Source organism: Bifidobacterium castoris, assembly GCF_003952025.1.
In the GTDB taxonomy this organism is placed as follows: Bacteria; Actinomycetota; Actinomycetes; order Actinomycetales; family Bifidobacteriaceae; genus Bifidobacterium; species Bifidobacterium castoris.
Genome location: NZ_QXGI01000001.1, coordinates 1 through 115,343, shown reverse-complemented (window position 1 = coordinate 115,343; position 115,343 = coordinate 1). Strand labels below are relative to the sequence as shown.

The 115,343-nt window shown below is 69.2% G+C and carries 93 protein-coding genes, 3 tRNA genes and 1 pseudogene (1 of these 97 running past the window's edge); 39 read left to right on the top strand and 58 right to left on the bottom strand.

Features of this window, described 5'->3' with window-relative positions:
- Positions 1–123: the 3' end of a metal ABC transporter permease gene (locus tag D2E22_RS00480; RefSeq protein WP_126031174.1), read on the top strand. The gene continues 711 nt to the left of window position 1, outside the view; 123 of the gene's 834 nt are visible here — the last part of the coding sequence; its start codon lies beyond the left edge, outside the window; it ends in the stop codon at positions 121–123.
- A 101-nt stretch (positions 124–224) separates the two neighbouring features.
- Here D2E22_RS00480 and D2E22_RS00475 read toward each other — a convergent pair whose 3' ends face one another.
- Positions 225–716 (bottom strand): 2-C-methyl-D-erythritol 2,4-cyclodiphosphate synthase, encoded by a 492-nt coding sequence (locus D2E22_RS00475; protein WP_241218098.1) that lies wholly within the window; start codon positions 714–716, stop codon positions 225–227.
- The gene (locus tag D2E22_RS00470) at positions 713–1,309 is read right to left on the bottom strand and encodes a CarD family transcriptional regulator (protein WP_126031173.1); all 597 of its coding nucleotides are present in this window, start codon (positions 1,307–1,309) and stop codon (positions 713–715) included. The genes D2E22_RS00475 and D2E22_RS00470 overlap by 4 nt, the downstream gene beginning before the upstream one ends.
- A gap of 136 nt (positions 1,310–1,445) precedes the next feature.
- Here D2E22_RS00470 and glgB point away from each other — a divergent pair, with 136 nt between their 5' ends.
- The 3 genes from glgB to D2E22_RS00455 are packed head-to-tail and all read left to right on the top strand — an operon-like array spanning position 1,446 to position 5,571.
- Positions 1,446–3,698 carry a 1,4-alpha-glucan branching protein GlgB gene (gene glgB / locus D2E22_RS00465; RefSeq protein ID WP_126031172.1) on the top strand — a complete coding sequence of 751 codons (2,253 nt, stop codon included), beginning with the start codon at positions 1,446–1,448 and terminating at the stop codon, positions 3,696–3,698.
- A gap of 26 nt (positions 3,699–3,724) precedes the next feature.
- Positions 3,725–4,441 carry a response regulator transcription factor gene (locus tag D2E22_RS00460; RefSeq protein WP_126031171.1) on the top strand — a complete coding sequence of 239 codons (717 nt, stop codon included), beginning with the start codon at positions 3,725–3,727 and terminating at the stop codon, positions 4,439–4,441.
- Complete coding sequence (locus D2E22_RS00455; RefSeq protein ID WP_164518379.1) at positions 4,441–5,571, top strand: sensor histidine kinase; 1,131 nt, start codon at positions 4,441–4,443, stop codon at positions 5,569–5,571. Before D2E22_RS00460 ends, D2E22_RS00455 begins: the two co-directional genes overlap by 1 nt.
- Positions 5,572–5,631: 60 nt before the next feature.
- Here the strand turns inward: D2E22_RS00455 and D2E22_RS00450 are convergent, their stop codons facing one another.
- A complete protein-coding gene (locus D2E22_RS00450; protein ID WP_206431314.1) occupies positions 5,632–6,423 on the bottom strand; it encodes a ComF family protein in 792 nt (263 codons plus the stop codon).
- Positions 6,424–6,440: 17 nt separating this feature from the next.
- On the bottom strand, positions 6,441–7,247 hold the full coding sequence (locus D2E22_RS00445) for an HAD-IIB family hydrolase (RefSeq protein ID WP_241218097.1): 807 nt from the start codon (positions 7,245–7,247) through the stop codon (positions 6,441–6,443).
- A gap of 111 nt (positions 7,248–7,358) precedes the next feature.
- Here D2E22_RS00445 and D2E22_RS00440 point away from each other — a divergent pair, with 111 nt between their 5' ends.
- Positions 7,359–7,787: a metallopeptidase family protein gene (locus tag D2E22_RS00440; protein ID WP_126031170.1), complete on the top strand. Its 429-nt coding sequence runs from the start codon at positions 7,359–7,361 to the stop codon at positions 7,785–7,787.
- Between the two features lie 9 nt (positions 7,788–7,796).
- Here the strand turns inward: D2E22_RS00440 and D2E22_RS00435 are convergent, their stop codons facing one another.
- Positions 7,797–9,338, bottom strand: a complete 1,542-nt coding sequence (locus D2E22_RS00435) for a DUF5719 family protein (RefSeq protein ID WP_126031169.1) — start codon at positions 9,336–9,338, stop codon at positions 7,797–7,799.
- A complete protein-coding gene (locus D2E22_RS00430) occupies positions 9,335–12,433 on the bottom strand; it encodes a glycosyltransferase family 2 protein (protein ID WP_126031168.1) in 3,099 nt (1,032 codons plus the stop codon). Before D2E22_RS00430 ends, D2E22_RS00435 begins: the two co-directional genes overlap by 4 nt.
- A 180-nt stretch (positions 12,434–12,613) precedes the next feature.
- On the opposite strand from D2E22_RS00430, the gene D2E22_RS00425 reads away from it, so the two are divergent.
- The 4 genes from D2E22_RS00425 (at position 12,614) to D2E22_RS00410 (ending at position 17,578) form a co-directional block, all read left to right on the top strand.
- Entirely contained in the window at positions 12,614–14,059 is a 1,446-nt protein-coding gene (locus D2E22_RS00425; protein WP_126031167.1) for an LCP family protein, read from the top strand.
- 67 nt (positions 14,060–14,126) lie between these two features.
- Positions 14,127–15,434, top strand: coding sequence for an LCP family protein (locus D2E22_RS00420; RefSeq protein ID WP_126031166.1), 1,308 nt, complete (start codon positions 14,127–14,129; stop codon positions 15,432–15,434).
- 100 nt (positions 15,435–15,534) lie between these two features.
- Positions 15,535–17,187 carry an FtsK/SpoIIIE domain-containing protein gene (locus D2E22_RS00415; RefSeq protein ID WP_126031165.1) on the top strand — a complete coding sequence of 551 codons (1,653 nt, stop codon included), beginning with the start codon at positions 15,535–15,537 and terminating at the stop codon, positions 17,185–17,187.
- Positions 17,188–17,302: 115 nt separating this feature from the next.
- Complete coding sequence (locus D2E22_RS00410) at positions 17,303–17,578, top strand: WhiB family transcriptional regulator (protein ID WP_024541252.1); 276 nt, start codon at positions 17,303–17,305, stop codon at positions 17,576–17,578.
- A gap of 67 nt (positions 17,579–17,645) precedes the next feature.
- Here the strand turns inward: D2E22_RS00410 and D2E22_RS00405 are convergent, their stop codons facing one another.
- Complete coding sequence (locus D2E22_RS00405; protein ID WP_126031164.1) at positions 17,646–19,124, bottom strand: sensor histidine kinase; 1,479 nt, start codon at positions 19,122–19,124, stop codon at positions 17,646–17,648.
- A 157-nt stretch (positions 19,125–19,281) separates the two neighbouring features.
- On the opposite strand from D2E22_RS00405, the gene trhA reads away from it, so the two are divergent.
- The gene (trhA, locus tag D2E22_RS00400; protein ID WP_126031163.1) at positions 19,282–20,196 is read left to right on the top strand and encodes a PAQR family membrane homeostasis protein TrhA; all 915 of its coding nucleotides are present in this window, start codon (positions 19,282–19,284) and stop codon (positions 20,194–20,196) included.
- Positions 20,197–20,280: 84 nt separating this feature from the next.
- On the opposite strand, the gene D2E22_RS00395 is transcribed toward trhA, so the two are convergent.
- The 8 genes from D2E22_RS00395 to eno form a co-directional block, all read right to left on the bottom strand.
- Positions 20,281–20,763 (bottom strand): GreA/GreB family elongation factor, encoded by a 483-nt coding sequence (locus tag D2E22_RS00395; protein ID WP_126031162.1) that lies wholly within the window; start codon positions 20,761–20,763, stop codon positions 20,281–20,283.
- A gap of 102 nt (positions 20,764–20,865) precedes the next feature.
- Positions 20,866–21,273, bottom strand: a complete 408-nt coding sequence (locus D2E22_RS00390; protein ID WP_126031161.1) for an FKBP-type peptidyl-prolyl cis-trans isomerase — start codon at positions 21,271–21,273, stop codon at positions 20,866–20,868.
- Between the two features lie 65 nt (positions 21,274–21,338).
- Complete coding sequence (locus tag D2E22_RS00385; RefSeq protein ID WP_126031160.1) at positions 21,339–22,808, bottom strand: L-serine ammonia-lyase; 1,470 nt, start codon at positions 22,806–22,808, stop codon at positions 21,339–21,341.
- A 43-nt stretch (positions 22,809–22,851) separates the two neighbouring features.
- Positions 22,852–23,487, bottom strand: a complete 636-nt coding sequence (locus D2E22_RS00380) for a cadmium transporter (protein WP_241218096.1) — start codon at positions 23,485–23,487, stop codon at positions 22,852–22,854.
- A gap of 200 nt (positions 23,488–23,687) precedes the next feature.
- Positions 23,688–23,767 (bottom strand) — tRNA-Leu (locus tag D2E22_RS00375).
- A gap of 46 nt (positions 23,768–23,813) precedes the next feature.
- Positions 23,814–25,442, bottom strand: a complete 1,629-nt coding sequence (locus D2E22_RS00370; RefSeq protein ID WP_126031490.1) for a DUF501 domain-containing protein — start codon at positions 25,440–25,442, stop codon at positions 23,814–23,816.
- 20 nt (positions 25,443–25,462) lie between these two features.
- Positions 25,463–25,990 (bottom strand): FtsB family cell division protein, encoded by a 528-nt coding sequence (locus D2E22_RS00365; protein WP_126031159.1) that lies wholly within the window; start codon positions 25,988–25,990, stop codon positions 25,463–25,465.
- Positions 25,991–26,089: 99 nt separating this feature from the next.
- Complete coding sequence (gene eno, locus D2E22_RS00360) at positions 26,090–27,382, bottom strand: phosphopyruvate hydratase (RefSeq protein ID WP_126031158.1); 1,293 nt, start codon at positions 27,380–27,382, stop codon at positions 26,090–26,092.
- 354 nt (positions 27,383–27,736) lie between these two features.
- Here eno and D2E22_RS00355 point away from each other — a divergent pair, with 354 nt between their 5' ends.
- From D2E22_RS00355 to D2E22_RS00345, 3 genes are all read left to right on the top strand, one after another.
- On the top strand, positions 27,737–28,600 hold the full coding sequence (locus D2E22_RS00355) for an ABC transporter permease (protein ID WP_126031157.1): 864 nt from the start codon (positions 27,737–27,739) through the stop codon (positions 28,598–28,600).
- A 112-nt stretch (positions 28,601–28,712) separates the two neighbouring features.
- Entirely contained in the window at positions 28,713–29,693 is a 981-nt protein-coding gene (locus tag D2E22_RS00350; protein ID WP_126031156.1) for an ABC transporter substrate-binding protein, read from the top strand.
- Positions 29,690–30,415: an ABC transporter ATP-binding protein gene (locus tag D2E22_RS00345; RefSeq protein ID WP_241218095.1), complete on the top strand. Its 726-nt coding sequence runs from the start codon at positions 29,690–29,692 to the stop codon at positions 30,413–30,415. Before D2E22_RS00350 ends, D2E22_RS00345 begins: the two co-directional genes overlap by 4 nt.
- A gap of 114 nt (positions 30,416–30,529) precedes the next feature.
- On the opposite strand, the gene mfd is transcribed toward D2E22_RS00345, so the two are convergent.
- The 4 genes from mfd to D2E22_RS00325 form a co-directional block, all read right to left on the bottom strand.
- Complete coding sequence (gene mfd, locus D2E22_RS00340) at positions 30,530–34,102, bottom strand: transcription-repair coupling factor (RefSeq protein ID WP_126031155.1); 3,573 nt, start codon at positions 34,100–34,102, stop codon at positions 30,530–30,532.
- Entirely contained in the window at positions 34,092–34,691 is a 600-nt protein-coding gene (gene pth, locus D2E22_RS00335; protein WP_126031154.1) for an aminoacyl-tRNA hydrolase, read from the bottom strand. The genes mfd and pth overlap by 11 nt, the downstream gene beginning before the upstream one ends.
- A gap of 76 nt (positions 34,692–34,767) precedes the next feature.
- On the bottom strand, positions 34,768–35,286 hold the full coding sequence (locus D2E22_RS00330; RefSeq protein ID WP_126031153.1) for a GNAT family N-acetyltransferase: 519 nt from the start codon (positions 35,284–35,286) through the stop codon (positions 34,768–34,770).
- Between the two features lie 112 nt (positions 35,287–35,398).
- A complete protein-coding gene (locus D2E22_RS00325) occupies positions 35,399–38,569 on the bottom strand; it encodes a UPF0182 family membrane protein (protein WP_126031152.1) in 3,171 nt (1,056 codons plus the stop codon).
- 207 nt (positions 38,570–38,776) lie between these two features.
- Between D2E22_RS00325 and D2E22_RS00320 the strand changes: the two genes are divergently transcribed.
- Positions 38,777–40,099 (top strand): glycoside hydrolase family 3 N-terminal domain-containing protein, encoded by a 1,323-nt coding sequence (locus tag D2E22_RS00320; protein ID WP_126031151.1) that lies wholly within the window; start codon positions 38,777–38,779, stop codon positions 40,097–40,099.
- 64 nt (positions 40,100–40,163) lie between these two features.
- Here the strand turns inward: D2E22_RS00320 and D2E22_RS00315 are convergent.
- Positions 40,164–40,649, bottom strand: a pseudogene (locus D2E22_RS00315) (ATP-binding cassette domain-containing protein); the annotation flags it as partial.
- Here D2E22_RS00315 and D2E22_RS10410 point away from each other — a divergent pair.
- A complete protein-coding gene (locus D2E22_RS10410; protein WP_164518349.1) occupies positions 40,630–40,797 on the top strand; it encodes a hypothetical protein in 168 nt (55 codons plus the stop codon). The pseudogene D2E22_RS00315 and the gene D2E22_RS10410 overlap by 20 nt on opposite strands.
- Positions 40,798–40,810: 13 nt before the next feature.
- Here the strand turns inward: D2E22_RS10410 and D2E22_RS00310 are convergent, their stop codons facing one another.
- Together D2E22_RS00310 and D2E22_RS00305 are read right to left on the bottom strand one after the other, a co-directional pair.
- On the bottom strand, positions 40,811–41,323 hold the full coding sequence (locus tag D2E22_RS00310) for a MarR family winged helix-turn-helix transcriptional regulator (protein ID WP_126031150.1): 513 nt from the start codon (positions 41,321–41,323) through the stop codon (positions 40,811–40,813).
- 44 nt (positions 41,324–41,367) lie between these two features.
- Complete coding sequence (locus tag D2E22_RS00305; RefSeq protein WP_126031149.1) at positions 41,368–41,832, bottom strand: nucleoside 2-deoxyribosyltransferase; 465 nt, start codon at positions 41,830–41,832, stop codon at positions 41,368–41,370.
- A 282-nt stretch (positions 41,833–42,114) separates the two neighbouring features.
- Between D2E22_RS00305 and D2E22_RS00300 the strand changes: the two genes are divergently transcribed.
- The 7 genes from D2E22_RS00300 (at position 42,115) to pgl (ending at position 49,766) form a co-directional block, all read left to right on the top strand.
- Positions 42,115–43,530 carry an aspartate ammonia-lyase gene (locus tag D2E22_RS00300; protein WP_164518378.1) on the top strand — a complete coding sequence of 472 codons (1,416 nt, stop codon included), beginning with the start codon at positions 42,115–42,117 and terminating at the stop codon, positions 43,528–43,530.
- 108 nt (positions 43,531–43,638) lie between these two features.
- On the top strand, positions 43,639–43,884 hold the full coding sequence (locus tag D2E22_RS00295; RefSeq protein WP_126031147.1) for a FeoA family protein: 246 nt from the start codon (positions 43,639–43,641) through the stop codon (positions 43,882–43,884).
- A 68-nt stretch (positions 43,885–43,952) separates the two neighbouring features.
- Positions 43,953–46,010: a ferrous iron transport protein B gene (gene feoB / locus D2E22_RS00290; protein ID WP_126031146.1), complete on the top strand. Its 2,058-nt coding sequence runs from the start codon at positions 43,953–43,955 to the stop codon at positions 46,008–46,010.
- Entirely contained in the window at positions 45,998–46,342 is a 345-nt protein-coding gene (locus D2E22_RS00285; protein WP_126031145.1) for a hypothetical protein, read from the top strand. The genes feoB and D2E22_RS00285 overlap by 13 nt, the downstream gene beginning before the upstream one ends.
- A gap of 68 nt (positions 46,343–46,410) precedes the next feature.
- Entirely contained in the window at positions 46,411–47,979 is a 1,569-nt protein-coding gene (gene zwf / locus D2E22_RS00280; RefSeq protein ID WP_420897223.1) for a glucose-6-phosphate dehydrogenase, read from the top strand.
- Positions 47,976–48,941, top strand: a complete 966-nt coding sequence (locus tag D2E22_RS00275; protein ID WP_126031143.1) for a glucose-6-phosphate dehydrogenase assembly protein OpcA — start codon at positions 47,976–47,978, stop codon at positions 48,939–48,941. The genes zwf and D2E22_RS00275 overlap by 4 nt, the downstream gene beginning before the upstream one ends.
- A gap of 24 nt (positions 48,942–48,965) precedes the next feature.
- Positions 48,966–49,766 carry a 6-phosphogluconolactonase gene (pgl, locus tag D2E22_RS00270; protein ID WP_126031142.1) on the top strand — a complete coding sequence of 267 codons (801 nt, stop codon included), beginning with the start codon at positions 48,966–48,968 and terminating at the stop codon, positions 49,764–49,766.
- A gap of 89 nt (positions 49,767–49,855) precedes the next feature.
- On the opposite strand, the gene gndA is transcribed toward pgl, so the two are convergent.
- Both gndA and D2E22_RS00260 read right to left on the bottom strand, forming a co-directional pair.
- Positions 49,856–51,313, bottom strand: coding sequence for an NADP-dependent phosphogluconate dehydrogenase (gndA, locus tag D2E22_RS00265; RefSeq protein ID WP_126031141.1), 1,458 nt, complete (start codon positions 51,311–51,313; stop codon positions 49,856–49,858).
- A gap of 131 nt (positions 51,314–51,444) precedes the next feature.
- Positions 51,445–52,164, bottom strand: a complete 720-nt coding sequence (locus D2E22_RS00260; protein ID WP_241218094.1) for a Type 1 glutamine amidotransferase-like domain-containing protein — start codon at positions 52,162–52,164, stop codon at positions 51,445–51,447.
- A 233-nt stretch (positions 52,165–52,397) separates the two neighbouring features.
- Here D2E22_RS00260 and brnQ point away from each other — a divergent pair, with 233 nt between their 5' ends.
- A complete protein-coding gene (gene brnQ / locus D2E22_RS00255; protein WP_126031140.1) occupies positions 52,398–53,855 on the top strand; it encodes a branched-chain amino acid transport system II carrier protein in 1,458 nt (485 codons plus the stop codon).
- An 87-nt stretch (positions 53,856–53,942) separates the two neighbouring features.
- Here the strand turns inward: brnQ and D2E22_RS00250 are convergent, their stop codons facing one another.
- Positions 53,943–56,780: a heavy metal translocating P-type ATPase gene (locus D2E22_RS00250; protein ID WP_126031139.1), complete on the bottom strand. Its 2,838-nt coding sequence runs from the start codon at positions 56,778–56,780 to the stop codon at positions 53,943–53,945.
- A gap of 281 nt (positions 56,781–57,061) precedes the next feature.
- On the opposite strand from D2E22_RS00250, the gene D2E22_RS00245 reads away from it, so the two are divergent.
- Positions 57,062–57,874, top strand: a complete 813-nt coding sequence (locus D2E22_RS00245; protein WP_126031138.1) for an SDR family NAD(P)-dependent oxidoreductase — start codon at positions 57,062–57,064, stop codon at positions 57,872–57,874.
- Positions 57,875–57,942: 68 nt separating this feature from the next.
- On the opposite strand, the gene D2E22_RS00240 is transcribed toward D2E22_RS00245, so the two are convergent.
- From D2E22_RS00240 to D2E22_RS00230, 3 genes are all read right to left on the bottom strand, one after another.
- Positions 57,943–59,652 (bottom strand): DEAD/DEAH box helicase, encoded by a 1,710-nt coding sequence (locus D2E22_RS00240; RefSeq protein ID WP_126031487.1) that lies wholly within the window; start codon positions 59,650–59,652, stop codon positions 57,943–57,945.
- A gap of 312 nt (positions 59,653–59,964) precedes the next feature.
- Positions 59,965–61,359, bottom strand: a complete 1,395-nt coding sequence (locus D2E22_RS00235; RefSeq protein WP_126031486.1) for a uracil-xanthine permease family protein — start codon at positions 61,357–61,359, stop codon at positions 59,965–59,967.
- A gap of 244 nt (positions 61,360–61,603) precedes the next feature.
- Positions 61,604–62,728 (bottom strand): YeiH family protein, encoded by a 1,125-nt coding sequence (locus D2E22_RS00230; protein ID WP_164518348.1) that lies wholly within the window; start codon positions 62,726–62,728, stop codon positions 61,604–61,606.
- A gap of 165 nt (positions 62,729–62,893) precedes the next feature.
- Here D2E22_RS00230 and D2E22_RS00225 point away from each other — a divergent pair, with 165 nt between their 5' ends.
- The 3 genes from D2E22_RS00225 to D2E22_RS00215 all read left to right on the top strand — a co-directional run bounded on the left by D2E22_RS00225 (position 62,894) and on the right by D2E22_RS00215 (position 64,887).
- The gene (locus D2E22_RS00225; RefSeq protein ID WP_420897222.1) at positions 62,894–63,973 is read left to right on the top strand and encodes an alpha/beta hydrolase; all 1,080 of its coding nucleotides are present in this window, start codon (positions 62,894–62,896) and stop codon (positions 63,971–63,973) included.
- Between the two features lie 172 nt (positions 63,974–64,145).
- Entirely contained in the window at positions 64,146–64,337 is a 192-nt protein-coding gene (locus D2E22_RS00220) for a hypothetical protein (RefSeq protein WP_126031137.1), read from the top strand.
- Between the two features lie 193 nt (positions 64,338–64,530).
- On the top strand, positions 64,531–64,887 hold the full coding sequence (locus D2E22_RS00215; RefSeq protein ID WP_126031136.1) for a cupin domain-containing protein: 357 nt from the start codon (positions 64,531–64,533) through the stop codon (positions 64,885–64,887).
- 92 nt (positions 64,888–64,979) lie between these two features.
- On the opposite strand, the gene ychF is transcribed toward D2E22_RS00215, so the two are convergent.
- From ychF to D2E22_RS00200, 3 genes are all read right to left on the bottom strand, one after another.
- Complete coding sequence (ychF, locus tag D2E22_RS00210) at positions 64,980–66,068, bottom strand: redox-regulated ATPase YchF (RefSeq protein ID WP_126031135.1); 1,089 nt, start codon at positions 66,066–66,068, stop codon at positions 64,980–64,982.
- 55 nt (positions 66,069–66,123) lie between these two features.
- A complete protein-coding gene (proC, locus tag D2E22_RS00205; RefSeq protein ID WP_126031134.1) occupies positions 66,124–66,930 on the bottom strand; it encodes a pyrroline-5-carboxylate reductase in 807 nt (268 codons plus the stop codon).
- A 116-nt stretch (positions 66,931–67,046) separates the two neighbouring features.
- Entirely contained in the window at positions 67,047–68,384 is a 1,338-nt protein-coding gene (locus tag D2E22_RS00200) for an alpha/beta fold hydrolase (protein ID WP_126031133.1), read from the bottom strand.
- A 157-nt stretch (positions 68,385–68,541) separates the two neighbouring features.
- Between D2E22_RS00200 and D2E22_RS00195 the strand changes: the two genes are divergently transcribed.
- Both D2E22_RS00195 and D2E22_RS00190 read left to right on the top strand, forming a co-directional pair.
- A complete protein-coding gene (locus tag D2E22_RS00195; protein WP_126031132.1) occupies positions 68,542–71,133 on the top strand; it encodes a sensor histidine kinase in 2,592 nt (863 codons plus the stop codon).
- A gap of 32 nt (positions 71,134–71,165) precedes the next feature.
- Entirely contained in the window at positions 71,166–71,870 is a 705-nt protein-coding gene (locus tag D2E22_RS00190; protein ID WP_126031131.1) for a response regulator, read from the top strand.
- A gap of 145 nt (positions 71,871–72,015) precedes the next feature.
- Here the strand turns inward: D2E22_RS00190 and D2E22_RS00185 are convergent, their stop codons facing one another.
- The 5 genes from D2E22_RS00185 to D2E22_RS00165 form a co-directional block, all read right to left on the bottom strand.
- On the bottom strand, positions 72,016–74,619 hold the full coding sequence (locus D2E22_RS00185) for an ABC transporter permease (protein ID WP_126031130.1): 2,604 nt from the start codon (positions 74,617–74,619) through the stop codon (positions 72,016–72,018).
- Between the two features lie 40 nt (positions 74,620–74,659).
- Positions 74,660–75,514, bottom strand: coding sequence for an ABC transporter ATP-binding protein (locus D2E22_RS00180; RefSeq protein WP_126031483.1), 855 nt, complete (start codon positions 75,512–75,514; stop codon positions 74,660–74,662).
- A 195-nt stretch (positions 75,515–75,709) separates the two neighbouring features.
- Complete coding sequence (locus tag D2E22_RS00175) at positions 75,710–76,477, bottom strand: energy-coupling factor transporter transmembrane component T family protein (protein ID WP_126031129.1); 768 nt, start codon at positions 76,475–76,477, stop codon at positions 75,710–75,712.
- Positions 76,474–78,009 (bottom strand): ABC transporter ATP-binding protein, encoded by a 1,536-nt coding sequence (locus D2E22_RS00170; RefSeq protein WP_241218092.1) that lies wholly within the window; start codon positions 78,007–78,009, stop codon positions 76,474–76,476. Before D2E22_RS00170 ends, D2E22_RS00175 begins: the two co-directional genes overlap by 4 nt.
- A gap of 178 nt (positions 78,010–78,187) precedes the next feature.
- Positions 78,188–79,504 carry an O-acetylhomoserine aminocarboxypropyltransferase/cysteine synthase family protein gene (locus D2E22_RS00165; RefSeq protein WP_126031127.1) on the bottom strand — a complete coding sequence of 439 codons (1,317 nt, stop codon included), beginning with the start codon at positions 79,502–79,504 and terminating at the stop codon, positions 78,188–78,190.
- A 318-nt stretch (positions 79,505–79,822) separates the two neighbouring features.
- Between D2E22_RS00165 and D2E22_RS00160 the strand changes: the two genes are divergently transcribed.
- From D2E22_RS00160 to D2E22_RS00130, 7 genes are all read left to right on the top strand, one after another.
- Positions 79,823–80,695, top strand: a complete 873-nt coding sequence (locus tag D2E22_RS00160) for a pyridoxamine kinase (protein WP_126031126.1) — start codon at positions 79,823–79,825, stop codon at positions 80,693–80,695.
- Positions 80,696–80,994: 299 nt separating this feature from the next.
- Positions 80,995–81,594 carry a YraN family protein gene (locus D2E22_RS00155; RefSeq protein WP_126031125.1) on the top strand — a complete coding sequence of 200 codons (600 nt, stop codon included), beginning with the start codon at positions 80,995–80,997 and terminating at the stop codon, positions 81,592–81,594.
- Positions 81,594–83,129 carry a YifB family Mg chelatase-like AAA ATPase gene (locus D2E22_RS00150; RefSeq protein WP_126031124.1) on the top strand — a complete coding sequence of 512 codons (1,536 nt, stop codon included), beginning with the start codon at positions 81,594–81,596 and terminating at the stop codon, positions 83,127–83,129. Before D2E22_RS00155 ends, D2E22_RS00150 begins: the two co-directional genes overlap by 1 nt.
- Positions 83,126–84,220 (top strand): DNA-processing protein DprA, encoded by a 1,095-nt coding sequence (locus tag D2E22_RS00145; protein ID WP_126031123.1) that lies wholly within the window; start codon positions 83,126–83,128, stop codon positions 84,218–84,220. The genes D2E22_RS00150 and D2E22_RS00145 overlap by 4 nt, the downstream gene beginning before the upstream one ends.
- Positions 84,221–84,267: 47 nt before the next feature.
- On the top strand, positions 84,268–86,118 hold the full coding sequence (locus D2E22_RS00140) for an FAD-binding protein (protein ID WP_126031122.1): 1,851 nt from the start codon (positions 84,268–84,270) through the stop codon (positions 86,116–86,118).
- A gap of 44 nt (positions 86,119–86,162) precedes the next feature.
- On the top strand, positions 86,163–87,095 hold the full coding sequence (locus D2E22_RS00135; RefSeq protein ID WP_126031121.1) for a succinate dehydrogenase/fumarate reductase iron-sulfur subunit: 933 nt from the start codon (positions 86,163–86,165) through the stop codon (positions 87,093–87,095).
- A gap of 10 nt (positions 87,096–87,105) precedes the next feature.
- A complete protein-coding gene (locus tag D2E22_RS00130) occupies positions 87,106–87,777 on the top strand; it encodes an O-methyltransferase (RefSeq protein ID WP_126031482.1) in 672 nt (223 codons plus the stop codon).
- Between the two features lie 80 nt (positions 87,778–87,857).
- On the opposite strand, the gene D2E22_RS00125 is transcribed toward D2E22_RS00130, so the two are convergent.
- From D2E22_RS00125 to D2E22_RS00035, 19 genes are all read right to left on the bottom strand, one after another.
- Positions 87,858–88,652 carry an LOG family protein gene (locus D2E22_RS00125; protein ID WP_420897230.1) on the bottom strand — a complete coding sequence of 265 codons (795 nt, stop codon included), beginning with the start codon at positions 88,650–88,652 and terminating at the stop codon, positions 87,858–87,860.
- On the bottom strand, positions 88,609–90,042 hold the full coding sequence (gene nhaA / locus D2E22_RS00120) for a Na+/H+ antiporter NhaA (RefSeq protein ID WP_126031119.1): 1,434 nt from the start codon (positions 90,040–90,042) through the stop codon (positions 88,609–88,611). The genes D2E22_RS00125 and nhaA overlap by 44 nt, the downstream gene beginning before the upstream one ends.
- Positions 90,043–90,199: 157 nt before the next feature.
- On the bottom strand, positions 90,200–91,384 hold the full coding sequence (locus tag D2E22_RS00115; protein WP_126031118.1) for a MalY/PatB family protein: 1,185 nt from the start codon (positions 91,382–91,384) through the stop codon (positions 90,200–90,202).
- Positions 91,385–91,763: 379 nt separating this feature from the next.
- Positions 91,764–91,837, bottom strand: a tRNA-Arg gene (locus D2E22_RS00110).
- A gap of 56 nt (positions 91,838–91,893) precedes the next feature.
- Positions 91,894–91,967 (bottom strand) — tRNA-Arg (locus tag D2E22_RS00105).
- A gap of 111 nt (positions 91,968–92,078) precedes the next feature.
- A complete protein-coding gene (gene clpX, locus D2E22_RS00100; protein WP_126031117.1) occupies positions 92,079–93,422 on the bottom strand; it encodes an ATP-dependent Clp protease ATP-binding subunit ClpX in 1,344 nt (447 codons plus the stop codon).
- Positions 93,423–93,637: 215 nt separating this feature from the next.
- Entirely contained in the window at positions 93,638–94,321 is a 684-nt protein-coding gene (locus D2E22_RS00095) for an ATP-dependent Clp protease proteolytic subunit (RefSeq protein WP_126031116.1), read from the bottom strand.
- Between the two features lie 2 nt (positions 94,322–94,323).
- Positions 94,324–94,911 (bottom strand): ATP-dependent Clp protease proteolytic subunit, encoded by a 588-nt coding sequence (locus D2E22_RS00090; protein WP_126031481.1) that lies wholly within the window; start codon positions 94,909–94,911, stop codon positions 94,324–94,326.
- 90 nt (positions 94,912–95,001) lie between these two features.
- A complete protein-coding gene (locus D2E22_RS00085; RefSeq protein WP_241218091.1) occupies positions 95,002–96,345 on the bottom strand; it encodes a chloride channel protein in 1,344 nt (447 codons plus the stop codon).
- 124 nt (positions 96,346–96,469) lie between these two features.
- Positions 96,470–97,852, bottom strand: coding sequence for a trigger factor (gene tig / locus D2E22_RS00080; RefSeq protein WP_126031115.1), 1,383 nt, complete (start codon positions 97,850–97,852; stop codon positions 96,470–96,472).
- Positions 97,853–97,901: 49 nt separating this feature from the next.
- Complete coding sequence (locus D2E22_RS00075) at positions 97,902–99,188, bottom strand: HRDC domain-containing protein (RefSeq protein WP_126031114.1); 1,287 nt, start codon at positions 99,186–99,188, stop codon at positions 97,902–97,904.
- 89 nt (positions 99,189–99,277) lie between these two features.
- Positions 99,278–100,159, bottom strand: coding sequence for a pyruvate formate-lyase-activating protein (gene pflA, locus D2E22_RS00070; protein ID WP_126031479.1), 882 nt, complete (start codon positions 100,157–100,159; stop codon positions 99,278–99,280).
- Between the two features lie 146 nt (positions 100,160–100,305).
- A complete protein-coding gene (pflB, locus tag D2E22_RS00065) occupies positions 100,306–102,681 on the bottom strand; it encodes a formate C-acetyltransferase (protein ID WP_126031113.1) in 2,376 nt (791 codons plus the stop codon).
- A 251-nt stretch (positions 102,682–102,932) separates the two neighbouring features.
- Positions 102,933–103,130, bottom strand: a complete 198-nt coding sequence (locus tag D2E22_RS00060) for a hypothetical protein (protein ID WP_126031112.1) — start codon at positions 103,128–103,130, stop codon at positions 102,933–102,935.
- An 81-nt stretch (positions 103,131–103,211) separates the two neighbouring features.
- Positions 103,212–104,909 carry an NAD+ synthase gene (locus tag D2E22_RS00055; RefSeq protein WP_126031111.1) on the bottom strand — a complete coding sequence of 566 codons (1,698 nt, stop codon included), beginning with the start codon at positions 104,907–104,909 and terminating at the stop codon, positions 103,212–103,214.
- 29 nt (positions 104,910–104,938) lie between these two features.
- Entirely contained in the window at positions 104,939–106,093 is a 1,155-nt protein-coding gene (locus D2E22_RS00050; RefSeq protein ID WP_126031110.1) for a M20 metallopeptidase family protein, read from the bottom strand.
- Between the two features lie 62 nt (positions 106,094–106,155).
- The gene (locus D2E22_RS00045; RefSeq protein WP_126031109.1) at positions 106,156–106,869 is read right to left on the bottom strand and encodes a methionine ABC transporter permease; all 714 of its coding nucleotides are present in this window, start codon (positions 106,867–106,869) and stop codon (positions 106,156–106,158) included.
- Positions 106,869–108,134 carry a methionine ABC transporter ATP-binding protein gene (locus D2E22_RS00040; protein ID WP_126031108.1) on the bottom strand — a complete coding sequence of 422 codons (1,266 nt, stop codon included), beginning with the start codon at positions 108,132–108,134 and terminating at the stop codon, positions 106,869–106,871. Before D2E22_RS00040 ends, D2E22_RS00045 begins: the two co-directional genes overlap by 1 nt.
- A 137-nt stretch (positions 108,135–108,271) precedes the next feature.
- Positions 108,272–109,303 (bottom strand): MetQ/NlpA family ABC transporter substrate-binding protein, encoded by a 1,032-nt coding sequence (locus tag D2E22_RS00035; protein ID WP_126031107.1) that lies wholly within the window; start codon positions 109,301–109,303, stop codon positions 108,272–108,274.
- Positions 109,304–109,538: 235 nt separating this feature from the next.
- Here D2E22_RS00035 and D2E22_RS00030 point away from each other — a divergent pair, with 235 nt between their 5' ends.
- Positions 109,539–110,384, top strand: a complete 846-nt coding sequence (locus tag D2E22_RS00030; RefSeq protein WP_126031106.1) for a Cof-type HAD-IIB family hydrolase — start codon at positions 109,539–109,541, stop codon at positions 110,382–110,384.
- A 68-nt stretch (positions 110,385–110,452) separates the two neighbouring features.
- Positions 110,453–110,992 carry a peptidylprolyl isomerase gene (locus D2E22_RS00025; RefSeq protein ID WP_126031105.1) on the top strand — a complete coding sequence of 180 codons (540 nt, stop codon included), beginning with the start codon at positions 110,453–110,455 and terminating at the stop codon, positions 110,990–110,992.
- Positions 110,993–111,103: 111 nt separating this feature from the next.
- On the opposite strand, the gene D2E22_RS00020 is transcribed toward D2E22_RS00025, so the two are convergent.
- From D2E22_RS00020 to D2E22_RS00010, 3 genes are all read right to left on the bottom strand, one after another.
- Positions 111,104–113,443: a RelA/SpoT family protein gene (locus tag D2E22_RS00020; protein ID WP_126031104.1), complete on the bottom strand. Its 2,340-nt coding sequence runs from the start codon at positions 113,441–113,443 to the stop codon at positions 111,104–111,106.
- A gap of 86 nt (positions 113,444–113,529) precedes the next feature.
- Positions 113,530–114,000, bottom strand: a complete 471-nt coding sequence (dut, locus tag D2E22_RS00015; RefSeq protein WP_126031103.1) for a dUTP diphosphatase — start codon at positions 113,998–114,000, stop codon at positions 113,530–113,532.
- A complete protein-coding gene (locus tag D2E22_RS00010; protein ID WP_126031102.1) occupies positions 114,000–114,293 on the bottom strand; it encodes a DUF4193 domain-containing protein in 294 nt (97 codons plus the stop codon). Before D2E22_RS00010 ends, dut begins: the two co-directional genes overlap by 1 nt.
- A 159-nt stretch (positions 114,294–114,452) precedes the next feature.
- On the opposite strand from D2E22_RS00010, the gene sepH reads away from it, so the two are divergent.
- On the top strand, positions 114,453–115,343 hold an 891-nt coding region (sepH, locus tag D2E22_RS00005; protein WP_126031101.1), incomplete at its 3' end, for a septation protein SepH.

Sequence of the window (115,343 nt, the reverse complement as noted above, 5' to 3'; positions counted from 1 at the left end):
ATCTGGGGCGGGCTCGTCCTCGCGGCGATGTTCCCCGCTCCCCCGAGCTTCGTCATCGTGACGCTGTCGACGCTGTTCTGGGGCGTCGCCAAAGGCGTCGAGGCGCTGCGGCGCCGTGGATGAACGTCCTCACGGCGCCGGGAACACGACGCCAGGCATACGCAAGGCCGTCCCTCCGATCGTCTTTCGCAGGGACGGCCTTCATCATATCGGGATGGGACTTTTCACGCCATGTCGCCGACATCCACGAGCGCCGTCGCGATGGCGGCGACGCCTTCGCCCCGGCCGGTGAACCCCATGCCGTCCGTCGTCGTCGCCGTCAGCGCGACCGGGCATCCGCAGATCGCCGACATCGCCGCCGCTGCCTCGTCCCGGCGCGGACCTATCTTCGGCCGGTTGCCGATGAGCGCCACCGACGCGCTTCGCGGGAAGCAGCCGTTCGCTTGCAGATGCCGCACCGTGTCCGCGAGCATCGCGCCGCCGCGCATGCCGGCCCCCCGGGATTTGGCGCCCACGCCGAACAACGCGCCGATGTCGCCCAGACCCGCCGCGGCGAGCAGCGCGTCGATGAGCGCATGCACCGCCACGTCGCCGTCCGAGTCCCCTTCGACGCCGGCGCCGTCCCAGCGCAGCGTCGCGAGGAACAGCGGCCGGTCGGCGTCGGCGGAGAACCGATGCGCGTCGAAGCCCAGTCCGCAGCGCAGGTCGGGCGTCACTTCTTCTTCGGCTTCTTGTTCTCGGACTCGATGCGCGCGAGCGTATCGGAGGCCGGCTCATCGGGGGCCTGCGTGTGGTGCCCGTCGTCGCCGGGCCGCGGCTCGCTGTAGCCGAGGTTGACGTCGAGCAGGCGCTGAGCCTCCCCCTCCTCGATCTTCTCCGACAGCGCGATCTCCGAAGTCAGGATGCTGCGCGCCTTCGTCAGCATGCGCTTCTCGCCGGCGGACAGGCCGTGCTCGTCGACGTCGCGTTGCGCCAGGTCGCGCACGACCTCGGCGATCTTGTTGACGTCGCCGGTCGAGATCTTCTCAACGTTGAGCTTGTACCGGCGCGACCAGTTCATCTCCTTTTCGATGATCGGGGTGCGCAGGATCGCGAACACCTTCGCCACCTCGTCGCCGTCCACGATGTCGCGCACGCCGACCTTCTTCACGTTGTCGACGGGCACGAAGATCTCAAGGTCATCGGAGGAAAGCACCGAAAGCTTGAGATACTCACGCGTCACGCCCTTAACAGTCCGTTCGGTAATGGCCTCGATCTTCGCCGCGCCGTGACGCGGGTACACGACCATATCGCCGACCTTGTAGCCCATGAATCCTCCGTGAGAAAAATCAGAAACGCATGCAATTATGTCATTTTGCGTGGACTTGGTGGAAGATTGGAAAAAAAGATAGAGAAAACCGCGAATCCGCTCGTGCCGCCGGGAAAACATGCGTATTCTCGGATACATGACAAACTTCACATTCAATGAGAAAGCCCTCGTCCCCGTCAACGGCGATCAGCTGGACGAGGTCAGCAAGGGCGCGTTCTACAACCCCCACGAGATCCTCGGCGCCCATCTGGGCGCCGCCGAGTTCCCCGACACCTGCACGATCCGCGTGCTGCGCCCCGGCGCGCGGTCCGTCACGATCGTCACCGCCGACGGCGAATACGCGATGAAGCACGAGCACAACGGCGTCTTCGTCGCGCTCGTGCCGGCCGTGAAGACGAAGGACGGCCGCGGCGTCCCCGACTACCGCATCCGCACCGTGCGCGCCGACGGCACAACCGTCGTCGAGAACGACCCCTACCGCTATCTGCCGACGATCGGCGACATGGACCTCTACCTGTTCGGCGAGGGACGCCACGAACGCCTGTGGGAGGCCATGGGCGCCCACGTGCGCCGCTACGACGACCCGCTCGGCGGCAACGACGGCACGAAGGGCGAGCGCGTCGTCGGAACCGCGTTCACCGTATGGGCGCCGAACGCGCACGCCGTGCAGGTCGTCGGCGACTTCAACGGCTGGGACGGCACGTGCCATGCGATGCGAGAGCTCGGCTCATCGGGCGTCTGGGAGCTCTTCGTCCCAGACGTCGAGGCCGGCGAGATCTACAAGTTCCACATCCTCAACGCCTACAACAACTGGGAGATGAAGGCCGACCCGATGGAGCGCTCGCACGAGGTGCCGCCGCGCACCGGTTCGATCGTCGTCGAGTCCACGCACGAATGGCATGATGGCGGCTGGATGAAGCGGCGCGCCGAGTCCGATCCCCATCAGGGTCCGGTGAGCATCTACGAGGTGCACGCCAACAGCTGGCGCAAGGACGTGCACGACTACCGCGAGCTGGCAGACAAGCTCGTGCCCTACGTCCAGAAGCTCGGATTCACGCATGTGGAGTTCATGCCGCTCGAGGAGTATCCCTTCGCCGGTTCGTGGGGCTATCAGGTCACCGGCTACTACGCCGTGGATTCGCGCCTCGGCGGTCCGGACGACTTCAAGTACCTCGTCGAACGCCTCCATGAGGCCGGCATCGGCGTCATCATGGACTGGGTCCCGGCGCATTTCCCGAAGGACGCGTTCGCGCTGGGCCGCTTCGACGGCACGCCGCTGTACGAGGATCCCGACCCGACGCGCGGCGAGCATCCGGACTGGGGAACCTACATCTTCAACTTCGGCCGTCGCGAGGTGCGCAACTTCCTCGTCGCCGACGCATGCTTCTGGCTCGACGAATACCATATGGACGGCCTGCGCGTCGACGCGGTCTCCTCGATGCTCTACCTCGACTACAGCCGCGAGCCGGGCCAGTGGCATCCGAACAAGTTCGGCGGCCGCGAGAACCTCGAGGCGATCGACTTCATCAAGGAGGCGAACGCCACGGCGTACAAGAACAACCCGGGCATCATGATGATCGCCGAGGAGTCGACCGCGTATCCGGGCGTCACGGCGCCGACCGACCAGGGAGGCCTCGGCTACGGCCTCAAGTGGAACATGGGCTGGATGCACGACACGCTCGAGTACCTGCACGAGCAGCCGATCAACCGCAAGTGGCACCACAACGAGATCACGTTCTCGATGGTCTACGCGTATTCGGAGCATTACGTGCTGCCGATCAGCCATGACGAGGTCGTCTACGGCAAGGGCTCGCTGTTCGGCAAGATGCCGGGCGACGACTGGCAGCGTTACGCGGGCGTCCGCTCGCTGTTCGCCTACCAGTGGGCTCATCCGGGCAAGAACCTGACCTTCATGGGCAACGAACTCGCGCAGTACGGCGAATGGGACTACAACAGCCAGCTCGACTGGGACTGCCTCAACTGGCCGGACCACAGCGGCGTGCAGGCGCTCGTCGCCGACCTCAACAAGCTGTACAAGGATTCGCCGGCGCTGTGGAGCCAGGACTTCACGCCCGACGGCTTCCAATGGCTGACGAGCGACGACGCCGACCACAACACGCTGAGCTTCGAACGCATCGGCGCCCATGGCGAACGCATGGTCGTCGTCGTCAACTTCTCGGGCACCGCGTGGGCCGACTATCAGGTCGCGCTGCCCCTCGGCGGCCGCTGGAAGGAGGTCCTGACGACCGACGACAAGAAGTACGGCGGCTCGGACATCCACAACACGGACATCGAGGCGAACGCCGGCGCGTACCATTCGCGTGAATGGTCGACGCGCATCACGGTGCCGGCGCTCGGCGTCGTGTTCCTCGTCCCTGAGAACAACTGAACCGACAAGACCAAGGACTGGTGATTATGGTCGCACACGCACAGATGCCGTCTGCCTACACGATTCTCGTCGTGGAGGACGAGCCGACGCTCGCCACCGCCATCGCGCAACGACTCACCGCCGAAGGCTGGAGGGTCCGCATCGCTTCGGACGGCATCAGCGCCGTGAAGGCGGCCGCCCAGCTGCGTCCCGATCTGGTCGTCATGGACGTCATGCTTCCGGGCATGGACGGCATCGAGGCGACGAAGCACATCGTCGCGCAGCGTCCGGTGCCGGTGCTCATGCTCACGGCGCGCGACGACGAGTCCGACGTCATCATCGGGCTCGGCGCCGGCGCCGACGACTACATGACCAAGCCGTTCTCGATGCGCGAGCTCGTCGCCCGCGTCAAGGCGCTGCTGCGCCGGGTCGAGCGCGCGAAGGTCATCGCGAGCAAATCGGAGCATGAGAAGATCCTCGACTTCGGCTCGCTCGTCATCGACCCGGCGACACGCCGCGTGACGCTCGACGGCGAGACCGTGCATCTGACGCCGACCGAGTTCGATCTGCTGACGACGCTCGCGCGCAAGCCGAAGTCGGTGCTCACGCGCGAGCAGCTGCTCGAGGAGGTGTGGGACTGGGTGGACGCCTCCGGCACGCGGACCGTCGACTCACATGTCAAGGCGCTGCGGCACAAGCTCGGCGCCGCGACGATCCGGACCGTGCACGGCGTGGGCTACGCATTCGAACCTCCGCAACAGTGATGAAGCACGAAAAACCCACAACATCGATGGGGCGCGCGCGGTCCGCGAAGGACGGCAAGCGCCCCCGCTTGTTCTCATCCCTGCGTGCCGAACTGAGCGTGCTGATCGCGATCACGACCGTCCTCGCCTTCCTCATCGCATGGATGCTCGACATCATCGGCATCAACGGTTGGATGGCGATGCCGCTGACGATCACCATCACGCTGATCTTCATGTACTGCACGTCGCGCAGCTTCACACGCCCGCTTCGGCAGATGCGCGACGTCGCCGAATCGATGGCCCAGGGAGACTACTCCGCGCGCGTGCGCCTGCGCAAGAGCACGAACGACGAGATCGGCCAGCTCGCCAGATCCTTCAATGTGATGGCCGAGGAGCTCGAGCACGCCGACCAGATGCGCCGCGACATGATCGCGAACGTGAGCCATGAGCTGCGCACGCCGGTCTCGGCGCTGCAGGCGATGGTCGAGAACATGGCCGACGGCGTCGTCGAACCCACCCCGGCGAACATGGAGAACATCCTCAAGCAGACGCATCGCCTGTCCGACCTCATCTCCTTCCTGCTGGACATGTCGCGTGTCGAGGCCGGCGCCTCGAGCCTCGAGCTCGAACGCCTCAACGTCGCCGAGCTCATCGACGAGACCGTCGGCCCGCTCGAATACGCCGACGCCGGCCATGGGCACACGATCGAGCAGCGCATCCCCGACGACCTCGTCGTCGAAGGCGACGAGGCGCGGCTGCGCCAGCTGCTGACGAACATCATCGCGAACGCGCTCAAACATTCTCGCGACGACACGGCCGTGCTCATCGAGGCGCACGCCGGCGAACGCGGCGACACGGTGATCATCAACGTCGTCAACTTCGGCTCGGACATCCCCAAGGAGGTGCGCGACGACATCTTCCGCCGTTTCGTCAAGGGGACGTCCGGCCCCGGCACCGAGTCCGGTGGCACCGGCCTCGGCCTGTCGATCGCGCGGTGGGCGGCGAAGCTGCACGGCGGCACCGTCCAGGTCGTCGACGACCCCCGCGGCGTCGACTTCGAGATCACGTTGCCGGTGAGGCCCCCCGAGCCGCAGGCGCGGCAGGAGGCGGGGCCGGGAAGGGACGACGAGGCCGCCTATGCCGGCCAGTGAATCAGCCCCGTCGTGACGATGCATGCGTCGGATGCATCCGCCCATAGCCGACGCCGTTGCTCACCGGCGTCGCTCCCCCGTCCCCGGCCTACCCGTGTCGCCGGCCGCGCCGTCGCCGCGCACGGCGTCCTTCGGCGGCGTGTGGGCGAGCGCGAAAGCCGTGAGCACGCTGTGTCCGGCGCCGGCGAGCGCGGCGGCGCACACGCCGATCGTCGCCCCGGTCGTGACGATGTCGTCAAGCAGGATGAGAGGCGTCGTCGGGTCCGGGGGCCGTATGGCGTCGTCAATGGTGATGTGGCCGTGGATGCGGCGCATGCGGTCACGGGCGCCGCGCGTCTGCACCGATTTGCCCCGTACGGCGCGCACCTGCAGCATCGGCAGCACCTGCGTGTCGGGCATGCCGAGGTCACGGCAGTGCGCGGCGAGCGCGGCGGCGAGCGGGTCAAGATGGCGCCGTCCGCGGTGCCGGATGGAGTGAGGCGATGAGGGTGCGGGCACGATGCCGATTCCGGTCGGCGCGGGGTCGAGGGTTTGGATGAGGCGTCGTCCTATGTCGTCGAAGAGGTCGGTGAGCGCGGCGGCGAGGGGCGCGTCGGCTTCGGCGTCGCCGTGGTCCTTCCATGAGAGGATGGCGCGTCTGGCGGCGCCGTGGTAACTGCCGCAGGCGATGCCGTGGCCGGCGTATGAGAGCGGCAGCGGGAAGGCGGTGGGCCGGTGCAGGGCCTGTGCGCACTCGTCGCACAGGACGGCGTCGGGTCGTTCGCATCCGGCGCAGCCGCGTGGCAGTAGGATGTCGCGCAGCTGTCGCCATGCCGCCGCGAGCGCGTCGGTGCCTGTTTGCCGCGCGGTCATGGTGTCGCTCCCCGTCGTTATCGGCGCAGTCGCGCGTTGATGGCGTCGATGAGCCGGAGGGTGGCTTCGGGGCCGGTGACGCGGATGGCGATCGTGCCGGCCGCCGCGGCCGGGTAGTCGTTGCCGTCGGGGTCCATGCGGTCGCCGATGAAGGCGATCGATCCGACGTCGACTCCGGTGGCGTGGGCGAGTTCGCGCACGGCGTAGGCCTTGTCGATGTCGCGTGCGGAGATGTCGACGCTGGTGGAGCCTCCGGAGCGTACTTTGAGGTTGGGCAGGTCATGTTGGACGGCTTCGGCGAGCCGGTTCTTCTTGGCGTTGTCGGGGTCCCAGCGTTCCTTGGCGTCGACGGGCGCCTGCTGGCCGAGCGCGGAGTAGGTGATCTGGCTGCCGCGGTCCTCGATGATCGGGCCCCAGCTGTCGTCGGTCCAGATGCCTTGTTCGCGTGCGCGGCGTTCGAGGGATGCGACGGCGGCTCGGCGGTCGGCCGCGGACAGGTCGCGTTCGTAGACCTTGGACCATTCGGCGCCGTCCCAGCGGTAGTAGCGCGTGCCGGTCGTGGGCATGAGGTGCAGGTTGGCGCGGTCGGCGTCGGGGGTGAGCATGTCGGTGACCTGGCTTTCGATGAGCGGCATGACGCCGCCGGAGACGATGGCGACCGGGATCAGCGTCGTCAATTCGCTCAGGGCCCGGGCGATGTCGTCGTGCATGGGCTTCTTCGAGCGTGCGAGCGTGCCGTCGAGGTCGAACGCGGCGACGCGCATGCGCCGACACAGCGCGTCGACGTCCACTTCGGTGCTGTTGGCGATGTTGGGTTCGTTCATCGTTCACCACTTCCCCGTTTTGTTGCTGGCGGTCCTTGTATCCTACGTATCCTACCGTGTCTGCGCGATGGGCGGCGCCGGCGCGGGATGCGGTCGGCTACAGTGGAGGCCATGACCCAGCCTCCTTGGAACGCCGCAGTGTATCGCAACCGTCATGGCCGCGGGATGCGCACGCCGATGTTCGGCACGCGTCTGCCGCGCTATCGCACGCGCGCCGGCCTCTTCGACGATCTCGTCGTCGCGCAGATCCGTCGTCTGTCGGCCGCGTGGCCGGATCTCGTGCGCCCGCTGCAGTTCGCGGTAGAGGACGTGCCGCCGTCGTCGCCGGCGCCGTGGGAGCATGAGCCGCGTCTGTTCTCGCAGGCCTTCCCCGCCGAGCATGGCAGTCCCGCGCGCATCGTGCTGTACCGGCTGCCGATCCAGACGCATGCGGCGAACCGCACCGACCTGCAGCTGACGATCCGTGACGAGATCGTCGAGTCGATCGCCGAACTGTACGGGCGTCGCCCCGATGAGATCGACCCCGACTTCGGACTGTGACGGCGCGTCTCAGCGCACGATGCCCGGATCGTTGAACGCGTGCACGAGCTGCCGCGGCACGTCGAGGCTCGTCGCCGGCACGTAGGCGAGCGCCGCGGTCTTCGCGTCGCGCAGCGTCGCGTTCGTCGGGAACGCTCCCCAGACGATCGTCGCGTCGGCGTCGTCGACGCGGATCGCGGCGACGACGCCGCCCAGGTCGGCGGCGTCGAGGGTCGTCGACGAGTCGGCGTCGACCTTGACGCGTTTGGTTCCGCTTTGCTCGCCCTTCCCGTCGTAGCCGGTGAAGGTGATCGTCGCGCCCTTCTCGCCCATGTTGGCGAGTGCGATCGTCGCGTCCGTGCCGTTCGGCAGCGCGAGCGCGGACTGCGCGTATGCGGCGTGCGCGCCGATGACGGCGTAGTCGCGTTGGCCGTCGGCGCCTTCGACCGTGCTTTGGGCGGCGAGCGTGCATGGGGTGTCGCTTTGCGCGAGGATCGCGTGGGCGTCCTTGGGCCGGTCCTTGAGTTCCTTGAGCGTGACCTTGCCGGCGTGCGCGTCGAGACGGCCGATGTCGACCAGGCCGTGGTCGCTCATCCAGGACAGCGTGATCGTGGCGTCCTTGTCCGCGTACGCGCTCAGCGTCGTCGTGGCATCGCCGTCGGGCAGCATGATCGTCTGCGTAGTGGCGGCCGCGTCGAGCGGCGCCACGTAGTCGTTGCCGTGCGGCGTCAGTCCGTCGATCGCGACGGAGCGGACGATGGCGCCGACGGCCGCGTCGCGGCTGGTCACGCTCACGTAGAGGCCCTGCTCGTCGGGGGCGGCGGCGTTGAGCAGCATGTCGGCGCTCCCGTCGGCGCCGACGGTGAGGACGGACGATGTGGCCGGCGTGATCCTGCCGTGTTCCGTCCCCCATATCGCGATGTCGACGCTGGTGGGTTTGTCGGAGGGGTTGACGACGACGAGCTGCTGCGTGTTGCCGGTCGTCGTGCTCGGAACGAGGAAGCGTTGGACCAGGGCCGGCGTCACGCAGGACGCGGCGGCGATGCCGGGGATGTCGCCTGTCGTCGCCCATGAGGCGACGGCGCCGGTCGATCCGGTGCCGTCGGCCGCGGACAGCAGCCGCGTGTCGAGGATCGCGGCGTCGGCGGCCTTGTCCTGACCGGCGATGAAGACGTCGGATCCCTCCGCGTCGCGTGCGCCTTCGAGGACGAGCCCGTCGGACGAGCCGTCGGCGCCGAGCCGGTCGACCTGGGCGTGGAACACCGATCCGAAGGCCGCGTAGCGGCGGGCCGAGGCGAGGTCGCCGGTCGATGTGCGGAACTCCTCGTCGCCGTAGGACGCCGTGTCGGCGATCGTCATCGCGGCCGGGCAGTAGCTCAGCGTCTGCCGGGCGCTGGCCTGCTCGGATGTCGTCGCGTCGGCGACGGCCGGCGTGTCGTGCGCGCCGGAACGCGGCGGCACGACCGTCAGCGCGGCGAACAGCGCGATGACGGCGACGCCCGTGACGGCCGTGGTCGCGACGGCGCGCGTCCTGTGCGCGAAGTCGTCGAGACGGTTCGGTTCCTCTCTCATTGCTGTTCCTCCTTGCTGATGCCATGGCTGCGCGGTATCGCGACGATGACGTAGAGCGCGACGACGAGCGAGAGGCACCACAGCCACGCCGTGCGCCACGGGCTCGTCTCCATGCGCCGCTGGTCCGCCGTATCGATGCGCTGGGACGTCGTGGCGTCGAGCGTGAGACGGTAGTACGTGCCCTGCGCGTTGCCGACGACCTCCTGCGTGCCCTGCGACGCGGTCACGTTCGCCTGAAGCTGCTCGCCGGCGCGCGCGCTCAGGTCGCGGCCGTCGTCGGTGACGACGTAGATGCCGCCGAAGCCGAGGTCGGACAGCTGGCGCACGGCGTCGTTGTCGCTGCCGGCGAGCAGTCGGGCGGCGATGCGGGCGAGTTGTTCGTCGTCGGTGCCGCCCTCGTGGCCGAAGGCGCGGCTGACGCGCCAGGCGGCGGAGGCGTCGATCAGGTCGCCGCGGCCGGTGCGCATCGCCGTGTAGGCGACGGTGTCGGCGCCCGTGGCCGCCAGGGCGAGCACGCGCCGGTCGGGTTCCTGCGCCAGATAGTCCCGGGCGACCATCGGCAGCCCGGTGCCGGTGACGTCCACGCCGCCGGCCTCGGCGGTCTGGACGCCGAACAGCAGGCATACGGCCGTCATCGCCGTCAGGAACAGCGCGACGGCGCCCTGCATGAGCGTGGAGGCGCCAAGGCGGCGCTCGTGCTCGTGCATGAGGCGGTGGAAGGGCGTGACGCCCGGCCCGGCGGCCATCGCCACGCAGGCGAGTATGCCGCATGCGGCGAGCGCGACGCCCGGCATCACCGATCCGGCGGCCGCGCCGTACGGCATGACGGCGATGACGACGACGGCGGACGTGACGGCGAGCATGAGGCCGCACAGGATCACCGTCCACAGGATGCGGCACGGGCGCAGCATGCCGGGACGCAGCAGCGTGAGCAGCGCGATGACGGCGCACACGGCGCAGCACAGCACGACCAGTGTGCGCATCAGGTCGTCGCCGGAGAGCATCGCCGACCATGACGGCGCCTGCCCCAGGCCGAATGCGCGCCACACCATCGTCGTCAGCCCGATCGCCTCCGGCGCGCCGTTGACGGGCTGCACCGGGATCATGACGTCGCCGAACAGCTGGCGCCACATGCCGTCTCCGGCGTAGCGCACCGCGTTGACGAGCGTCGGCGCGAGCGCGAAGGCGCAGGGCAGCGGGATGAGCAGCAGCATGAGCCGGTGGCGGCGCACGAAGACGAGGAACGCGACGAAGATGACGATGAGCGCGAGCAGCAGCTGCGGCTCGGCGGCGACGGCCGGGACGAACAGCAGCGCGGCGGCCGCGGCGGCCTGCACCGACGAGCGCGGGTTGACGGGGTCCTCGGTGCGGTACAGGCCGACGGCCTTGAACGACAGCGCGAGCGCGGCCGGCAGGAACGTCATGACGGTGAGCATCGGCAGGTTCGCCGTGCCGTACAGCCCGAAGGCGAGCGCCAAGGCGTACCAGCACAGCGAGGAGGCGACGCGGATCGGGTTGGAGCGGGTGACGACGCCGGCGAGAGCCCAGAACGACAGGACGCTCGCGGGCGCGGACAGGAAGAAGATGAGGGCGAGCGCGGCCGCGACGTGGCCGGCGGTGAGCACGGATGCGGCCATGAGCACGAGCAGCCACGGCGAGGGCGGCGCGGGGATGCCGGTGCCGACGCCGTAGACCCATGGCGTCGTGGCGGCGTCGACGAGCTGGCGGAAGCCGGCGTCGGTCGGCGTCAGCTGCGTCGAGAGCATCGAGTCGCCGGAGAACGCATGGCGCAGGATCGGCCAGTACATGGTGGCCGTCGCGGCGAAGGCGAGCAGTGCGGCGGCGAGCGCCCAGGCCCAGCGGCGGATGCGTCTGCGGCGCAGGTGGACGAGGGCGAGCGGGTCGAGGATGACGTTGCGGTTCTGGTCGTCGAAGGCGCGTGAGCGCGCCCTCCATTGGCGGATCTGGCGGCGGTCGGCGATCAGCGGCGCGATCTGGGCGCGCGGCACATGACCCGCGGCTGCGACGCGGTGGCGTGCGGCGAGCGCGCCGGGGACGGCGGCGAGCGCGGCCCATGGCATGAGGAGGCGGCATATCGCCCGGTAGGGGCGTTTGCGGAACAGCAGCCTGACGGCGCCGGCGAGCGCGGCGAACAATCCCAGGACCCACAGCAGCGGCCACCAGGGGGCGGCCACGTCGGTCATCGCGTATTTCTGCGCGCCGATGAGCTGCGCCATCGACGAATCGACGGCGGCGTCGGGTTCGATCGCCGCGCCGTCGCGCGTGCGCACGCCGTCGTAGCGCGCGCGCCGGTGGGCGATGCGCGCCTCGGGCACGACGACGACGCGTCGGCCGGACAGGCACAGGCGCCGGCACAGGTCCTCGGATTCGTCGAAGGTGCCGAACCAGGGGTTGGCGCCGTGCACGGCGGCGAGCGTGTTGACGGGCACGAGGGCGCCGGCGAGCGAGACGGAGAAGACGTCGCGCCGCCCGTCGTACTGCTCCTGGTCGGGTTCGCCGTCGACGACGAGCGAGACGACGCGTCCGCGCGCCGCGTAGCAGCCGACGTCGTGCAGGGCGCGCCCCTCCCAGTCGAGCTGCTTGGCGCCCAGCAGCGCGGCCGTCGGCGAGTTCGACCACGCGTCGAGGAGCCGTTCGAGGCAGTGTTCGTCGGCGGGCCGGGATTCGTCGTGCAGCAGCCACAGCGTCTTCGTCGACGTGTCCACCTGTGCGTTGCGCAGCACCTTCGTGACGGCGTCGGCGAAGGAGCGGGCCTGGGCGACGCGCACGATCTGGATCGAGATGCGCTGCGGCTCGGGCACCGCCTCGAGCACATCCTCCTTCGTCGGGATGATCTCGAAGCTCGTCTGCACGGACTGCACGGTGCGCCCCGAGCAGTCGGCGACGACGATCGTGGACGGCAGCACGCTCTGGGAGAGCACGGCGCGCAGGGTGCGGGGCAGGTAGCGCAGGTCGTCCTCGACGGTGATGACGGCCGTCACGTTCGCCTCGGCCCGCTGGCTGTGCGAATACGGACGCGTCGCCAGGGCGGCGCCGATGATGCGCTGGATCTCACTGTTGCCCGAGAGTGTCATGCGTCCCAGTGTACGCAGAAGGGTCTATCCGCCGCCGCGGCGTGCGCGGGCGCCTCGTGGCTTCGGCCACGGTTTTCTCACCGTCATGCCCTATAATCGCATACGATCGCGCGTCGGCGGCTCGGGGCCGCGCACGCGCAGGGGCCCCGCGACGGGGAACGACGCACGAAAGGTGGACCGTTGGCCTCTCATACCGCGAAGAAGACACGTGAAGCGCATCTGGGCAGCTCCCGCAGCGAAAGGCCGCGGCACAGCGCCGTGGCATGGCGCATCCGCCATCGGGCGTGCGTCGTCGTCGCGTGCGTCGTCGTCGCCGCGCTCGTGTTCGCGTCCACCGCCGTGGCGTCCACCTGGATCAGCCTCAACAACGCCGTCCAGGACGGCGCCGTCAAGACCGTCTTCGCCGACGAGGAGAAGCTCGACCCCAACGAGGGGCGCCCGATCAAGTTCGTCCTCATCGGCCAGGACACGCGCGACGAGGGCAACGCCGAGCTCTCCGGCGGCATGCACGACGGCGAGGACAACCTGCACAACGCCGACACGACGATGGTCGTCGACATCAGCGCCGACCGCAACTTCATCAACATCGTCTCGATCCCGCGCGACTCGATCGTCGATGTGCCCGACTGCCGCACGAGCGGCGGCAAGGAGATCCCCGCCCAGTACGGCGTCATGTTCAATTCGGTGTTCTCCACCGCCTACCGCGAGGGCGGCGACCTGTCGACGGCGGCGAGCTGCACGGTGACGGCCGTCAACGCGCTCACCGGCATGCACATCACGAACTTCGTCGTCGTCGACTTCAAGGGCCTGGCCGACATGATCGACGCGATCGGCGGCGTCGACGTGTGCATCCCGGTCGACACCGTCGACGCGAACACCGAGATGGACCTGAGGAAGGGCATGCACCACCTCGACGGACGCCAGGCGACGAACTACGCGCGCATGCGCCACGGCACCGGCACCGACGGCAGCGACATCATGCGCACGACGCGCCAGCAGTACCTCATCAAATCGGTGATCGCCGAGGCGATATCGAAGAACATGTTCACGCAGACGAGCGAACTCTACCAGCTCGCGCTCGCGGCGATCCGCTCGCTCAACATCAGCTCGGGCATGGCCGACACGAACGCGCTCGTCGCGCTCGCGTTCAGCCTGCGCCACCTCGACGTCTCGCACGTGTACGCGCAGACCGTCCCCGTCGTGCCCGCCCCCTTCGACCCCAACCGCGTCGTGTGGGCCGACAGCGCCGCCGAGGTCTGGGACCGGCTGCGCGACGACCGTCCGCTGTACGGCGACGACGACGCCACGGCCGCCGATGCGGACGGCGGCGACGACCACGACGCCGGCGACGCGGCGGCGACGCCGCAGCCGACCCCCTCCGACACGGACGGCGCGGCGTCCACCCAGACGCCCACGCAGACGCCCTCGGCGAAGCCGCAGCCGACCGTCGACCCGAAGACCGGCCTGATCAGGCAAGAGGACGGCACGCTCATCGACCCGAACACGAACGGCGTCGTCGACCCCGAGACCGGTTCGATCCGCGACACCGAGACCGGGCAGTACATCGGCATCGCCTACCAGTACCTCAACACGACCATCTGCTCGGTGCCCGCGAAGAGCGCATGAGCGCGAGATCCGCGGCGCCGGACGGCCCGCGGCACGATGAGGGCGGGACGCGCCCTGTGGAGGAACGATGAGCAACACCGACGATCCGACGACACCGCCGAGCTTCGCGCCCGGCCCACGCCCCAGGCGCGACGTGGACGGAGCCTCGCGCCGACAGGCCGACGCGCGCCCGGCGGTGCGGGACACGACGCGGTCCACACCGCCCCCGAGCTTCGCGCCCCGCACCCGCTCCTCCGCCCCCGAGACGGCGGCGGAGGGGACGCGGCCCGCCTCGATCCCGCCGCGCACGACGGCCCGGCGCGCCGCATCGGAACACCGCGCCCCGGCGGCCGCACCCACGCCCACACACCGGGGCGGGACCGCAGGGCGCACCGAGGCGCGCGCGGCGAACACGGCCGCCGCGGTGCGCCCTGCGCGAGGCCGGCGGCCGCACCGCGCGCGCAGGATCGTCACGGCGGTCCTCGCAGCGCTGCTCGCCGCCGTCCTGATCGCCGGCTTGAGCGCATGGCACTGGGTCGACTCCGGCCTTCGCCGCGCCGACTGGCTCACCGATTCCCCCTCGGGCCCCGCGACCTCATGGCTCATCCTCGGCTCTGACGAGCGCGACGGCACGACCGGCCAGGACGGCACGACCGGCGAACGCACCGACACGATCCTCGTGCTCACCAAGCCGAAGAACGGTCCGGCCTCGCTGATCTCGATCCCGCGCGACTCGCTCGTCGAGGTCGACGGCGAGCTGAGCAAGATCAACGCCGTGCTCGGCCTGTACGGCAGGAAGTCGCTCGTCGCGAAGGTCGAGGATATCACCGGCCAGAAGATCGACCACGTCGCGAAGATCAACTTCGGGGGGCTGACGACGATCGTCGACGCGCTCGGCGGCGTCGAACTGTGCTACGACCAGGACGTGGACGACGAGAAGTCCGAGATGCATTGGACCGCCGGCTGCCACGTCGTCGACGGCAAGCAGGCGCTCGCCTTCTCCCGCATGCGCTACTCCGACCCCCAGGGCGACTTCGGACGCGCCCAACGCCAGCGCCAGGTCATCGGCGCGATCGCGAAGAAGGCCGCCTCCCCCTCGACGCTGCTCGACCTGCCGAAGCTCACACGCGTCGGCGACGCGGCGATGGCGGCGATCACCGTCGACGAGAAGGCGACGCCGGCGACGATGGCGCGCATGCTGCTCGCCTTCCGCGACGCGTCGGGCGCCGGCGGCATCACCGGCACCGTGTACTGGACAGACCCCGGCTACTACGTCGACGGCGTCGGCTCATCGGTGCTGCTCGACGACGCGCGCAACATCGAACTGTTCGCCCAGCTCGTCGATGGCACCCACAAGGCGGGCGTCGTCGGCACGCAGGCCGAGCAGCAGGGCTGAACGCCCCTCGTCCGCGCGTGCATTGCGCCGCCGTCGCAACCGTCGGCCCACGACCCGCCGATGATTTGGCGCACGCGCCGCGCCGGCGCATGCTGTGCGCATGGACGGCAGGACGAATCGGATGCGCCGCATACGGATGTGCGCCTACGGCGCCCCGCTCGCGGCGCAATGCGTCATGCTCGCCATGCTGCTGGCCCAACGCCAATGGCTGTTCGCGATGATGACCGCCTCGGGATGCGTCGCCGCGCTCGCCTCGCTCGTCCTCATGGCGGCGGCCGGGCGCACGGACGGCGACCCGCCGGCGGCCGGGACCGGCGCGCTCACGTCCGCGCCGTCGCCTGCCGCCGGCGGGGACGTGAGCGCGCCGGTCCCGGCCGCGCCGCTCGCCTGCGTGCTCGGATTCGCCGACGACGCCGCCCCCTTCCGTTCGATCGCGCACCGCTGGTGCGTCGCCGACGGCGGCTGCAGCGCGCCGGTGGGCGTCGACGCGTCCGGACGCTCCGCGGTCATCGACCTCGCGCGTTTCGGGCCGCACGCGATCGTGGCCGGCACGACCGGATCGGGCAAATCGGTGCTGCTGCAGGACTGGTGCCTGGCGCTCGCATGCCGCTACCCGCCATGCCGCGTCCAGTTCGCGCTGCTCGATTTCAAGGGCGGTTCGGCGATGGACGCCCTCGCCGGCCTGCCGCATGTGCGCGGCTGCGTCAACGACCTCGACCTTGCCTACGCCAAGCGCGCTCTGCTCGCGCTCGAACGTGAGCTGACGCGCCGCGAACGGCTCGCCGCCCATCTGGGCGTCGCCGACCTGATGGACGCGCCGGATTCGCCCGCCAGGCTCGTCGTCATCGTCGACGAGTTCCACATGCTCACCGGCCAGCTGCCCGACCTCGCCGACCGGCTCACGCGCATCGCGTCGCTGGGTCGCTCGCTCGGCATGCATCTGATCGTGTGCACGCAGAACCCGCTCGGCGAGATCGGCGCGCCGATGAAGGCGAACATGGCGTTGCGCGTATGCCTGCGCGTGCGCGACGCGATGCAGTCGCAGGAGATGCTCGGCGTCGACGACGCCGCCCGTCTGCGCGTCACGGAACCGGGCGCCGCGATCGCGAGGATCGACGACGGGCGCATGCGCCTGCGCTGCGCGTGCGCCCCCGATCCGGCGCGCCTCGTAGCCGAGATCGGACGCGCCGCGCGCGTGCACGCCCACACGGGCGCTCCCCCGCTGTTCACGTCGCCGCTGCCCCGGATCGTGCATGCGGACGACGTCGGGGCGCCCCCGGGCGCGATCGCGATCGGGCTCGAGGACGACGGCGTGGCCACCGCCCCATGCCTGTTCGACCCGGCCGACGGCAACCTCGCCGTCATAGGACGGCCCGGCCGCGGACGCACGACGCTGCTGAAGACGATCGGCGAGGGCGCCCGGGCATGCGGCGCCGACGTCGTGTGTCTCGACGACGCGGACGTCTGGTTCGACCCGCTCAGCGCCGACCCACGGGCCGCCCGCGTCCAGGAGCTCGTGTGCACGGGACGACGGTGCGTCGTGTTCGCACTCGGCTCGTCGCGTCGGCTGCGCGTGCCCGACCATTGCGCCCGGCGCCTCGTCTTCCCGGTCGGCGAACGCGCCGTCGACCTCGCCGACGGGATCCCTGCGGCCGTCGTCGACGCGCTGACGGCCGAGGATCTGCGCACACCGGGGCGCGGCGTGCTCATCGAGGCGGGCCGCGCCCGGCTCGTGCAATGCGCCGTGCGCTGAACGGGGCCCACAGGCCCGTTTTTTCGCCCGGGGTCTTGAAATCGCGCCGGTTATTGCCTAGCATGAGCAACGTAGTCGTTTCATCGATACCGGACAGAAGAAGGATGTCATCACCATGAGCAGTGCATTCGATTGGCGTGCAAAGGCGGCATGCCGCGACAAGGACCCCGAGCTGTTCTTCCCCGTGGGCAACACCGGCGCCGCATACCAGCAGATCGAGGAGGCCAAGTCCGTGTGCCGCACCTGCAAGGTCATCGACGCATGCCTCAAATGCGCGCTCGACACGAACCAGGACTACGGCGTCTGGGGCGGCCTGAGCGAAGACGAGCGCAGGGCGCTCAAGCGCCGCGCGATGCGCGCGCGCCGCTCCGCGTCGATGCAGCTCGGCTGACGGCCCACGTCGCGTATGCGAAAGGCCCGGCCCCCGGGACGGGGGCCGGGCCTTTCGCATACGTCGCTCAGGCGGCGCGCAGCTTGATGGCGAGCCGCACGCGCGTGCCGCCGGTGTCGACCGGCTCCCAGCGGACGGTGCCGCCGAAGTCGTTCGTCACGAAGGTGTTGATGATCTGCGTGCCCAGACCCGAACCCGAGGAGCGGGCCATGCCGTCCTCCTCCTCGCTGCCCATGCCGTTGCCGTCGTCCTGCACGACGATGTCGAGTTCGGTGCCGCGCCGGTCGGCCGTCACCGTGATGTGCCCCTCCTTGCGGCCCTCGTAGCCGTGCTCGACGGCGTTCGTCGTCAGTTCGGTGAGCACGAGCGACAGCGGCGTCGCGTCCTGCGCCGGCATCATGCCGAAGCTGCCGACGAAGTCAATCGAGATGCGCTGGTCGCTCATCGCCGTCAGATCGACGCTCATGCGCAGCAGGTTGGCGATGACCTTGTCGAAGTCGACGATCTCGTCGGCCGACTGGCTCAGCCCCTCATGGACCATCGCGATCGTCTGCACGCGCCGCTGCGCCTCCTTGAGCTCCTTCTTGACCTCGTCGGACCTCGTCTTGCGCGCCTGCAGCCGCAGCAGCGCGGAGACGGCCTGCAGGTTGTTCTTGACGCGGTGGTGGATCTCGGAGATCGTCGCGTCCTTCGTCTGCAGCTCGACCTCGCGCCTGCGCAGCTCGCTGATGTCCCGGCACAGCACGATCGCGCCGGTGCGGCCCCGCTCGTCCATCAGCGGCAGCGAGCGCATCGAGACGGTGGAACGGTTCGCGACGAGCTCGGAGTCGATCGCGGCCTTGCCGAGCAGCACGAGCGGCAGCGATTCGGGCACCGGGTCGTTCTCGTGGATCAGGCTCGTGCCCACCTCGCTGAGGCTGGCCCCCTCGAGCATGTCGACCATGCCCAGGCGCCTGAAGCAGCTGATGCCGTTGGGCGATGCGTACTGGACGATGCCGTCGGCGGACAGCAGGATGAATCCGTCGGCGACGCGCGCGTTGTGCCGCTGGCTGAGGACGGAGTCCTTGTAGGGGAACTGGCCGCGCGGGATCATCTCGTACAGCTGTTTGCCGGCGTCGATGCTTTCGAGTTCGTAGCGGCCGTTCGATTCGCGCGTCGCGAGGTTCGTCTCGCGCACGACGAGACCGAGCGTCTTGCCGCCGTGGCGGATCGGCGCGTACACGTTGCACACCAGGGCGTCGCCGATGCGCCGCAGCACCGACGAACGGTAGACGCCGTCCGACTTCATCGCCTCGGCCATCTCCCCCTGCAGCTCGTCGTCGACCTGTTCGCCGACGACGTCGTCGGCGCGCAGGCTCACGACCGTCGACGGCCGGCACTGGCCGGCGATGACGAAGCTGCCGTCGCCCTTCTGCAGCACGAGCAGCAGGTCGGCCAGGCTCAGGTCGGCGATGACCTGCCAGTCGGCGACGAGATGATGGAGCCATTCCTTGTCGGACGCGTCGAAATCGGGGCGCGTCGCGAGAATCTGTGAAAAATCAGCCATGCTCCCCATGATAGGCCACTGCGGCGCCACGGCCGGACGGCGGATGCGCGCAAGGAGCGCCGCCGTCGGCCCCCGCACGGGCGACGTCAACAACCTACGCTATAGTAACCTACGATTGCGTAACCAAACGTGGCTGACATGACGGGAGGAAGCGACGATGAGCGCAGGGACGACACAGGGCGCCGGGACGGCCATCGACGGCGAGGAGCGGCTCGAACGACGCCGAAGGGCGGCGGCCGCCGCCCGGAGCAAGGCGCTCGAGGCGAGGGCCGAGGCGGCGCGCAGCCGGGCGCACGCGAAGGCGGCGGCGATCCTCGCGAAGGCGGACAGCCGCGCGAAGGGGGCGATCGCCAAGGGCGAGGAGAAGGCGGCCCGACTCGAGGGCGTGCGCGCGCCGCGACGGATCCGCCTTGACGTCCACGGACGTGAGAAGCCCGCGATGCGCGGCTGGCTGCACGCGGCCGCCGCGCCGCTCGCGCTCGCCGCCGGCATCGTGCTCGTCTGCCTGGCGCACGGCGCCGGGCTCAAATGGGCGTGCGCGGTCTTCATGACCGCCTCGCTCATCCTGTTCGGCAACTCCGCCGCCTACCATCTGGGCGACTGGTCGCCCCGCGTGACCGACGTGCTGCGGCGCATCGACCACGTCAACATCTTCCTGCTCATCGCCGGCACCTACACGCCGGTCGCCTTCGCGCTCGCCCCGTTCTGGCGCAACACGATCATCATCGGCATGTGGGGCTGCACGGCCGTCGCGATCCTCATCCACGTCGTGTGGATCGACGCGCCGCGCTGGCTGTACACGCTCGTCTACGTCATCTTCGGCGTCTCCGGCGTCGCCTTCATGGGCATGTTCTGGCTCTCCCCCGCAGCCGGCCCGGCCGTCGTGTGGCTGCTGCTGTCCGGAGGCGCCTGCTACATCGCCGGCGCCGTCGTCTACGCGCTGCGCCGCCCCGACCCGTGGCCCCGGGTCTTCGGCTTCCATGAGATCTTCCATCTGGGCACGATCGCCGGCTACGCGTGCCATATGGTCGCGATCTACCTCGTCATCTGCCGTCTCGCGCAGCTCGGCTGAGCGACGCCGATACGGAAAAGGCGCCCGTGTCCGGCCGTGCACGGCCGGACACGGGCGCCTTTCCGACGTCCCGCGTTCCGCGGCTCAGTCGAGCGGCCTCGATTCCTTGACCGTCACCGAGATGTCGCGTCCGTTGGGGGCCTTGTAGGTGACGGTGTCGCCCTCGTGCGCGCCGAGAATGGCCGCGCCGATCGGCGATTCGGGGCTGATGACGTCGTAGTCGGTCGCGACGGCGATGTCGCGCGAGCCGAGCACGTACTTCATCTCGCGGCCGGCGAGCTCGATCGTCACGAGCGAGCCGTTGCCGACGGTGCCGGCGTCCGGGGCCTCGAGGATCTTCGCGTTGCGCAGCTTGACGATGAGCTCGTTGATGCGTCCCTCGTTCTTGCCCTGTTCCTCGCGCGCGGCCTGATAACCGCCGTTCTCGGACAGGTCGCCCTCGGCGCGCGCCGCGGCGATGCGCTCGGTGATCTCCTCGCGGTACTCGCCCTCGCGGTACGCGAGCTCCTCCTTGAGCTTGTCATACGCCTCCTGCGTGAGCAGGACGGTCTTCTCCTCCTGAGCCATGATGTCCTCCTTCATGGGAAAAAGCCTGTGATATGCGAAACCCGCCCCACGCGGCCCGGAACCCCGGATGCGCGGTGCGGACGGATGGGGGCAGGCGCCCTTTCAGCGCGTGGCGATGATGTCCACGACGAATTCGAGCGTGTCGTCGCCGCCGATGCCCGCCTGCGGCGCGCCGTGCGAGCCGTAGCCGTACTCCGGCGGAATCGAGATGAGCAGACGCGAGCCGACGTTGTGGCCCGGGACCGTCTGGTCCCATCCCTTGATGACCTGGCCGACGCCGATGCCGAAGCTCGCCGGCTGGTGGCGCTCGAAGCTCGAGTCGAAGGCCTTGTCGCCTCCCCAGACCTGACCGTGGTAGTTGACGGTGACCGTGTCGCCGCGGCGCACCATCGGTCCGTCGCCCTCGACGAGCTCGACGACCTTGAGCCCCCTGGGCGCCTCGCCCTGCGGGAACGTCATCACCGGAAGGTCTCCGAAACCACCTTCGACCTGGGGCATCTCGTTAGCCATGTTTCCTCCTTGGTTCCAAGCACGACGGGACCCAGCCTAGCACAGGACGGCACGTTGCGCCCATGTCAGCATTCGACGACGTTGAGCGCCAGGCCGCCCTTCGACGTCTCCTTGTACTTCGCCATCATGTCCTCGCCCGTCTCCTTCATCGTGCGGATGACCTGATCGAGCGTGACGATGTGCGAGCCGTCGCCGAGCATCGCCATGCGCACCGCGACGACGGCCGTGTTCGCGGCGACCGCGTTGCGCTCGATGCACGGGATCTGCACGAGGCCGCCGACCGGGTCGCAGGTCAGCCCCAGATGATGCTCCATGCCGATCTCGGCCGCGTTCTCGACCTGCCTCGGCGTGCCTCCGACGACCGCGCACAGTCCGGCCGCGGCCATCGAGCACGCCGAGCCGACCTCGCCCTGGCATCCGACCTCGGCGCCGGAGATCGAGGCGTTGCGCTTGATCAGGTAGCCGACGGCGCCGGCCGTGAGCAGGAAGTTGCGCACGCCCTCGTCGCTCGCGCCGGCGAGCAGGCGCCGGTAGTACAGCAGCACCGCCGGGATGACGCCGGCCGACCCGTTCGTCGGCGCCGTCACGACGCGGCCGCCCGCGGCGTTCTCCTCGCTGACGGCGAGCGCGAACAGGTCGATCCACGACGATTCCGACGATTCGAGATGCCGCAGCCCGGCCGAGGGATCGGCGCGCAGCACATCGCCCGCGCCGCGCAGCCGCGCGTAGACGCCGGGCGCGCGCCGCGGCACGTCGAGACCGCCGGGCAGCACACGCCGCGTGCTCGTGCAGCCGGCGACGACGGACGCGCGCATCGCCTCCCAGATCGCGTCGAGGCGCCTGTCGAGCTCGGCGGCGCCATGCAGCGCCGTCTCGTTGTCGCGCACGACCTGCGCGATCGACTTGCGCTCCTCGGCGCAGATCTCGAGCAGCCCGTCGGCGCTCGTGAACGGATGCGGCATGCCGTCGAGGTCGTCCCCGCGGCGGTACTCCCCCTCACGGGCCTGTTCGGCGGCCTGTTCGACGTGCGCGTCGTGCGCGTGGATCGGCAGCACCGGATCGTCGACGAGTCCCTCCTGGATGAAGCCTCCGCCGATCGAGTACCAGACCTGCTCGAAGACGACGTCGCCGTGCCCGCCGTAGGCGATGCAGCGCAGCCCGTTGGGATGCGCTGCGAGGCGGTGCCATACGTCGAGGATGACGTCGTGCTCGAAATCGAAGGGTATCGTCCTGACGCCGTCGAGGTCGATGGCGCCGCGCGCGTCGCAGCGCGCGTGGATGTCGGCGAGGTAGGCGGTGTCGACGTGCTTCGGGTCGTTGCCTTCGAGGCCGGCGACGGCGGCACGGTCGGTGCCGTGGCCGAGCCCGGTCAGGGCGAGCGAACCATACAGCGTGACGGCGACGCGTGCCACACGGGGAAGGACGCCGCGGTCGCGCAGAGCCTCGGCGAAGGCGCGCGTCGCGAGCATCGGACCGACGGTATGCGACGAGCTGGGGCCGACGCCGATGGAGAACAGATCGAGAACGCTGAACATGGCTGACAGTATAGACGCCGCGTGCAGGTTCCGCCGTCGGCGCTTACAGCGTGTGGAGCATGACGGCGAGGACGTAGCCGCCGTAGCAGGCGACGAGCAGGCTGGCGGCGGCGAGCGCGATGACCGCCGCACGATGCCGGGCGAGGCGTTCACCGAGCGTGTAGGCGGCGAAGAACGCCGCCATGCCGAGCAGCGCGCCGCTGACCGCGGCGACCGTCGTGTCGTGCGCGGACAGCACGCCGGCGCCGAGCCGGGCGGTGATCATGTCGCGCACGCCGAGGATGACCCACACCGTCCACACGCCGAAGGAGATCGCTCCGATCGTGGCGTAGACGAGCGGCCGCAGCCGGCGGCGCATGCGGTAGGCGAAGGATTCGGCGCACCACAGCAGCGCGAAGCCGACGACGAAGGAGAACATGACGGCGAACAGCGACGCGACGCCGGCCCACGGCAGGAGCGCGAAGACGGCCGGCCGGAAGGTCGCGGTCAGCGGCGCGCAGAAGATCTCGCAGAACGTGAGCGTCGCGGCGAGTGTGACGGCCTGCGCGAGCATGATCGGCACGCCGCTCGCCGTATCCTTCTCGACGCTCATGTGCGTATGCGCGGCCGCGCCGCCCCTGGATGCGCTGGAGATTGACTCGCTCATGTGGTTCCCGTCGTCCGTAGTTCCGCTGGTCATGATGCTGCGAGTCTACGGAGGAAAAGCGCGCGTTGTGTTACGGGCGGATGACGGTGTCGTGAGCGGCGGCGCGCATCCATGCCGTACCCGCGCACCGCCCGCGCCGCCGGCGTCCAAAACGTGTCCGAACCACACCGCCAGCCACTATGCGAAGGCCGGTGATCGCCGACACCCAGCGATCACCGGCCTTCAATCCTCGGTGCCCCCAGTGGGACTCGAACCCACACGCCGCAGCGTTCGATTTTAAGTCGAATGCGTCTACCGATTTCGCCATGGGGGCGTTCGGGCCGGCGCATGTCGCGCCGGCCCGTAGGCATTATGCCATGTCAGCGCGCGGAGAGCAACCGCCGTCCCATGTCGAGCACGAGTCCATCGAGCAGACCGTGCTCGCTCGCCACGTAGGAGTTGATGACCTTGCCATGGTCGGCGCGCGCCGCCTCGGCGACACGCGCGAGCACACGGCTCCAGACGAGCGCGCCTCCGCCGACGACGTCGATGCGCCCCGGATGGATCGTGCGGTACCGGCGCCGCTCCTCGCGGGTCATGTGCAGGAAGCGGTCGTCGACGTCGAAGGCGGTGAGGAAGTCCATGCGCACGCCGTCGACGGCCGCATGGTCGTATTCGGGCAGCCCCATCGCCAGCGCCGTCATCGTCGTGACGGTGCCGGACACGCCGATGATCGTGTTGACGCAGCCGGCCGGCACATGTTCGAAGGCCTCGTCGATGTGCGCGTCGATGTCGGCGACGGTCTCGTCGATCTGCCGCTGCGTCGGCGGGTCGGAGCGCAGATGGCGCTCGGTCATGCGCACCGAGCCGATGTCCATCGAGAACGCGGCGCGCACCTGCGTCGCCGGCGTTCCTTCGCCGTCGCCTCCGACGACGAGTTCGGTGGAGCCGCCGCCGAGGTCGACGACGAGGAACGGCGACTCGAGGTCGTCGCGCGACGTCATCGCCGTCGCCGCCAGGAAGCTCAGGTCGGCCTCCTCGGTGCCGGAGATGACCTCGGGGCGCACGCCGAGGATCGATTCGATTGTGTCCTCGAACTCCTTGCGGTTCTCGGCGTCGCGCGTCGCCGACGTGGCGACGAAGCGCAGCGCGTCCACCCGGTGCTCGGCGAGCACGGCCGCGAACTCGCGCGCCGCGGCGTAGGTGCGTTCGAGCGCGTCGTCGGCGAAGCGGTGCGTCTCGTCGACGCCCTCGCCCAGGCGCACGACGCGCAGCATGCGCGGCACAATGTCGTGGATGCCGTCCGCGTCGACGCGCGCGATCTTGAGGCGGATCGAGTTCGTGCCGCAGTCGATGCCGGCGACGACGACGGACGGCTTGGGCGCGGCCTGGGAGCCCTGCGTCCCGCCCTCGCCGCGCCCGGCGGCGTGGCGTCGCGCCCGCCTCGCCGCACGCCCCTCGTCGAGCGGCGCGCAGCGGCACACGTCCGCGTCGAATTCGCCGCGCATGCGCGCCAGCGCGTCGTCGCCGACCGGGTTGACGCCCGGACCCATGACGAGGCTCTGCGCGACGAGCGCGTGCAGGCACTTGACGCGTGCCGGCATGCCGCCGGCGCTCGTGCCCTCGATGTGTTCCTCGCCGTCGCCCAGCCGCATCGCCAGCGCATGGCGGAACGCCAGATACATCATGTGGGCGCGCTCGTAGGCGCGGCGCAGGTCGTCGTCCTCGTTAAGGCGCGCGTTGTACTCCTTCATCAGGCCTTCCGCCTCGAGGTGCGACGCGGCCTTGACGGCCTCCGGGCTCGTCAGATACATCGTCGTCGGGAACGGGATCCTCCCGTCGACGAGCGGACGCGTGACCACGGCGAGCGGACGCCCGCAGCGGCAGCGAGCGCTGACGGCGACCATGCCGCGCGGGAAGCGCCCCAGCTGCGCGCCGACGGTCTCGACGTCCTCATCGCTCGCCGGTTCGGCGAGGAAACGGTCCACGAGATCCTGCGCCTGCCGCATCGTCTCGGCATCGAAATCGGTCACTGCTGCTCCTTGTCCTGATCGTCGGGCTGCGTCGCGGCGCCGGCCCCGTTCTCGTCGCCGCGCGCGTCCGCGTCGCGCGTCCGGTCCTTGCCGGCGTCGGCCTCCCTGAACGAATACGCCATCTCGCTGTACCACGGCAGCGTCGACTCCTGCGTGCCTTCCGTGCCGTCGAGCGGCGTCGTCGTCTTCTCGCCGGTCACGGCCTCCGGATGCTCGACGCGGATCGGCTGTTCGCCGGGGAACACATAGCCGAGGCGTTCGCGCGCCTGCGCGGTCACGTAGGCGTCGTCGTCCCACCGTTCGATGTCGTTCTCGAGTTCCTGCTTCTGCGCGACGAGCGCCGCCTCCTGCTTCCTGAGGCCGTTGAGCTCCGACAGGTCGAGCGCGTAGGAATGGAAGGTCGAGATGAGCTGGATGAGTCCGAGCGCGACGATGAACAGCGCGACGAAGAAGGCGATCGGCCCCGCGCTCGTCCGCTTCACCGGTCGCTGCTTTGCCTGCGTGGCGCGTGGTCGTGTGCTCATGGATACGAAAATACCCGCCGCATTCGACGAGCGGATGCGGCGGGTACCTGCGTTCACATGACGGTCATGCGACGACGGGGGTCATCGCATGACGGATGATCACATGTACTGCTTGCAGGCCTTGAAGGCGCTGTAGCCGGCGTACTCGGCGGTCGAGCCGAGCTCCTCCTCGATCTCGAGCAGGCGGTTGTACTTGGCAATGCGCTCGCCGCGGGCCGGGGCGCCGGTCTTGATCTGGCCGGTGTTCTTCGCGACGGCCAGATCGGAGATCGTCGTGTCCGGGGTCTCGCCGGAACGGTGGGAGACCATCGACGTGAAGCCGTTCTTCGTGGCCAGCTCGATCGCGTCGAGGGTCTCGGAGACGGTGCCGATCTGGTTGAGCTTGACGAGCAGCGAGTTGCCCGCGCCCATGTCGATGCCCTTCTTCAGGCGCACCGGGTTGGTGACGAAGAGGTCGTCGCCGACGAACTGCAGACGGTCGCCGAGCGCCTTCGTGATCTTCGCCCAGTCTTCCCAGCCTTCCTCCTGGAACGGATCCTCGATGGAGACGATCGGGAACTGGTCGACGAGCTTCTCGTAGAAGTCGAGCATGTAGGCCGAATCGCGGTCCTCGCCGTCGAAGTGGTACTTGCCGGTCTCCTTGTTGTAGAACTCGGAGGAGGCGACGTCGAGCGCGATGCCGATCTGCTTGCCCGGCTCGTAGCCGGCGGCCGAGATGGCGTCCATGATGTACTTGAGCGAATCCTCGTTGGTCTTCATCTTCGGCGCGAAGCCGCCCTCGTCGCCGAGGCCGGTGGCCAGGCCCTGCTTCTTGAGGACGTTCTTGAGGGTGTGGTAGACCTCGACGCCCGCCTGCAGCGCCTCCGAGTAGGTCTCGAAGCCATACGGGGAGATCATGTACTCCTGGATGTCGGTCGCGAAGTCGGCGTGCGCGCCGCCGTTCATGATGTTCATGTTCGGGACCGGCAGGATGTGGCCGTTGGTGCCGCCGATGTAGCGGTAGAGCGGCAGTTCGGCGGTCTCGGCGGCCGCGTAGAGGGCGGCGAGCGAGACGCCGAGGATCGCGTTGGCGCCGAGGCGGCCCTTGTTCGGGGTGCCGTCGAGCTCGATCATCAGGTCGTCGAGCGCGCGCTGGTCGGTGGCGTCCATGCCGATGACCTTCGGCGCGATCTCCTCGTTGACGGCCTTGACGGCACCGAGGACGCCCTTGCCCAGATAGACGGACTTGTCGCCGTCGCGACGCTCCCAGGCCTCCGCCTCGCCGGTCGACGCGCCGGACGGCACGAGGCCGATGCCGCGTGCGCCGTCCTCGGTGTCCAGCACGACCTCGACGGTCGGGTTGCCACGGGAATCAAGAATCTGGCGTGCATACACGCTTTCAATTGCTGCCACAACTGCTCCTTGTGTGTACGGGTTGTGATGACATCTGCAAGAATAATGCCGTTGTTGGACGATTCGCAACTTCCCGCCGGCGAAAACTGTGAGCGCTCCCAGCGCCGCGCGTCCGCCGCGCCGACCCTGCGCGCCGGCGGCGCACGGAGCCCGAAACCATACGGATCGGCCCTCGTTGTCCAACGGCCGTGGCAACAATGGACGCCGACACGGGGTGCCCGGGCCATGATCTCAAACATGTGCTGGACGCCGTCCTGCGCGCCCGGGCGCGCAGGACGGGGCGGAAAGCGGATCGGCTGGGCTGAGATCACACTCGTCGAACCTGAAATAGGCAATGCTATCGAAGGGAATGTCATGTCAGTTCCGGAGCAGATCGGCGCCGCCGTCCCCGACGCGCCGCCGTCGCCGTCCGCATCATCCTCGTCATCCGCATCGTCGGCGCCGGCGCACGCGCCGTCCGCGCCCCGATGGACCCGGCGGATGGCGCGCATCGGCGCCGCGTGGGCGTCCACGCTCGTATTGTTCGCGCTGTGGGCGCTGTGCACGCGCTCGGCGCCCGACACGCGCGCGCTGCCCTCCCCCGGCGAGGTCGCCGCCGCCTTCGTGGACATGCGCGACGAAGGCGCGCTGTGGCCGTCGGTGCGCGTCAGCGTGCTGCGCGTGCTCGCCGGCCTCTCCGTCGGCGTGGCGCTCGCCGTGCCGGCCGGCGTCGTCTCGGGCGCGAGCCGCCCGGGCCGCGCGCTCATCGACAAGCCGGTCCACATGCTGCGCGCGATCCCGTTCCCGGCGCTCGCGCCGCTGCTCATCGTCACGCTCGGCATCGGCGAGGCGATGAAGGTCACGCTGATCGCGGTCGGCGCGTTCGCGCTCGTCTACGTCAACGTGCGCGACGGCGTGCGCGCGATCGACTCGGGGCTGCTCGAACTCGCCCGCGCCTACCGGATGCCGCGGCATGTCGTCTTCACGAAGATCCTGCTGTGCGGCGTGCTTCCGCAGTTCATGACCGGGCTGCGTTTCGCGATCACCGTCTCGTGGATCGCGCTCGTCACCTGCGAGACCGTGAACTCGTCGGCCGGCATCGGCTATCTGCTCGCGCGCTCCCAGCAGTTCTTCCGCACCGACCAGATGGTGCTGTGCATCGTGCTGTACGCGGCGCTCGGCCTGCTCAGCGAGTGGGCCGTCGGGGCTCTCGAACGCCTGCTGCACACGCACGGCTGACGCCGCGGCGCCCCGATGCGGCAACGCCTTCCCCCAGGATCACCACACCCGACCATCGAAACCGGCCGCGGCACCGTCATGCGCTCATGCGGCCATTCCCCAAGGAGGCACCATGTCATCCACATCCCGATCCCACCGCCGTCCGCGCCGTCTGGCCGCCGCCGTGGGCGCCGCAGCGCTGCTCGCCGGCGCCGCGGCATGCGGCACGTCGGCGCAGGCGGGCGACGACGCCGCGATGCGCGTCGCCTACCTGTCCACGGCGAACTACCTGACGACGGTGCGCGACGAGCCCTTCCTCGACGAGACGATGGGCTCGACGGACGTCGACTTCACCGGTCCGTACAACCCGACCGACGCCTACGCCGCGGTCCTGTCCGGCAACGCCGACGCGACGAGCACCGGCACCGGGTCGTTCATCGACTTCCTCGCGCAGGGACAGCCGTGGACCGCCTTCGCGATCGAATACTACGACGGCGACTCGCAGGGCATCGTCGCCGCGCCCGGCTCGGGCGTCGAATCGCTCGACGACCTCAAGGGCAGGAAGGTCGCGATCATCAAGCGCGGCGGCACCGGCGACTACGTGCTGCACAAGGCGCTCGAAGGCTCCGGCGTGGACGTCGGGGACGTCGACGTCGTCGAGATGAACCCGAGCAGCTTCCAGGCGGCCTTCACCTCCGGGCAGATCGACGCGCTGTCGTCCTTCGACCAGAACCTCGCGGCGGCGATGGCCACGCCGGGCGCGAAGCTGCTCGCCAACGGCAGGGACTACGACAACCACAACGTCTCGATCCACATCGTCTCGCGCGACTTCGCGACGAAGCACCCCGAGGCCGTCAAGGCGATGTACCGGGCTCTCGTCAAGGAATCGGAGGCCGCGGCGAAGCGGCCCGCGATCATCACCGACGCCTACAAGCGGTTCGGCGCCTCGGACGAGGTCGCCGAGCAGATCTCGCGATTCGACGTGCCCAGGATCCTGCCGATCGACGCCGACGGACGCGCGATGCTCGAGGCTCAGGCCAGGGAATACGTCGACTTCGGCTTCATCGACGAGATGCCCGACCTCGAGGCGGCGACGATGGACTGCGGCGCATGAGCGGCGGCATGAAGCACGCCGCCGCGCTCGACGGCGTGTGCAGGGCCTTCGACGGGCGCGCCGTGCTCGCCGACGTGGCCATGCACGTCGATGCAGGCGAGACCGTCGCCCTGATCGGACGCTCCGGCTGCGGCAAGTCGACGCTGCTGCGCATCGTCGCCGGGCTGCTCGACGCCGACCGCGGCCGGGTGCGCGCCACGGACCGCATCGCCTTCGGCTTCCAGGACGCGCGCCTCGTCCCGTGGCTGCGCATCTGGGACAACGTGACGCTCGGCATGGAGGCGGATGGCGGGCGCATGACGCGCCGCGCGCGCAGGCAGGCCGCCGCCGCGGTGCTCGCCCAGGTGCAGCTGGCCGACGCCGCCGACAAGCTGCCGGCACAGCTCTCCGGCGGCCAGCGGCAACGCGTCTCGCTCGCCCGGGCGCTGGCACGCCGGCCGCGGCTGCTGCTGCTCGACGAGCCCTTCGGCGCGCTCGACGCGCTCACCAGGCTCGACATGCAGGACCTGCTCGCCGATCTGCGTGCACGGCTCGGCTTCGCGACGGTGCTCGTCACCCATGACATCGCCGAGGCGGTGCGGCTCGCCGACCGCATCCTCGTGCTCGCCGACGGCCGCATCCGCGACGAGGTGCGCGCCGACCGTTCGACGCTTGACGCTCAGGGGCGGCCGCTCGGCCATGCGGCGCTCGAGGAGCATCTGCGCCACGCGCTGCGCGGATGACGCCGGCATATCCGCCGCTACGGCGAGGGCCCGGAGGGATGGTCCCCTCCGGGCCCTCGCCGTCATCGGAAGACGGAGCGTCCGCCCTGCGCGCGTCGCCGCGGGAAGCGTCGCTCAGGCACGTGGCCTCGGCGTCCACGCGAGGTCGTCGAGCAGCTGTCCGACCCACCGGATGACGCCGTCGGAATCCATCGGCCCCGAGCCGAGCGAGCCGGCGAAGGGCGTCGGGATCGTGTAGGTGTGCGCGAGCGGCCGGTACTGCGCCCCCTTGTAAATGCGCTCGATGCGCATGCGCACCGACTCGGGCGGCTCGATGCCGCCGACGCGCAGCTTGCCGCCCTGGCCGACGATCTCGGTGATCCCCAGATCGCGGGCGCGCTCGCGCAGCCGCGCGATGCCGAACAGCGACGTGAAGACCTGCGGAGGCGCGCCATAGCGGTCGGTGAGCTCCTCGCGCAGCTCCTCGAGGTCGTCGTCGTTCCTCGCCTCGGCGAGCTTGCGGTACGTCTCGAGCCTGAGCTTGTCCGAGTCGATGTAGTCGACCGGGATCGACGCCTCGATCGGCAGGTCGATCGCGACGACCGGCGGCTCGGCGCGCTCGGGCTCCTTGTAGTCCTCGATCGCCTCGGAGACCATGCGCACGTAAAGGTCGAATCCGACGCCCTCGATGTGGCCGCTCTGCTCGTCGCCGAGCAGGTTGCCGGTGCCGCGCAGCTCGAGGTCCTTCATCGCCACGTCAAAGCCGCTTCCGAGCGCCGTGTTCTGCGCGATCGTCACGAGACGCTCGTGCGACTGCTCGGTCATCGGCCTGCCCGGGTCGTACAGGAAGTACGCGTAGGCGCGGTCGCGGCCGCGGCCGACGCGGCCGCGCAGCTGGTGCAGCTGGCTGAGGCCGAAACGGTCGGCGTGGTCGACGATCAGCGTGTTCGCGTTCGAGATGTCGAGTCCGGTCTCGACGATCGTCGTGCACAGCAGCACGTCGATGTCCCGGTGCCAGAAGTCGCGGATGATCTGGTCGAGCTGCTTGCGCCCCATCTTGCCGTGCGCGATGCCGATCCTCGCCTCGGGGACGAGCTCGTGCAGCTTGGCGGCCTTCTTGTCGATGTCCTCGACGCGGTTGTGGATGTAGAAGACCTGGCCGCCGCGCAGCAGCTCGCGCCGGATCGCCGCCGTGACCTGCGCGTCCTCGTAGGCGCCGACGTAGGTGAGCACCGGCAGGCGGTCCTCGGGCGGCGTCGCGAGCGTCGACATCTCGCGGATGCCGGTGACGGCCATCTCGAGCGTGCGCGGGATCGGCGTCGCCGACAGGCTCAGCACGTCGACGTTCGTGCGGATCGCCTTGAGCGACTCCTTCGCCTCGACGCCGAAGCGCTGCTCCTCGTCGATGATGACGAGGCCTAGGTCCTTGAACTTGATCTTCGGGTTGAGCAGCTTGTGCGTGCCGATGACGACGTCGACGGTTCCGTCAGCGAGCCCCTTGATCGTCTCGTTGGTCTGCTTGGCGTTCTGGAACCGGCTCATCGCCGCGACGGTGACCGGGAATCCCTCGAAGCGCTCGCTGAAGGTCTCGTAGTGCTGCTGCACGAGCAGCGTCGTCGGCACGAGCACGGCCACCTGCTTGGAGTCCTGCACGGCCTTGAAGGCGGCGCGCAGGGCGATCTCGGTCTTGCCGAAGCCGACGTCGCCGCAGATGAGGCGGTCCATCGGCACCGGCTTCTCCATATCGGCCTTGACGTCGTCGATCGTCGTGAGCTGGTCGGCGGTCTCCTGGTACGGGAAGGCGTCCTCGAGCTCCTTCTGCCACGGGGTGTCCTTGCTGAACGCGAAGCCCTTCGTGCGTTGGCGCGCGGCGTACAGCTTGATGAGGCTCTGCGCGATCTCGTGGACGTGCTTCCTCGCCTTCGCCTTCGTGGCCGCCCAGTCCGAGCCGCCGAGCTTGTTGAGCTTGGGTGTCTCGGCGCCGATGTACTTGCTGACGAGGTCGAGCTGGTCAGTGGGGATGAACAGCTTGTCCGGAGGCGCGTTGCGTTTGCTCGGCGCGTATTCGATGACGAGGTACTCGCGCGTCGTGCGGTTGCGCCCCGACCCCGTCGTGCGCTGGCGCATGCCGACGAAACGGCCGATGCCGTGCTGTTCGTGCACGACGAAGTCGCCCGGCTTGAGCTCCATCAGATCGATCGACTTACGGCGTTTGCGCGGCGTCTTCGGGCCTCCGGCGACGCTTTCGCGGCCGGTCAGGTCGCGTTCGGTGAGCAGCGCGGCCTTCGCTGCGGCGTCGACGAAGCCGTCGCGCGCCTGAGAGCGCACCGCCGCGAAGCGCGTGACGCCGACGGCGTTGAGCATGCGTCCCAAACGGTGCAGCGTGCCTTGGGCGGCGGCCGTCACCGTCACGTCGTAGCCGTCGTCGAGCAGCGCGCGCACGCCCTGTTCGGTGCGTCGCTCGTCGCCGCGCAACGCCTGGGGGGCGCGCGCGTCGATCTGCACGTGGCCGGCAAGCAATCCGTCGACGGTGAAGCCGCTGATCTTCCATAGCTCGCGTTCGCTGTACTCCAGGGAGGATACGACCTCGTCGTAGTCGAGGAAGTTCGCGCCCTCGAAGTCGATCGGCGCGCCGGCGCCGTGCCCGGAGGCGGCGACGTGCCAGCTCGTCGCGAGGAACTCGTTGGCCGTCTTCGCCAGGTCGTCGACGGCGCGGCGCAGCTTCTCCGGGTCGCACAGCATGACGACGGCGTCCTTGGGCAGCATCGACGTGACCGGACGCATATCGTCGACGAGGGCCGGCAGCAGCGATTCCATGCCCTCGACCGGGATCGCCTGCGCGATCGATTCGAGCATGTCGTCGGCGTTCGGGATGCGTCCGACGAGTGAGCGCGCGCGTTCGCGGATCCGCTCGGTGAACTGCACCTCGCGGCACGGCGTCGCCCAGACGGAGTCGATCTGCGCGCCGTAGGTGCGCTGGTCGGATGCGTGGAACTCGCGGATCGAGTCGATGTCGTCGCCGAAGAACTCGATACGCACCGGATGCGGCATCGTCGGCGGGAAGACATCGATGAGACCTCCGCGCACGGCGAATTCGCCGCGGTCCATGACGAGGTCGACGCGCGTGTACGCGTTGCGCACGAGCGCGGCCGCGGCCTCGTCGAGCGCGATCCGCTCGCCGAGCGCGAAGACGAGCGGCTTGACGTCGCCGATGCCGGCGACGACCGGTTGGATCAGCGAGCGCACCGGCATGACGAGGATGCGGATGGGGCCGAACATCGCGCTGCCGGGTTCGGGATGGCACAGCCTGCGGAAGACCTCCATGCGGTTGGCGACGGTGTCGGCGCGCGGCGAGAGCCGTTCATGCGGCAGCGTCTCCCAGGCTTCGAGCTGGGTGACGCCGGCCGGGTCGCCCGCGTACCAGGAGCGGATGTCGTCGACGAGCTCCTCGGCTTCGCGGCCCGACGGCACGACGACGACGATCGGCGATAGCGCGGCGCGTGCGGCGGCGAGCGCAGGACGGATGCCGTCGGGCGCGCCGATCGTCAGGGACGGTTCCGCGGCGGCGGCGTCCGGCTCGATCATGCCGTGGGCGAGGCCGTGGAAGGCGGGGTCGGCCTCGAGGCTTTCGCGCAGCGCCGTCAGCGCGCCGCACGTCGTGCCGTGCGTGGCCGCGGCGGCCTTGGTTGCGTTGTCGTCAGCGGCCATTGAAGCGGTCCTGCGCTTTCGTCAGCCCGTCGAAGACGATCGCCTCGGCCGCGTCGGCGCCGTCGGCGAGGAATTCGGGCAGCTGCTTCTTCTGCGCAGCGTTGAATTCGCCGAGCACCCAGTTGATCGTGTTGTCGTGCGCGTCGCCGGAGCGGCTCGCGTGGCCGACGCCCATGCGCACACGCGCGTAGTCGGGCGTGTGCAGGCAGCGGTCGATGGACTTGATGCCGTTGTGGCCGCCGGCGGAGCCTCCCGACTTGAGCTTGATGCGGCCGAAGTCGAGGTCCATGTCGTCGTGGACGACGATGATGCGCTCGACGTCGATGTGGTAGTATTCGCGCACCGACTGGACGGCCTGCCCCGAGTCGTTCATGTAGGTCAGCGGCTTGCACAGGAAGACCTTCTGGCGCCGGTCCCCCATCGTCATCAGCCCCTTGCCGAGGTCGGCGAGCCCTTTGTGGTTGGCGAAGCGCACGCTCCAGCGTTCGGCGAGGAGGTTGATGGTCATGAATCCGATGTTGTGCCGGGTGTTGCGGTATTTCGCGCCGGGGTTGCCCAGTCCTGCGATGAGCCAGTAGTCCGATGCCATGTGTCGCTCTTTTCCTGTTCTTTCTTCCTTGGTTCTTTCGTTGGGGTCGTTTCTTTCGGTTGCGCGCCGCGCGCCGTCAGCGGCCGATGTCGGCGTACCAGTAGCTCATGGCGTGCAGAGTGCCGCGCGAATCGTAGGCCGCGGCGGGCATGAGGCCGTAGCGGGTGAAGCCGAAGCGTTCGCACAGCCCCGTGGAGGCCGCGTTGTCGGCAAAGATCGTCGCGCAGACGCGTCGCATGCCGCGCGCGGCGCCCTCGTCGAGCAGCGTGCGCATCGTGAACGCGCCCGCGCCCCGGCCGCGCGCGTCCCTCGCGATGTAGTAGGCGAGGCTGCACACGCCGTCATAGCCTGGGCGGTCGTAGAACACCGAGATCGACGCGAAGCCGATGTCGCGCCGGACGCCGCCGGCGTCCTCGGCGCCGATGACGAACACCGCGTAGGGGTCGCGGTGCCTGTCGAGCCATGCCTTGCGTTCGCCGTAGCCCACCGGCGTCAGGTCGGTCGTCGAGCCTCCCTCGATGACGGCCTCGTTGTAGACGTCGGTGATGACGTCCACGTCGTCGTCCCCGGCCCGCCTGTAGCTGTATGTGATCATAACGTCCTAGCATAACCGCGTCGCGGAACTCGGCCGGCGCCGCTACGCCGTGCGGCGCAAAAGGGGCGGCCCCGCGGATCGATCCGCGGGGCCGCCCCGGACGGCGCGGGCGTCAGCCCTCGAGCTCGAGCGCCTTGTTGACCGCCTCCTCGAGACGCCGCTGCGCCTCGCCGTAGGCGCTCCAGTCGCCGGACTTCATCGCCTTGTCAGAATCCTTGAGCGCCTTCGAGGCGTCGTCGAGCGCCTCCTTGAGGGCCGGATCCTTGGCCGATCCGGACGGCGCGGACGGCGTTTCTTCGCCGCCGGCGCCGTCGTCGCCCGGCTCGGGGGCGCCGGCGGACCCGTCCGCGTTGTCCGCATCGCCGGCCGAGGCGCCGGAGTCGCCGCCGAAGACCTGGTCGAGCGCCGCGTCGAGCGTGTCCGCGAAGCCGACCTTGTCGCCGAAGGCGACGAGGACCTTCTTGAGCAGCGGGTAGCTCGTCGCGCCGGACGACTTCACGTACACCGGCTCGACGTAGACGAGGCCGCCTCCGAGCGGCAACGTGAGCAGGTTGCCGCGCTCGATCTGCGTCGAACCCGATTCAAGCAGGTTGAGCTCCTTGGAGACGTCCGCGTCGGCGTTGAAGTTGTTCTGCGCCTGGCCCGGTCCGGGCACGTTCGAGTCCTTCGGCAGCTCCTGCAGCCTGATCGTGCCGTAGTCGGGCCCCTTGACGCCCTTCGTTCGGCCGGCGTCGGAATCGACGGACAGGAAGCCGGTGAGGATCTCGCGCGTGCTCGCGCCCGCCGGGATGTAGGTGCTCGTCAGCGAGAACACCGGCTCCTTCGAACCGCCGGTCTTGAGCGTCAGATAGTACGGCGGCTGCAGCACGTCGCGCGCCTGCTGCGCCTGCGGCTCGGTCGGGTCGACCGGCGTCTGCCAGAAGTCCTCGCCGGAGAAGAACTGGCTCGCCTGCGTCACGTGGTACTTCGCGAGAAGCTGGCGCTGCACCTTGAAGATGCCCTCCGGATAGCGCATGTGCGCCATCAGGTCGCCCGAGATCTCGGACATCGGATGGTAGTTCGCCGGGAAGATCGACTGCCACGCCTTGAGCACCGGGTCGGACTCGTCCCAGGTGTACAGGTCCACCGAGCCGTCGTAGGCGTCGACGGTCGCCTTGACCGAGTTGCGGATGTAGTTCGCGCGCTTGGAGCTCAGCCCCGCGACCGACGACGACGAGACCGTCGTCGAGTCCTCGGTGGCGGACGCCAGGTCGGTCATCTGCGAGTACGGGTAACGGTCGGAGGTCGTGTAGCCGTCGATGATCCATTTGACGCGGCCGTCGACGACCGCCGGGTAGACGCGGCCGTCGAGCGTCAGGTACGGCGCGACCTTCGCGACGCGCTCCTTGGGCGAACGGTCGTAGAGGATCTGCGAATCGGCGTTGACGCGGTCGGAGAACAGGATCTGGTCGGAGCCGAAGCGGATCGAGTACAGCAGCCGCGCCATGATGTTGCCGAGCCTGGGGCCGCCGTCGCCGTCGAAGGTCGTCGTCGCGCCCTCGGCGCCGGATGTCGGATAGTCGAACTCCCACGACTTCGTGCCTTCCGGGGCGCCGACGATCGAGTACTCGGGCGCGTTCGGCGAGAAGTAGATGCGCGGCTCGTAGCGCTGCGTGTCGGTGAGGTAGCCCTGCGTCGGGATGCCGTATTCGAAGAACTCCGGCTGGCCGTCGCTGGTCACGCGGTTGCCGTAGGCGGCGACGACGCCGTAGCCGTGCGTGTACACGGTGTGGTCGTTGACCCAGTTGCGGTTGTCGTTGCCGGACAGGTCCATCTCGCGCGCGGCGATGACGGTGTCCTGGTTGACGCCGTCGATGTCGTACTTGTCGACCGCCAATGTGTCCGCGAACGTGTAGTACTGCTTCATCTGCTGCAGCTGCTTGAAGGTCGGCGAGACGATCTGCGGGTCGAGCAGGCGGATCTGCGCCGTCGTCTCGGTGTCCTGCTGCAGCGCGCCGGCCTCGGCCTTCGTCGTGGCCTTGTACTCCTCGGTCCTGACGGCGTCAAGCCCGTAGGCGGCGCGCGTCGCGTCGATGTTGCGCTGGATGTAGGCCGACTCCATCTCCTGGGCGTTCGGGTTGACGCGGAAGCGCTGCAGCAACGCCGGCCACAGCGACGACAGCAGCAGCGACAGCACGAGGCACGACGCGACGGTGAGAGCCGGGACGCGCCACTCCTTCCACGCGCTCGTCAGCGGCGCCGTCTTCGCCGAGGCGGCGTCGGTAAGCGCCGGCGAGCGCATGAGCCACACGCCGAGCACGACGCCGGCGATCGCGGTGATCGCCGCGAGGATGAAGGTGATCGGGATTGACGCGTTCACGGTCGTGTAGGTGGCGCCGGTGATGCGGTCGCCTTCGGCGGTGAGCGTCGAGAAGACGGACAGCGCCTGGTTGACGGCCCACGAGCACATCCACGCCATGAGCCACAGCGCGATCTGGCGACGTGCGCGGCGCGTCATCGAGAAGATGCCGCGCCCGCGTCTGGGCATCGTGAAGCGGATGCCGCCCATCGCCACATGGGTGATGACGGAGAAGACGAGCGCGACGAACAGCAGCACCGAAAGCGCGGACAGCAGCAGCGACAGGCCGGGCAGCACGAAGACGTAGAAGCCGTTGTCGATGCCGAACTGCGGATCGGCGACGCCGAAGCGCTCGGCGTGGAACATGAGCAGGATCTGCGACCAGTTCGCGTTGAAGCGCGAACCGAAGAGCAGGCCGGCGACGAGCGAGACGCCGACGGCGACGCGTCGGGCGTTCCTCGAGGAGACGCCGCGGCCGATCTCGATCGTGTCGCCGTTGATGCGGATCGTCGAACCGTCGGCGAAGTCGGGGCGCGCGCGGATCGCGAGCGTCGCGGCGACGTAGGTGACGAGCACCATGAGCAGCGCGTAGGCGATCCACAGTCCGACGCGCGTGCCCAGCAGCGTCCATACGACGCTCGAGAAGCCGAGCTGGTCGTACCACATGACGTCGGTCGCGAAGGATGCGACGGCGAAGAACAGCCCGACGACGACGGCGAGCGCGAGCACGACGCCGATGACGATCTTGTAGCCGCGGCCTCCCGCCGACGGGGGGCGGCGCGTGATGCGCGGCGGCGCGGCCGGCGGCGTGCCGGAGGCGGACGGCGGCTCCTCGCCGTCGGTCTCGATGTTGATCACGATCGGATCGTCGTCGGTGGTGGCGGAACGGCGGGACCGCTTATGCGGCCCCTGTCCGAACATGGGTCCGAAATCGAAGAAAGACATTCGTTCAGTCTACAGAACCAGGCCGAAGAACCACAGGCCGATGCGTGAAGAGTGCGTGAAGAAGCACGGAGGGGCGTGCGCGGCCCGCTTGCTAGACTGGGTGCACGCCATGCCCCGCGCCGCGAAGGGCGGCACGCGACGTGGCGCAGGCAAGCGAGACACACGGCGCACGGCGAACACACGGGGCGCGGAAAGGGGGCGTGCGGCATGGCGGCACGGAGCAACGGCAGACACGGCAGGGACGCGCGGGAGGAACGCAGCGGGCATGTTCTGGCGCTCGTCGTGACGGCGGTCGTCGCGCTCGCGCTCGCGGTGTCGCTCGCCTTCGCCGCCGGCGGCCGCCATCGCGAGACGCGGCGCGCGCAGGCCTCCGCACAGGCAAGCGCGCCGGTTCCCTCCTCCTCCGCGCCATCGCCGGACACGGCGCAGGGCGGCGCGACGAAGCAGGACGACGACAAGGGCGCGCAGGACGCGGGGAAGGACGGTGCGGATGCGACCGCGCGCGCGAAGCGGATCGTCGACGCGATGAGCCTCGACGAACGAGCCGCGCAGCTCGTCATGGCGCCGCTCGCCGCCGGCTCCGACCCTTCGGCGCTCGCCGCGCTCATCGCCGACGACCATGTCGGCTCGGTCATCCTGATGGGCAACTGGTCGAGCGGCGTCGACGGCGTGCGCGCGGCCGTCGACGCGCTGCGCGGCTACGCCGGCGACGGCACGCCGATCCTCGTCGCCACCGATCAGGAGGGCGGCCTGGTGCAGCATCTGCAGGGTCCCGGCTTCGAGACGATGCCGAGCGCGTTCGAACAGGGCCGGCTCGGCACAGACGCGCTCAGGGAGGACAGCCGGCGCTGGGGCGCCCAGCTGCGCGGCGCCGGCGTCGACGTCGACCTCGCGCCGTCGGTCGACACGGTGACGATCGACCGCGCCTCGAACGCGCCGATCGGCGCCCTTGACCGCGACTTCGGCCTCGACGCGGACGGCGACGCGCGCCACGCCGTCGCGTTCATCGACGGCATGCGCGACGCCGGCGTCGCGACGGCCGTCAAACACTACCCCGGTCTCGGCTCGGTCACCGGCAACACCGATTTCACGGCCGACGGCATCGTCGACACGACGACGGTCGCCGACGGCCCCGAGGTGGCCGCGTTCACCAAGGCTATCAGGGAAGGACGGCCGGCGATGGTCATGATGTCGCTCGCCTCGTACGCGCAGCTCGACCCGGACGCGCCGGCCGCCTTCTCCCGGCCGATCGTCACCGGACTGCTGCGCGAGCGCACCGGCTATGACGGCGTCGTCATCTCCGACTCGCTGTCGGCGGACGCCGTCGGCGGCGTCGAGCCGACGCAGCTCGGCGTGCGGCTCGTCGAGGCCGGCGGCGACGTCGCCTGCATCAACGACCCCTCGTACACGGCGCCGATCCTCTCCGGCCTGCGTGCGCGTGCGGCGGCGGACGCGGCCTTCGCCGACAAGGTCACCGCGTCGGCGACGCGCGTCGTCGCGATGAAGATCGGCATGGGGCTCATCGATTGAGCGCGGCCGGACGTGCAAACCGCATCATGATCGCGACGCGTCGGGCCGAATACGACGGGGCGGCTCAGGCGAACTGCGACTCGTACAGCCGCGCGTAGGCGCCGCCGCGCCCGAGCAGCTCGTCGTGCGTGCCGTGCTCGATGATGTCGCCGTGCTCCATGAACAGGATGAGGTCGGCGTCGCGGATCGTCGACAGGCGGTGCGCGATGACGAAGCTCGTGCGGTCCGCCATCAGCGCGTTCATCGCCTTGGCGATCGCCTGTTCGGTGCGCGTGCCGACCGAGCTCGTGGCCTCGTCGAAGATCAGCATCGCCGGGTCGGCGAGGAACACGCGCGTGATTGTCAGCAGCTGGCGCTGGCCGACCGACAGGTTGTTCGCCTCGTTGTCCAGCACGGTGTCGTAGCCCTTGGGCAATGTGCGGATGAAGAAGTCGGCGTGCGCGGCCTTCGCTGCGGCCACGATCTGCTCGCGCGTGGCGTCGGGCCTGCCGTAGGCGATGTTCTCGGCGACGGTGCCTCCGAAAAGCCAGGTGTCCTGCAACCTGGCCGATTGCGGCACGAACCAGCCGCTCGTCGCCGTCTTCGACGAATTCGTCGAAAGCCGCAGGCTTCCGGGGCACGTCGACCTGAAACGCGGCACGCATTTCGCGGTGGACGCCATGCGGCTCACCGTCGCGGCCCCGCTCGCGCGGCCGTGAGCGGCCCGCCCGGTCACGTCTCGAGGGCGCCGATCCCCCGTTCGAGCGCGTTCATGAACTTGTCGACGTAGGCGATCATCATGCGGCGTTCGGCGGGGTCGAGAGCCGCCATGGCCTGCAGCTCGGCCTCGCGCACGGGCGAGATCACCTCGCGCCGGTAGCGCTCCCCCCCGTCGGTGAGGCGGATGCGTTTGACACGTCTGTCGCGTTCGCTGCTCTCCAGATGCAGCAATCCTTGGGAGACGAGCGAATTGACCACGTTGTTCACCGTCTGGCGCGGCAGCAGCGTATACGCGCAGATCTCCCGTTGCGATGTGCCGTCGTTCTCGCAGATGTAGTCGAAGATGAGGTACACGCCCAACGACAGCCCGGAACGTCGTCCATAGGCGCCGTAGATGAGGTCGACGCGACGGAACTCCTCGAAGAACGCGAAAAGCTGCGTGTCAAGGTCGCCATGGGGCGCCTGCGCATGTTCGATGACGTCGGTGCGCGGCGGCTCGAACTCACCAAGGTTGTCTTCGTGCATCTGACGATGATAACGGCGGACCGGCCATGCCGGCCCGTATCGTTTCAGTGCTGGTCGAGGTCCAGCGGCTTGACGCGGCCCGAGTCGAGCAGGCTTTCGAGGTCCGCCGGCCCGTCGAGCACGGCGGTGGCCGCCTGGTCGATCATCAGGCTGATGCGGGCGTTCGGCAGGATGCCCTCGCAATACGCGTAGACCGGCTTGCCGAGCGCGCTGGCGTAGCCCATCGAGAAGACCGTCCCCGGATCCTTGTCGTCGAGGTTGGCGATGAGGGCGGCGGAGTTCCCGATCGCACGGATGCGGTCCTCGAACACGGCGCGCGGGCCGGCGACGTTGACGTCCATCGCGAAGCGCGGCAGATACAGGTTCTTGCCGCGGCCCTTGAGCACGCGTTCGAGACGCTCCATGCTCTCGACCTGCTCGTCCGTCTCGTAGGGTCCCGCCACATAGAAGTCGTAGATCGGCTTGGACGAGGTGAAATGCATGCTCTGGTTGGTATCGAAGTTTTCCATAGCCCCATTGAACCGCGCGCCCGGCGTGACGCGCGGGCAATCGGCTGTAAGCAATATCGGCGCTGGCGTGTCCGCGGCCGCGAACATAGAATCGTAGGCCGGAAAACGCCGACGGGCGCGGCATGTGCGAGTGCGCGGCGGCCACGGACGCCGTCGCGGTGACGCACGAGGACGATACGAGGATGACAAGGAGCGGACATCATGGACGGACAGCGGGACGACGGCAGATACGATACGCACGACGCGACGGGAACGGGCGCGCCCCTTACGGCCGCGACGGGCATGAGGCTCGAGCATGACTGCATCGGCGCGCTCGAAGTGCCGCGGGACGTGTACTGGGGCATCCATACGCAGCGTGCGATCGAGAACTTCACGGTCAGCGGCATCCCCGACTCCTCGCACGAGGCGCTCATCCGCGCCTACGCCGTCGTCAAGCGCGCCTGCGCGGCCGCGAACGCGGAGCTGGGCCTGCTCGACGCGGACAAGGCGAAGGCGATCGAACAGGCCTGCGAGCAGATCGAGCACGGCGCGCTCGCCGACCAGTTCCCCGTCGACGTGCTGCAGGGCGGCGCCGGCACGAGCCTGAACATGAACATGAACGAGGTCATCGCCAACCGCGCGCTCGAGATCTGCGGCCATCCGCGCGGCGACTACGCGTACATCCACCCCAACGACGACGTCAACCGCTCGCAGTCGACGAACGACACCTATCCGGCCGCCTGCAAGCTCGCGATCTGCGGCGGCCTCGCGCCGCTCGCCGCGTCCGCCCGGCGGCTGCGCGACGCGTTCCACGCACTGGCCGACCGGCACGCCGACGACGTGACGATCGGACGCACGCAGCTGCAGGACGCCGTCCCGATGACCTTCGGCCAGGAGTTCCACGCCTGGGCGTCGTTCCTCAAGCTCGACCTGCAGGCGATGGACGCGCTCGTCGGCCAGCTGTGCGACCTCAACCTCGGCGCGACGGCGATCGGCACCGGCGTGTGCGCCGACCTGCGCTTCCGCGAGACCGCGACGCGCACGCTCGCGAAGCTGACCGGACTGCCGGTGCACGCCGCGCCCGACCCGGTCGCCTCGGTCACCGACATGAGCGCCTACATCGCCGCGAGCGCCTGCCTGAAGAACCTCGCGATCCATCTGAAGAAGGCCGCCGACGACCTGCGGCTGCTCAACTCGGGTCCGCGCTGCGGCTTCGAGGACCTCAAGGTGCCGGCGCGCCAGGCGGGCTCGTCGATCATGCCGGGCAAGGTGAACCCGGTCATCCCCGAATGCGTCGACCAGTGCTGCTTCGTCATCTTCGGCATGGACGTGACCGTCAACTGGGCGGCCGCCGAGGGACAGCTGCAGCTCAACGCCTTCGACCCGGTCATCATCCATGAGATCCTCACCGGCATGACGCTCGCGATCAACGCGATGGACATGTTCCGCACGAAGTGCGTCGAGGGCATCCGCGTCGACGTCGAACGCGGCCGCCTCCACGCCGAACAGTCGCCGTCGATCGCGGCGGCGCTCAACGACGCGGTCGGCTACGAGCGCGCGATGGGGCTCGCGAAGGACGCGATGGACGAGGGCGTCACGGTGCGCGAGGCCGCCAGGGGACACGTCGGCCTGCCGGACGCCGAGATCGACCGCCTGCTCGACGTCGTCGCGCTCAGCCGCGGACTGGGGCAGACCTGCCGCACGCTCGGCGGGCGCTGACGCGTCCGGGGCGACGGCTCCGCATGGCCGGACGCCGGCATGCGGGGCCGTCGTCTTTTTGCCCGAAACTATTGACTTTCCCCGCGATCGCCATAACAATGTGCGCTTATGGACACCTCTTCCCCACTGACCGTCGAGAACTGCCCGATGGACGAGGACATGGCGATCACGGCCATCGACGTCGACGCACGCCACCGCTTCCGCATGCTCGAGCTGGGGCTGCGCGCCGGCACCGTCATCCGCGTCGTGCAGCGCGCGAACTTCGGCGGCCGCGTCGTCGCGAAGGGCACCGAGCGCATCGCGCTGGACGGGGGCACCGCCTCGCGCATCGCCGTCGCGCCCGCCGCCGGCTGATGGAGGCACGGCGCCCGCCCCCGTTTTCCGCATCCTCGTCTTTTCCCCATCACGTCCAAGGACCGACCATGAGCTCAGACCACCACGACCATCGACGCGGCCTGGCCGCGCTGCTGCCCGCGCGCCGCCGCGACGGCCACGCCGCCGCGCATCCCCACGGCACACGTCCCTGCTGCGACGTCGGCGGCCGACGCGTGCAGGCCGACGGCATGCCGCGCATCGTCTTCATCGGCAACCCGAACGTCGGCAAGTCGTCGCTGTTCAACGCGATCCTAGGCGCGAAGGCGCGCGTCATGAACGCCCCCGGCACGACGGTGCTGCTCGAGGAGGGCGTCTACGGGCACGACGGCGCACGCTGGGACCTCATCGACACGCCGGGCACGTATTCGCTGCTGCCGCTCTCGCCGGACGAGGAGGTCGCCGCCAAGGCGGTGACGGGGCTGGACGGCGACGGCGGACCGGACCTGATCGTGACCGTCGTCGACGCGACGAACATCTCTCGCGCGCTCTACTTCCTCGCCACGGTCCTCGAGCTGGGGCGCCCGACCGTCGTCGCGCTGACGATGAACGACCTCGCCGCCCGGCAGGGCGCCCGCATCGATCCGGCCCAGCTGTCGCGCGCGCTCGACGGCGTGCCGGTCGTCGAGGTCGACGGCCGCACCGGCGCCGGCGCGGGCGCGCTGATGGACGCCGTCGGCGCGCATCTGTCCGGCACGCCGCTGCCGCACGGCCTGACGCGGGTGGACGTCGACGACGTCGATCTGCGCGCATGGGTCGAGGGCGGCGCCGACGCGCGCTTCGACTGGGCCGCCGGCGTGCTCGCGCGGCTCGACATGCATGCGCGCGACCGCGTCACCGTCTCCGACCGCATCGACCGCGTGCTGCTCAACCCGGTGTTCGGCGTCATCGCCTTCCTGCTGCTCATGCTCGGCGTGTTCGAGGCGACGACGACGCTCGCCGGGCCCGCCCAGGACTGGATCGACGGCACCGTGCGAGGCTGGCTCGTCGCCGGGGTCGACCGGCTCTTCGCGCTCGCCGGCCCCGGCGCACTCGACGGCTGGTTCCATTCGCTCGTCGTCGACGGCCTTGTCGACGGCGTCGTCACGATCGGCACGTTCATCCCGCCGATGGGCATCATGTTCATCCTGCTGAGCCTGCTCGAGGATTCCGGCTACCTCGCGCGCGCCGCCTTCGTCATGGACCGCGCGATGCGCTGCATGGGCCTCGACGGCCGCGCGTTCCTGCCGATCGTCATCGGCTTCGGCTGCAACCTGCCGGCGCTCGCCGCCACGCGCACGCTGCCCGATTCGCGCCAACGCGTCCTCGTCGGCATGCTCGTGCCGTTCTCGAGCTGCACGGCGCGCCTGAGCGTCTACCTCGTGCTCGCCTATGCGTTCTTCCGCGGGCAGGCCGGCCTCGTCGTCTTCATGATGTACGTGTGCTCGATTGTGCTCATCCTGCTCGTCGGCGTCCTGCTGCGCCGCGTGCGCTTCACCGACGTGCGCCCCGCACCCTTCGCGATGAGCCTGCCGCCCTACCAGGTGCCGCGCCTGGTGACGCTCGTGCGCTCCGTGCTCATGCGGCTGTGGGGATTCGTGCGCGGCGCGAGCACGATCATCATCTCGATGCTCGTCGTCATGTGGCTGCTGCAGGCGATCCCGGCGGGCGCCGCCGCCGGCTCCTTCGCGAAGGTCGACGACGTCCACGATTCCGTCTACGGCGTCGTCGCCGACCGCGTCGCGCCGGTCTTCGCACCCGCCGGCTTCGACGACTGGCACGCCTCGGCCGCGCTGATGACCGGCTTCGTGGCCAAGGAGGTCGTCGTCGCGTCGATGGCCCAGTCCTACAGCATCGACACCGGCGACGAGGACGAGCAGCAGCAGGGCGAGGGCTCGCTCGGCGCCGCGATGCGCGCCTCCTTCGACGAAAGCTCGGGCGGCCACGGACGCGCCGCCGCGATCGCGTTCATGCTGTTCACGCTCGCGTACACGCCATGCCTGGCGACGGTCGCCGAACTCAGGCGCCAGTATTCGACGCGCATCGCGATGCAATCGGTCGGCCTCGGGCTCGTCGTCGCCTACATCCTCGCAGTCGTCGCGTTCCAGACCCTGAGATGGGTGCTGTGAGCGGCTTCCGTCGCACCGGCGCGTCCGACGGCGCGAGGTTGCGCACTCATGTCGTCGCCGGCGTCGTCGCCGATCTGGCGGCCGGCATGAGCGTCGCCCGGTGCGCCGACGAGCGCGGGCTGCCGCGCGACTTCGTCGAGCAGATCGTCGAGCATGCGCGCGCACGCGGCATGATCGACGTCGTCGAGCTGACGGCGGGGTGCTCCCTCGGCGCCTGCGAGCCCTCCCCCGATTCGATCGTGTGCGCGAGCTGCCCGCTGCGTCCGGCCTCGGCGAAGCCGGCCCGCTCGATCGCCGCCCGCATCAGGGCGCGCATGCGATCGCATGCGTAAGCCGCATCCATTGCCCCGAGCGTGGAAAAGCGGACGGGCGTGCACGGGGGGACGCGGTCGGCGTTAGGATGGCAGACATGACACAGACAACAGAACAGGGGGCGGCGCCGCTCGAATGGGTCAACCCGTTGAGGGATCCCAGGGACCTGCGCCTTCCCCGCATCGCAGGACCGTGCAGCATCGTGATCTTCGGCGTGACCGGAGACCTGTCGCGCAAGAAGCTGCTGCCGGCCATCTATGATCTGGCGAACCGCGGGCTGCTGCCGCCGAGCTTCGGTCTGACCGGCTTCGCGCGCCGCGACTGGACCGAAGACCATTTCAGGGACTTCGTCAAGGAGAACGTGCAGGCGCACTGCCGCACGCAGTTCAACGACGCGACCTGGGAGCAGCTCGCCCGCGGCATCCGCTTCGTGCGCGGCACCTTCGAGGATCCGGGCGCCTTCACGCGCCTGAGCGACACCGTCGCCGAGCTCGACCGCGACCGCGGCACGCGCGGCAACCACGCGTTCTACATGTCGGTGCCGCCGCGCGACTTCCCGATCGTGGCGCGCCAGCTGGCGAACTGCGGACTGGCGAAATCCACCGAGGACGCGTGGCGCCGCGTCATCATCGAGAAGCCCTTCGGCCACGATCTGACGAGCGCGCAGCAGCTCGACGAGGTCATCTCCGAGGTCTTCGACCCCGACTCGGTGTTCCGCATCGACCACTATCTGGGCAAGGAGACCGTGCAGAACCTGCTCGCGCTGCGCTTCGCGAACACGATGTACGAGCCGATCTGGAACGCGAACTACGTCGACCACGTGCAGATCACGATGGCCGAGGACATCGGCGTGGCGGGGCGCGCCGGCTACTACGACGGCATCGGCGCGGCCAGGGACGTCATCCAGAACCACCTGCTGCAGCTGATGGCGCTCACGGCGATGGAGGAGCCGGTCTCGTTCTCGGCCCGCGACCTGATGGCCGAGAAGACGAAGGTGCTCTCCGCCGTGCGGCTGCCGCGCGACCTGGCCGCCCACACCGCGCGCGGCCAGTACTCGGCCGGCTGGCAGGGCTCGGAGCCGGTGTGCGGATACCTCGAGGAGAAGGGCATCGACCCGGATTCGACGACCGAGACCTACGCGGCGATTCGCCTCGACATCGACACGCGCCGATGGGCCGGCGTCCCCTTCTATCTGCGCACCGGCAAGCGTCTGGGCCGGCGCGTCACCGAGATTGCGCTCGTCTTCAAGCGCGCGCCGCATCTGCCCTTCGAGTCCACGGCCACGCAGGAGCTCGGCAAGAACGCGCTCGTCATTCGCGTCCAGCCGTACGAGGGCGTCACGATCCGCTTCGGGTCGAAGGTGCCGGGCGTCACGTCGATGGAGGTGCGCGACGTGTCGATGGACTTCAGCTACGGCCGTTCGTTCACCGAAGCCTCCCCCGAGGCCTACGAGCGTCTGATCCTCGACGTGCTGCTGGGCGACCCGCCGCTGTTCCCGACGACGAAGGAGGTGGACCTGTCCTGGCGCATCCTCGACCCGATCGAGGACTTCTGGTCGACGCTTGGACAGCCGCAGCCGTACCGCGCCGGTACGTGGGGCCCGCAGGAGGCCGTGGAGATGCTTGCACGCGACGGACACCGTTGGAGGATGCCATGATCATTACGATGCGGGACACCGAGACCAATGAGATCTCGAACAAGATCGACGAACTGCACGAGGAGCGCGGCGAGGTCGCGCTCGGCCGTGTGCTGACGCTGCTCATCGTCACCGACGAGGACCATCTCGAGCACACGCTCGCATTGGCGAACGACGCGAGCCGCGACCATCCGTGCCGCGTCATCGCGATCGCGCCGAGCTCGCGGCGCATGACCGAATCCGAGGAGGACCGCACCTACCTCGATGCCGAGGTGCGCATCGGCGCCGACGCCGGCGCGGGCGAGATCATCGTGCTGCGGCCGCGCGGCGGCCTCATCCACCATCTCGACACGCTCGTCACGCCGCTGCTCGTGCCGGACGCGCCGATCGTGGCCTGGTGGCCGACCGAGGCGCCGGCCAACCCGTCGAAGGACCTCGTGGGCGCGATGGCGCAGTCGCGCATCACCGACGCGATGCGTTCGGCCAACCCGATGCGCACGGTCGAGGACCTGCGGCGCAACCGCTCCCCGAAGAACGTCGACATGTCGTGGACGAGGCTCACGCGCTGGCGCGCGCTGCTCGCGGCGATGCTCGACCAGCCGCCGCACATGCGCATCACGGCCGCGAACGTCGTCGGCGAGGCGGACTACCTGCCCAAGGACCTGCTCGCCGCATGGCTCGCCGTCAGCCTCGACATCCCGGTCTCGATCGAGACCGACGCCGAGGCGACGGCGATCTGCGCGGTGAGCCTGACGCGCGAGGACGGCGGCGTGCTCAGCCTCGTGCGCTGCCATGACCATGACGACATCGTCACGATCAGCGTGCCCGGGCAGTCGCCGCAGACGATCCCGCTGCCGATGCGCTCGCTCGGCGACTGCCTGAGCGAGGAGCTCGGCCGCCTCTACCCCGACGAGATCTATGCGAAGGTCATCACCGACGGCTGGCGGCGCATCCATCCGGACGCCACACAAGCGCGGCAGTAGAGCAGCAGTAGAAAGGAGCGAAGGATGATCGGACGCGAACTCATCACCTACCCCGACCAGAAGCTGTTCGCCGAGGCGATCGCCGCGCGCACGCTGCTGACGATGAACGAGGTGCTCGGCAGTCCCGACCGCGAGCGCGTCGACGTCGCCGTGACCGGCGGCTCCGACGGCACGGCGATCCTCGAGGCGATCGGCGTCTCGCCGCTGCTCGACGTCGTCGACTGGCGACGCGTGCACATCTGGTGGGGCGACGAACGCTTCGTGCCGGCCGACAGCGACGAACGCAACGAGAAGCAGGCGCGCGCCGCATTGTTCGACCGCCTCGTCGCCGAAGGCCGCATGGACGACGCGCAGATCCACGCGATGCCGGCCGACACGCGCGACGCGCGGCAACGCGCCGACGCGACGCGCGAGCAGACGCGCGACGCGCTGCGGCACGCGGCCGCCGTCTACCAGTCCGAACTGGTCGGCGAGCTCGGCCAGGCCGCGGCGATGGACGTCATGATGTTCGGCGTCGGCCCCGACGGCCATTTCGCGTCATTGTTCCCCGACCACAAGGAGCTGCTCATCGACGACCCGGACATCCTCGTCGCCGGCGTCGACGACTCCCCCAAGCCGCCGCCGGCGCGCCTGACCTTCACGGTGCCGATGATCGCCAGGACCGACCACCTGTGGATCTGCGGCTCGCGCGCGGCGAAGGCCGACGCGATGCTCGAGACCTTCATGCACGAACGCGACCCGCACTGGCCGGCGTCCTTCGCCGACGCGAGGCGCCAGCTGCTGTGGATCGGCGACGGGGCGTCGACGCGGAAGCTGCATGGCTAGGCGTCCGTCCGACGACCGGCACCCATATACGGCGAAGGGCGCCGACCCCACGATGAGGTCGGCGCCCTTCGCCGTATGCAGAGGATCCGTCAGTCGGCCATCTTCACTTCCCGCTGGTTGGGCTCGGCCCACAGGATGTGCCATGCGCCCGGCTGGTCCACGCGACGGTAGGTGTGGGCGCCGAACAGGTCGCGCTGGCCCTGGATGAGCGCGGCCGGCAGGCGCTTGGCGCGCAGGCCGTCGAAGTATGCGAGCGACGAGGAGAAGACCGGCGCCGGCAGGCCGACCTCGGCCGCCGTGGCCACGACGTGGCGCCAGTCGGGCTCGCTGGCCTCGATGCCCTGCTTGAAGTAGGGGGCGAACAGCAGCGAGACGTCGGCGTCTCCGTCCTTGAATGCCTCGGAGATGCGGTCGAGGAACTTCGCGCGGATGATGCAGCCGGCGCGCCAGATGCGCGCCAGATGCGCCATGTCGATGTCCCAGCCGTAGGTCTCGGCGGCGCGCGAGATCTCGTTGAAGCCCTGCGCGTACGCGACGATCTTCGACGCGTACAGCGCCTGGCGGATGCGCTCGATGAAGGCGTCGCGCGTCTCGTCGCCGAGCTCGATGCGGCCTTCGGGGCCGCGGAACGGGTCGGCCTGCGCCTTGTCGCGCAGCGCCGTCTGGTCGGACAGGCCGCGTGCGAACACGGCCTCGGCGATGCCGGTGACCGGCACGCCGAGCTCGAGCGCCGTCTGCACGGTCCATGTGCCGGTGCCCTTCATGCCGGCATGGTCGAGGATGACGTCGACGAGCGGCTTGCCCGTCTGCGGATCCTTCTTGTGCAGCACCTCGGCCGTGATCTCGATGAGATAGGAGTCGAGGTCGGTGCCGTTCCATCGCTCGAAGACGTCGCCGATCTCGTCGGGGGTCATCCCCAGCCCGCGGCGCATGATGTCGTAGCTTTCGGCGATGAGCTGCATGTCCGCGTATTCGATGCCGTTGTGCACCATCTTGACGAAGTGGCCGGCGCCGTTCTCGCCGACGTGCATGACGCAGGGCTCGCCGTCGTCCGCCTTCGCGGCGATCGATTCGAGGATCGGCTTGAGGCGCTCCCACGACGCGTCGGAGCCGCCGGGCATCATCGACGGGCCGAGCAGCGCGCCCTCCTCGCCGCCGGAGACGCCCATGCCGACGAAGTGCAGGCCCTTGGCGCGCAGCTCCTTCTCGCGGCGGATCGTGTCCTTGAAGTACGAGTTGCCGCCGTCGACGATGATGTCGCCCGGCTCCATGTATTCGGCGAGCTCGTCGATGACGGCATCGGTCGCGGCGCCCGCCTTGACCATGATGATCGCGGTGCGGGGCTTCTCGAGCAGCCCGACGAACTCCTCGACGGTCTTCGCCGGATAGAACTCGCCCTCGTCGCCGTAGGCCTCGATCAGGTGTTCGGTGCGCGAATAGTGCCTGTTGTAGACGGCGACCCGGTTGCCGTGGCGCGCGAGGTTGCGTGCCAGGCTCGCGCCCATCGCGGCGAGTCCGACGACGCCGACGTTTGCTTCTGCGCTCATATGCGTTCCTCCATTGCTGGTGACGGTGGTGATTGTGACGATACCGCCCTCAAGTCTAACGCACCGCGCCGCCGCACACCCGCATCGCCGTCCATGTCTCGCCACCGGCGCAGCTGCGGCGCCGCAACGCGCTACAGCAGCCGCGCGGCGAACGAACCGGTCGTGACGCGGCGCATGCGGCCGTCCTCGAGCACGAGCGCCTCGTCGTTGCGCAGCGGCGCATACCCGGTCTCGCCGGCATGCATGCGCAGGATGTCGCGCGCCGCCGCGCCGAGCAGGCGCCCTCCGACATGCGGGACGACATGCAGCCGGGTGAGGTCGAGCCCCGACGTCGACGCATCGCGCTTGCGCGGCGCATGCAGCGTCGTCGCCGGATCATGCCGCACGTCCATCGGCGCGATGTATCCGATGTCCGGCGCCGCGACGACCGCTCCTGCCGATTCGCCCACATACGGCACGCCCGAGGCGACGAGCCCGCGGATGAGCGGCACGGCGCCGGCGTCGCGCAGGCAGCGCATCAGATGGAAGCTGTTGCCGCCGCATACGTAGATCAGGTCGCAGCCTCGCAGCAGATGCGCCACCCGTGCGCGCGGCCCCGTCAGGTCGACGATGCGTACGTCGAGCCCGTGCGCACGCCACCACGGCGCCGTCATCCGGCTCGCGAAGCCGTACGGTTCAATCAGGCTCGCGTTCGGGATGAAACCGACGGCGGTGCCGCGCCGCACGCCGAGGAAGCGGCGCATGAGCGGCAGCAGCCCCATCGACGACGACGCGAGCAGCAGCCTGCGCCGCGCATGGGGCGCCCCCGCGCCGCCGAAGCCACCCATGCCATCGTCCGCCGTCCGTCCCATACGCCCGCCTTTCCTGCGCATCCAGTGTAGGCGCGACGGCGCGGCTGTTCGCCGTGAGCGCGTCATGGCGCCATACGTTCGCCGGGCGACCCGCGCCCCTATACTGTCAGTGGTCGTCCGCCACCGACGATCCGGCGGACGGCCGAAGACGGCGGACGACCACCATCCATCCCCTATCGTTCTGGAGGCGATCCGACGTCATGCGCGCACCGGAATCCCATTCCCATCCCACGATGCCCGACGGCGCTGCGGCCGCCGGCGACGATCCGGCGGCCGAGGACGCGGTCGGGGTCGCGCAGAACATCGCCGAACACGTCGAACGGGCCGACGGCGCCCAGGTGCCCGGCGCGGGCGAGACACGGCTGACGCCGCGCCAGCGCGTCATCGTCGGCGTCACGTTCTTCTCGATGTTCTTCGGCGCCGGCAACCTCATCTTCCCGCCGTATCTGGGCGCCCTCGCCGGCGACCGCACGGCGCTCGGCATGCTCGGCTTCGTCGTCTCCGCCGTCGGCCTGCCGATCCTCGGCGTCATCGTCGTCGCGCGCGCCGGCGGCTTCTCCAATCTCAGCGCGCGCGTGTCCAGGCGCTTCGCGCTCGTGCTCGGCGTGGCGATCATGCTCACGATCGGCCCGCTGTTCGCGATCCCGCGCACCGCGTCGACGTCCTTCGAGATGGCGGTCGCGCCCTTCGCCGGCGACCGGCTCGGCGCCGCGCAGCTGATCTATTCGATCGTGTTCTTCGCGCTCGCCTGGCTCGTCGCGCAGCGCCCCGACCGGCTTTCGCAGGTGCTCGGCAAGGTCATGGGGCCGCTGCTGCTCGCCATGATCGCCATCCTGTTCGTCACCTGCCTGTGCGTGCACCATCCGCCCTTCGCCGCGCCGAGCGGCTCCTACGCGCACGGCCAGTTCATACGCGGGCTCCTCGACGGCTACCAGACGATGGACCTGCTCGCCGGCCTGTACTTCGGCATCGTCATCTCGGCGAACATCGGGGCGATGGGCGTGCGCGACGAGCGCGGCAACCGGCGCGAGACCGGCCTCGGCGGCCTGTTCACCGGCGTCATGCTCGTCGTCATCTACGCGATGCTCGGCTTCGTCGGCGCCGTCTCCGGCTCCTGGCGAGGCATCGACGGCGCGAGGGACACCGGCGCGACGGTGCTCACGAACCTCACCGAGCAGGTCTTCGGCCACGGCGGCACCGTGTTCGTCGGCGTCATCTTCGTCGTCGCCTGCTTCAATGTGTGCGCGGGGCTCATCTCCACCTGCTCGTCGTACTTCCACAAGCAGTTCCCCCGCACGCTCTCCTACCGCGCCTGGACGCTCGTGTTCGCGCTCGTCGCGCTGCTCATCGCGAACATCGGCCTGAGCGCGATCATCAACCTGTCGGTGCCGGTGCTCGAGGCGCTCTATCCGATCGCGATCGTCCTCGTCGTCCTGTCGCTGTTCGACGCCGTCTTCACGAGCCGTTTCCCGGCCGTCTACTTCTGGACCGTGCTGCTCACGGCGATCGACAGCGTCGCCGAAGGCGTCGTCGGCCTCGTCGCCGCCTTCGGCGGCCGTTGGACATGGCTCGAAACGGTGTGCGGATGGATGCCGCTCAACGGTCTGGCGTTCGGCTGGCTCGTGCCGGCCGGCCTCGGCGTCGTCATCGGCGTCGTCGTCTCTCTGACGCGCCGACGGCGCCGCGCCTGAGCCGTCCGTCACGACGAAACGCGCCGCGGGGCGCGGCCGGACATGTTCCGGCCGCGCCCCGCGGCGCGTTTCGTCGTGACGGACGGCTCAGTCGTCCACGTAGTTCGACGGGTTCGAGTCGAAGACCTCGGCGCAGTGCGGGTTGCAGAAGTAGATCGTGCGTCCGTGCCACACGCGCTTGGCGGCCGCCGTCCTCGGGTCGACCGTCATGCCGCATACCGGGTCGATGACGTCCTCGGCGTCGGCTTCCTCCTGCCTGAGCTGTTCGTTGATAGCGTCCTCGAGGATCTCCTCGGCGGTGTCGTCTGCCATCGCATGTCCTTTCGTTGCGGTGTCCGTGGTGCCGTCACCATTGTGCACACGGCAGGCGCCGCCGCGCGACGCCTCGAGCGTCGATTCCTCGATGGGCGCAGCGTGCATCGCGTAGCGGTGCGCGCCGCCGGGGACGAAACGGCGCAGCCTGTTCGCGTTGAGCACGACCGACAGCGACGAGAACGCCATCGCCGCTCCGGCGATCATCGGGTTGAGCAGCAGGTGCCAGAGCGGGTAGAGCACGCCCGCGGCCACCGGGATGCCCAAGCCGTTGTAGCCGAGCGCGAACCCGAGGTTCTGGCGGATGTTGCGCATCGTCGCATGCGCGAGGTCGAGCGCGGTGACGACCGACGTGAGCGAGCCGTTCATCAGCGTGACGTCGGCCGATTCGATCGCGACGTCGGTGCCGGTGCCCATCGCCATGCCGAGGTCGGCGCGGGCGAGCGCGGGCGCGTCGTTGATGCCGTCGCCGACCATCGCCACATGCCGTCCCTGCCGCTGCAGCGCGAGGATGACCGACTCCTTGTCCTCGGGTCGCACGTCGGCGACGACATGCCCGATGCCAGCCTCGCGGGCGATCGCGTCGGCCGTCACGCGGTTGTCGCCGGTGAGCATGACGACGCCGATGCCGCGCGAGCGCAACGCGTCGACGGCCGCGCGCGCGTCGTCCTTGATCGTGTCGCGGATCGCGAACACGGCGACGACCTGGCCGTCGACGGCCGCGATGACCGGCGTCGCGCCGTCCTGCGCGGCGAGGCGCATCGTCTCGCGCGCCTGACGCAGGTCGCCGTCCTTCACGCTGTCCTCGACGAAGCGGTCGGAGCCGACGACGACTTCGCGACCGTCCACGTCGGCGCGCACGCCGCCGCCGGGCACGGCGACGAAGGTCAGACATTCGGGGGTGTCGAGATGGCGCGCGCGGGCGGCCTCGACGACGGCGTGCGCGAGCGGATGCTCCGACTTCGCCTCGGCGGCGGCGATCGCGGCGAGCGTCATGTCGTCGATCGCCGCGTCGAAGGCCCCGTCGGCGCCGAGCGCCGCGATGCGCACGACATGCGGTTCGCCGCGCGTGATCGTGCCGGTCTTGTCGAAGACGACGACGTCGATCCTCGCGGCCGTCTCGAGCGCCTCGGCGTTGCGGTAGAGCACGCCGTGGCGCGCCCCGCGCCCGGTGGCCGTCGTGATCGACAGCGGCGTGGCGAGGCCGAGGGCGCACGGGCAGGCGATGACGAGCACGCAGATCGCGCAGATCAGGCCGTACAGGCCGCGCGGCGGCACTCCGACGCACCACCAGACGACGAAGGTCCATATCGCGACGAGGACGACGGCCGGCACGAACACGCCGGCGACCTTGTCCGCCATGCGTTGGATCGGCGCCTTCGAGGTCTGCGCGGCGCGCACGAGGCGGATGATGCCGGAGAGCGTCGTGTCGGCGCCGACGCGCGTCGCGCGGTAGCGCAGCGCGCCGGTCGTGTTCGTCGTCGCGCCGGTCACCGGGTCGCCGACCGTCTTGGCGACCGGCAACGACTCGCCGGTGATCATCGATTCGTCGACGGCGCTTGATCCGGACACGACGACGCCGTCGACCGGCAGGCGCTCGCCGGGGCGCACCTCGACGACGTCGCCGACGACGATGTCCGCGGTCGGCACGCTCGTCGGCCGTCCGTCGCGGATGACGAGCGCCGTGTCGGGGCGCAGCCCGATGAGTTCTCGGATCGCGTCGCCGGTGCCGGCGCGCGCCTTCGCCTCGAGCAGCTGGCCGAGGATCATCAGCGTGATGATCGTGCCGACGGCCTCGTAGTACGGCGCACGCGCGGCGGCCGGCAGCAGGGCCGGCCATGCGGTGACGACGAGGCTGTAGCCGAAGGCGGCGATCGTGCCGAGCGTGACGAGCGAGTTCATCTCCGGCGCGCGGTGCGCGATCGCGAGCCAGCCGGTGCGGTGCACCGGCCATCCGCAGTAGACCATGACCGGGATCGTCAGCGCGAGCTGCAGCCACGGGCTCAGCGTCCACGCCGGCAGCGCGACGCGCATCCAGGCGCCGACGGCCGGAATCATCGGCAGCATCGCGACGAGCAGCAGCGGCACCGTGAACACGACGGCGACGACGAGGCGACGGGTCAGCGCATGGATCTCATGGGCCCGGTCGAGGTCCTCGGCCCGTTGGCGCGCGCGCAGCACGTCGTCGTTCTCGGCCACGGCTGCCGGCGCCGCGGCTACGGTCGAGGCGCCCCCGGCACCGCCGTCGCCTTCGACGCGCAGCATGCCGTGGAGCATGTTCATGCCGCAGGCGAAGGGATACTCGCCGGCGGGAAGCGCCGGCAGCCTGAGCTCGGTGTGCGCGAAGGCCGGCAGTGCGACGTCGACGCCGAGGTCGGCGAAGACGACGTGCGACGAGCATTCGCCACCCTCGCGACGGTCGAAGTCGATGAGCGTCGGCACGCCGGCGCGCACGATGACCTCGCCCGGGTCGTAGCCGCCCTTGACGGCGATGCGCACCCGCTGCACGCCGTCGCCCGCGTCCGCGCGCGCGGCGCGGCGCGGCGCGAGGAAATACCACAGCAGCAGTGCGCTGAGCAGCGCCGCCGCGACGATGATCCCTGCAGTCGCCATCGTTTCGCTCCTTGCCCTGAACACCAACATTGCATGGGAAAGACCGGCGCCCCCATCGGGGACGATGTCCGCGGCGGGACGTCGGTACTACCAAGGTCAACGCCCCCGGCGCGCCGGCTATTCCATACGGGCCTCCCCCGCGGGCGCGTCGCAAGGCGCCGTCGGCGGCGAGCTGAACGCGCTCCGGACGATGCGACGGCAGACTACAGTAGGGCGACGATGCGCGCGGGACGTCGGGGACGGCCCGCGCGGTACATGCAGCCCCGCGGGAAGGACCCATCATGACGACATTGATCACCGGAGCCACCGGCGGAATCGGCCGGGAGCTCGCATTGCGCTGCGCGCAGCATGGCGCCGACCTCATCATCACCGGACGCGACGCCGGCAGGCTCGCCGTGCTCAAGGCGACGCTGGAACACGACCTCGACGCGCGCGTCGTCGCCGTCACGATCGACCTGGCGCATCCCGACGCCGCGCAACGCCTGCACCGCTTCACGCGCGGCCGCGGCATCGTCGTCGACACGCTCGTCAACGACGCCGGATTCGGCGACTGGGGCGCCTTCCTCGACATGGACGAGGAGCGGATGCGCTCGATGATGCAGGTGAACATGGTCACGCTCGCCGAACTCATGCGCCTCTTCGGCGCCGACATGCGCGTCCGCGGCCATGGCCGCATCCTCAACGTCGCGTCCGTCGCGGCGGTCGCGCCCGGCCCCTACATGGCGATGTACTATGCGACGAAGGCCTTCGTGCGCTCGCTCGGCGAGGCGGTCGCCTACGAGCTGCGCGGCACCGGCGTGACGGTGACGACGGTGTGCCCCGGCCCCGTGTCCACCGGTTTCGAACGCGCCGCGCACATGCGCGGCAAGAACTTCTACACGCTGCCCGTGTTCAAGCCGTCGACCCCCGAGGCCACGGCCGCCTTCGCCTACGCGAGGATGCAGGCCGGCAGCGCGCTCGCCTATCAGGGTGCGCTCGCGAAGATGGCGTCCTTCGGCGTGCGCCTCGCCCCGCGCGCGCTCGCCGCGAGGGTCGCCGCGAAGCTCAACGGCGGCGACCCGGCGGCGCAGGCCGGCGACGACGAAGGACGCTGAACACGACGAAGGGGCGGACGAACGGAACCATAGGCTGAGCTCGTCCGCCCCTTCGATGACGGCCGCGCTCAGCGTGTGCGGAACGGCGCCGAACGGCGTTTGCCGTTGGCACGCTTCCTCATGCCGCCGTTGCGCCGCTTCGAGCCGCCGCGCCTGGCCGATTTGGCGTGGTCGGCGTTCTCCTGACGATGCCTGCGCCGCGCCTCCTCGCGACGTTCCTGACGCTTGGCGTCCTCGCCGCGCTCGTCGCGCACGATGCGCTGTTCGCGCCGATGGATGCGCTTGCCTCCGCGGCGTTCCTCGCCATGGCGGCGCTCGTCGCGCGACCGGGAGGCGCGCTTCGCCGGCGCGGGGGTGTCCGCTTCCTCGCCGCGCACGCTGTGGACGTCACCGAGGAAGCGCTGCGCGAATTCGCGGCGTTCGTCGTCGATCTGCCGCTGCAGTTCGCGGTTGCGTTCACGGGTGCGGTTCTGGTTGCGCCGCGCCTTCGCGCTGCGCGATTGACGCGTCTCGCGGCGCCCGGGCCTCCCGCCGCGCGGACGCGCCGCGCGCCTGCGTTCGAGTTCGGGCAGCTCCCATCCTTCGACGAGCGGAGCCGTCTCGCCGACGAGTTCGGCGACCTGCGGCGAATCAGGACGGACCTCGAGCGGCTTGACCGCCAGTCCCGCGCGCCGCAGCAGACCGCGCGCGTAGCGTTTCTGGTCCGGCGTGACGATCGTGACGACGTCGCCGGCCCTGCCGGCGCGCGCCGTGCGTCCGGAACGGTGCAGGAACGATTTGGGGTCGTCCGGCGGATCGACCTGGATGACGAGCTCGACGCCGCTGACGTCGATGCCGCGCGCAGCGACGTCGGTCGCCACGAGCACGTTCGTCGCGCCCGATTCGAAGGCCTGCAGGTTGCGGTCGCGCTGGTTCTGGCTGAGGTTGCCGTGCAGCTCGGCCGCCGGGATACCCCGCTGCGTGAGCGCCTTCGCGAGCTTCTTCGCCTGGAACTTCGTGCGTGTGAACAGGATGCGCCGTCCCTTGCCGCTCGCGAGCGCGCGCACGAGCTCGTTCTTGTCGGCCTTCGTCGTCAGGAACACATGGTGCGTCATCAGATCGGCGCGGTCGGTCGCCTCGTCGACGCTGTGCACCTTCGGGTCGTCGAGGAACTCGTCGACCACGGCGTCGACGCCGTGGTCGAGCGTCGCCGAGAACAGCATGTGCTGCGCGCCGCGCGGGATCTGCGCGAGCAGCCGCTTGATCGGCGGCAGGAAGCCCATGTCGGCCATCTCGTCGGCTTCGTCGAGCACGACGACGCGCACGTCGTCGAGCGTGAGCGCGCCCTGCTCGATGAGGTCCTCGAGACGTCCCGGGCAGGCGACGACGATCTGCGCGCCGTCGTTGAGGTCCCTGAACTGCCGCGCGTAGCGCACGCCGCCGTAGACGGTCGTCGTCGTCATCCCGTACAACGCGGCGAGCGGCGCGACGACGTCGTTGATCTGGTTGGCCAGTTCGCGCGTCGGCGCGAGGACGAGGCCGCGCGGATGAGGCTTCGCGCCGCGCAGCTCGCGGCGTCCGTGCTCGCGGTCGTCGTCGAAGGACGCCGCGACGCGCGTCACGAGCGGGATCGCGAACGCGAGCGTCTTGCCGGAGCCGGTGCGTCCGCGGCCGAGCACGTCGCGGCCGAAGAGCGAATCGGGCAGCGTGTCCTGCTGGATCGGGAACGCGGTGCGTTTGCCCTCGTCGGCCAGCAGATGCACGATCGGGCCGTCGACGCCGAGTTCGGCGAAGGTCATGGCGGCCTGCGCGGCGGAATCTCCGGAGTCGAAGGAGGATTCGGGACGCGTGATGTCGGATGAAACGGATGAAGCGGATGAAGCGGGCACGGCGGCCTTCCTGGTCAGATGTCGGCGCAGGGTGCGCAAACTCGAATATTCTAGCGGCACCCCGCTACACGGACCGCGGCGACGCCGAAGAGCGACGGTACGCCGGACGCATGCGCCGGGCGTCGGAAACGCAGGCGGGGCCGTGCACCGTCCCGGACGACGGCGCACGGCCCCGCACTTGCCTCCGCCCCGTCCGCGGCCGCCGCGGACTGATCGCGCGGATTACCCGGCGATTGGGCCGGAAGTCTGTTCCGGGCCCCGCACGTCCTTCGGGGACGTCCACTGCGCCGCCTCGTCCTCGCCCGCAGACGGCGCGGACGGCGGGACGTCGGCGCCGGCGGACGGCGCCTTCGGGATCGCGCCGGTCGCCCTGCCGATCGCCTTGAGGCCGTGGTAGAGCACGAGCACGGCGATCGAGCCGATCGCGATGCCGTTGAACTGCACGTCGGAGATCGCGAACTGGAAGTTGGCGATGCCGATGATCATGACGATCGAGGCGGTCATGATGTTGAGCGGCTTGCTGAAGTCGACCTTGTTGTCCACCCAGATCTGCACGCCGATCATGCCGATCATGCCGTACAGCAGCGTCGTGACGCCGCCGAGGACGCCGGCCGGGATCGAGTTGATGACCTCGCCGAACTTCGGGCACAGCGACAGGACGAACGCGAAGCCCGCGGCGCACCAGTAGGCCGCCGTCGAATACACCTTCGTCGCGGCCATGACGCCGATGTTCTCGCCGTAGGTCGTCGTGCCGGAGCCGCCGCCGAAGCCGGCGACCGTCGTGCCCAGGCCGTCGGCGATGAGCGCGGTGCCGATCTGGTCGTCGTAGTCGTGGCCGGTCATCGCGGCGACCGACTTGACGTGGCCGACGTTCTCGGCGATGAGCACGAGGACGACCGGCAGGAACATCGGCAGCACCGAGAAGTCGACATGCGGCAGATGGAAGCGCGGGAAGCCGATCCATGCGGCGTCGCCGATCGCCGCGAAGTCGACCTGGCCGCGCACGCACGCGTACGCGTAGCCGATGAGCACGCCGATGAGGATGTTGAGGCGGCCGAGAAGCCCCCTGAACAGCACGGCGACGAGGACGACGGCGAACAGCGTGACGAGGGCCGTGTCCGGCGCGGTCTGGAAGTTCGTCCACACGGTCGGCGCGAGGTTGAAGCCGATGATCGCGACGATCGCGCCGTTGACGACCGGGGGCATGATGCGGTCGATCCACACGGCGCCGGCCACCTGCACGGCCACGCCGATGAGCGCGAGCAGCAGGCCCGTGCACAGGATGCCGAAGCTGGCGACGGCGATGCCCTTGCCGGCGCTGTAGACGGCCGTGATCGGGGCGATGAAGCCGAAGGAGGAACCGAGGTAGGACGGCAGGATGTTCTTGTTGATGAGCAGGAACAGCGCCGTCGAGAACGCCGTGAAGAACAGCGTCGTGGAAGGGTCGAAATGGGTCAGGATCGGCACGAGGAACGTGGCGCCGAACATCGCCACGACGTGCTGCGCGCCGATCTCGATCGTGCGCGGCCAGGTGAGGCGCTCGTTCGGCTCGACGACCTCGCCGGGGCCGAGCGTCTTGCCGTCGCCGTGCAGTTTCCAATGGAACATGCCCGCCATCGAAAGGTTGGTCATTAAGGTCTCCTTGACTTCTCAGGACTGCTCTCGGCGGCGCGCGGCGGCGCAGGGCCCGCGCGGACGCCATCGTCATTGTAATGCGCCCATGTCACGAACGGGCGATATGGCGTCATAACCGTCCAATGGGGGGGCGGCGGCTCTTCGCGTCGGGCCGAAAAACGGCGTCGCCCGCGCCCCGGTATGCGGGGTGCGGGCGACGCGCGGTGAAGAAGGTGTGAGGCGGCCGTCACTTCGCCGCGAAGAACAGCAGCGCCAGGCCGATGCACAGCGCGACGAGGATGACCGACGCGATGAGCGAGGCGATGAAAGGCTTGACGCCCTTCTTGAGCGCCTTGAAGTTGACGTTGATGCCGAGCGCGGCCATCGCCATGCCGAGGAAGATCTTCGCGACGTCGTTGCCGAGCGCATTCACGAACCCGGTCGTGGCGGGCCATGCCTTGAGCATGAGCGTACCGATCGCGGCCGTCGCGATGAAGCCGAGCATGAACCACGGGAAGGCGACCTTGCGCTTGCCTCCGTCCGACGGGACCTCGCTGTGGCGCTTGTCCCACCAGATCGCGACGATGATCGCGACGAAGACGAGCATGAGGACGCGCGAGAGCTTCATGATGTTCGCCATCGTCGCGGCGTCGACGACGCCCTGCTGCGCGGCGAGCTGCTCGTTGTTGAGGCCTTCGCCCGCGGCGACGGCATGCGCGATCTCATGCAGCGAGCCGCCGGCGACGAAGCCCTCCTGCGCCTGCGTGAGGCCGAACAGCGGCAGGACGGCGATCTCGAGCAGCGCGAAGATCGTGCCCATGATCGCGACGATCGCGATCGCGGTGACCTCGTCGTTCTCCTTCTCCTCCTCGCGCTTGGGCGAGACCTTGATCGAGCCGGAGACGCCCATGACGGCGGCCGCGCCGCAGATGCCGGTGCCGCAGGCCACGAGGATGGCCATCAGCGGGTCGACGCCCATCCAGCGGCAGATGCCGTAGGTGATCAGCACGGTGACGGCGACGATGATGACGGCGAGCGGCAGGCACTTCGCGCCCGTCGTGAACAGCAGCTGGAGGTTGAGCTTGAAGCCGAGCAGGATGATGCCCAGACGCAGGAACTTGTTCGCGATGAGCCCGGCCGCGTCCTTGACGCCCGCCTGACGGCTCGGATCGTCCTTCGTGTACCAGGCGCGGATCGGGAACTGGACGACCATGCCGATCAGCAGCGCGATGATGAGCGCGCCGAGGATCTTCAGCCCCGGGAACTGCGCCGCCCACATGCCGACGACCGTAGCCGCGAGCGTGATGACGACTATGAGCAACATCTCCTTGGTGGCAATGCGCTTGCCCCATTTCTCACAGAATTCTTTCATATTTCCCAGTAGTACCCCGCGCTCACCCCGGGATCCGCCGATTGCGTCATCAGCGAATGGGCCCCATGACGGCGAGAACGGGCTCTTGATCCACAAAACGTTGGAAAGCCGCCGAAACTGTGCGATAATGGAAGACGTATGCCCGAACGCAGGGAAAGGACAAACATGATGAATACGATGTCAACGCCCTATTCGCTCACATGCCCCGACCTGGACACCCTGACGATGGAACGCGACGACCTCGACTGCGCGATCGCGCCGATCGCACGCTACTGGACCGAGATCGACGACGACCTGCGCGCGCTGGGAGCCGAGCAGGCCGCGAAAATCCGCCGTGTGCGACTCGACACGGCCGAGTTCGACTATCCACGCGCGGCCTACTGGCACGACCCCGAATCGGTCGACGTGATCGCCGACGTGCCCTACCGCGCCGACGGCGGCTACGACCGCGCCCACGGTCAGGTCCGCGGCCATCTGCTCGACCTCTATCTGCCCCATGCTGCAATCGTTAGCGGCGGCGCGACGCTGCCGGTGTACATCGACGTCCACGGCGGAGGCTTCTGCTACGGGTACAAGGAGCTCAACCGCAACTTCTGCACGCATCTGGCAGCGCTCGGCTTCGCCGTCTTCTCCCTCAACTACCGTCCGGCCCCGCAGACCGACCTGCGCGGCCAGCTCGCCGACATCCAGGACGCGCTGCGCTGGATCCGGGCGAATCTCGACCGATTCCCGGTCAACCCCGACGCCGCGTTCCTCACGGGCGATTCGGCAGGCGCGTGCCTCGCGCTGCTGACGATGGCGATCGAACGCGACGCCGACGCCGCGGAGGCCTTCGGCATCCCCCGGCCGTCAGGGCTGCCGATCGCAGGCGGCGCGCTCATCAGCGGCGTCTACGACCTCACGGCAGCCTCCCCGGCGCGCGAACGCCTGGCCGATACGCTGGGCGCCCGCTTCTTCGCCGGACTGGACGCGGCGCAACCCTTCCTGTCCCCCGCCGCCCTCGTTTCCCAGTGCCCGCCGCCCCCGCTCTACCTGCAGACGAGCAGCGACGATTTCATCGAGGCCGAGACGCTCGCATTGGCGACCTCGCTGTCCGCGCGAGGCTGCGATTTCGAACTGCACGACGAGAAGGTGCCCTCCACGCGCACGCTCGGCCATGTGTTCCCGGTGTGCATGACCTGGCTCGAGGAGAGCGAACAGGTGCTTGCGCGCATGCAGCGGTTCGCGTACCGGCTCTCCCGATGAGCGCGACGGCCGAACCATGACATGTCGCCCTCCATGCCAGGGTTCGATTGATCGCACACCGCGAAGACCGATGATCTCCTGAACGCATCCCCATGATGTCGGCAGCATTCCCGCACGCCCCTCACATGTACGCCCCGTACAGTGGGAGACGACAAGCAGAAAGGCAGCCGACATGACTACTGCAACAACCAACACCAACATCGATTCGGACAACATGAACACCGGCGCAACGGACGGCGGGGCGGCGCCGGGCGCCTCCTCGGACGGCGACCTCGACTTCCGGGGCAGCGCGAATGCGGCCGGCGAGCCCTCGGGATGCGGCTGCGGCTGCGCGAAGGACGACGCTGACAAGCAGGCCGAGTGATCACGCCGCGCGCAGACGCTGCGCCCGTCTGCGCGCATCCGGCACCATGGCCCCGCGGTTTCGCATTGAGCGATGCGCGGGGCCTTGCGCGCCGCGGCCGCGACGCTACACTGCGGCCATGGCGGCACGGCCACGGCCGGCAGTCCGTCCGGCGCGTCGGGCGGACATGATACACAAGCAAGGAGCGATGACGATGACCGATGATGAGACACGGATGCAGGTGCTTGACGACCTCGCGCGGATGGTGAGCGTCCAGCCGGAGGCGACGGTGTCGCGCACCGTCATGCGCACCGAGGGCGGCAACGTCGTGCTGTTCTCCTTCGACGCAGGTCAGGAGCTGAGCGAGCACACGGCGGCGATGCCGGTGTTCGTGCAGCCGCTCAGCGGGCGCCTGCTCGTCAGGGGCGGCGCCGAGGAGCGCGAGGCCGTCCCCGGCGACCTCATCTACCTCCCCACGCGTCTGCCGCACATGGTCCGGGCGCTCGAACCGTCGGTCATGCTGCTGACGATGGTCACGGCCGCGCGCGCCCACGACGCCATCGACGGCTGAGACGAAAGACGCGAAAACGGCGGAGTTCCAACGGCCTGCAAGCCACAAACCGTTGAAATTCCGCCGTTTTCGTATCGTGATGCTACAGTCGCTCAGACGTTGAACTTGAATTCGACGATGTCGCCGTCCTGCATCACATAGTCCTTGCCCTCGAGGCGCAGCTTGCCCTCCTCCTTGATCTTCGGCATCGAGCCGTCGGCGGCCACGAAGTCGTCGTAGGAGACGACCTCGGCCTTGATGAAGCCCTTCTCGAAATCGGTGTGGATGACGCCTGCGGCCTGCGGCGCGGTCCAGCCCTTGTGGATCTGCCAGGCGCGCACCTCCTTCTCGCCCGCCGTCAGGAAGGTCTGCAGGCCGAGGATGTCGAAGCCGACGCGCGCGAGCTGGTCGAGGCCGGATTCCTTGAGTCCGGCGTCCTCGAGCATCTCGCGGGCGTCCGCCTCGTCGAGCTCGGTGAGCTCGGCCTCGAACTGCGCGTTGAGGAAGATCGCCGGCGCCGGCGCGACCGAGTCGGCGAGCTTCTTCTTGAACTCGTCGTTCGTCAGTTCGGCGTCGTCGACGTTGAACACGTAGATGAACGGCTTCGCGGTGAGCAGGTGGAGGTCGTAGAGGTCGTCCTTGTCGATCTCACCGGCCTGCGCGGCCGCGTCGATCGTGCGCCCCGACTCGAGGATCGTCTTCGCCTGCTTGACGGCCTCCATGTACGACGGCTCGATCTTCCGGCCGCGCAGGTCCTTCTCGAGCTTCGGCAGCGCGTTGTCGATCGTCTGCAGGTCGGCGAGGATGAGCTCGGTGTTGATCGTGTCGATGTCGTCCGCAGGGTCGACGTGGCCGTTGACGTGGACGATGTCGTCGTCCTCGAAGGCGCGCACGACCTCGCAGATCGCGTCGGCCTCGCGGATGTTCGCAAGGAACTTGTTGCCGAGGCCCTCGCCTTCCGAGGCGCCCTTGACGATGCCGGCGATGTCGACGAAGGTGACGGTCGCCGGCACGATCTTCTCGGTGTGCACGAGCTTGGCGAGCATGGGCAGACGGCCGTCGGGAAGCGGCACGATGCCGGTGTTCGGTTCGATCGTCGCGAAGGGGTAGTTCTCGGCGAGCACGTTGTTGCGGGTGAGGGCATTGAACATGGTGGACTTGCCGACGTTCGGCAGTCCGACGATTCCGATGGTAAGAGACATACCGCCCACTGTAGCGTTGCGGCTCGTCAACGCGGGGGCGGCCCGCGCCCCGCGATCAGCCCTGTTCGATCGCGTCGACGGCGCGGATGACCGAGCCGCGGAACGCGCTCTCCTCGAGCGAGGCGACGCCCCTGATCGTCGTGCCCGCCGGCGAGCACACGGCGTCCTTCATCGCGCCCGGATGCGTGCCGGTGGCCAGATAGAGCGCGCCGACGCCCTCGATCATCTTCGCGGCGAGCCGGTAGGCGGTCGCGCGCTGCAGCCCGTACTTGACCCCGGCGTCGCCGAGCGCCTCGAGGTACATGTCGGTGAAGGCCGGCGCGCAGCCGGCGATGCACATCGCGATGTCCATGTGCTCGCCGTCGACGCGTTCGATGAGCGCGATCGAACCGAAGATCCGCTCGAACTCGGCACGCTGCGCGTCGGTGAGCGTGTTGTCGTCCTCGGTGACGAGCACGCCCTTGCCGACTGCCATCGGCGTGTTCGGGATCGTGCACTGCAGATGGATGAGCTCGCTCATCTCCCCCATCATCGTCTCGAAGCGGTCGAGCGTCCATCCGGCGGCGATCGACACGACGAACTTGTCGGCGCCGGCGAGGTCGGCGACGAGCGGCTTGATGACCGTCTCGATCTGGTACGGCTTGATCGCCACGACGACGATGTCGGCGGCGTCCACGACCTCCTTCGCGTCATGCAGCGCCTTCGCGCCGATCGCGCCGGTCGTCTCCACGAGCTTGTCCCAGTGGGCCGCGCAGGCCACGATCTGCGAACCGTCGAGGGTGCCCGCCTCGACGAGCCCCCGCGCGATCGCCTGTCCCATGTTGCCGAATCCGATGAATCCGACCGTGCACGCGTCCGTCATGTGCTTCCTTCCTTGCCGTGCGCGCCTGGCGCGCCGTCGTTGTCGTTCGCCCTCCACGGTAGCGCATCCGTGTTGCGGCCGTGCGCGCGCACGCCGCGGCGCGGACATGCGCGCGCTCAGAACAGCTTGCGCAGGTCGCCGCGGTCGAGCGCCTCCTGGAACAGGTGGCGGAAGACCTTCGCGCCGTGCACGCCGTCATGCTCGAACTCGTTCGTCACCCACCAGTGCGCGTTGCCGATGCGCGAGAGCGTGTCGAGGCTCAGCGACGAGTCGACGTACATGTCGTCGAAGTAGACGGCCGCCTGCAGCGGCACCGTGTTGCGCATAAGCTGGCCCTCGTCGTAGACCGTGCCGAAGCGCGTGCGCCGCATCAGCGTCTCGACGGCCGCGCGGAACGGCCTGAGCGCGCGCTCCTGCTCGAACATCCACGGGAAGACGGCCTCGCCGGTCAGCAGCAGCGGCCGCGCCTCGGTCGAGAACCCGGGCATCGTGTCGCGCACGCGCTGCGCCGCCCAGTCGATCGGGCGCTCGAGTTCGCCGTTCGCGTAGATGAACTCCTGCAGAGGCCAGTACAGCGCGTTCGACGACGTGGCCGTCACGACGTCGGAGAGGAACTCGTCGGTCAGTGGCGACGTCTCCGAGGCGCTGCCGTCGCCGGCGGCGAAGGCCTCGTCGAGCAGCCAGTGCACGCGTTCGAAGCTCGGCTTCATGCCGAAGGACGATCCGAGCGTCTGCAGCCGTTCGACGGTGAAGGGGTCGCCGTTGGGCAATGTGACGCGCCGCGAGGAGAGGATGTCGGCGAGCGTGTCGAGACGCGCGCGGTCGAGTGGGTAGCGGTCGGTGAACTGTTCGGTCTTGCGCCGCATGCGCGGGAAGGTGTGCAGGTAGACCTCGGTCGCGTCGGCGGGCACATGCGGGATGCCGCCGGTCGTGAAGGCGGCCGCGAGCGCCGTCGGGAACAGCGACAGGTAGGTGAGCGTCAGGAAGCCGCCGTAGCTCTGGCCGAGCGTCGTCCACAGGCTGCCGGCGAACTCGGTGCGGCGCAGATGCTCGAAGTCGCGCACGATCGAGTCGGCGAGGAAGTGCATGAGATGGTCGGCGCCCGCTTCCCCGTCCATCGCGCCGATGACGTTGGAGTCGATGTGCGAGGAGCGTCCGGTGCCGCGCTGGTCGGGCAGCACGACACGGAAGTGCCTGACGGCCTCGCCGATCCATCCGTCCGAGTCCGGGCCGAGCGGGCGCGGGCCTGCGCCGCCGGGGCCTCCCTGCAGGAACAGCAGCAGCGGCAGGTCGTCGTGGATGTGCTCGGGCGCGGTGAGCACGCGGTAGAAGAGCTTGATGTGCGGGCCGTCGAAGCCGCGGCCGGGCTCATGGCCGTTCCAGTCGAGCGGCACGTCGATCGCGTGCTCCGAGACGTGCAGTCCCGGCAGATAGTATTCGGCGAGCAGTCCCATGCGTTCCCCTTTCGTGATGCGTGCGGCGGCGCGCGGGCGCCCCGATGGCGGGGGCGCGTCCGTCGTCTCCATCACAATCCCCCGTACGGACATGGCGGCGCGGCTTCGTCCCCACGGATGATTGCCCGTGGCTCGCGCGCACGCTACGCTGGGCGTCATGCCCTTCGATGCCCCACGTCCCGGTCCGCGGCGCGCGTCCTTCCACGTCCGTGCGCGCGGATGGATGCACGCCCATCGCGTCGTCGTCGTCGACGCGCTCGAGACGATGTTCCTGATGCTGTTGTGGATCTCGATGATGGGCGGCTTCGCGTGGAACAACGGCGCCGGCCTGCTCTTCGACTTTCCTTCCACGTCCGCCGGCGCCGTCGCGACGTGCACGGTGTGGAGCGTGCTGCTGACCGCGCCGTATCTGCTGCACCGCGCGCGTCCCCGGCTGGCCGTGCGCCTGTTCGTCGCCGTCGTCGCCGTGCAGCTCGTGTGCGGCCCTTCGCTGCTCGCCGCCGATTTCATGGCCGTGCCGATGCTGTGCGCGGCGATCGTCTACGGCGAGAGGCGCCATCTGCGCCGCTATCTGGCGACGGCGGCCGTCTTCGACGTGCTCACCGCGCTCGTGAACGCGTCGGTGCACGTCTTCGGCCCGCTGCTGCTGCAGCGTCCGCCCGACGAACGCTTCGGCGCCGTCGTGTTCCCGTGCCGGATCGGCGCGGCGGGCGGCGAGCATTGCGGCGTACAGTTCGCGCAGGGCTTCGCGATCGTGCTGTTCACGGTGTCGCTGCCGCTCGCCATGGCGGTCGTCGTCGCGTTCTGGCAGCGGGCGCGCCACCAGACGGTCCGGCTGCTCAACGAGCGCAACGAGGCGATCGTCGCGCGCGAGCGCGAGGAGCGCCAGATCGCGGCGTCGGCGGAGCGCGCGCGCATCGCCAGGGACATGCACGACATCGTCGCGCACACGCTGTCGATCATCATCATCCAGTCGGACGGCGGACGATACGCCGCACGCAACGACCCGAGGCTGGCGCGCGAGACGATGGAGACGATCCGGCGCGAATCCGAACACGCGCTGCACGACATGCGGCGGCTGCTCGGCGTCTTCGGCGGCTCCGAGCATGCGCGCCTGGACGACGTCGGCGCGCTCATCGAGCAGGCGCGCGCCGTCTCGCCGGACATGACGCTCACGACGCGCACGGTCGGACTGCCAGCCCCGGCGCGACTCGACGAGCGCGCGAGCGTCGCGATGTACCACGTCGTGCAGGAGGCGCTGACGAACATCCGCAAATACGCGGGCGCGAACACGCACGTGACGGTGACCTTCGACTGGGGCGCGCAGACCCTGGCCGTCGACGTCGACGACGACGGCCGCGGCGCGGCGTCGTCGCTCGACGGGCACAAGCCGGGCTACGGCCTGCTCGGCATGCGCGAACGCGTCGGCGCCGTCGGCGGCACCGTCGAATCCGGCCCGCGGCTGTCGGGCGGATTCAACGTCCACGCCGTCGTGCCGCTCGGCGACATCGACGCCGCCGACGGCACCGCCTCCGATGGAGGGTCCCCGGCCGATGGCGCCGTGCAAAGGCGGCCCGGCCGCTCCCCCGGCGATGGCGGCGCAGTCGCGACGGGCCGCGACGCGTCCGCCTCCTTCCGGCGGGCGCCGGACGCGGGCGGCGACGCTCGGCGCGAGACCGACGAGGGCATCGTGTGGCCGTTCTTCGTCAGGCTCGGGCACACGCTGCGCTCGCGCCCCTTCGACCAGGCCGAGGAGGACAGCCCCCGCAGCGCGATCGCCCGGCTGTCGCGCTGGACGCAGCGGCACTACGTGCTGATGGACGTCGTCATGTTCATGTTGCTCGGCTTCTTCACCTGCGCCGCGGGACCGGTCATGAACCTGGCGACGACGCCCGGCGACATGCCCTCCCACATCCTCGGCGTCATCGTGACGTGGGCCGTCGTGGCGCCGCTGATGCTGCGCCGGCGCTTCCCGCGCGCCGTCGCGATCGCCGTTGCGGCCGTGTGCATGCTGCAGCTGCTCATGCTGCCGGGCTTCTACACGGCCGACCTCTACGTCGTGTTCGCGATCCACGCGGTCGCGCTGTACGGGCGCACCGGCAGCTGGAAATGGGTCGTACCGCTGTGCACGCTCGGATGCACGGCCTTCGCGGCGCGCTGCGCGATGAACGTCGCAGGCTTCCCGAGCCTGTTCGCATGGCTCTCCCGCACCCCCGACCCGTCGATCGAGGCGCTCTATCTCGGCTCGCCGCGGTCGGCCTTCGTCCAGTACGACGTCTTCTCGATGTTCCTGTGCGTCCTCGCCTACGCGCTCGGCGCATGGACGAGGCTCGGCGGCACGAACCCGCAGGTGCTGCAGGCGCGCGCCGAGGCGCTCGAGGCCGAACGCGACAAGCAGCGCGTCATCGCAGCGAACCACGAGCGCGACCGCATCAGCGCGAACATACGCGCCGAGGTGAGCGACACGCTCAACGCGGTCATCGAGCAGACGACGACCGAGCTGTCCACGATCGACGGGCAGCTCGAGCGCGGGCAGACGCCGTCGCCCGACTTCATCAACGACGCGTTCGCGCAGATCGGCGCACAGGGACGCACGGCGCTCGCCCATATGCGCGAGCTGCTCAGCGTGCTGCGCGAGACCGGCTTCAGCGACGAGGGCGACCATGACCGTTCGCCGAACCTCGTGCCGGCGATGTCGCTTGGCGAGCAGATCGAACGGGCGGGTGCGGTCTCCCGCGACGGGCGCTGAACGGCGGCAGCGCTCCAGCTAGACTGGACGGCATGACAGGAAACGACAGAATCCGCATCGTCATCGCGGACGACCAGGAGCTCATCCGAGCCGGCTTCACGATGGTCATCAACTCACAGCCCGACATGCAGGTCGTCGGCCAGGCCTCGGACGGCGCGCAGGCGGTCGGTCTCGCCGAACGGCTGCGGCCGGACATCGTGCTCATGGACGTGCGCATGCCCGGGATGGACGGGCTGACGGCGACGGGGCGCGTCACCGCCTACACGCATGCGAACGGGGAGGGGACGCGCCATACGCGCGTCATCATCCTGACGACCTTCGACCTCGACGAATACGTGATGTCGGCGATCAACGCCGGCGCCTCGGGCTTCCTGCTCAAGGACACCGACCCGGAGACGCTGCTCGCGTCGATTCGCACCGTCCATCAGGGCAACGCGATCATCGCGCCGACGGCCACGAAGCGCCTCATCGAGAAGATGATGGAGGGCGCGCTCGCCTCCCCCGGCGCGCCGGCCGCAGCCGACGGCTACGTCGATCCCGAGCTCGCCACGCTCACCGAACGCGAACGCGAGGTGCTCGTCGAGATCGCGCACGGCCTGTCCAACCAGGAGATCGCCGACAAACTGTTCATCTCGCTGCCGACCGTCAAGACGCATGTCGCGCACATCCTGCAGAAGATCAACGCGCGGGACCGCGTGCAGGCCGTCGTCTTCGCATACGAGAACCATCTGGTGTAGCGTCGTCCACGATGCATATGCATATGATTGGCCCCCCGTCCTGCAATGCAGGACGGGGGGCCAATCCGTCATCGGCGCGCCGATGACGATGGTCGGCGCGGCGTGGATGCGAGGAGAGGGAAGGTGCGTGCCGCGCCGGCCACGATCAGGATTCGGCGAGCGCCTCGACCGGCGGCGTCCTCACGGCGCGCCGCGCCGGGAACACGCTCGCCAGCAGCGAGCAGACGACGGCGATCGCGAGGATGATGCCGTAGGTGGCCCAGTCGACGACGTAGACGACGTCGGCGATCGAGCTCATCACGATGTAGATGCCGAGCCAGCCGAACAACGTGCCGACGACCATGCCGACGACGCTCGTGACGAGCGAGATCAGCAGCGCCTCGACGGCGAGCGAGCGCTTGAGCTGACCGCGCGTCATGCCGATGGCGCGCAACGTCGCCGATTCGCGGGTGCGTTCGATGACCGACAGGCTCAGCGTGTTGGCCACGCCGATGACGGCGATGACGACCGCCACGGCGAGCAGCGCGACGAGCAGCATGAGCATCATGTTCACCATGCTCTCCCACATGCTGCGTTCGGCGACCGGTCCGCCCACGGCGATGTCGGGGTAGGCCTGAAGGTCCTTTTCGATCGCGTCGTAGACGTTCGACAGCGACAGGTCGGAGGGCACGTCGAGCTTGACGAGCAACGCGGCGCCGGTGGCTTTGAAGGTGCCGTCGTCGAACAGCGAGGCGTCGACGAAGGCGGCGTCCGGCGTGCTCTGAGCGATGCGCTTGAAGGCGCGCTGCGTCACATGCAGGCGGTGCGCGGCGCCGGACGGTTCGCCATCGTCGCCGATCTCGGTGAGCGAGGCCGAACCGTCCTTGAGTTTCAGCGTCTCGCCGCTTTCGCCGTCGATCGTAGGCATCAACGCGTCGTCGGGGCCGAAGGCGGGCTCCGGATCGCCCAGATCGATGTTGAGCACGCGCTGCAGCGCCGCGACGTCGGGAACGCCTATGACGGTCGTGGTCACGATGCGGCCCTGCGCGTCCTCGAACTCGGCCTGCGCCGTCTTCGCGGACAGCGTCGCGGCGACGCCGCGTTCGGCCTTCACCTCGGCGACCGCCTTGGCCGGGATGTCCGGGCCGTAGGCCGTCACGTCGACGCTGTAGCGACTGTCGAGCGCCTGGTTCATCGTCGCCTTCGCGGCCGCGGCGCCGGTGGCCAACGTGGAGATCAGCGTGACGCCGATGAGCAGCGCCGTGCCGGTCGCGGCGATGCGCCGCGGGTTCTTCTGGATGTTCGCGTCGGCGAGCTTGACCGACGGTCCGCACAGCGAGACGAGCGCTCCGACGCCCTTCATCAGCCAGGGCAGCCAGAACAGCGCCGTCATCGCCAGACCGACGAAGGTGAGCATGCATCCGCCCACGCCGGCGAGCAGCGCGACGTTGGAGATGTCGCCGTTCGCGCTGGTGTTCATCGGGATCGCGGCCAATGCGAGCGCGACGCCGGCGAGCAGGAAGACGCAGCCGAAGACGGCCCGTCCCACACGGGCCCTGCGCTGGTCGGAGATCTCCAGCGGGCGCATGGCCTCCAACGGGGTGACTCCGGTGGCGGTGCGCGCGGCGCTCACCGAGGCGAGAACCGTCATCACGACGCCGAAGAGGATCGGCAGCGCGATGACCTGCCAGCTCATGACGAGCGTCAGGCGCATGCTGCCGAGCGAACGGTCCTTCGTTGCGAGGGAGGCGAGCGCCATGAGACCGGTGCCCACGGCCACGCCGAGCGCCGATGAGACGAGTCCGAGGATGCCGGCCTCCTCGAGCACCGAGACGTACAGCTGGCGCTTCGTCGCGCCGATCGTGCGCAGCAGCGCGAGCGTGCGGCGGCGCTGCGCGACGAGCACCTGGAAGGTGTTCGCGATGACGAGCGCGGCCACGACGAGCGCAAGCACGCCGAAGGCGAGCAGGAACTGCTTGGTCACGTCGCCTCCGTTGGAGCTGAGCGTCTGGATGGCCCGCTCCTCCATCTGGGCGCGGTCCTGCAGCGACATGCCGGACGCGAGCGCGGCCTTCACCGCGGGGACGGCCGTCGCCTCATGCGCCGGATCGATGTAGAGGTAGGCGGCGGTCGCGCCGATCGCGTCGAAGGAGTCCACGTCCGAGCACGCGACCATGATGTCGTCCGAGACGACGGACGCGCCGTTGTAATAGCCGTACACGTTGTGCGGATCGTCGGTCAGGCCGGTGATCGTCGCCCGCACGTCCTGCGGGTGCTCGGCGTACTGCGCGCGCAGTTCGATGGAGTCGCCTACCTTGAGCCCCCATTGGCCGGCGAGCTTGCCCGGGATCGCGATCTGCGAGGAGCCGCCGGGGGACGGCGCCTCGCCTTCCGTGATCTCGACGGGCAGCAGGGCCGCGTCGGCGCTCGTCGCGAGCGCCACGCCGCTGCCGTGCTGGGACCCGGAGGTGAGCATGACGCTGCGTGCGACGTCGGGGCGTACGCCCTCCACGCCGTCGACGCCCGCCACGGCGCTCAGGTTCAGGCGCCCGACCGTCGGTTCGGCGTCGCCGTTCTCCCCCGCGTTCGTCATGATCGAGTAGTTCGCGCCGCCGAACTGGCCGGTCGTCTGCTCGCGCAGCGACGCGTCGAAGGCGTTCGTGAACAGCAGCGTCGCCGCGATGAACGCCGTGCCTATGAGGATCGCGATGCCCGCCGGTATCAGCATCCTCAGGTTCTTCTTCATCATCTGCATCGTTATCGATCGCATGTGCGCATCCTCTCCGTCGTCTCCGTCGTCCGGCCCCCCGTCACGACTGTCCCCGCAGATGCCGGGCCTTGTGCTCCGGCAGCGGCACCGCTCCCATGCCGCGGGTGGCCTGCTCGCGCTCGCGCATGAGCAGCTCGCTCATCCGGGCGGCCGTCGGATCGTCGACGTCTGCGACGATGCCGCCGTCGGCGAAGACGATCGCGCGGTCGGCATAGGAGGCGGCGACCGGGTCGTGCGTGACCATGATAATCGTCTGGCCGAGCTCCTTGACCGAGCTTTTGAGGAAGCTGAGCACCTCGGCGCTCGAGACCGAGTCAAGCGCGCCGGTCGGCTCGTCGGCGAACACGAGCGCCGGCTTCGTGATGAGCGCGCGGGCGATCGCGACGCGCTGCTGCTGGCCGCCGGACAGCTCGTTCGGCCGGTGTCCCAGACGGTCCTGGATGCCGAGCGTGCGCGCGAGCAGGTCGAACCACTGCCGGTCCGGCCTGGCGCCGGCGAGCGTCAGCGGCATCAGGATGTTCCGTTCGGCCGTGAACATCGGCAGCAGGTTGAAGCTTTGGAAGACGAAGCCGATGCGCGTGCGGCGCAGCAGCGTCAGCTGCTTGTCGCCGAGCTTCGTCAGGTCGTGGCCTTCGAACATGACGCGGCCCGAGGTCGCGCCGTCGAGGCCGGACATCGTGTGCATGAGCGTCGACTTGCCCGAGCCGGATGGTCCCATGATCGCCGTGAAGCGCCCCTGCTCGAAGGCGACGTTGACGCCGCGCAGCGCGTGGACGACGCTGCTGCCCTCGCCGTAGTCCTTGACGAGGTCGATCGCCTCGATCGCCGTGCGCGTCGGCGCCGCCGTGAACGGCTGCGGCGCGCGGTCCTGCTGCGGCGCGGCGGTCGGCGTCATCTGTGTGGTCGGTGTGCCCATCGTGGTTTCCTTTCGTCGGCGCGGTCGGTCCGCGTCGCTTTGTTTCGATGACATCCACGCTAGGCGTCCCAGGGCGCCGGCGGCATCGGCCGCGGGACGGAAAAGCTGTGCGGGCATCATCCGCAAGGATGATGCCCGCACCGAGAACGGGACCGGGGCCAGGACGGCCGCGCGTCACCAGCCGAGCATGATCATCGTGACGGCTGCCGCCGCGACGGCCACGGCGGCAGCCGCCACGATCCAGTCGGCGGCCCGCATATGCGCCGGACGCATCAACGTGCGCCGGGCCGAGCCGCGGTCGAGGTACACGCCGCGCAGCCGTTCGGCGACGACGACGTGGTCGTCGTAGCGCCCCATCAGATCGTGTGCGATCGACCAGCGGCGCAGATGCGACAGCAGCGTCGGCCGCACGCCGCGCACGTCCTGGCGGCGGCGCGCCTCGCGCACCGCCTGACGCCAGCGCGGCAGCCAGTTGAGCCGGTCGACGAAGCGGCTCGCCGCCGGATACGGCACCCGCAGCGCGCCCAGCGCGCGGATCCAATCGCGCCGGCTCGTCGTCAGCACGGTGAGCATCAGCGCGAAGACGATGTCGAGGATCTTCAGCGCGACGACGCCGCACAACGCGAGCGACTGCGCGCTCACGCCCCACCATCCGATCCGCCACAGCGTCACGTCCCCGTAGTCGTTCAGGCACAGAGCCATGACGAGCGCGACGACCGCGGCGATCGGCGCGAACACGGCCCATGCCGCGCCGACCGAGCGCGCCGGCGTGCGGTCGGCGACGAACATGACCTGTTCGAGCACGAGCACGACGGACAGGAAGATCCAGTTGCCCCACCATGCGCACAGCACGACGAGCATGAGCGACACGAGGACCTTCACGCGCGTGTCGAGCCGATGCAGCCAGCCGTCGCCAGGCGTGCAGAACCGTCCGTTCATCATCGTGCGCCTCCTTGGCTTGCGGTGGCGGCGCGGCCGGCGTCGCGCGCGACACGGCCGTAGCCGACGAGGCGGCCGGCGTCGAGCCGTGCCGCGTGCGTGCAGTATTCGTCGACGGCGGCGATGTCGCCGCTCGCCATGATGACCGTCGCGCCGCGGCCGCAGGCCTCGGCGAGCGCGTCGAGCACACGCGTGCGCAGCCGCACATCGAAGCCGGCGAGCGGTTCGTCGAGCGCGATCAGCGGCGTGCGCACCGCGAGCGCGGCGGCGAGCGCCGTCGCGCGCCGCTGGCCGCAGGCGAGCTGCGCGACCGGCGTGTCCTCGACGCCGTAGAGGTCGAACAGACGGATCATCTCGTTGGCGCGCGCGCTCACCTCCGTCTCGCGGATGCCGCAGGAGCGTGCGCCCTGCGCGATCTCCTCGCGCACGGTGCCGCCGAGCAGCGTCGCGGCCGGGTCCTGCCCGACGTAGGCGACGAGCCTGGCCATCTGCTGCGTGCGACGGGAGGCGACGTCGACGCCGGCGACGCGCACGCGTCCCGAACGCGGGCGCAGCTGCGCGTCGAGCAGCCGCAGCAACGTCGACTTGCCCGAGCCGTTCGCGCCGACGACGCCGACGAAGGAGCCGCGTTCTATGCGCAAGGAGACGTCCTCGAGCGCGGGCGGCTCATCGGGCGCCGAATCCGGGTGGCGCAGCCCGACATGTTCGAGGACGACGGCGGCCTCCTTCGCGGCCGCCGGCTCGTCGTCGGCGAGCGTGAGGGTCGGCTCGTCGCCGCGCGGCACGTCGACGCCGACCGATTCGAGCAGCGCGCCCTCGCGTTCGAAGATGTCGGCGCCGGTGCGCCGGATGATCTCACCGCCGACCATCAGGAAGACGCCGGTGGCGTGGCGGGCGAGCGCGCGCGTGCGTTGTTCGACGACGAGCGTCGTCATATGCCCGTCCACGCGCATGCGGTCGATGATCGCGAACAGGTCGTCGTGCCCCTGCGCGTCGAGCGTGTTCGACGGTTCGTCGAGGATGAGCACGTCGGGGCCGGCGGCGATCGCCGCGCCGATCGCGACGCGTTCGAGCTCGCCGGCGGACAATGTGGCCGTCAGGCGGTGGCGCAGCGCCTCGATGTGCAGCATCGCGAGGACCTCGTCGACGCGCGCGCGGATCTCGTCGGGGGCCACACCGCGGTTCTCGAGCGGGAGCGCGATCTCCTCCTCGACCGTCTCGGCCACGAGCTGTCCCCATGGCTCCTGCCCGACGTAACCGACGCGCAGCGACAGGTTGGACACCGAGGTGCTTTTGACGTTCATGTCGGCGATGCGCGCGTAGCCGGTGAGCGTGCCCGCCGTGCAATGCGGGACGATGCCGACGAGCGCCTTCGCGAAGGTCGATTTGCCCGAACCGCTCGGCCCGAGGACGCCGATGACGCCGCCGCGCGGCACGTAGCAGTTCACGTCGTGCAGCGCGACGCGCGCGTCGTCCCCTTCAGACGCCGGCGCGTACGCCCATCCAAGATTCATCACGGTGATAATGTCGGCCACACGATACTCCATCGGGATAGCAGGAACGGACACGGCGCCCCCGGCCGTTCTCGTCCGGGGAAGCGGTCCACAAGGTGAACGTATCCGCTGCTTCAGACAAACGGCTGGCAGACGCCTAGTCCAGCATAACAGGCCGTCCTGCGTGATGGGGCGCCGCACCGCCGCGCCCATGCGCCCCTCAGTCCGCGTACCCGCTCGCGCGCACCGCCCGGAAGGCGCCGTCCAGGTCGGCGATGATGTCGTCGATGTGCTCGGTGCCGATCGACAGGCGGATCGTGCCCTGATGGATGCCCTGGTCGGCGAGCTCGGCGTCGGACTCCTGCGCATGCGTCGTCGAGGCCGGGTGGATGACGAGGCTTTTGACGTCGGCGACGTTCGCCAGCAGGGAGAACAGGTGCAGGTTGTCGATGAACACGCGCGCCGCGTCGCGGCCGCCGCGGATGTCGAAGGTGAAGATCGGGCATGCGCCGTTCGGGAAGTAGCGCAGGTAGCGTTCGTGGTCCGCGCGCCCCTCGATCGACGGATGGGAGATCGAGACGACCTCGGGCACCGTCTTCAGATAGTCGATGACCTTGAGCGCGTTGGCGACATGGCGCTCGACGCGCAGCGAAAGCGTCTCGGCGCCCTGCAGCAGCAGGAAGGCGGACAGCGGCGAGAGCGTCGCGCCGGTGTCGCGCAGCAGGATCGCGCGGATGCGCGTGACGAAGGCGGCCGGTCCGAGCGCCTCATGGAAGTTGAGCCCGTGGTAGGAGGGGTCGGGCTCGGTCAGCGTCGGGAACCTGCCGGGCGTCGCCGACCAGTCGAAGCCGCCGCCCTCGACGATGACGCCGCCGAGCGTCGTGCCGTGGCCGCCGATGAACTTCGTCGCCGATTCGACGACGACGTCGGCGCCGTGCTCGAGCGGGCGGAACAGGTAGGGCGTCGCGAAGGTGTTGTCGACGATGACCGGCAGGCCGTGGCGGTGCGCGACCTCGGCGATCGCCTCGAAGTCGGGCAGGTCGGCGTTGGGGTTGCCGAAGGTCTCGAAGTAGACGAGCTTCGTGTCCTCCCCGATCGCGTCCTCGAAGGAGCGCGGGTCAAGGTCGACGAAGGTCGTGCGGATGCCGTCGCGTTCGAGCGTGTGCCGCAGCAGGTTGTAGGTGCCGCCGTAGATGTTCTTCGCGGCGACGATGTGGTCGCCCGTCTGCGTGATGTTGCGCACCGCGTACTCGACGGCCGCGGCGCCCGAGGCGACCGCGAGCGCCGCCGTGCCGCCCTCGAGCGCCGCGATGCGCTCCTCGAGGGCGGCCTGCGTCGAGTTCGTCAACCGTCCGTAGATGTTGCCCGGGTCGGCCAGGCCGAAGCGCGCGGCCGCATGGTCGAAGTCATGGAAGACGTAGCTCGTCGTCTGGTAGATCGGCACGGCGCGCGCGTCGCTCGCCGGGTCGGGGGTCTCCTGCCCCGCGTGCAGCTGCAGCGTCTCGAAATGGTAGCGCGGGTTCCTCTCGTCGGTCATCGCATCCGTCCTTTCCTGGCCGCCGGTCGCGCAGCGGTCCGTTGCTGTGGTCGTCCGCGGCGTGAATCGCCGCCCATGGCCGACTGTACGGGGCGGCGCGCGGCCGGCGCAAGCCCCGCGTTATCGCCGTTTCCTATACCCGTCTATCACGGCGCGCCATGCGGCCGCCGCCGGGCACGGCGAAGCCCCGCGGGCGCGGTCCGCGACACGCCGCGCACGCTCCCGCATGGGCGTACGCGACATGCGAAACGCGGCGGGCGGGCCTACAGTGACGTACGGAAACGAGCGATGCGCACGGACGCATCGAGGAAGGACGCCATGACCGAGATCACCCTGTACAACCGCAACCGTGAATACATCCCCCGCATCGCCGCCGTGCACGACATGTGCGGCTACGGCAAATGCTCGCTGACCGCGGCGATCCCGATCCTGTCGGCCGCCGGCTGCGACGTGTGCCCGGTGCCGACCGCGCTGTTCTCGGCGCACACGCGCTACAAGGTCTTCACGATGGAGGACACGACCGACATGCTCGGCGCCTACCTCGATGCGTGGGGCAAGGAGGGCGTCGACCTCGACGGCGTCTACTCCGGTTTCCTCGGCTCGCCCGACCAGGTGGCGATCATCCAGCGCCTGTACCGCGAGTACCCGAAGGCGCTGCGCTTCGTCGACCCGGTCATGGGCGACGCCGGCGAGATGTATCCGACGTACACGGCCGAGCTGTGCGAGGCGATGGGCGCGCTCGTCGACGGCGCCGACCTGCTCATGCCGAACCTGACCGAGGCGTCGATCCTGACGGGGACCGACTACCCCGGCCAGGACGTCCCGGACGCGCAGGTGCGCGCGATCATCGGCCGCCTGTTCGATCTGGGCGCGAAGAACGTCGTGCTCAAGGGCATCGACCATGACGACGGCCGCATCCGCAACTTCGTCGCGAACCGCGAGGCTGGCCTCGGCTCGATGACCGAGTGCGTGCACGAGAAGCTGCCGTTCATGTGCCACGGCACCGGCGACGCCTTCGCGTCCGCGATGATCGGCGGCCTCATGACCGGCCTCGACCTGGCCGCCGCGGCCCGCCTCGCCGGCGAGTTCGTGCACAACGCGATGGAGCAGACCCGCTTCCAGCCGCATTACGAGGAGCGCGGCGTGAGCTTCGAGCTGAGTCTGGGCGAGCTGACGAACCTCGTCGACTGACCTCCACGCGCGTTTCGCCGCCGGCGATAGCCGCCTCGAAGGGGCCGTGCCCGACCGATCGGTCGGGCACGGCCCCTTCGTCGTCCCCCGCGGCGGCCCCGCCGCGCCCTTTCCCGTCGCGCCCGCGCGACGGCGTTGTCCACAGCGTCGATCGTCGGGTGTGGACAACGGCCCGTCCGTCCACATCCGACACGCCCCCTCGGCGTGTCGTCCACAGCCGCGCCGCCGGCTGCTTCGATGGACGCGACCGTTCGCGGCGCCGCGCACGCCGGCGCCGCCGCAGCTGCAAGGAGGATGGCATGGACGAGACATGGACCGTGTTCGAACACGATGAGGACATATGGGATGCGCCGGCCTTCGGCGCCGCGCCGCGCGCCGGCACGGCGACGGCGCAGGGCGGGGCGGCAACCGCCGGCGAAGAGGACGTCGGCACGGGGTTCGGATCCGACGGGGACCTCATCGGCGACGAGTTCGGCGACGAGGACGACGAGGCGCACACCCGGTTGCGCGCGTGCATGGAGAGGCTCGCCGCCCCGGGCTTGTCGGCCCATGAACTCGGCGCCGCCGGCGAGGCGGCCGCGCAGGCGTGGCTCGCGTGCCGGCGCATCCGCGTCATCGGCGCGAACTGGCGCACACGCTACGGCGAGATCGACGTCATCGCCGTCACGCAGAACCGCACGGTCCTGTTCATCGAGGTCAAGACGCGGCGCACACGCCGCTTCGGCGCCCCCGAGGAGGCCGTGCATCCGGCCAAGCAGGCCAATCTGCGCCGCGCGGCCGCGCAGTGGCTCGGCGCGCGCGGCGCGCGCGTGCCGCACGTCGCAGTCCGCTTCGACGTCATCGCGCTGAGCGTGTCCGGCGACGGCGTCGACGTGCGCCACATCCCGGGGGCGTTCTGATGGCCATCAGCAACGCCCTGTCGGTCGGGCTCATCGGACTCAAGGCCTTCACGATCCAGCTGCAGGCCTTCATCTCCCCCGGACTGCCGTACTTCTCGATCATCGGGCTGCCCGACGCGTCGCTGAGCGAGGCGCGCGAGCGCGTCAAGTCGGGGTGCGTGGCGAGCGGCTTCTCCTGGCCGCAGACGCGCGTGACCGTGAACATGTCCCCCGCCTCGCTGCCCAAACGCGGATCGTCGCACGACCTGGCGATCGCCGCCGCCGTGCTCAGCGCGAGCGGCGTCATCCCGCACGAGTGCATGCTCGACGTCGTCGTGCTCGGCGAGGTCAACCTCGACGGCAGCGTGCACCGCATCGACGGGCTGCTGCCGATCCTGCTGCATGCGCGCGACGCGGGGCTGCGCCATGTCGTCGTGCCGCGCGCGAACCGCGACGAGGCCGAACTCGTCGAAGGCGTCGAACCGCGCTACGTCTCCCACGTCGGCGAGCTGATGGAGATGTTCGGCGCGCATGCGACGTACGCGCTGCGCGACGAGGCGCCCGGAATCGCCGACGGTCGCGCCGATCTCGGCGCCACGGCTCCCCCGGTCGGCGACATGGCCGAGGTCGTCGGCCAGCGGCCGGCGAAGCGCGCGCTCGAGGTGGCGGCGGCCGGCGGCCACCATGTGCTCATGGTCGGGCCTCCCGGCACCGGCAAGACGATGCTCGCCTCGCGCATGCCCGGCATCATGGCGCCGTTGGGAGAACGCGACCAGTTCGAGGTCGCGTCGATCCGCTCGCTGTGCGGCACGCTCGGCGCCCACGGCATCACCGACGTGCCACCCTTCGAGGCGCCGCACCATACGGCGACGGTGCCCGCGCTCGTCGGCGGCGGCAGCGGCATCGGCAAACCCGGCTCCGTCACGCGCGCCCACCGCGGCGTCCTGTTCATGGACGAGGCCCCCGAATTCGCGCCGCGCGCGCTGCAGACGCTGCGCGAGCCGCTCGAATCCGGCGTCGTCGCCGTCTCCCGGTCGAAGGGCACGACCGTCTACCCGGCCTCGTTCCAGCTCGTCATGGCGGCCAACCCGTGCCCCTGCGGGTACGGCTACGGCACCGGCGAACGCTGCACCTGCCGCGAGCGCGACCGCATCCGCTACTTCGCGCGCCTGTCGGGGCCGATCCTCGACCGCATCGACATCCAGGTCCCCGTCAACCCGATCTCGCGCATCGGCGCCGCGCCGGCCGGACGCGGCGAGACGAGCGAGGCGGTCCGCGCCCGCGTCGTCGCGGCGCGCGACGTCGCCCGCGCACGCTTCGCCGAAAACGGCTGGAGCTGCAACGCGCAGGCCTCGGGCGCATGGCTGCGCGCGCATACGCCGACGGCGGCGCTCGACGTCGTCAACGAGGCGCTCGGCGCGCAACGGCTGAGCCTGCGCGGCGCCGACCGTTCGATGCGGCTGGCGTGGACGCTCGCCGACCTCGCCGGCCACGGCCGGCCGGACGCGCGGGACATGACCGAGGCGATCGCGCTGCGGACGAAGGAGCTGACATGAGCGGCGGCCTGACGGCGATGGCCCGGGACTGCGACGAGACGCTCGCCCGCTGCCTGCTCACGCTGTGCATCGACGACGCGGACATCATGATGGCGGCGCTGCTCAAGGGAGCGCCCGACGCACGCGACGTGCTCGCCGCGCTCGCCATGTCGATGGATCGCATGCCGCAGCCCGAACGCCGGGAGGGCATGCGGATGCTCGAACGTGACCTCGCGCTCGGCATCGCCCGCTGGGGGTGCACGGTGCGGCCGCGCACGCGCGAACGCTTCACGCAGGCCGTGGAACGCTGGCACATGCGACTCGCTTCGCTGCCGAGCGAGGATCCGGACGCGCTACACGCATGGCTGACGGCGAACGGCGCGTACACGGTGCTCACGCCCGGCGACGAAGCGTGGCCCGCCGGCCTCGCCGACCTCGATGTGCGTTCCGACTACGCGCCGCCGGTGTGCCTGTGGGTGCGCGGCGACGCGCATGCGCTCACGGCATGCCCCGAGCCGCTCGCCGTCGTCGGTTCGCGCGGCATGAACGACTACGGGCGCGAGGTGACGTCGGCGATCGCCGAGGAGGCGTGTCTGGCCGGCCACACGGTCGTCTCGGGCGGCGCGATGGGCGTGGACGCGGCGGCCCATTGGGCCGCCGTGCGCGCGTCCGAGACGTCGTGCGCCGACCGGTGCGGCCGCACCGTCGCCGTCTTCGCCGGAGGACTGGGCCATATCGGCCCTTCGTGCAACGGGCGGCTGTTCGCGGCGATCGTCGCGGCCGGAGGCGCCCTCGTGAGCGAACTGTGCCCGGACACGGCGCCGCTGGCCCACCGTTTCCTGCTGCGCAACCGGCTCATCGCGGCGATGGCGTCGTCCGTCGTCGTCACGCAGGCGCGGCTGCGCTCGGGCGCGCTCAACACGGCGCGCTGGGCGAACGAGCTCAACCGGCGCCTGTACGCGGTGCCCGGCGATGTGACGGGCCCCTCGAACGCCGGCTGCAATGCGCTCATCCGCGACCATCAGGCGATCCTGCTGGCCGACGCGCGCGCCGTCGACGAATGCTGCCATCCGCGGCACGCGCCGGCGCCGAGCGGACCGCCGGACATGTAGGCGATCGTCAGGACGGCCGCGGGACGCCTTGTGAGACAATACCGGATATGACCCCGAAGCACATCGAAGAACAATACGACGCCGTGATCGTGGGAGCCGGCGCGGCCGGCCTGTCCGCCGCGCTCGGCTTCCACCGCAGCGACGCCGCGCGCGAGCTGCGCGACGCAGGCGTCGAACCGAAGGTCCTCGTCATCTCGAAGCTGCAGCCGCTGCGCTCGCACACCGGCTCGGCCGAAGGCGGCATCGCCGCGAGCCTGGCGGACATGGAACCGGACGAATGGCGCTGGCACTACTACGACACGGTCAAGGGCGGCGACTGGCTCGTCGACCAGGACGCGGCGCGGCTGCTCGCCGAGGACGCCCCGATGACCGTCATCAACCTCGAGCGTTCCGGCGTCGCGTTCTCGCGCACCCCCGACGGGCGCATCGCGCAGCGCCGCTTCGGCGGCCACACGAGCGACTTCGGCGCGCGCCCGGTCAAGCGCGCCGCCTACTCCGCCGACCGCATCGGCCACCAGATCCTGCACACGCTGTGGCAGCAGTGCGTGCGCTACGGCGTCGATTTCGCCGAGGAATGGGTCGTGACCGACCTCGTGCTCGACGCGACGCTCACCCGCGCCGCCGGCGTCATCGCCTTCGACACGCACGACGGCGCCACCCACGCCATCGCGGCGCGCAACACGATCATCGCCACCGGCGGGGCCGGACGCCTGTTCCGCACGACGTCGAACTCCCACGACCTGACCGGCGACGGCATGGCGCTCGCGCTCGACGCCGGCCTGCAGCTCGAGGACATCGAGTTCGTGCAGTTCCACCCGACCGGCCTGGCCCACACCGGCATCCTGCTGTCCGAGGCCTCGCGCGGCGAGGGCGGCGTACTGCGCAACGCCGACGGCGACGCCTTCATGGCCTCCTACGCCCCCGGACACGCCGATCTGGCGGCGCGCGACGTCGTCAGCCGCGCGATCCGCAGCGAGACCGACGCCGGACGCGGCGTCGCCGACCCGCGCGACCCGGACGGCCCGAAGGACTGCGTCTGGCTCGACATGACCGGCATCGACCCCGAACGGATGCGGTGCAACCTGCCGCAGGTCGTCGAGACGATCGAACGGTACGCCGGACTCGATCCGGCGAAGGACCTCGTGCCGGTCAAGCCGACCGCCCACTACACGATGGGCGGCATCCCCGTCACGACCGATGGCGAGGTCTATGTCTGGGACGGCGAACGACGCAACGTCGTCGAGGGCCTGTACGCCGCCGGCGAATGCGCGTGCGTGAGCGTGCACGGCGCGAACCGCCTCGGCGGCAACTCGCTGCTCGACGCCTGCCTCTTCGGCACGCGCACCGGGCAGGCCGTCGCCGAGCGCGTCGCCGACGACCCGGTCGCCGCGGGCACGCCGTCCGATCCGGCGTTGGAGGAGGCGCTGGACGCGGCGAAGACGGCTCGCGACGCCGACATCGACGCGCTCCTCGTCGGCGCCGCGAGCGACGCCGACAACGACAACGACAACGCGTACCGCGTCATGGCCGACCTATCCGAGACGATGGAGCGCGGCGTCGCCGTGCTGTGCGACGCCGGATCGATCGCGCGCGCGCAGGTCGTCGTAAACGGCCCGATCACCGAACGCACACGCCGGCTGCGGCTGCACTCCGAGGCGCGCACCTTCAACCAGGAGCTCACGGCGATCTGGGAGGCGCGCCATCTCGTGCGCCTCGCCGAGGCGATGCTCGCCGCGACCGACGCGCGCCACGAGTCGCGCGGCTCGCTCAAACGCACCGATTTCCCCGAACGCGACGACGAGACGTGTCTGAACCATTCGATGACGGCCTCCGACGCAGCCCCGCTGCGCCAGCCGGTGCGCATCGTCGACATCGAGCCGGGCGCGCGCTCCTACTGACGCGCCCCGGACGTCTATAGTGGAACAGGCATGAAAGGGAACGCATGGCTCAACTAGCATCATCCGGGACGACGGTCACGCTGCGCGTGCACCGCTTCTCCCCCAAGCCGGCGCGCGAGCGCGACCGCGCGCGCGGCTCCAGCCCCTTCGCGCGCAAGGCGTCGCCGTTCGGCGACTCGCCGGCGCGCGCCGCGCGCCGTCCGCGCGGCAAACAGTGGACGCAGGACTACACGCTCGACGTGCGCGGCGACGAGACGATCCTCGACTGCCTGCTGCGCGTCAAGCGCACGATCGACCCGACGCTCATGTTCCGTTACTCGTGCGGCCACGGCATGTGCGGCTCCGACGCGGCCGCCGTCAACGGCACGCCGACGCTGCTGTGCAAGGCGAAGATCGGTGACTGGGCGCAGCCCGAGCGCCTCGTCGACGCCGAAGGCTTCCGGCGCACCGGCTCCGACGCGGGCGAGCCGGCCGACGCGACGAACGGCGCCGACGGGCTCGGCGTCATCGAGCTCGCGCCTCTGCCCGGATTCGCCGTCGACCGCGACCTCATCGCCGACATCGACCCGATGCTCGAGCAGATCAAACGGCTCAAGCCGTATCTGATCGCCGACGGCGTGCTCGCGACCACCGAGGACGGCAAGGTCGACGTGCTCGAATACCTGCAGAGCCCCGAACAGCTCGCGAAGTACGAGACGCTGACGACCTGCATCGTCTGCGGAGCCTGTGAGGGCGCGTGCCCGGTGTACGCCGGCGGCGAGGCGTTCATCGGACCGGCCGCGCTGATCAACCAGGCCAGGTTCATCGACGATTCCCGCGACGAGGCCACCTGCGAGAGGCTCGAGGCGATCGACACGGCGGACGGCATCCAGGCCTGCCAGTCGGTGCGCGCCTGCTCGCGCGAATGCCCGGTGGGCATCGACGTCGGAGAGCAGATCTGGCAGCTCATCGCACAGGTCAAGGAACGTGAGGCGTGACGCGGCGATGATGGACAAACGCACATACGACAACCACGCCAAGGCATGGGTCTGCATCGAGGACCACGAATCGGCGCGCGAACCGCGGATCGTGCGCGACGCGCGCAAGCTGGCACAGCAGGCCGAACTCGCGCCGTGCCCCGCCTCGGAGGGCTTCCTGCTCAACGCCTTCGCGCAGATGACGAAGGCCACATCCGCGATCGTCGTCGGCACCGGCTCGCTCGTCGAGACCGCGCAGCTCGTCGAGGGCCTTGCCGGCGCCGGCAAGCTCACCGCCGTCGACTCGTCCGCCGCCGGCGTCGCGGCGATCCGCGCGTTCTTCTCCGGCATCGACGACACGACGCGCACGACGCTGCGCGCCGTCAACGCCACGCCATCCGTCTTCCTCCAGCGGCTCAATGGCAACGACTACGACCTCATCGTCGTGGCCGGCGACGCCTCGAACTACATGCCGGTGTTCGATCAGGCGCCCCGTCTGCTGCGGCGCGGCGGCGCCGTCGTGTTCACCGACGCGCTCGCGACGCGCGCGCCGCATGCCAAGGGCGGCCTGACGAACCCGGCCGACCGCGGCGAGAAGGCGGTGCTCATGCGTGCGCTGCTCGAGCGCATCGAGGACGACGAACGCTTCGTCAGTGCGATGACGCCGACCGGCGACGGCGTGCTCATCGCCGTGCTGCGCTGAGACGCATCACCCGGACGCATATGGTGGCGCCCCGCGACCCCTTGGGGGTCGCGGGGCGCCACCATATGCGTCCGCGCGCGTCAGCCGATCTGCGACGTGGCGACGGCGACGGCCTCGTCGACGTCGTCGGTGATCGTCACGAGCGACGGGTCGAGCGCCGAGATGAGGCCTCGGTCCTTGACGGCGCCGTTGATCCAGTCGAACAGCCCTTGCCAGTACGCCGTGTCGTACAGCGCGATCGGGATGCGCGCCACCTTGTGCGTCTGCACGAGCGTGAGCGCCTCGAAGGTCTCGTCGAGCGTGCCGAAGCCGCCCGGGCACACGATGATGCCCTGCGAGTACTTCATGAACATCGTCTTGCGCACGAAGAAATACCGGAAGGTCATGCCGAGGTTGACCCATTCGTTGATGCCCTGCTCATGCGGCAGCTCGATGCCGAGCCCCACCGATTTGCCGCCGGCGAGCGCGGCGCCCTTGTTCGCGGCCTCCATGATGCCGGGGCCGCCTCCGGTGATGACGGCGACGTCGCGTCGCGCGATGCGTTCGCCCATCGCGAGCGCGGCGCGGTAGGCGGCCTCGTCGGGCTGGATGCGCGCCGATCCGAAGATGCTGACGGCGGGGCCCAGATTGGCGAGCGAGCCGAAGCCGTCGACGAACTCGGCCTGGATGCGCAGGACGCGCCACGGGTCGCGGTGCAGCCAATCGGTCGACGTGTCCGGCTTGAGCAGCCGTTCGGTCGTGCTCTCCTGCGGGATCATCTGGCCGCGCAGCAGCACGGCGCCCTGCCGGTAGGTCTGCCCGAGCGGCGAGGCGCCGTCGCCCCACGTCGCGTCATCGACGCGTGCGGCGTCCTCGTTTCGTTCGTTTGCCTGCAGCCGCCGTTCCGTCGTCATGTGCCGGCTCCTTTCGTCTGCCTCCGATGCTCTGGCTGAGCACCACAGTACCATCGGCGAGCGTGGTCTCGAAGCGCTCCGGGCCGTGTTGCGCGTCCGGCGCAGCCTTCGCCATGGCCGCGCGCGCCTCGAAGCGCTTCGACTGGCGGCTCAGCAGCACGCCGGAGACGGCGGCGGCGAGCAGCGACGCAAGCAGCACGCCGAAGCGCGCTTCGGCGGACAGTTCGGCGTTGGCGTAGGCGAGCGAGGCGATCAGGAAGGAGACGGTGAAGCCGATGCCGCAGGCGACGGCCGCCGGGAACATGTCGCGCACGCGCAGCCCCTTCGGCATCCTCAGGGTCCCGATATGCGTCGAGCACCATGCGACGGCCATGATGCCGAGCGGCTTGCCGACGACGAGCGCGACGATGATGCCGATGACGATCGGCGAGACGAGCAGCATCGGCGTGATCGCGTCGAAGTGCACGCCGGTGGCGAAGAACGCGAAGATCGGCAGCGCGAGCAGCGCCGAGAACGGCTGGAGCTTGTCGGCGTAGCGTTCGGCGCGGGCGTCGCGCTCCCCGTACATCGCGCGCGCAGGCGTGAGCAGGCCGACGAGGACGCCGGCGAGCGTCGGATGCACGCCTGCCTCGTACATCATGACCCATGACAGGACGCCGATGACGGCGACGCCGAACCACGGCACCTTGCGCATGCGCACGAGGAAGTACCAGGCTACGGCGCACACGGCGATGCCGACGAACCAGTACCAGGCGTTGAGCGACGAGAAGAACACGGCGATGAGGATGATCGCGAGCAGGTCGTCGACGGTCGCCAGCGTCATCAGGAACGCGCGGATCGACCCCGGCAGCGCCTTGGCGAACAGCGCGAGCACGGCGAGCGAGAACGCGATGTCGGTCGCCGTCGGGATCGCCCATCCGTGCGCCGCCTCGGAGAACGGGAAGGTCGCGCCGTTCGCGATGAGCAGGCTGCCCGGGTCGCCGGCGCCGTAGCGCGAGAACAGCGCGACGACGGCGATGAACAGGATCGGCGGCACGATCATGCCGCCGACGGCGCACAGCATCGGCACGGCGGCGGCGCGGACGTTCGACAGCGACCCGGTCGTCAGCTCCTGCTTGAGCTCAAGGCCGACGACGAGGAAGAAGATCGTCAGCAGCCCATCCTGGGCCCAATGCCCGACGCCCATCATGATGTTCGTGCCGGGTATGCCCAGCTCGAAGTGCGACAGATGCTCGAACCATGCGGCCGTCGCCGGGATGTTCGCCAGAATGAGGCCCATGAGCGCGAAGCCGAGCATGATCAGGCCGGATATGCGGTCCGAAGCCGCCACCCTTCGGATGGCCGCCCATGGTCCCTGTGATTTCCCGCTCATCGCACCTCCCGTTCATGCGGCCGTGACGGCCGCCTTCCACACACAAACGTCTTCCATTATGCCGCATCCGGTGCCGGCCGCCTAGACGCCGGCGCCGGATGTTCACGCTTTCTCGACTCCGCCGGCCGCCGTACTCGGCGCCCGGCGCCGCGCGCCATCATCCAAGCGTCGCAAGCGCCGTCCCGAGACGGGCGAGCACCTCCTGCAGCATCGGCGTCGGGCAGGCGAGGTTGATGCGTTCGAACCCGGCGCCTTCGGGACCGAACATCACGCCCTCGTCGAAGTAGACGCGGGCGCGCTCGTGCATGAAGTCGCGCAGCGCGTCCGGGTCGAGGCCGAGACCGCGGAAGTCGACCCAGGCGAGGTAGGTGCCCTCGGGCTCGACGAGCGCGACGCCCGGATGCGCGGACGCGAAGTCGGCGAGCACGCCGCGGTTGCGTTCGAGCACGTCGAGCAGCTCGTCGAACCACGCCTCGGCGTCGTCGTAGGCGGCGATGCAGGCGACGAGTCCGAAGTGGCTGACGGTCATGCCGCCGATGTTCGCGGCGGCGACGTCGTAGCGCGCACGCAGGGCGCCGTCGCGGATGAAGGCGTTCGAACACAGCAGTCCGGCGAGGTTGAAGGTCTTCGTCGGCGCCGTGAACTCGATCGCATGGCTCGCGTAGGGCTCGCCGAGCGCGCCGAGCATCGTCACCGGATGGCCGTCGCGTCCGAAGTCGGCGTGGATCTCGTCGACGAGCAGCAGCACGTCGTGCGCGATGCACAGGTCGCCGATCCGACGCAGTTCGTCGGCGGTCCAGACGCGGCCGACCGGGTTGTGCGGGTTGCACAGCAGCATCGCCGTGCAGCGCGGGTCGGAGAGACGCGCACCGAGGTCGTCGAAGTCGATCGTGTAGCGTCCCGACGCCTCGTCGCGGACGAGCGCGTTGTTCGAGATCGTCAACCCGTTGCCGCGCGCAGCGTTGGTGAACGGGTGGTACACCGGCCGCTGGATGACGATGACGTCGCCCGGATGAGTGAACGCGCGCAGCGCCGTGTTGATCGCCGGCATGACGCCGTCGGACAGCCGTATCCATGCCGGGTCGATCTCAAGGCCGTGGCGCCGGCGCATCCAGCCCACGACCGCCTCGTAGTAGGCGCCGGTCGCATAGTCGTATCCGAAGACGTCATGGCGCGCCGCGTCCACGATTGCGTCGACGATCTGCGGCGCCGGGACGAACTCCATGTCGGCGACCGACATCGCGACGACGTCGTCGTGCCCCGCGCCAAGCTCGTCCTCGATGAGCTTCCATTTGGCCGACGTCGTGCGCCGGCGTTCGGGGCGGGTGTCGAAATCGAACATGCTGTCTCCATACTCCGGGCACGCCATCGGGGCGCGCCGTCCGCTTCATACGGAACGCCACCCTAGCGCCCCCATGTTACGAGCGGCGCAATCCGAACCATCGTTTCATGGGGTCTCACCGCAACCGGTACGTTCCATCCCACCTTGACGGCGCGGCGTATGCCGACTTCCGTATACGTATGGCAGGACGGCCGGTTGCCCATACCATTCATGGGCGCGTATGGCATGGCTGACGGGTATGAGCATGCGTGGGAAGCGCTGAACGATGGCGTTGCGTCGCATACGCGCATGCCTCCACGGCGGCCGAGACCGCGATGCGCCGGTCCGAAGCCGGAAATTGGTTAAGCCCTTGACTGCATACGCAGCCAAGGGCTTATTGTGCGCGAGACAGGATTCGAACCTGCGACCTGCTGATCCGTAGTCAGCTGCTCTAATCCGCTGGGCTACTCGCGCAGCGCCGCTGCATCCGAAGTGACCGACGTTCGCACGCCTCCACTGCAACGGCCAAGTGCGCGAGACAGGATTCGAACCTGCGACCTGCTGATCCGTAGTCAGCTGCTCTAATCCGCTGGGCTACTCGCGCATGTTGCTTGTTTTTGGCAACTCGAAAAATATACAACGCTTTCACAATCACATCAAATCGTCGGCGTGTCGCCACTGTTTCCGTGCATTCGCCGACTCCTCTCCCCTTCCCTCACGCACTGGTACGTTCGAGGCGCAGCGCCGTCCTGCGTCCGTCGGCGACGATCCTCGGGCCGCGCGCGCCGTCGACGGCCTCGGCGTCGACGATGACCTCGCTGACGGCGTCGTCGCCCGGCACGTCGTACATCGCGTCCTCGAGCGTGCGTTCGATGATCGAACGCAGCCCGCGTGCGCCGGTGCCGCGTTCGAGCGCGATGCGCGCGATGCGGTCGATCGCGTCGTCGGTGAAGGTGAGCGTCACGCCGTCGACGGCGAACAGCTTGCGGTACTGGCGCGTCAGCGCGTTCGCCGGTTTCGTCAGGATCGCCTTGAGGTCGTCCGCGTCGAGCTCGTCGAGCGCCGTGACGACGGGCAGCCGTCCGATGAACTCGGGCAGCAGCCCGAAGTCCTCGAGGTCGTCGGCGCACACCTGCGCGAGCAGCGCGGCGCGGTCGACGCCGCGCGCCCGCCACGATGCGCCGAAGCCGCTCGTGCGCCGTCCGAGCCGGTCGGCGACGATCTCGTCGAGGCCGACGAAGGCGCCCCCGCAGATGAACAGGATGTCGCGCGTGTCGATCTGCACCGATTCGGCCTCGCGGTGCTTGCGCGCGCCTTCGACCGGCACGTTCGCGACGGTGCCCTCGATGATCTTGAGCAGCGCCTGCTGCACGCCCTCGCCGGAAACGTCGCGCGTCACCGACGTGTTCTCGCCGCTCTTGCGTGCGATCTTGTCGATCTCGTCGATGTAGATGATGCCGTGGCTCGCGCGCGAGACGTCGCCGTCGGCGGCCTGGATGAGCCGCTGGAGCACCGTCTCGACGTCGTCGCCGACGTAACCGGCCTCGGTGAGCGTCGTCGCGTCGACGATGACGAAGGGCACCCGCATCGCCTTCGCGAGAGTCTGCGCGAGGTAGGTCTTGCCCACGCCTGTCGGCCCGAGCATCAGGATGTTCGATTTGGCGACGTCGACGTCGTTGTCCGGGTCGGCGATGCGCCGCGCCGCCGGCGTCAGCATCGCGTCTCCGTCGTCGCCCTTCTGCCGCGTGCGGCGCGCCTTCTCGATCTCGATGCGTTTGAAATGGTTGTAGACGGCGACGCTCAATGTGCGCTTGGCCGCCTCCTGCCCGATGACGTATTCGTCGAGCACGGCGTGGATCTGCGCCGGCCTCGGCAGCTTCATGACCTCGAGCTTCGCGTCCTTCGCCTGCTCATCGGCGATGATCTCGACGCACAGCGCGACGCATTCGTCGCAGATCGCCACGCCGGCGCCGGCGACGAGGCGGTTCACCTCGCGCTCGCCCTTGCCGCAGAACGCGCAGCGCTGCATGCCGTCGTTGTAGCTGATCACTCGTCCCATCGTCGCCGTCCCTCGCCGTGTCGCGGATGCCGTCGTCGCCGGCCGCGGCGCGCCGTGCGCCGCCGCGACCCATGATAGCCGCCAGGATGCACGATGGGCCGCAAGACGCCCCCGCACAACGCGGAACACGGCGGCGCCGACCACTGTGATGCGTGGGTCGGCGCCGCCGTGTTCCGCCTATGCTCCGTATGCGCCCCAGGCGGCGTCAGCAGGCCTCAGGCCTTCGCGCCGCGCGGCTCGAGCACCTCGTCGACGATGCCGTATTCCTTGGCCTCCTGGGCCGTCAGGAACGTGTCGACCTCGATGTCCTTGCGGATGCGTTCGATCGGCTGGCCGGTGTGCTTCGCGAGCGTGTCCTCGAGCCACTGGCGCATGCGCAGCATCTCCTTGGCCTGAATCTCGATCTCGGTCGCCTTGCCGAATCCCTGGTCGATCGCCGGCTGGTGGATGAGCACGCGCGCGTTCGGCAGAATCAGGCGCTTGCCCTTCGTGCCGGCCGCGAGCAGGATCGCCGCCGCGGAGGCCGCCTGGCCGAGGCACACGGTCTGCACGTCCGGCTGGATGTAGTTCATCGTGTCGTAGATCGCCGTCATCGCCGTCATCGAGCCGCCCGGCGAGTTGATGTACATCATCACGTCGCGGTTCGGGTCCATGCTTTCGAGCACGAGCAGCTGCGCCATGATGTCGTCGGCCGTCGTGTCGTCCACCTGGACGCCCATGAAGATGATGCGGTCGTCGAAAAGCCTCGTGTACGGGTTCTGCCGCTTGTAGCCGTACGGCGTCTTCTCCTCGAACTCCGGCACGATGTAGCGCGCGCTCGGCGGCTGGAAGCCGGCCACGCCACGCGGTCCGGCGAGTCGTTCGGCGCGGGCGACGAATTTCGCTTCCTCGGATGCCATGCTCACTCCTTGTCCGTGTTCATCGTGTCGTGCGTCGAGACGAGCTTGTCGACGAAGCCGTACTCGAGCGCCTCCTGCGCGGTGAACCAGTGGTCGTATTCGTTGTCGCGGTAGATCTCCTCGACGGTGTGCCCCGTCTGCTCGGCCGTGAGCTCCGCGAGCGTCTTCTTCATGTTCATGATGAGCTCGGCGCTGATGCGCACGTCGGTCGTCGTGCCGCCGATGCCGCCCGAGGGCTGGTGCATGAGCACGCGCGCGTGCGACGTGAGGAAGCGCTTGCCCTTCGTGCCCGAGCTCAGCAGGAACTGGCCCATCGACGCGCACATGCCGATGCCGACCGTCGCGACGTCCGGCTCGATGAGCTGCATCGTGTCGTAGATCGCCATGCCGGCCGTGATCGAGCCGCCCGGCGAGTTGATGTAGAGCCAGATGTCGCTTTTGGGATCCTCGGCGGCGAGCATGAGCATCTGCGCGCAGATGCGGTTCGCCATGTCGTCCTTGACCTCCTCGCCCATCCAGATGATGCGGTCCTTGAGGAGTCGGTTGAAGATCGGATCGGCGGGGCCCGCCGGCGTCGCGCCGTCGTCCATCGTCGGCGTAAGTAGGTTACTCACGTTGTCTCCTTCATTGGTGTGTCCTGAACAGTCACATTACTTGGTTCAAACGACGGCGCCCCGTTTCTATTCCCGAGACCCGGACGCGCGCCGCGCGCGCAGACGCTCGACGAGCCTCCCCGTGCCGACCGAGACGGCGCATGCGCATGCGACCGGCACATACAGGTTCGACGGCGCCTCGGTGAGCTCCATGACGAGCGTCATCGCCATCAGCGGCGCGTTCTGCGATGCGGCGAGCAGCGCGCACGCCCCGAGCAGCGCGTACACGCCGATCGAGTTCGTGCCGAACATGAGCAGCCAGCACACGCCGAGCATGCAGCCGAGCGACGAGCCGAGCGCGATGCCCGGCGTGAGCACGCCGCCCGAGGCGCCCGCGCGGATCGTCATCAGCGTGACGACGGCCTTCGCAGCGAAGGAGACGAGCAGCAACGGGATGAACGCGAGCTCGGGGCGCCCCGCGAAACCCATCTGCGCCGTCGCGCGCCCGTTGCCCATGACCTGCGGGATCCAGATCGCGCCGAGGGCGGTGACGGCACCGGCGAGCGGCAGCTGCCACAGGATCGCCGAGCCGCGGGCCTTGTGTGATTCCGCCCACTGCGCCCCGCGGCGGAACCACGCCCCGCATACGCCGGCGAGCACGCCGACGGCGACGGCGAAGGCGAACAGGTCGGGAGTGAAGTGCGCGTCGACCGCGCCGATGACGTAGAAGGCGTGCGTCCCCTTGATGAGCGTGGCGACCCATGCGGCGAGGCTCGAGCACAGCAGCGACAGCGCGACGGTGGCCGCCGTCACGTCCTTGAGTAGGATCTCGATCGCGAAGAACGCGCCTGCGAGCGGCGCGTTGTAGACGCCGGCGAGGCCCGCGCCCGCCGAGATGGCGACGACCTCCATCAGGTCGCGCCGGTGCAGCCCCGTCCATCGGCACAGGCGCTGCGCGAGCATCGCGCCCAGTTCGCGCGGCGCGACCTCGCGTCCGACCGACAGCCCGCAGCCGACGATGCCGATCTGCAGCAGCACGTGGCACACCGTCTGCCATGCCGGCATCAGGGAGCCACGCACTGCCTGCCCCACCGACGGCACGGCGGTCGTGCGCGTGCGCAGCAGCCACCAGCAGACGGCGGCGAACGTCGCGCCGCCGATCAACGAGACGGCGCGACGAAGCGGATGGGTCAGGAAGGGACCGGGCATCGACGGCGACTCGACGAAGCCGAGCGCCAGATGCTCGATCGCATACAGCAGCAGCGTGAGCAGTCCAGCGCAGGCGCCGACGATGATGCCGAGCAGCACGATGGTGGCGACGAGCGCCGCCGCGCGCGAACCGATCGGACGGCGCCCCGGGTCGAGGTCGTCGTCGCGCAGCTCGCAGGCCACGGCCTCGTCGTTGTCGAAATGCCCTGCGGTGATGTTCATGCCCATGTCCTCCATGATGGCCGCCGCGGCGACGGGATCGCGCCAACGGTGATGCCCCGCGTCCGCGGGCTGCGGATGCGGGGCATCGGAATCGAATCGGCGGTATGGCCGGTCGCCCTGAAAATCAGGCTTCGGTCTCGTCACCGGCGTTGAGCGAATCGGCGACGGCGGCCGCGGCGGCCGCGGCGGCGACGGATTCGTCCTCATCGACCTCGGCGGCGGCGTCATCGGAGCCGAGGAAGGCGCTCAGGTCGAGCGGTTCGCCGTCGACGGTGAAGGTGACGGCGCGCATGCCGGCGAGCAGGCCCTTGGAACGGGCGACCTCCTCGACGGCGGAGCCGATCTGGCCGTTGCGCATGATGGCCTGGATGAACTGGTTCGGGTCCATGCCGTACTGCTGGGCGATCGAGGCGAGGAAGTTGAAGACGTCGGACTGGGAGACCTGCACGTCGAGCTTCTCGGCGAGCGCGTCGAGGACCATCTGGTCCTTGAGCAGCTTGTCGACCTCCTCCTCGGCCTGCTTCTTCTGCTCGGCGGTCGCCTTGTCCTTGTCGACGCCCATGCTCTGCAGCTGCTGCTCAACCATGTGCTCCTTGACGCCCTTCGGCGCCGGGATGTCGAGGTCCTTCTCGATCGTCTCGATGAACGCGTCGCGCGCCTTCGTGGCCTGACGGCCCTCGGCGTCGGCCTCGACGTTCTTGCGGATCTCGCCCTTGAGCTCGTCGAGCGTGTCGAACTCGGAGGCCTCCTGCGCGAAGTCGTCGTTGAGCTCCGGGAGCTCCTCGGCCTTGACGGAGTTGACCTTGACCTTGACCGTGGCGGTCTCGCCCTCGTGCTCGCCGCCTTCGAGCTTCGACTCGAAGGTCGTCTCCTCGCCGGCCGACAGGCCGTCGAGCGCCTCGTCGAGGCCCTCGAGCATCGTGCCGGAGCCGATCTCGTAGCTGACGCCCTCCTGGGAGTCGACGGTCTCGCCGTCGATCGTCGCCGTGAGGTCGATGTTCGCGTAGTCGCCCTTCTGGGCCGGGCGGTCGACGCCGACGAGCGTCGCGAAGCGCTGGCGCAGCATGTCGAGGCGCGCGTTGACGTCGTCGTCCGAGACCTCGTCCTTCTCGACGGCGATCGTCATGCCGTCGAGCTCGGGCAGCTCGAAGTCGGGGCGGCGCTCGACGGTCGCGGTGAACTTGAGCTTCGTGTCGTCATCGGCGCTTTCCGGCAGTTCGACGACTTCGATCTCCGGCTGGGCCATCGGACGGATGCTCTTCTCCTGCAGGGCCTGGGAATAGAAGTCCGGCAGCGCCTTGTTCACGGCCTCGCCGGAGACGGCGCCGAAGCCGACGCGCTTGTCGACGAGCTTGCCGGGCACGTGGCCCTTGCGGAAGCCGGGGACGGTGATCTGCTCGGCGATCTCCTTGCGGGCCCCGTCGAGGTACGGTTCGAATTCGGCCTGATCGACGGTGATGGTGAGCTTGGCCTTGGTGGGCTCGAGGTTCCTGACGGTGATTTTCACGCTTAGCTCCTGAAAAGATATGGTCGTATGGTCTGCCCGAAGGCAACTTTTACATGATAACGCGAGTCAGCGACGCGTTCAACAGCCCGATCTGCCACCGTCTGGCGCCTTCCGCGCGCAGGAAAGCTTCCACGTCGCGGCGCCGCGGCTCGTCGGTCCAGCACAGGTTGCGCAGGATCTGCGGCTTGAGCACCATGTCCGGCGGGATGCGCACATCCTCGGCGATCTGGTTGACGGCGGCACGGCATTCCTGCAGCAGCCGGTAGCGCTCCGGATGGTGCTGGCGCCACACGCGCATCGACTTCGGCGCGTTGCCGCCCTCGCCGCCGCCCTTCTGTCGCACGGCCTGCGGCAGCTGCGCGTCGGGCAGCTCGAGCGCCCGCTGGATCGTCTCCTTCCACACGCGCGGCTTGACCTGGCGCTGAATCGGCGCGTAGCGTTCGAACATCTTGTCCTGTTCGGTGCCCAGCTGGACGCGCACGCGTTCGTTGAGCGAGCGGATCGCGCGGAACTGCGCGGCGTTGTGCGGCTTGCGCTTCGCCGCCTCGATGATCGCGGCGTCGGACAGCAGCAGCGTCGACGCGATGTCGTAGTGCCGGGCGAGCTCGTCGCGCTTCTCCCACAGTGCCTTCGCGACGGCGAGCGCGCGGGCGTCGCCGCCGAGGTCGGTGATATGCGAGACGCGCATCCACGGCGTCGGATGGGGTCGGCGCGGCTCAAGGCCCGCCATCAGCGCATGGGCGAACTCCTCCTGGGCCCACGCGAGCTTGCCCTGGCGTTTGAGGTCGCGCGTCATCGCCGCGTCCAGCTCGATGAGCAGTTCGACGTCGAGCGCCGCATAGTTGCGCAGGTCGCGCGACAGCGGCCGGTGGGACCAGTCGGCGGCCGAATGCTCTTTGGCGAGCGCGAAGCCGAGATAGTGCTCGGTGACGTAGGCGAGCCCATAGCGGGGCAGCCCGAGCATGCGCGCGGCGATCTCGGTGTCGAACAGACGCTCGGGGCGCAGGCCCAGGTCGGCGAATCCCGGCAGGTCCTGCCTCGAGTCGTGCAGGATCCAGACGGCGTCGCCGACGGCCTCGTTGAACAGGTTCCAGTCCGCCCCCTGTTCGCCGAGCGCGATCGGGTCGAGCAGGACGATGCCGGCGCCCTCGCGCTTGAACTGGATGAGGCGGTCCTCATGCCCGTAGCGGTAGCCGGAGGCGCGTTCGGCATCGGCGGCGAGCGGCCCCGATGCCGCGGCGAGGCGCTCGCAGGCCCTCTCATAACCGGCGGGCGTGTCGGTGACCTCCGGCACGCCCGCGCGTGGCTGCGTCAGCAGGACCGGCTCAGCGTCCACGGGTGCTCTCCTTCAGATCCTTGCGATGTCACATATCGCATGATGCAGCCACTCGCGGACAGCGGGCGCGCCCATCGGGCGCCGAAGGCTCAGTAGACGCGGAAACCGTACGATTCGAACTGCTCGCGCACCCGGTCCTTGCAGGCCTTCGACGGCCCCTTCTGGTCCTCGAGCGGGTACGGGATGCGCAGCTCGTGCCATTTGGGCCGTCCGAGCTGGTGGAACGGCAGCACGTCGATGTGCTCGACGGCGTCGCCGAAGCTCCGGCAGATCCTCGCGACCTTGTCGACGTTCTCCTCGTCGTCGGTCAGCCCCGGCACGAGCACGAAGCGCACCCAGATCTTCTTACCGCGCTTCGCGAGACGCCGGCCGAAGTCGATCGTCGGCTGCAGGATGCCGCCGGTGACGCGCTCGTAGGTGTCCGGATCGCCGGATTTGACGTCGAGCAGGCACAGGTCGATGTCGTCGATCATCGCGTCGGTGTAGTTGCGGTTGAGGAACCCGGAGGTGTCGAGACACGTGTGCACGCCCATGGCCTTGGCCTCGTGGAACACGCGCGAGACGAAGGCCGGCTGCATCATCGATTCGCCGCCGGAGAAGGTGATGCCACCGCCGGTCGCCTTGAACAGGTCGGCGTAGCGCTCCACCTTCCTCACCATCGCCTCGAGGTAGACCGGCTTGCCGTCGCGCATCTTCCAGGTGTCGGGGTTCTGGCAGTACTGGCAGCGCAGCGGGCATCCGCTCATGAACACCGTCATGCGCGTGCCGGGGCCGTCGACCGAGGTGTTGATGTCCCAGGAATGCACGAAGCCGATGTCGCCGGTCCTCAGCGCGCGGATGCGGTCGCGCCGGTCGAGGCCGATCGGCGACTCGAAGCCGGACAGGCCGCCCATGAGCGTCTGGCTCGCGTAGGTCTTCGATTCCTTGAGCATATGCCGCGTCGTCGAGCGGAATGCCGTCTGCCCGTCCATCGGGTCCTCCATTCATCTCCTTGTCATGCCGTCGGCGCCGGCGCCGATGTCGACGGCCGGATACGGCAAAGGGCAGGGTGCTCGACCCCGCCCTTTGCCTTCAGGCGGCCCGTCCCGTGCGACGGGCCGCCGGTGCGCGTCCCGGCTCAGTCCTCGACGGCTCCCTGATGGAAGGTGCGGGAGATGACGTCGAGCTGCTGCTCCTTGGTCAGCTTGACGAAGTTGACGGCGTAGCCGGAGACGCGCACGGTCAGGTGCGGGTACTTCTCCGGATGCTCGACGGCGTCCTCGAGCTGTTCCTTGCGCAGCACGTTGATGTTCGCATGGTACAGTCCGTGGCCGTTGCCGGCGTCGAGGATGCCGACGAGGTTGTTGATGCGCTCGTCCTCGTCGCGGCCCAGACCGTCGGGCGTGATCGTGTTCGTCAGCGAGATGCCGTCGAGCGCGTCGTTGTAGTCGATCTTGCCGACCGAGAACATCGACGGCAGCATGCCATGCGAGTCCATGCCGTTCTCCGGGTTCGCGCCCGGCGCATACGGCGTGCCCTTGACGTGGCCGGACGGGAACGAACCGGTGTTCTTGCCGTATTCGACGTTCGACGTGATCGTCAGGATCGACTGCGTCGGGACGGCGCCGCGGTACACCGGCAGGCGCTTGACCTGGCCCATGACCGTCGAGACGACCCACTTGGCGATGTCGTCGGCGCGATCGTCGTCGTTGCCGTAGAGCGGGAACTCGCCTTCGGTGCGGTAGCCGACGACGAGGTCGTCGTCCGCGCCCTCGACGTACTCGAACTCGTGGCCCGGCATGTCCTTGGCGTCCTTGTTGGTGATCGGGTAGACCTTTGCGTACTTGCACGCGGACAACGAGTCGGCCGCGATCGACAGGCCGGACATGCCGCAGCCGAGCGTGCGGTAGACCTCGCGGTCGTGCAGCGCCATCTCGATCGACTCGTAGGCGTACTTATCGTGCATGTAGTGGATGATGTTGAGCGCCTCGACATAGGTCTCCGAAAGCCATTCGAGGGCCTTCTCGTAGTTCGCCTTGACCTTTTCGTAGTCGAGCGAGCCGTCCGCCTCCGGCTTGATCGGGTCGATGATGCCCTTGTCGATCACCTGCATGCCGGTCATCTCGTCGCGGCCGCCGTTGATCGCGTACAGCAGCGCCTTCGCGGAGTTGACGCGCGCGGCGAAGAACTGCATCTGCTTGCCCACGCGCATCGGCGAGACGCAGCACGCGATCGCGGCGTCGTCGCCCCAGTGCGAGCGGATCTCCTTGTCGGACTCGTACTGGATCGCCGAGGTGTCGATCGAGATCTTCGCGCAGAAGTTCTTGTAGCCCTCCGGCAGCTTCGGGTCCCAGAAGATCGTGATGTTCGGCTCCGGCCCCGGCCCCAGGTGCTCGAGCGTGAGCGTGTTGAGCAGGCGGAACGAGGTCTTCGTGACCATCGTGCGGCCGTCGTCGCCGAAGCCGCCGTCCGACCAGGTCGCCCAGTACGGATCGCCGGAGAAGATCGAATCGTAGTCCTTCGTGCGCAGGAAGCGCACGATGCGCAGCTTCATGACGAGGTTGTCGATGATCTCCTGGGCGTCGGCCTCGGTGATCGTGCCGTTCTTGAGGTCGCGCTCGAAGTAGCAGTCGAAGAACGTGGAGACACGGCCGAAGCTCATCGCGGCGCCGTCCTGGCTCTTGACCGAGGCGAGGTAGCCCATGTAGGTCCACTGGACGGCCTCCTTCGCGTTCATCGCCGGACGCGCCAGATCGAGGCCGTACTCCTTGCCCAGGTTGATGAGCTTCTTGAGCGCCTTGATCTGCTCGTCGTGCTCCTCGCGGTAGCGGATCCAGTGCTCGATCTCGGTCTCGGAGAAGTCGTTGCGGTACGGGATCGCGTCCTTGTCGCGCTGCTTGAACTTGATCAGCGTGTCGACGCCGTACAGCGCGACGCGGCGGTAGTCGCCGATGATGCGGCCGCGGCCGTACGCGTCCGGCAGACCGGTGAGGATCTTGTTGTGGCGCGCGACCTTGATGTTCTTCGTGTAGACGCCGAAGACGCCGTCGTTGTGGGTCTTGCGGTACTTCGTGAAGATCGCCTTGACCGCCGCGTCGGGCTCCTTGCCGGCCTCCTTGACCGCCTGCTCGACCATACGCCAGCCGCCGTTCGGCATCATCGCGCGCTTGCACGGCTCGTCGGTCTGCAGGCCGACGATGACGTCGTCGACCTCCGGGGAGTCGATGTAGCCGGCCGGGAACGCGTCGATGTCGGCCGGGGTCTGGGTGTCGACGTCGTAGACGCGCTGCTTGCGCTCGACGGCCAGGTAGTTGTCGTCGAGGTACTGCCACAGGTGCTTCGTCTTGTCGGTGGCGTCCGCGAGGAAGGACTCGTCGCCCTCGTAGGGCGTGTAGTTCTTCTGGATGAAGTCACGGACATCGATGTCCTTCTCCCAGTCGCCGGGGACGAAGCCCTTCCAGGCCTGCTCCTTGATGTCCTCCGGGGAGACCGCGGTTGCCTCAACTGCTGCCATATTCACTCCTTTTGAGGGGGTCTGTTGCGACGCGTCTTCGTGTCGTTTCCTGTTTCATGATAACCGTTCGTCATCGGCGAACGGCCGTGTACACGCGTGACCTTGGTCACACTCCCCTTTTTCCCGTGTGATACGCGTCACTCATGCGCGCCGTGAGCGCGCACACGCATCGAAAAGCAAAAGGCCGCGCCGGTCCCAGTCCGGGACCGGCGCGGCCTCGCGTCTCCGGCGTCAACGGCCCGCGGGCCCCGTCATTTCGACGCGCCCCAGCTGTTCCAGGCGTGGTCCTCGTCGTCCCAGCGCTTGTTGCGCTCGGCCGCCGTCTTCAACGCGTCCATCGCCGCCTGCTTCGTCGGGTACGGCCCGATGCGGTGCTCCATCGGCGACTGCGGGCCGAGTTCCACCTGCCCGGTCGCCGTGTTGTAATACCACTGCTGCGCTTCGCTCATGCTTTCGCTCCTTCGTGCTGTTCGTGCAAACGCCCGTTTCGGGCACCACTGTACGCCTGTGCGCCTGTGCGCTCCGGTCCGCTATTCGCGGAACCGGTCGGTGACCGGAAGGCGCCGGTCGCGGCCGAACGCGAGCGCGCTGACCTTCGGCCCGAGCGGGTACTGGCGGCGTTTCCATTCGGCGCGGTCGACGAGGCGCATGACCGTGTCCACGGTCTTCTCGTCGAAGCCGTCGGCGAGCAGGTCGGCGCGTCCGTGCGCATGCTCGATGTAGGATTCGAGGACCTTGTCGAGCAACGCGTATTCGGGCAGCGAATCCGAGTCCTTCTGCCCGGGGCGCAGCTCGGCGCTCGGAGCCTTCTCGATCGAGCTCATCGGGATGACGACGCCGCCGGCCGGCATGACGCCCGCGGCGCCGTCCTCGTTGCCGACGACACGCAGGCCGCCGACGCCGACGCCTTCGGCGGCTGCACGGTTGCGCCAGCGCGCGAGCGCCCACACCTTCGTCTTGAAGACGTCCTTGATCGGCGCGTAGCCGCCGACGGCGTCTCCGTAGATCGTCGAGTAGCCGCAGGCGAGTTCGGATTTGTTGCCGGTGGCGAGCGCAAGCGCGCCCTTCGAGTTCGAATAGGCCATGACGATGACGCCGCGGATGCGCGCCTGCAGGTTCTCGGCGGCCACGCCCTCGAGGCCCAGCTGCCGCTGGAAGGCGTTGAAGAGCGGTTCGATCGGCTGCACGTCGTAGTGGGCGCCGAGGTTCGCCGCAAGATCGGCGGCGTCGTCCTTCGAACCGTCCGACGAGTACATGCTCGGCATCGAGATGCCGAACACCGCGTCGCCGCCGGCCGCGTCGGCGGCCATCGCGGCGACGAGCGCCGAATCGATGCCTCCGGACAGGCCGAGCGTGACCGACGTGAAGCCGTTCTTGGCCATGTAGTCCTTGAGGCCGAGCACGCAGGCCGTGTAGACCTCCTCGTCCGCGTCGAGGGGCGCGGCTATCGTCGTCGGCCTCTGACGGTCGGCCGCCGTGTCGAGGTCGAAGTACGCGAGGTCCTCGACGAACATCGGCGAGCGTTCAAGCAGCGCGCCGTCGGCGTCGACGACGAAGCTGCCGCCGTCGAAGACGAGGTCGTCCTGGGCGCCGACCTGGTTGACGTAGACCAACGGCGCGCCTACCTCGCCCGCGCGTCGCGCGCCCAGTTCGAGCCGCGTGTGCGTCTTGCCCTCCTCGTACGGCGAGCCGTTGACCGTCAACAGCAGGTCGATGCCGAGTCCCGCGAGCTCGGCGACGGGGCCGCCGTCCTGCCAGATGTCCTCGCAGATCGCGACGCCGATGCGCGCGCCGTCGATGTCGAGCACGACGGGCCGGTCGCCGGATGAGAAGATGCGGAATTCGTCGAAGACGCCGTAGTTGGGCAGGAAATGCTTGTCGTAGGCGGCCCAAACGCGCCCGTCGTGCAGGACGACGAGGCGGTTGCGCGGCTTGCCGTTGGCGTGGTCGGTGCCGATCGTGCCGGCGACGACGTACAGGTCGCCCAGGCCTTCGTCGCCGAGCGCGGCGGCAAGCCGGTCGGCCGTGTCCCATGCGGCCTTGCGGAAGGTCGCGCGCAGCGCGAGGTCCTCGATCGGGTAGCCGGTGAGCGTCATCTCCGGGAAGACGACGACGTCGGCGCCGCCTTCGTTGGCGCGCCGTGTGAACGCGAGGACCTTCCGGGCGTTGCCGTCGAGGTCGCCGACGCAGGTGTCGATCTGCGCGAGTGCAAAACGTAGTGTGCTCATGGCCACCAAGTGTAGCGCCGCGCGCCTCCCTATCCGGCCGCGAGCGTGTGCAGCGTCTCCAGCGCCGCGTTCGCGTAGAACTCGGCGCCGGTCTTCACGCTTTCGTCGAAGCCGACGAAGCGCGGGCTGTGCCAGTCCGCGCAGCCGGGCGTGCCGTTCGAGCCGACGAAGGCGAAGACAAGTCGCGTCACCTCGGCGTATTCGGCGAAGTCCTCCCCCGCCATCGAGGGCATGATCGGCGCGGCCTCGGCGTATGCGGGGATCGCGGCGGCCACCGGCGCGATCAGGTCGGGGTCGCATACGAGCGGCGCCTGGAAGTCGTCCCATTCGACGTCGGCGCGGATGCCGTAGGCGGCGGCCGTCGCCTCGACGATCTGCCTGAAGCGGCGGGCGGCGAGGTCGCCGTCCTCGCGGTGGAAGTAGCGCGCCGTGCCCTGGAAACCGGCTTCGGCGGGGATGACGTTCCACACGTCGCCGCCGTGCACCTCGGTCACCGACACGACGAGCGGGTGGAACGGCGAGGCGTTGCGGCTGACGATCGTCTGCAGCGCGAGGATCATCGAGCCCATCGCCTCGAACGGACCGGTGCCTTTGTGCGGGTAGCCGCCGTGCGCGCCGTCGGCGTGCAGGTCCACGCGGAATCGCACGCAGCCGGCCATCATCGGCTGCACTCCGGCGGCGAGGACGCCGGGCGCGTAGTTCGGGTTGTTGTGCGTGCCGATGATCGCGTCGAGCCCGTCGGCGAGGCCGGCGTCGATGACGGCGCGCGCGCCGCGGCCGAGCTCCTCGGCCGGCTGGAAGATGACGCGCAACGTGCCGTGGATGAGGTCGCGGTGCGCGTTGAGCCAGAACACGGCGCCGAGCAGGCTCGTCATGTGCAGGTCGTGGCCGCAGGCGTGCATGACGCCGTCGTTGGCCGACGCGAAGTCGAGTCCCGAGTCCTCATGCACCGGCAGGCCGTCGATGTCGGCGCGCAATCCGACGACCGGCCCCGGATGCGCGCCCTCGATGCGCGCGACGACGCCGGTCGGCATCGGGTCGTCGAGCAGCTCGACGCCGTGCCTGGCGAGCACATCCCTGAGGTACGCGCTCGTCGCGCGCTCCTCGAAGGAACGTTCCGGATGCCGGTGCAGATGGTGGCGGATCGCGCGCAGCTCGTCGCTCAGTTCGATCGTCACGGCCATGGTGGTGCCTCTTTCCTCTTGCGTCCTTCGCCCCCGCCTCGCCGGCGTATGCCGTCGCCGGCTCAACGGCGCAGCAGCCGCTTGGCGATCGCGTTCGCGATGGCCTGCACGACCTGCACGAGCACGATCATGATGATGACGGCCGTCCATGTGACGGTCTGGTCGAACTTCTGGTATCCGTACGCGATCGCGAAGTTGCCCAGGCCGCCGCCGCCGATGTAGCCGGCCATCGCGGACATGTCGAGCACGCCGATGAACAGGAACGCGTAGGCGAGGATGAGCGGCGCGAGCGCCTCGGGGATGAGCACGGTGCGGATGATCGTGAACTTCGAGGCGCCCATCGCGCGCGCCGCCTCGATGACGCCGTGGTCGACCGGCACGAGGTTCTGCTCGACGAGGCGCGACGTCGCGAAGGTGCACATGATGCACATCGGGAAGATCGCCGCCGTCGTGCCGATCGACGTGCCGACGACCTTGACGGTCAGCGGCTGCATCGCGGCGAGGAAGATGATGAACGGGATCGGTCGCACGATGTTGACGAGGATGTCGAGCACGCGGTAGACGACGCGGTTCTCGAACAGGTTGCCCGGGCGCGTGCCGTAGAGGACGACGCCGAGGACGAGGCCGAGGACGCCGCCGATGACGATCGTGACGAGCACCATCTGCAGCGTCTGGACGACCGACTGCGCGAGCAGGGGCCTGAGGACGCTCCAGTCACTGCGGCTCGCGAGCGTCGCGGCGTGCGCGGTTGCGGATTCGATGGTGAGGGTGTGCATCAGTCACGTTCCTTTCGTGCGGCTGTCCGCTGCGCCGCCGTCGTGGGCGCCATGTCGACGACGTCGTCGTCCTGTTCGATCATTCCGAGGTCGTCGGCGAGCGTTTGCGTCGATCCGGCCGGCATCTCGTCGGGGCCGAGCGCGATCTGCGCGCGTTCGACGGCCGCGTCGTAGTCGACCGGATCGGCCTTCGTGCCGAAGTCGACGATGTCGCTGTGGCGACGCAGGTCGGTGAGGAAGGCGTCGATCTTCGCCTCCTCGCCGGTGAACTCGTAGGTCATCGCGCCGATCGCGATGTCCTGCACCGTGTCGATGCCGCCGTAGAGCAGCCCGCTGCTGACGCCGTGTCGCGCGATGAGCTCGGAGATGTCCTGTCCGGAGGCGGGCACAAGCACGTTGCCGTCGGCGTCGACGATGTCGCGCTGGCGCACGACGACGGTGACGAGGCGTCCGGGCCACTGCTCGCGCATGACGGCGACGCGCGCCGGGTCGGGCAGTCCGTCCATCGCCGTGGCGATGAAGCGTTTCGTGACCGGCTGCTTCGGCGCGGCGAAGACGTCGTAGACGTCGCCCTGTTCGACGACCCTGCCGGCGCTCATGACGGCGACGCGGTTCGCGATCTGCTGGACGACGTTCATCTGGTGCGTGATGAGCACGATCGTGATGCCGAGCTGGCGGTTGACGCGCGCGAGCAGCTGCAGCACCTCGGTCGTCGTCTCCGGATCGAGCGCGCTCGTCGCCTCGTCGGCGAGCAGGATCCTGGGGTTCGTCGCCAACGCGCGCGCGATGCCGACGCGCTGCTTCTGGCCGCCCGACAGCTGCGACGGGTACTTGTCCGCGTGCTCGGACAGGCCGACGAACTCGAGCAGCTCACTGACCCGCTTGTCCTGGTAGTCCTTGCGCCAATGGTCGAGCTTCAACGGGTACGCGATGTTCTGCGCGACCGTCTTCTGCGAGAACAGGTTGAACTGCTGGAAGATCATGCCGATCTTCTGGCGCACCGGACGCAGGCCGCCCTCGCCCATGTGCGACACGTCGTGGCCCATGACGGTGACGGTGCCGCTCGTCGGCCGCTCGAGCGCGTTGATCATGCGCACGAGCGTCGACTTGCCGGCGCCCGAGTAGCCGATGATACCGAAGACATCGCCCTCGTCGACGCGCAGCGAGACGTCGTCGACGGCGCGCATCGTCCTCTTCGCGCCGCGCTGCCTGAACTCCTTGACCACATGGTCGAAGACGATGATGGGTTCCTTGCCTTGCGTCATTGTGCCGCCTTGTCTTCCTGGGTTGCCGTCCGGCGGTCGCCCGCCGTGGACGCGCGATGAGCCGCCCGCCGTCATTGTAACGGCACGGGCGGCTCGTCGCGCGTCGCGGGCCGCGCGGCATGGGCCGCGCGAGCCGGTCACTTGTCGTTCGAGCGGATGTCCGACTCGATGTCGTCGAGGTACTTCGCGAGTTCGGCCTGCGTGAACTTGTCGGCGAACACGGCGGTCCCGGCCGACTCCTCCTGCAGCGCGTCGAGCACCGGCTTCGTCTGGTAGATCTCGACGCACTTCCTGTACACGGCGTTGTCCACGTCGGCGGCGCGCACGGCGAAGATGTTGATGTAGGGGCGCGACTCCTCGGATTCGGCGTCATCCTGGTAGATCGCGTCGGTCGGGTCGAGCCCGGCGTCCGCCACGTAGTCGTTGTTGATGACGCCCGCGGACAGGTCGTCGCCGCCGGCCTTGAGCGTGTTCGCGATCTGCTCGGCCTTCATCGGCACGACCTTGACCTTCGACTTCGCCTCGTCGATGTCCTGCGGGATCGTGAACGCCGTCCAATCGCCCTTGAGCGTGACGACGCCGGCGGCCTTGAGCACGCCGATCGCGCGCGCCTGGTTCGTCTCGTCGTTCGGGATCGCGACCGTCGAACCGGCCGGCAGGTCCTTGATATCCGTGTAGCGCGGCTCGCCGTCCGTGCCGAAGGCCGAGTAGACGCCGAGCGGGTAGATCGCCACGCCGCCGAGCGGCTGCAGGTCCTTGCCGTTCTGCACGTTGTAGTTGGCCAGATAGAGCAGATGCTGGAACTCGTTCATGTCGAGGTCGCCGGCATCGAGCGCCGGGTTCTCGCTCGTGTAGTCCTGGAAGTCCACGATGTCCACGTAGACGCCCTTCGCCTCGGCCTGCTTCTTGAATTCGACCCACTGCGGATCGGTCGCGCCGACGACGCCGATCTTCACCGGATTGTCCTTTGTGCCCTTCGTCTCGGCGCTCGCGGCCGCCTTTCCGCCGCCGTTCGCGCGGTGGAAGCCGAAGAAGGCGGCCGCCGCCACGAGAGCCACGACGATGACGGCGATGATGATGTTGCGCGCCGTGTGGTTGACGCGCACCGGCTCGTCGGTATTCAGCTCGGGCACGTTGCCGCCCGGTTCGTTGGTGTTGTTCTGGCTCATCGTTTCCGTATCTTTCTTCCGTGTGTTCCCTTGGGTTTGCCCATGGTTCCCGCGCGCGCCCGGACCGTGTGCCGGCGCCGCGACGTGTTCAAGGATACGACCGCGGACGACGTAACGGCGCCGTGTCGTTATCGTTTCCTCTTATAGGCGGCGTTCGGCCATTGCAACGCCAACGGTTGCGCCGCCGAAGACGCGGAATCGACGACACGGGGCGGACGGCCATAGACTGGACGTCATGACGATTTCCACCGGCCGCACACCCCGCCGCGACGATGCCGCCGGCAGCGGCATCCGCGCCGTGTTCTTCGACATCGACGGCACACTGACGAGCTTCGCGACGCACACGGTGCCGCAATCGACGGTCGACGCGCTCCATGCACTGCATGCGAAGGGCGTGCGCGTCTACATCTGCACCGGCCGCTCCCCCGAACAGATGAAGGTCGTGCTCGACGCGATCCCCTTCCGCTTCGACGGCATCGCCGGCGTCAACGGGCAATACTGCTGGAGGGCCGACGGCACCGTCGTCTCCGACCAGCCGATCGACGTGGCGGACGTGCGGGCCGTCGTCGGCTGGCTCGACCGTCATCCGGACGTCGTCGCCGTGTTCGCCGAACGCGACACGGCGTATTTCAACCATGACTCCGAACGGATGCGCGCGATGTGGAGATCGCTGGGCAAGACGGCGCCGAAGCTCAGCTTCACCGACCCTCACACGCGCATCCAAGACAACCGGATCTACCAGATCAGCCCCTATGTGGGCGCCGACGACGAACAGGCGATCGTCGCATGCTGCCACGCCGTGCGCGGCGTGCGCTGGCATCCCGATTTCGTCGACCTCATCCCCGCCTCGGGAGGCAAGGACCGCGGCGTCGAGGCGCTGCTGGCCGATGCGGGACTGGCGCGTGCGCAGTCGATGGCCTTCGGGGACGGCGGCAACGACGTGGACATGCTGCGCTATGCGCATATCGGCGTCGCGATGGGCAACGGCACCGACGACGCGAAGGCCGCCGCCGACTACGTCACGCGGGATGTCGACGACGACGGCGTCCTGCACGCACTGCGACGCTTCGGGATCCTGTGACGCGGCGCACGTTCGCCGTCGGACGCAGCGCCATGCACGAGCGCGGCCGTATGCTACCGTGTCGAGGTATGACCACTATTATCATGCACACCTCCGAAGGTGACATCACGATCAACCTGTTCGACGACAAGACGCCCAAGACCGTCGAGAACTTCCTCGGCCTGGCCACCGGCCAGAAGACCTGGCGCGACCCCTTCACCGGCGGGCAGTCCAACGAGCGTTTCTATGACGGCCTGACCTTCCACCGCGTCATCAAGGACTTCATGATCCAGGGCGGATGCCCGCTCGGCACCGGCACCGGCGGCCCCGGCTACGACTTCGACGACGAGATCGTCCCGACGCTCAAGTTCGACCGCCCCTACCTGCTCGCGATGGCGAACGCCGGCCTCGCCCGCGGCGCCGACGGCAAGCTGCACGGCACGAACGGCTCGCAGTTCTTCATCACGACGGTGCCGACGCCGTGGCTCGACGGCCACCACACGATCTTCGGCGAGGTCGCCGACGAGGCCTCGAAGGCCATCGTCGACAGGATCGACGCCGTCGCCACCGACGCGCGCGACTGCCCGCTCGAGCCGGTCATGATCGAATCGATCGAGGTCAAGGACTGACGGTCCGCGACCTGCGGTGCTTCGTCAGAGCGACGTGAAGGAGGTGGCGCCCCGCCCCGGGGAGCCACCTCCTTTCGTATCGTCTGTCTTACGACGCCGGCGTCGCGTCGCTCAACGCTGCTGCGCGTCGCGGCCGCGGATGCGGCGCATGCGCGGCTGCGCGGAGTCCTTCGCGCCGGTCAGCCGGTAGACGTCGAAGACGCCGTCGATCTTGCGCACCGCGGACAGCAGCGTGTTCAGATGCTGCGGATCGGCCATCTCGAAGCTGAACTGGCTCGTGGCCACGCGGTCCGAGCCGGTCGCGATCGAACCGGAGAGGATGTTGACGCCATGGTCGGACAGCACGCGCGTCACGTCGGAAAGCAGATGCGGCCGGTCGAGCGCCTCCACCTGGATGCGCACCATGAACAGGCCCTTGTCGTTCGTCCACGACACGTCGACGACGCGTTCGGGTTCGCGGCGTTTGAGGTTGATCATGTTGAGGCAGTCGACCCGGTGCACAGAGACGCCCTCGTTGCGCGTGATGAAACCGACGATGCTGTCGCCGGGCACCGGCATGCAGCACTTGGCGAGCTTGACCCAGATGTCGGTGACGCCCTTGACGGCGATGCCCGGTCCGGTGCCGCCGCGGCGGTGCTTGGGCATGCGCAGCGGCAGCATCTCCTCTTCGGCCTCCTCGGCCACCTCGTCGCTGCCGGCGTCCTTGACCAGATGGGAGATGACGTTCTGCGTCGAGACCTGGCCTTCGCCGATCGCCGCGTAGACGGTCTCGACGTTCGGCAGGTTGAGGTCGTCGGCCACACCGACCATCGCCTCGGGAGTCAGCAGCGCGTTGACCGGCAGGTTGCGCTTACGGATCGCGCGCGTCAGCTCGTCGCGGCCCTCCTCGATCGCCTCGGTGCGCCGCTCCTTGCTGAACCACTGGCGGATCTTGTTGCGCGCCTTCGGGCTCTTGACGAAGCTCAGCCAGTCGCGCGACGGGCCGGCCGTGTCCGACTTGCTCGTGAGCACCTCGACGGTGTCGCCGTTCTCGAGCGTCGTGTCGAGCGGCACGAGACGTCCGTTGACGCGCGCGCCCATCGTGCGGTGGCCGACCTCGGTGTGCACGGCGTACGCGAAGTCGATCGGCGTGGCGTCCGCCGGCAGCGAGACGATCTTGCCCTTGGGCGTGAACACGTACACCTCGGCGCGGCCGAGATCCTCCTTGAGCGAACCGAGGAACTCGTCCGAGTCCGGCGTCTCGCTCGTCCAGTCGGCGAGCTGCTGGATCCATTTGAGGTTGTCGGCCTCCTCCGGCTCCTGCCTGCCGCGCTCGCGGTCGGCCTTGTCCGGCGTGCTCAGCGCGCGGCCGGCCTGACCGTTCGCCTTGTACTTCCAATGCGCGGCGATGCCGAACTCGGCGCGCCGGTGCATGTCCCATGTGCGGATCTGGATCTCGACCGGCTTGCCGCCGGGGCCGACGACCGTCGTGTGCAGGCTCTGGTACATGTTGAGCTTCGGCATCGCGATGTAGTCCTTGAACCGGCCCGGCACCGGGCTCCATCGCGCGTGCACGGCGCCGAGCACGGCGTAGCAGTCCTGGATCGTGTCGACGATGATGCGCACGCCGACGAGGTCGTAGATGTCGGAGAAATCATGACCGCGCACGATCATCTTCTGGTAGATCGAGAAGTAGTCCTTCGGGCGTCCGGTGACCATCGCGTGGACGCCCAGATCGCCCAGATCCTCGTTGATCTCGGCGATGATCTGCTTGAGGTAGACCTCGCGCTGGCCGGCGCGGTGCGCGACGAGCATGACGATCTCGTTGTAGATCTTCGGGTAGAGGACCTTGAAGCTCAGCTCTTCGAGCTCCGTCTTGATCGCGTTCATGCCGAGGCGGTTCGCCAACGGCGCGTAGACGTCGAGCGTCTCGCGCGCCTTGCGCTGCGCGCTCGACGGCTTGACGTAGCGCCAGGTGCGCGCGTTATGCACACGGTCGGCGAGCTTGACGACGAGCACGCGCACGTCGCGGCTCATCGCGACGACCATCTTGCGGATCGTCTCCGCCTGCGCCGAGTCGCCGTAGTCCATCTTCGTCAGCTTCGTGACGCCGTCCACGAGGCCGGCCACGGTGTCGCCGAACTCGGCGCGGCATTCCTCGAGCGTGTAGTCGGTGTCCTCGACCGTGTCATGCAGCAGGCCGGCGGCGACGACGAGCGGGCCCATGCCGAGGTCGGCGAGGATCTGCGCGACGGCGAGCGGGTGGATGATGTACGGTTCGCCGGATTTGCGGCGCTGCGTCGAATGCTGGAGCACGGCGCGCCGGTAGGCGCGCGAGAGGATCTCCATGTCCTCGTCCGGATGGTGCTGCCTGCAGATCGCCAGGATCGGGGCGAGCGGATCGAGCGGGTTCTCGCTGATCTCGCAACCGAGCATGTTGGCCGGCTGCATCTCCTCGTCCATGTCCGCCATCGTCCATGCTCCTCTCTCGTCGACGCGCCGTCTTCCCACGGGCGTCATTTCATTCTACGCGCGGCACGCCGGGCGACGGCGCGCGCCTACACCCCGGTCGACCCGAAGCCCCGTTCGGCGCGGTCCGAACCCGGCAGCGCCTGAGCCGGCACGAAGGTCGCCTCGACGTAACGCTGGATGACCAGCTGCGCGATGCGGTCCCCTGGTTCGAAGACGGCGCGTTCATGGGCGTCGAGGTTGATCAGCGGCACCATGATCTCGCCGCGGTATCCGGCGTCGACGGTGCCGGGTGCGTTGAGCACCGTCACGCCCCGTTTGGCGGCGAGACCGGAACGCGGATGGACGAGCGCCACATAGCCCGCCGGCAGCGCGATGCGCACGCCGGTGTGCACGAGCGCCCGTTCGAAAGGTCCCAGCTCCACATGTTCCGTCGTGCTCAGGTCGGCGCCGGCGTCGCCGGCGTGCGCGTAGCGCAGTTCGACCGGATGCGCCGGGTCGACCGGGCAGACGAGCACCTCGGTGGATTCGGGTTCGTTGTATGCGGGGTCGAAGCTCATCAGGCCGCGCACTCCTTGCACACCGGCTGGCCGTCCGGCGTCGTGTACGCAAGCTGGCTGCGGTGCTTGACGAGGAAGCATTCGGAGCAGATGAACTCGTCGCCCTGCATCGGGATGACGGTCACCGACGCGTCCTCGTTGCTCAGGTCGGCGCCGGGCAGCTCATAGTCCTCGGCGATCGCGTTCTCGTCGTCGTCCATGTCGGTCGCGGAGCCCTGCGAGCTCTTGCCGAGCGCCTGCAGCGACTCCTCGTCCTCGTCCTTGTTGCGCGGGGAATCATAATCCTGTGCCATAGCGATTCCTTTCATCGATTGATGGCGGCTTGCCATTGCGACGCACCATACAATACATGGTTTTCCCCGCATAGGATACACGATGAAACCGTTACGCAAAATCCGACACGTGGGGCACAATGGAAAGCGTTCGCATTCTGGATGAAAGAGGTGTTGGCTATGGCAGGTGACTCCTACCCGGTTGCGCGGTTCGATCATGTCACGAAGACCGGCCTGCTGGTGTTCGCCGTGGATGGGTCCTCCTTTGCCGTGGACATCGACGAGACGCTCGAGCGTGCCCTGCTCGAGGCCAAGCAGCTCAGATCGGAACGGCACGTCGAGGAGGCGCCGCAGCAGCAGCGCACGTTGCCGATCTCGCAGATCCAGGCGCTCATCCGCGCTGGCATGGAGCCCGATCAGGTCGCCGAACGCTACGGGCTGAGCCCGATCCTCGTGCGCCGATTCTCCTCGGCCATCGAATCGGAGAAAAGCTACGCGATCGAGCAGTTCCTGCGCGTTCCGGCGCCCAAGGAGTCACGGATGCGCGCGCTCGGCGACGTCATCGAGCGCACCTTCGCCGCGGCGCGCGTGCGGCGCGACGAAGTCGAATGGAAGGCGACGCGGCGAGGTCTCGAACCGTGGCGCATCACCGCCTCCTTCACGTCCGCCGGCCACCCTATCCGTGCGGAATGGTCGTGGAACATGCATGACAACTCGGTCGTGTGCATCAACAACGCCGCGCGCAAACTCATCGGCGAGACGGATATGACGGCCGCCACACCGAACAGCGGCGACGACGTGCCCGACGACGCGATCCCCTCGTCTATTTCACTGCCCGGCGATTCGGCGCGCTCCGCCCGCATCGAGCAGACGGTCTCCGCCTGGAACCAGCCGCAAGATACGCCGACGGCGCAACAGCGGGGCGCAACAGCCGCATCGATCGACGTCGCGGCGCCGCAGCCGCCGGAGCAGACGCCGGACTCGCCGCAGACGGGCGCCCCCGCGCAGCGGACCGACGCGTCGCCGCGTCCCGAGACCACGCCGTCGCCCTCCCCCGGCGCCGCCCCGGCC

Excerpts from the sequence above, each read along its gene's own strand:
- pflB (WP_126031113.1), bottom strand. The coding sequence starts at position 102,681 with ATGGCAGCAGTTGAGGCAACCGCGGTCTCCCCGGAGGACATCAAGGAG.
- D2E22_RS00350 (WP_126031156.1), top strand. The coding sequence starts at position 28,713 with ATGTCATCCACATCCCGATCCCACCGCCGTCCGCGCCGTCTGGCCGCC.
- D2E22_RS00140 (WP_126031122.1), top strand. The coding sequence starts at position 84,268 with ATGACCCCGAAGCACATCGAAGAACAATACGACGCCGTGATCGTGGGA.
- D2E22_RS00020 (WP_126031104.1), bottom strand. The coding sequence starts at position 113,443 with ATGGCGGACATGGACGAGGAGATGCAGCCGGCCAACATGCTCGGTTGC.
- D2E22_RS00215 (WP_126031136.1), top strand. The coding sequence starts at position 64,531 with ATGACCGATGATGAGACACGGATGCAGGTGCTTGACGACCTCGCGCGG.
- D2E22_RS00370 (WP_126031490.1), bottom strand. The coding sequence starts at position 25,442 with ATGCGGCAGGCGCAGGATCTCGTGGACCGTTTCCTCGCCGAACCGGCG.
- D2E22_RS00260 (WP_241218094.1), bottom strand. The coding sequence starts at position 52,164 with ATGGGACGGACGGCGGACGATGGCATGGGTGGCTTCGGCGGCGCGGGG.
- ychF (WP_126031135.1), bottom strand. The coding sequence starts at position 66,068 with ATGTCTCTTACCATCGGAATCGTCGGACTGCCGAACGTCGGCAAGTCC.
- clpX (WP_126031117.1), bottom strand. The coding sequence starts at position 93,422 with ATGGGACGAGTGATCAGCTACAACGACGGCATGCAGCGCTGCGCGTTC.
- D2E22_RS00450 (WP_206431314.1), bottom strand. The coding sequence starts at position 6,423 with ATGACCGCGCGGCAAACAGGCACCGACGCGCTCGCGGCGGCATGGCGA.
- glgB (WP_126031172.1), top strand. The coding sequence starts at position 1,446 with ATGACAAACTTCACATTCAATGAGAAAGCCCTCGTCCCCGTCAACGGC.
- D2E22_RS00030 (WP_126031106.1), top strand. The coding sequence starts at position 109,539 with ATGACGATTTCCACCGGCCGCACACCCCGCCGCGACGATGCCGCCGGC.
- D2E22_RS00195 (WP_126031132.1), top strand. The coding sequence starts at position 68,542 with ATGCCCTTCGATGCCCCACGTCCCGGTCCGCGGCGCGCGTCCTTCCAC.
- D2E22_RS00420 (WP_126031166.1), top strand. The coding sequence starts at position 14,127 with ATGAGCAACACCGACGATCCGACGACACCGCCGAGCTTCGCGCCCGGC.
- D2E22_RS00300 (WP_164518378.1), top strand. The coding sequence starts at position 42,115 with ATGAGGCTCGAGCATGACTGCATCGGCGCGCTCGAAGTGCCGCGGGAC.
- D2E22_RS00435 (WP_126031169.1), bottom strand. The coding sequence starts at position 9,338 with ATGAGAGAGGAACCGAACCGTCTCGACGACTTCGCGCACAGGACGCGC.
- D2E22_RS00045 (WP_126031109.1), bottom strand. The coding sequence starts at position 106,869 with ATGCACACCCTCACCATCGAATCCGCAACCGCGCACGCCGCGACGCTC.
- D2E22_RS00155 (WP_126031125.1), top strand. The coding sequence starts at position 80,995 with ATGGACGAGACATGGACCGTGTTCGAACACGATGAGGACATATGGGAT.
- D2E22_RS00165 (WP_126031127.1), bottom strand. The coding sequence starts at position 79,504 with ATGACCGACGAGAGGAACCCGCGCTACCATTTCGAGACGCTGCAGCTG.
- D2E22_RS00470 (WP_126031173.1), bottom strand. The coding sequence starts at position 1,309 with ATGGGCTACAAGGTCGGCGATATGGTCGTGTACCCGCGTCACGGCGCG.
- D2E22_RS00250 (WP_126031139.1), bottom strand. The coding sequence starts at position 56,780 with ATGGCGACTGCAGGGATCATCGTCGCGGCGGCGCTGCTCAGCGCACTG.
- proC (WP_126031134.1), bottom strand. The coding sequence starts at position 66,930 with ATGACGGACGCGTGCACGGTCGGATTCATCGGATTCGGCAACATGGGA.
- D2E22_RS00050 (WP_126031110.1), bottom strand. The coding sequence starts at position 106,093 with ATGGCCGTGACGATCGAACTGAGCGACGAGCTGCGCGCGATCCGCCAC.
- D2E22_RS00190 (WP_126031131.1), top strand. The coding sequence starts at position 71,166 with ATGACAGGAAACGACAGAATCCGCATCGTCATCGCGGACGACCAGGAG.
- nhaA (WP_126031119.1), bottom strand. The coding sequence starts at position 90,042 with ATGAGCGGGAAATCACAGGGACCATGGGCGGCCATCCGAAGGGTGGCG.
- D2E22_RS00325 (WP_126031152.1), bottom strand. The coding sequence starts at position 38,569 with ATGTCTTTCTTCGATTTCGGACCCATGTTCGGACAGGGGCCGCATAAG.
- D2E22_RS00130 (WP_126031482.1), top strand. The coding sequence starts at position 87,106 with ATGGACAAACGCACATACGACAACCACGCCAAGGCATGGGTCTGCATC.
- D2E22_RS00395 (WP_126031162.1), bottom strand. The coding sequence starts at position 20,763 with ATGGCTCAGGAGGAGAAGACCGTCCTGCTCACGCAGGAGGCGTATGAC.
- D2E22_RS00230 (WP_164518348.1), bottom strand. The coding sequence starts at position 62,728 with ATGAAAGAATTCTGTGAGAAATGGGGCAAGCGCATTGCCACCAAGGAG.
- D2E22_RS00180 (WP_126031483.1), bottom strand. The coding sequence starts at position 75,514 with ATGACGCCGACCGCCGCGCCGCAGCAGGACCGCGCGCCGCAGCCGTTC.
- D2E22_RS00090 (WP_126031481.1), bottom strand. The coding sequence starts at position 94,911 with ATGGACGACGGCGCGACGCCGGCGGGCCCCGCCGATCCGATCTTCAAC.
- D2E22_RS00175 (WP_126031129.1), bottom strand. The coding sequence starts at position 76,477 with ATGATGAACGGACGGTTCTGCACGCCTGGCGACGGCTGGCTGCATCGG.
- D2E22_RS00200 (WP_126031133.1), bottom strand. The coding sequence starts at position 68,384 with ATGGGACTGCTCGCCGAATACTATCTGCCGGGACTGCACGTCTCGGAG.
- D2E22_RS00245 (WP_126031138.1), top strand. The coding sequence starts at position 57,062 with ATGACGACATTGATCACCGGAGCCACCGGCGGAATCGGCCGGGAGCTC.
- D2E22_RS00235 (WP_126031486.1), bottom strand. The coding sequence starts at position 61,359 with ATGGCGGGCATGTTCCATTGGAAACTGCACGGCGACGGCAAGACGCTC.
- D2E22_RS00440 (WP_126031170.1), top strand. The coding sequence starts at position 7,359 with ATGACCCAGCCTCCTTGGAACGCCGCAGTGTATCGCAACCGTCATGGC.
- D2E22_RS00380 (WP_241218096.1), bottom strand. The coding sequence starts at position 23,487 with ATGACCAGCGGAACTACGGACGACGGGAACCACATGAGCGAGTCAATC.
- D2E22_RS00095 (WP_126031116.1), bottom strand. The coding sequence starts at position 94,321 with ATGGCATCCGAGGAAGCGAAATTCGTCGCCCGCGCCGAACGACTCGCC.
- D2E22_RS00345 (WP_241218095.1), top strand. The coding sequence starts at position 29,690 with ATGAGCGGCGGCATGAAGCACGCCGCCGCGCTCGACGGCGTGTGCAGG.
- D2E22_RS00330 (WP_126031153.1), bottom strand. The coding sequence starts at position 35,286 with ATGATCACATACAGCTACAGGCGGGCCGGGGACGACGACGTGGACGTC.
- D2E22_RS00405 (WP_126031164.1), bottom strand. The coding sequence starts at position 19,124 with ATGGCTGATTTTTCACAGATTCTCGCGACGCGCCCCGATTTCGACGCG.
- D2E22_RS00060 (WP_126031112.1), bottom strand. The coding sequence starts at position 103,130 with ATGAGCGAAGCGCAGCAGTGGTATTACAACACGGCGACCGGGCAGGTG.
- D2E22_RS00285 (WP_126031145.1), top strand. The coding sequence starts at position 45,998 with ATGGGTGCTGTGAGCGGCTTCCGTCGCACCGGCGCGTCCGACGGCGCG.
- D2E22_RS00025 (WP_126031105.1), top strand. The coding sequence starts at position 110,453 with ATGACCACTATTATCATGCACACCTCCGAAGGTGACATCACGATCAAC.
- mfd (WP_126031155.1), bottom strand. The coding sequence starts at position 34,102 with ATGGCCGCTGACGACAACGCAACCAAGGCCGCCGCGGCCACGCACGGC.
- brnQ (WP_126031140.1), top strand. The coding sequence starts at position 52,398 with ATGCCCGACGGCGCTGCGGCCGCCGGCGACGATCCGGCGGCCGAGGAC.
- gndA (WP_126031141.1), bottom strand. The coding sequence starts at position 51,313 with ATGAGCGCAGAAGCAAACGTCGGCGTCGTCGGACTCGCCGCGATGGGC.
- D2E22_RS00185 (WP_126031130.1), bottom strand. The coding sequence starts at position 74,619 with ATGCGATCGATAACGATGCAGATGATGAAGAAGAACCTGAGGATGCTG.
- D2E22_RS00365 (WP_126031159.1), bottom strand. The coding sequence starts at position 25,990 with ATGAGCACACGACCACGCGCCACGCAGGCAAAGCAGCGACCGGTGAAG.
- D2E22_RS00455 (WP_164518379.1), top strand. The coding sequence starts at position 4,441 with ATGAAGCACGAAAAACCCACAACATCGATGGGGCGCGCGCGGTCCGCG.
- D2E22_RS00305 (WP_126031149.1), bottom strand. The coding sequence starts at position 41,832 with ATGGAAAACTTCGATACCAACCAGAGCATGCATTTCACCTCGTCCAAG.
- D2E22_RS00085 (WP_241218091.1), bottom strand. The coding sequence starts at position 96,345 with ATGAACATCACCGCAGGGCATTTCGACAACGACGAGGCCGTGGCCTGC.
- D2E22_RS00430 (WP_126031168.1), bottom strand. The coding sequence starts at position 12,433 with ATGACACTCTCGGGCAACAGTGAGATCCAGCGCATCATCGGCGCCGCC.
- D2E22_RS00160 (WP_126031126.1), top strand. The coding sequence starts at position 79,823 with ATGACCGAGATCACCCTGTACAACCGCAACCGTGAATACATCCCCCGC.
- D2E22_RS00010 (WP_126031102.1), bottom strand. The coding sequence starts at position 114,293 with ATGGCACAGGATTATGATTCCCCGCGCAACAAGGACGAGGACGAGGAG.
- D2E22_RS00055 (WP_126031111.1), bottom strand. The coding sequence starts at position 104,909 with ATGAGCACACTACGTTTTGCACTCGCGCAGATCGACACCTGCGTCGGC.
- pth (WP_126031154.1), bottom strand. The coding sequence starts at position 34,691 with ATGGCATCGGACTACTGGCTCATCGCAGGACTGGGCAACCCCGGCGCG.
- D2E22_RS00240 (WP_126031487.1), bottom strand. The coding sequence starts at position 59,652 with ATGACCTTCGCCGAACTCGGCGTCGACGGCCCGATCGTGCATCTGCTG.
- D2E22_RS00040 (WP_126031108.1), bottom strand. The coding sequence starts at position 108,134 with ATGACGCAAGGCAAGGAACCCATCATCGTCTTCGACCATGTGGTCAAG.
- D2E22_RS00310 (WP_126031150.1), bottom strand. The coding sequence starts at position 41,323 with ATGCACGAAGACAACCTTGGTGAGTTCGAGCCGCCGCGCACCGACGTC.
- D2E22_RS00320 (WP_126031151.1), top strand. The coding sequence starts at position 38,777 with ATGGCGGCACGGAGCAACGGCAGACACGGCAGGGACGCGCGGGAGGAA.
- D2E22_RS00410 (WP_024541252.1), top strand. The coding sequence starts at position 17,303 with ATGAGCAGTGCATTCGATTGGCGTGCAAAGGCGGCATGCCGCGACAAG.
- pgl (WP_126031142.1), top strand. The coding sequence starts at position 48,966 with ATGATCGGACGCGAACTCATCACCTACCCCGACCAGAAGCTGTTCGCC.
- D2E22_RS00385 (WP_126031160.1), bottom strand. The coding sequence starts at position 22,808 with ATGTTCAGCGTTCTCGATCTGTTCTCCATCGGCGTCGGCCCCAGCTCG.
- D2E22_RS00295 (WP_126031147.1), top strand. The coding sequence starts at position 43,639 with ATGGACACCTCTTCCCCACTGACCGTCGAGAACTGCCCGATGGACGAG.
- D2E22_RS00135 (WP_126031121.1), top strand. The coding sequence starts at position 86,163 with ATGGCTCAACTAGCATCATCCGGGACGACGGTCACGCTGCGCGTGCAC.
- zwf (WP_420897223.1), top strand. The coding sequence starts at position 46,411 with ATGGCAGACATGACACAGACAACAGAACAGGGGGCGGCGCCGCTCGAA.
- D2E22_RS00220 (WP_126031137.1), top strand. The coding sequence starts at position 64,146 with ATGACTACTGCAACAACCAACACCAACATCGATTCGGACAACATGAAC.
- D2E22_RS00390 (WP_126031161.1), bottom strand. The coding sequence starts at position 21,273 with ATGGCTAACGAGATGCCCCAGGTCGAAGGTGGTTTCGGAGACCTTCCG.
- feoB (WP_126031146.1), top strand. The coding sequence starts at position 43,953 with ATGAGCTCAGACCACCACGACCATCGACGCGGCCTGGCCGCGCTGCTG.
- dut (WP_126031103.1), bottom strand. The coding sequence starts at position 114,000 with ATGAGCTTCGACCCCGCATACAACGAACCCGAATCCACCGAGGTGCTC.
- D2E22_RS00460 (WP_126031171.1), top strand. The coding sequence starts at position 3,725 with ATGGTCGCACACGCACAGATGCCGTCTGCCTACACGATTCTCGTCGTG.
- D2E22_RS00150 (WP_126031124.1), top strand. The coding sequence starts at position 81,594 with ATGGCCATCAGCAACGCCCTGTCGGTCGGGCTCATCGGACTCAAGGCC.
- pflA (WP_126031479.1), bottom strand. The coding sequence starts at position 100,159 with ATGGACGGGCAGACGGCATTCCGCTCGACGACGCGGCATATGCTCAAG.
- D2E22_RS00115 (WP_126031118.1), bottom strand. The coding sequence starts at position 91,384 with ATGTTCGATTTCGACACCCGCCCCGAACGCCGGCGCACGACGTCGGCC.
- trhA (WP_126031163.1), top strand. The coding sequence starts at position 19,282 with ATGAGCGCAGGGACGACACAGGGCGCCGGGACGGCCATCGACGGCGAG.
- D2E22_RS00145 (WP_126031123.1), top strand. The coding sequence starts at position 83,126 with ATGAGCGGCGGCCTGACGGCGATGGCCCGGGACTGCGACGAGACGCTC.
- D2E22_RS00035 (WP_126031107.1), bottom strand. The coding sequence starts at position 109,303 with ATGAGCCAGAACAACACCAACGAACCGGGCGGCAACGTGCCCGAGCTG.
- D2E22_RS00415 (WP_126031165.1), top strand. The coding sequence starts at position 15,535 with ATGGACGGCAGGACGAATCGGATGCGCCGCATACGGATGTGCGCCTAC.
- D2E22_RS00355 (WP_126031157.1), top strand. The coding sequence starts at position 27,737 with ATGTCAGTTCCGGAGCAGATCGGCGCCGCCGTCCCCGACGCGCCGCCG.
- D2E22_RS00445 (WP_241218097.1), bottom strand. The coding sequence starts at position 7,247 with ATGAACGAACCCAACATCGCCAACAGCACCGAAGTGGACGTCGACGCG.
- D2E22_RS00225 (WP_420897222.1), top strand. The coding sequence starts at position 62,894 with ATGATGAATACGATGTCAACGCCCTATTCGCTCACATGCCCCGACCTG.
- D2E22_RS00275 (WP_126031143.1), top strand. The coding sequence starts at position 47,976 with ATGATCATTACGATGCGGGACACCGAGACCAATGAGATCTCGAACAAG.